Origin of the sequence: Escherichia sp. TC-EC600-tetX4 (assembly GCF_019356055.1) — a bacterium.
GTDB lineage: Bacteria > Pseudomonadota > Gammaproteobacteria > Enterobacterales > Enterobacteriaceae.
In genome coordinates, this window is record NZ_CP079924.1 from 2,817,511 (window position 1) to 2,932,853 (window position 115,343).

Annotated in this window: 101 protein-coding genes, 1 tRNA gene and 1 pseudogene (2 of these 103 only partly in view); 40 read left to right on the forward strand and 63 right to left on the reverse strand. The window is 50.8% G+C overall.

What is annotated here, in order from left to right; translation table 11 throughout:
* Positions 1-2,317: the 5' portion of a trimethylamine-N-oxide reductase TorA gene (gene torA / locus KXD89_RS13785; protein ID WP_001062091.1), read on the reverse strand. Its footprint begins 230 nt before the window's first position; only the first 2,317 of its 2,547 coding nucleotides appear in the window; its start codon is at positions 2,315-2,317; its stop codon lies beyond the left edge, outside the window.
* Complete coding sequence (gene torC, locus KXD89_RS13790; protein ID WP_001230242.1) at positions 2,317-3,489, reverse strand: pentaheme c-type cytochrome TorC; 1,173 nt, start codon at positions 3,487-3,489, stop codon at positions 2,317-2,319. The genes torA and torC overlap by 1 nt, the downstream gene beginning before the upstream one ends.
* Before the next feature lie 129 nt (positions 3,490-3,618).
* Between torC and torR the strand changes: the two genes are divergently transcribed.
* Complete coding sequence (torR, locus tag KXD89_RS13795) at positions 3,619-4,311, forward strand: two-component system response regulator TorR (RefSeq protein WP_001120125.1); 693 nt, start codon at positions 3,619-3,621, stop codon at positions 4,309-4,311.
* Here torR and torT read toward each other — a convergent pair.
* Entirely contained in the window at positions 4,284-5,312 is a 1,029-nt protein-coding gene (gene torT / locus KXD89_RS13800; RefSeq protein ID WP_001264933.1) for a TMAO reductase system periplasmic protein TorT, read from the reverse strand. The genes torR and torT overlap by 28 nt on opposite strands.
* 82 nt (positions 5,313-5,394) lie before the next feature.
* On the opposite strand from torT, the gene torS reads away from it, so the two are divergent.
* Together torS and KXD89_RS13810 are read left to right on the forward strand one after the other, a co-directional pair.
* Positions 5,395-8,139 carry a TMAO reductase system sensor histidine kinase/response regulator TorS gene (torS, locus tag KXD89_RS13805; RefSeq protein WP_001300633.1) on the forward strand — a complete coding sequence of 915 codons (2,745 nt, stop codon included), beginning with the start codon at positions 5,395-5,397 and terminating at the stop codon, positions 8,137-8,139.
* 71 nt (positions 8,140-8,210) lie between these two features.
* Positions 8,211-9,284, forward strand: a complete 1,074-nt coding sequence (locus KXD89_RS13810; RefSeq protein WP_000829662.1) for a 4Fe-4S binding protein — start codon at positions 8,211-8,213, stop codon at positions 9,282-9,284.
* A gap of 48 nt (positions 9,285-9,332) precedes the next feature.
* Here the strand turns inward: KXD89_RS13810 and KXD89_RS13815 are convergent, their stop codons facing one another.
* The 4 genes from KXD89_RS13815 to cspG are packed head-to-tail and all read right to left on the reverse strand — an operon-like array spanning position 9,333 to position 10,112.
* Positions 9,333-9,506, reverse strand: a complete 174-nt coding sequence (locus KXD89_RS13815; RefSeq protein ID WP_001019197.1) for a GnsA/GnsB family addiction module toxin — start codon at positions 9,504-9,506, stop codon at positions 9,333-9,335.
* Complete coding sequence (ymcE, locus tag KXD89_RS13820) at positions 9,496-9,726, reverse strand: protein YmcE (protein WP_001309400.1); 231 nt, start codon at positions 9,724-9,726, stop codon at positions 9,496-9,498. Before ymcE ends, KXD89_RS13815 begins: the two co-directional genes overlap by 11 nt.
* On the reverse strand, positions 9,701-9,889 hold the full coding sequence (locus KXD89_RS13825; RefSeq protein ID WP_071524879.1) for a cold-shock protein: 189 nt from the start codon (positions 9,887-9,889) through the stop codon (positions 9,701-9,703). The genes ymcE and KXD89_RS13825 overlap by 26 nt, the downstream gene beginning before the upstream one ends.
* Positions 9,890-9,899: 10 nt before the next feature.
* On the reverse strand, positions 9,900-10,112 hold the full coding sequence (cspG, locus tag KXD89_RS13830) for a cold shock protein CspG (RefSeq protein WP_000066490.1): 213 nt from the start codon (positions 10,110-10,112) through the stop codon (positions 9,900-9,902).
* A 285-nt stretch (positions 10,113-10,397) separates the two neighbouring features.
* On the opposite strand from cspG, the gene cspH reads away from it, so the two are divergent.
* Positions 10,398-10,610 carry a cold shock-like protein CspH gene (gene cspH, locus KXD89_RS13835; protein WP_000087763.1) on the forward strand — a complete coding sequence of 71 codons (213 nt, stop codon included), beginning with the start codon at positions 10,398-10,400 and terminating at the stop codon, positions 10,608-10,610.
* A gap of 432 nt (positions 10,611-11,042) precedes the next feature.
* Here cspH and KXD89_RS13840 read toward each other — a convergent pair.
* A protein-coding gene (locus KXD89_RS13840; RefSeq protein ID WP_223293343.1) for an IS1-like element IS1D family transposase occupies positions 11,043-11,740 on the reverse strand; the annotation gives its coding sequence in 2 pieces (ribosomal slippage) (positions 11,043-11,491 and positions 11,491-11,740; 699 coding nt in all).
* 88 nt (positions 11,741-11,828) lie between these two features.
* On the opposite strand from KXD89_RS13840, the gene KXD89_RS13845 reads away from it, so the two are divergent.
* The 7 genes from KXD89_RS13845 to etk all read left to right on the forward strand — a co-directional run bounded on the left by KXD89_RS13845 (position 11,829) and on the right by etk (position 19,543).
* Positions 11,829-12,134, forward strand: a complete 306-nt coding sequence (locus KXD89_RS13845) for a threonine-rich inner membrane protein GfcA (RefSeq protein WP_001295358.1) — start codon at positions 11,829-11,831, stop codon at positions 12,132-12,134.
* A 106-nt stretch (positions 12,135-12,240) separates the two neighbouring features.
* Positions 12,241-12,885 (forward strand): lipoprotein GfcB, encoded by a 645-nt coding sequence (gfcB, locus tag KXD89_RS13850; RefSeq protein ID WP_001247610.1) that lies wholly within the window; start codon positions 12,241-12,243, stop codon positions 12,883-12,885.
* Entirely contained in the window at positions 12,882-13,628 is a 747-nt protein-coding gene (locus tag KXD89_RS13855; protein WP_001038079.1) for a capsule biosynthesis GfcC family protein, read from the forward strand. Before gfcB ends, KXD89_RS13855 begins: the two co-directional genes overlap by 4 nt.
* Entirely contained in the window at positions 13,628-15,724 is a 2,097-nt protein-coding gene (locus KXD89_RS13860) for a YjbH domain-containing protein (RefSeq protein WP_000742328.1), read from the forward strand. Before KXD89_RS13855 ends, KXD89_RS13860 begins: the two co-directional genes overlap by 1 nt.
* Before the next feature lie 45 nt (positions 15,725-15,769).
* Positions 15,770-16,909 carry a polysaccharide export protein gene (locus KXD89_RS13865; protein WP_001295357.1) on the forward strand — a complete coding sequence of 380 codons (1,140 nt, stop codon included), beginning with the start codon at positions 15,770-15,772 and terminating at the stop codon, positions 16,907-16,909.
* The gene (gene etp / locus KXD89_RS13870) at positions 16,897-17,343 is read left to right on the forward strand and encodes a protein-tyrosine-phosphatase Etp (protein ID WP_000057871.1); all 447 of its coding nucleotides are present in this window, start codon (positions 16,897-16,899) and stop codon (positions 17,341-17,343) included. The genes KXD89_RS13865 and etp overlap by 13 nt, the downstream gene beginning before the upstream one ends.
* A gap of 19 nt (positions 17,344-17,362) precedes the next feature.
* A complete protein-coding gene (gene etk / locus KXD89_RS13875; protein ID WP_000208650.1) occupies positions 17,363-19,543 on the forward strand; it encodes a tyrosine-protein kinase in 2,181 nt (726 codons plus the stop codon).
* A gap of 114 nt (positions 19,544-19,657) precedes the next feature.
* Here the strand turns inward: etk and appA are convergent, their stop codons facing one another.
* The 10 genes from appA to hyaA all read right to left on the reverse strand — a co-directional run bounded on the left by appA (position 19,658) and on the right by hyaA (position 29,434).
* Positions 19,658-20,956 carry a bifunctional acid phosphatase/4-phytase gene (gene appA / locus KXD89_RS13880; protein ID WP_001300464.1) on the reverse strand — a complete coding sequence of 433 codons (1,299 nt, stop codon included), beginning with the start codon at positions 20,954-20,956 and terminating at the stop codon, positions 19,658-19,660.
* 79 nt (positions 20,957-21,035) lie between these two features.
* A complete protein-coding gene (gene cbdX, locus KXD89_RS13885) occupies positions 21,036-21,128 on the reverse strand; it encodes a cytochrome bd-II oxidase subunit CbdX (protein WP_000270305.1) in 93 nt (30 codons plus the stop codon).
* Between the two features lie 12 nt (positions 21,129-21,140).
* Complete coding sequence (appB, locus tag KXD89_RS13890; RefSeq protein WP_000460803.1) at positions 21,141-22,277, reverse strand: cytochrome d ubiquinol oxidase subunit II; 1,137 nt, start codon at positions 22,275-22,277, stop codon at positions 21,141-21,143.
* Between the two features lie 11 nt (positions 22,278-22,288).
* Positions 22,289-23,833 carry a cytochrome bd-II oxidase subunit 1 gene (gene appC / locus KXD89_RS13895; protein ID WP_000263582.1) on the reverse strand — a complete coding sequence of 515 codons (1,545 nt, stop codon included), beginning with the start codon at positions 23,831-23,833 and terminating at the stop codon, positions 22,289-22,291.
* Between the two features lie 133 nt (positions 23,834-23,966).
* The gene (locus KXD89_RS13900) at positions 23,967-24,824 is read right to left on the reverse strand and encodes a hydrogenase expression/formation protein (protein ID WP_216685317.1); all 858 of its coding nucleotides are present in this window, start codon (positions 24,822-24,824) and stop codon (positions 23,967-23,969) included.
* Complete coding sequence (hyaE, locus tag KXD89_RS13905) at positions 24,821-25,219, reverse strand: hydrogenase-1 operon protein HyaE (protein ID WP_000063978.1); 399 nt, start codon at positions 25,217-25,219, stop codon at positions 24,821-24,823. Before hyaE ends, KXD89_RS13900 begins: the two co-directional genes overlap by 4 nt.
* On the reverse strand, positions 25,216-25,803 hold the full coding sequence (hyaD, locus tag KXD89_RS13910) for a hydrogenase 1 maturation protease (RefSeq protein WP_000003671.1): 588 nt from the start codon (positions 25,801-25,803) through the stop codon (positions 25,216-25,218). Before hyaD ends, hyaE begins: the two co-directional genes overlap by 4 nt.
* Complete coding sequence (gene hyaC / locus KXD89_RS13915; protein ID WP_001186424.1) at positions 25,800-26,507, reverse strand: Ni/Fe-hydrogenase b-type cytochrome subunit; 708 nt, start codon at positions 26,505-26,507, stop codon at positions 25,800-25,802. Before hyaC ends, hyaD begins: the two co-directional genes overlap by 4 nt.
* Positions 26,508-26,525: 18 nt before the next feature.
* Complete coding sequence (gene hyaB, locus KXD89_RS13920) at positions 26,526-28,319, reverse strand: Ni/Fe-hydrogenase large subunit (protein WP_216685316.1); 1,794 nt, start codon at positions 28,317-28,319, stop codon at positions 26,526-26,528.
* Positions 28,316-29,434: a hydrogenase 1 small subunit gene (gene hyaA / locus KXD89_RS13925; protein WP_001058323.1), complete on the reverse strand. Its 1,119-nt coding sequence runs from the start codon at positions 29,432-29,434 to the stop codon at positions 28,316-28,318. The genes hyaB and hyaA overlap by 4 nt, the downstream gene beginning before the upstream one ends.
* A 426-nt stretch (positions 29,435-29,860) precedes the next feature.
* Between hyaA and KXD89_RS13930 the strand changes: the two genes are divergently transcribed.
* The 3 genes from KXD89_RS13930 to tusE all read left to right on the forward strand — a co-directional run bounded on the left by KXD89_RS13930 (position 29,861) and on the right by tusE (position 31,234).
* Positions 29,861-29,948 (forward strand) — tRNA-Ser (locus KXD89_RS13930).
* Between the two features lie 206 nt (positions 29,949-30,154).
* Positions 30,155-30,814 (forward strand): FtsH protease modulator YccA, encoded by a 660-nt coding sequence (gene yccA, locus KXD89_RS13935; protein ID WP_000375136.1) that lies wholly within the window; start codon positions 30,155-30,157, stop codon positions 30,812-30,814.
* Between the two features lie 90 nt (positions 30,815-30,904).
* The gene (gene tusE, locus KXD89_RS13940; protein WP_000904442.1) at positions 30,905-31,234 is read left to right on the forward strand and encodes a sulfurtransferase TusE; all 330 of its coding nucleotides are present in this window, start codon (positions 30,905-30,907) and stop codon (positions 31,232-31,234) included.
* Here tusE and yccX read toward each other — a convergent pair.
* Entirely contained in the window at positions 31,231-31,509 is a 279-nt protein-coding gene (yccX, locus tag KXD89_RS13945) for an acylphosphatase (RefSeq protein ID WP_000048252.1), read from the reverse strand. The two genes, tusE and yccX, sit on opposite strands and share 4 nt — an antisense overlap.
* A gap of 94 nt (positions 31,510-31,603) precedes the next feature.
* Between yccX and rlmI the strand changes: the two genes are divergently transcribed.
* Both rlmI and hspQ read left to right on the forward strand, forming a co-directional pair.
* Positions 31,604-32,794 carry a 23S rRNA (cytosine(1962)-C(5))-methyltransferase RlmI gene (gene rlmI, locus KXD89_RS13950; RefSeq protein ID WP_000116297.1) on the forward strand — a complete coding sequence of 397 codons (1,191 nt, stop codon included), beginning with the start codon at positions 31,604-31,606 and terminating at the stop codon, positions 32,792-32,794.
* A 57-nt stretch (positions 32,795-32,851) separates the two neighbouring features.
* Entirely contained in the window at positions 32,852-33,169 is a 318-nt protein-coding gene (gene hspQ, locus KXD89_RS13955) for a heat shock protein HspQ (RefSeq protein ID WP_001295356.1), read from the forward strand.
* Positions 33,170-33,213: 44 nt separating this feature from the next.
* Here hspQ and KXD89_RS13960 read toward each other — a convergent pair whose 3' ends face one another.
* Positions 33,214-33,627 (reverse strand): CoA-binding protein, encoded by a 414-nt coding sequence (locus KXD89_RS13960; RefSeq protein WP_001301418.1) that lies wholly within the window; start codon positions 33,625-33,627, stop codon positions 33,214-33,216.
* Between the two features lie 172 nt (positions 33,628-33,799).
* Between KXD89_RS13960 and KXD89_RS13965 the strand changes: the two genes are divergently transcribed.
* Together KXD89_RS13965 and mgsA are read left to right on the forward strand one after the other, a co-directional pair.
* Positions 33,800-34,462: a DUF2057 family protein gene (locus KXD89_RS13965; RefSeq protein WP_000847791.1), complete on the forward strand. Its 663-nt coding sequence runs from the start codon at positions 33,800-33,802 to the stop codon at positions 34,460-34,462.
* A 95-nt stretch (positions 34,463-34,557) separates the two neighbouring features.
* Positions 34,558-35,016 (forward strand): methylglyoxal synthase, encoded by a 459-nt coding sequence (gene mgsA, locus KXD89_RS13970; RefSeq protein WP_000424181.1) that lies wholly within the window; start codon positions 34,558-34,560, stop codon positions 35,014-35,016.
* A gap of 31 nt (positions 35,017-35,047) precedes the next feature.
* Here the strand turns inward: mgsA and helD are convergent, their stop codons facing one another.
* Complete coding sequence (gene helD / locus KXD89_RS13975; RefSeq protein ID WP_001295354.1) at positions 35,048-37,102, reverse strand: DNA helicase IV; 2,055 nt, start codon at positions 37,100-37,102, stop codon at positions 35,048-35,050.
* 122 nt (positions 37,103-37,224) lie between these two features.
* Between helD and KXD89_RS13980 the strand changes: the two genes are divergently transcribed.
* The gene (locus KXD89_RS13980) at positions 37,225-37,671 is read left to right on the forward strand and encodes a YccF domain-containing protein (RefSeq protein ID WP_001261235.1); all 447 of its coding nucleotides are present in this window, start codon (positions 37,225-37,227) and stop codon (positions 37,669-37,671) included.
* A 9-nt stretch (positions 37,672-37,680) separates the two neighbouring features.
* Entirely contained in the window at positions 37,681-39,843 is a 2,163-nt protein-coding gene (gene yccS / locus KXD89_RS13985; protein ID WP_000875061.1) for a YccS family putative transporter, read from the forward strand.
* On the opposite strand, the gene sxy is transcribed toward yccS, so the two are convergent.
* Positions 39,806-40,435 carry a CRP-S regulon transcriptional coactivator Sxy gene (gene sxy, locus KXD89_RS13990; protein ID WP_000839153.1) on the reverse strand — a complete coding sequence of 210 codons (630 nt, stop codon included), beginning with the start codon at positions 40,433-40,435 and terminating at the stop codon, positions 39,806-39,808. The two genes, yccS and sxy, sit on opposite strands and share 38 nt — an antisense overlap.
* A gap of 218 nt (positions 40,436-40,653) precedes the next feature.
* Between sxy and sulA the strand changes: the two genes are divergently transcribed.
* Together sulA and ompA are read left to right on the forward strand one after the other, a co-directional pair.
* Complete coding sequence (gene sulA, locus KXD89_RS13995) at positions 40,654-41,163, forward strand: SOS-induced cell division inhibitor SulA (RefSeq protein ID WP_000288710.1); 510 nt, start codon at positions 40,654-40,656, stop codon at positions 41,161-41,163.
* A gap of 356 nt (positions 41,164-41,519) precedes the next feature.
* Complete coding sequence (gene ompA / locus KXD89_RS14000) at positions 41,520-42,560, forward strand: porin OmpA (protein ID WP_000750416.1); 1,041 nt, start codon at positions 41,520-41,522, stop codon at positions 42,558-42,560.
* Between the two features lie 75 nt (positions 42,561-42,635).
* Here the strand turns inward: ompA and matP are convergent, their stop codons facing one another.
* The gene (gene matP / locus KXD89_RS14005; RefSeq protein ID WP_000877161.1) at positions 42,636-43,088 is read right to left on the reverse strand and encodes a macrodomain Ter protein MatP; all 453 of its coding nucleotides are present in this window, start codon (positions 43,086-43,088) and stop codon (positions 42,636-42,638) included.
* 185 nt (positions 43,089-43,273) lie between these two features.
* Between matP and KXD89_RS14010 the strand changes: the two genes are divergently transcribed.
* Positions 43,274-45,034 (forward strand): Lon protease family protein, encoded by a 1,761-nt coding sequence (locus KXD89_RS14010; RefSeq protein ID WP_000156518.1) that lies wholly within the window; start codon positions 43,274-43,276, stop codon positions 45,032-45,034.
* A gap of 68 nt (positions 45,035-45,102) precedes the next feature.
* Positions 45,103-45,621 carry a bifunctional 3-hydroxydecanoyl-ACP dehydratase/trans-2-decenoyl-ACP isomerase gene (gene fabA / locus KXD89_RS14015; RefSeq protein WP_000227927.1) on the forward strand — a complete coding sequence of 173 codons (519 nt, stop codon included), beginning with the start codon at positions 45,103-45,105 and terminating at the stop codon, positions 45,619-45,621.
* Positions 45,622-45,690: 69 nt separating this feature from the next.
* Here the strand turns inward: fabA and rmf are convergent, their stop codons facing one another.
* The 6 genes from rmf to rlmKL all read right to left on the reverse strand — a co-directional run bounded on the left by rmf (position 45,691) and on the right by rlmKL (position 53,729).
* Positions 45,691-45,858, reverse strand: coding sequence for a ribosome modulation factor (gene rmf, locus KXD89_RS14020; RefSeq protein WP_000828648.1), 168 nt, complete (start codon positions 45,856-45,858; stop codon positions 45,691-45,693).
* A 255-nt stretch (positions 45,859-46,113) separates the two neighbouring features.
* Complete coding sequence (gene pqiC / locus KXD89_RS14025; RefSeq protein ID WP_000759120.1) at positions 46,114-46,677, reverse strand: membrane integrity-associated transporter subunit PqiC; 564 nt, start codon at positions 46,675-46,677, stop codon at positions 46,114-46,116.
* Positions 46,674-48,314, reverse strand: a complete 1,641-nt coding sequence (gene pqiB / locus KXD89_RS14030) for an intermembrane transport protein PqiB (RefSeq protein ID WP_000445533.1) — start codon at positions 48,312-48,314, stop codon at positions 46,674-46,676. Before pqiB ends, pqiC begins: the two co-directional genes overlap by 4 nt.
* A gap of 4 nt (positions 48,315-48,318) precedes the next feature.
* On the reverse strand, positions 48,319-49,572 hold the full coding sequence (gene pqiA / locus KXD89_RS14035) for a membrane integrity-associated transporter subunit PqiA (protein ID WP_000333176.1): 1,254 nt from the start codon (positions 49,570-49,572) through the stop codon (positions 48,319-48,321).
* A 129-nt stretch (positions 49,573-49,701) separates the two neighbouring features.
* Positions 49,702-51,609, reverse strand: coding sequence for an ABC transporter ATP-binding protein (locus KXD89_RS14040; protein ID WP_000053099.1), 1,908 nt, complete (start codon positions 51,607-51,609; stop codon positions 49,702-49,704).
* 11 nt (positions 51,610-51,620) lie between these two features.
* Positions 51,621-53,729 carry a bifunctional 23S rRNA (guanine(2069)-N(7))-methyltransferase RlmK/23S rRNA (guanine(2445)-N(2))-methyltransferase RlmL gene (gene rlmKL, locus KXD89_RS14045; RefSeq protein WP_001086539.1) on the reverse strand — a complete coding sequence of 703 codons (2,109 nt, stop codon included), beginning with the start codon at positions 53,727-53,729 and terminating at the stop codon, positions 51,621-51,623.
* Between the two features lie 243 nt (positions 53,730-53,972).
* On the opposite strand from rlmKL, the gene ycbX reads away from it, so the two are divergent.
* Positions 53,973-55,082: a 6-N-hydroxylaminopurine resistance protein YcbX gene (gene ycbX, locus KXD89_RS14050; protein WP_000212426.1), complete on the forward strand. Its 1,110-nt coding sequence runs from the start codon at positions 53,973-53,975 to the stop codon at positions 55,080-55,082.
* On the opposite strand, the gene zapC is transcribed toward ycbX, so the two are convergent.
* The 9 genes from zapC to KXD89_RS14095 all read right to left on the reverse strand — a co-directional run bounded on the left by zapC (position 55,079) and on the right by KXD89_RS14095 (position 63,705).
* The gene (gene zapC, locus KXD89_RS14055) at positions 55,079-55,621 is read right to left on the reverse strand and encodes a cell division protein ZapC (protein ID WP_001295353.1); all 543 of its coding nucleotides are present in this window, start codon (positions 55,619-55,621) and stop codon (positions 55,079-55,081) included. The genes ycbX and zapC overlap by 4 nt on opposite strands.
* 173 nt (positions 55,622-55,794) lie before the next feature.
* Positions 55,795-56,805 (reverse strand): quinone-dependent dihydroorotate dehydrogenase, encoded by a 1,011-nt coding sequence (pyrD, locus tag KXD89_RS14060; protein ID WP_001295352.1) that lies wholly within the window; start codon positions 56,803-56,805, stop codon positions 55,795-55,797.
* A 110-nt stretch (positions 56,806-56,915) separates the two neighbouring features.
* Entirely contained in the window at positions 56,916-57,653 is a 738-nt protein-coding gene (locus tag KXD89_RS14065; RefSeq protein WP_001111465.1) for a fimbrial chaperone, read from the reverse strand.
* The gene (locus tag KXD89_RS14070) at positions 57,619-58,134 is read right to left on the reverse strand and encodes a fimbrial protein (protein WP_000919497.1); all 516 of its coding nucleotides are present in this window, start codon (positions 58,132-58,134) and stop codon (positions 57,619-57,621) included. Before KXD89_RS14070 ends, KXD89_RS14065 begins: the two co-directional genes overlap by 35 nt.
* A 7-nt stretch (positions 58,135-58,141) precedes the next feature.
* Complete coding sequence (locus KXD89_RS14075; RefSeq protein WP_000730614.1) at positions 58,142-58,684, reverse strand: fimbrial protein; 543 nt, start codon at positions 58,682-58,684, stop codon at positions 58,142-58,144.
* Positions 58,685-58,695: 11 nt separating this feature from the next.
* On the reverse strand, positions 58,696-59,766 hold the full coding sequence (locus KXD89_RS14080) for a fimbrial protein (protein WP_001165668.1): 1,071 nt from the start codon (positions 59,764-59,766) through the stop codon (positions 58,696-58,698).
* Complete coding sequence (locus KXD89_RS14085; protein WP_072338357.1) at positions 59,757-62,357, reverse strand: fimbrial biogenesis usher protein; 2,601 nt, start codon at positions 62,355-62,357, stop codon at positions 59,757-59,759. The genes KXD89_RS14080 and KXD89_RS14085 overlap by 10 nt, the downstream gene beginning before the upstream one ends.
* Before the next feature lie 24 nt (positions 62,358-62,381).
* Entirely contained in the window at positions 62,382-63,083 is a 702-nt protein-coding gene (locus KXD89_RS14090) for a molecular chaperone (RefSeq protein ID WP_001295349.1), read from the reverse strand.
* 82 nt (positions 63,084-63,165) lie between these two features.
* Complete coding sequence (locus tag KXD89_RS14095) at positions 63,166-63,705, reverse strand: fimbrial protein (RefSeq protein ID WP_000750293.1); 540 nt, start codon at positions 63,703-63,705, stop codon at positions 63,166-63,168.
* A 355-nt stretch (positions 63,706-64,060) separates the two neighbouring features.
* On the opposite strand from KXD89_RS14095, the gene ssuE reads away from it, so the two are divergent.
* Genes ssuE through ssuB form a run of 5 tightly spaced genes read left to right on the forward strand, consistent with a single transcriptional unit; the run spans position 64,061 to position 68,296 of the window.
* The gene (ssuE, locus tag KXD89_RS14100) at positions 64,061-64,636 is read left to right on the forward strand and encodes an NADPH-dependent FMN reductase (RefSeq protein ID WP_001263933.1); all 576 of its coding nucleotides are present in this window, start codon (positions 64,061-64,063) and stop codon (positions 64,634-64,636) included.
* Positions 64,629-65,588 (forward strand): aliphatic sulfonate ABC transporter substrate-binding protein SsuA, encoded by a 960-nt coding sequence (ssuA, locus tag KXD89_RS14105; protein ID WP_001244308.1) that lies wholly within the window; start codon positions 64,629-64,631, stop codon positions 65,586-65,588. Before ssuE ends, ssuA begins: the two co-directional genes overlap by 8 nt.
* Complete coding sequence (gene ssuD / locus KXD89_RS14110) at positions 65,585-66,730, forward strand: FMNH2-dependent alkanesulfonate monooxygenase (protein WP_000056006.1); 1,146 nt, start codon at positions 65,585-65,587, stop codon at positions 66,728-66,730. The genes ssuA and ssuD overlap by 4 nt, the downstream gene beginning before the upstream one ends.
* 10 nt (positions 66,731-66,740) lie before the next feature.
* On the forward strand, positions 66,741-67,532 hold the full coding sequence (gene ssuC / locus KXD89_RS14115; RefSeq protein WP_000235203.1) for an aliphatic sulfonate ABC transporter permease SsuC: 792 nt from the start codon (positions 66,741-66,743) through the stop codon (positions 67,530-67,532).
* Positions 67,529-68,296 carry an aliphatic sulfonates ABC transporter ATP-binding protein gene (gene ssuB, locus KXD89_RS14120; RefSeq protein WP_001090506.1) on the forward strand — a complete coding sequence of 256 codons (768 nt, stop codon included), beginning with the start codon at positions 67,529-67,531 and terminating at the stop codon, positions 68,294-68,296. The genes ssuC and ssuB overlap by 4 nt, the downstream gene beginning before the upstream one ends.
* A gap of 42 nt (positions 68,297-68,338) precedes the next feature.
* Here ssuB and pepN read toward each other — a convergent pair whose 3' ends face one another.
* Complete coding sequence (gene pepN, locus KXD89_RS14125) at positions 68,339-70,951, reverse strand: aminopeptidase N (protein ID WP_196038994.1); 2,613 nt, start codon at positions 70,949-70,951, stop codon at positions 68,339-68,341.
* 265 nt (positions 70,952-71,216) lie between these two features.
* On the opposite strand from pepN, the gene pncB reads away from it, so the two are divergent.
* The 4 genes from pncB to aspC all read left to right on the forward strand — a co-directional run bounded on the left by pncB (position 71,217) and on the right by aspC (position 77,054).
* Positions 71,217-72,419 carry a nicotinate phosphoribosyltransferase gene (gene pncB, locus KXD89_RS14130; RefSeq protein WP_001307697.1) on the forward strand — a complete coding sequence of 401 codons (1,203 nt, stop codon included), beginning with the start codon at positions 71,217-71,219 and terminating at the stop codon, positions 72,417-72,419.
* Positions 72,420-72,587: 168 nt separating this feature from the next.
* Positions 72,588-73,988 (forward strand): asparagine--tRNA ligase, encoded by a 1,401-nt coding sequence (gene asnS / locus KXD89_RS14135; protein WP_216685315.1) that lies wholly within the window; start codon positions 72,588-72,590, stop codon positions 73,986-73,988.
* Between the two features lie 602 nt (positions 73,989-74,590).
* Positions 74,591-75,679 (forward strand): porin OmpF, encoded by a 1,089-nt coding sequence (gene ompF / locus KXD89_RS14140; protein WP_000977920.1) that lies wholly within the window; start codon positions 74,591-74,593, stop codon positions 75,677-75,679.
* A gap of 184 nt (positions 75,680-75,863) precedes the next feature.
* On the forward strand, positions 75,864-77,054 hold the full coding sequence (gene aspC / locus KXD89_RS14145; RefSeq protein WP_000462687.1) for an aspartate transaminase: 1,191 nt from the start codon (positions 75,864-75,866) through the stop codon (positions 77,052-77,054).
* 221 nt (positions 77,055-77,275) lie between these two features.
* On the opposite strand, the gene gloC is transcribed toward aspC, so the two are convergent.
* The 7 genes from gloC to cmoM form a co-directional block, all read right to left on the reverse strand.
* Entirely contained in the window at positions 77,276-77,923 is a 648-nt protein-coding gene (gene gloC, locus KXD89_RS14150; protein WP_001109486.1) for a hydroxyacylglutathione hydrolase GloC, read from the reverse strand.
* 26 nt (positions 77,924-77,949) lie between these two features.
* Positions 77,950-78,498 (reverse strand): YcbK family protein, encoded by a 549-nt coding sequence (locus tag KXD89_RS14155; protein ID WP_001295932.1) that lies wholly within the window; start codon positions 78,496-78,498, stop codon positions 77,950-77,952.
* A gap of 180 nt (positions 78,499-78,678) precedes the next feature.
* The gene (ldtD, locus tag KXD89_RS14160; RefSeq protein WP_000925969.1) at positions 78,679-80,526 is read right to left on the reverse strand and encodes a L,D-transpeptidase; all 1,848 of its coding nucleotides are present in this window, start codon (positions 80,524-80,526) and stop codon (positions 78,679-78,681) included.
* 260 nt (positions 80,527-80,786) lie between these two features.
* Positions 80,787-85,247, reverse strand: a complete 4,461-nt coding sequence (mukB, locus tag KXD89_RS14165; protein ID WP_216685314.1) for a chromosome partition protein MukB — start codon at positions 85,245-85,247, stop codon at positions 80,787-80,789.
* Positions 85,247-85,951, reverse strand: coding sequence for a chromosome partition protein MukE (mukE, locus tag KXD89_RS14170; protein ID WP_001295347.1), 705 nt, complete (start codon positions 85,949-85,951; stop codon positions 85,247-85,249). The genes mukB and mukE overlap by 1 nt, the downstream gene beginning before the upstream one ends.
* Positions 85,932-87,254 carry a chromosome partition protein MukF gene (gene mukF, locus KXD89_RS14175; protein WP_001288850.1) on the reverse strand — a complete coding sequence of 441 codons (1,323 nt, stop codon included), beginning with the start codon at positions 87,252-87,254 and terminating at the stop codon, positions 85,932-85,934. The genes mukE and mukF overlap by 20 nt, the downstream gene beginning before the upstream one ends.
* Positions 87,251-88,036 (reverse strand): tRNA uridine 5-oxyacetic acid(34) methyltransferase CmoM, encoded by a 786-nt coding sequence (cmoM, locus tag KXD89_RS14180; protein WP_001298300.1) that lies wholly within the window; start codon positions 88,034-88,036, stop codon positions 87,251-87,253. Before cmoM ends, mukF begins: the two co-directional genes overlap by 4 nt.
* Before the next feature lie 135 nt (positions 88,037-88,171).
* On the opposite strand from cmoM, the gene elyC reads away from it, so the two are divergent.
* Entirely contained in the window at positions 88,172-88,951 is a 780-nt protein-coding gene (gene elyC, locus KXD89_RS14185; protein WP_000899600.1) for an envelope biogenesis factor ElyC, read from the forward strand.
* Here elyC and KXD89_RS14190 read toward each other — a convergent pair.
* The 14 genes from KXD89_RS14190 to KXD89_RS14255 form a co-directional block, all read right to left on the reverse strand.
* Complete coding sequence (locus tag KXD89_RS14190) at positions 88,928-89,821, reverse strand: YcbJ family phosphotransferase (RefSeq protein WP_000436922.1); 894 nt, start codon at positions 89,819-89,821, stop codon at positions 88,928-88,930. The two genes, elyC and KXD89_RS14190, sit on opposite strands and share 24 nt — an antisense overlap.
* A gap of 153 nt (positions 89,822-89,974) precedes the next feature.
* Positions 89,975-90,721: a 3-deoxy-manno-octulosonate cytidylyltransferase gene (gene kdsB, locus KXD89_RS14195; protein ID WP_000011603.1), complete on the reverse strand. Its 747-nt coding sequence runs from the start codon at positions 90,719-90,721 to the stop codon at positions 89,975-89,977.
* Positions 90,718-90,900, reverse strand: coding sequence for a protein YcaR (gene ycaR, locus KXD89_RS14200; RefSeq protein WP_000350058.1), 183 nt, complete (start codon positions 90,898-90,900; stop codon positions 90,718-90,720). The genes kdsB and ycaR overlap by 4 nt, the downstream gene beginning before the upstream one ends.
* A gap of 51 nt (positions 90,901-90,951) precedes the next feature.
* The gene (ycaQ, locus tag KXD89_RS14205) at positions 90,952-92,184 is read right to left on the reverse strand and encodes a crosslink repair DNA glycosylase YcaQ (protein WP_000056538.1); all 1,233 of its coding nucleotides are present in this window, start codon (positions 92,182-92,184) and stop codon (positions 90,952-90,954) included.
* 36 nt (positions 92,185-92,220) lie between these two features.
* Positions 92,221-93,207, reverse strand: coding sequence for a tetraacyldisaccharide 4'-kinase (gene lpxK, locus KXD89_RS14210; protein ID WP_000570539.1), 987 nt, complete (start codon positions 93,205-93,207; stop codon positions 92,221-92,223).
* A complete protein-coding gene (gene msbA / locus KXD89_RS14215; protein ID WP_000551270.1) occupies positions 93,204-94,952 on the reverse strand; it encodes a lipid A ABC transporter ATP-binding protein/permease MsbA in 1,749 nt (582 codons plus the stop codon). Before msbA ends, lpxK begins: the two co-directional genes overlap by 4 nt.
* Positions 94,953-94,988: 36 nt before the next feature.
* The gene (locus tag KXD89_RS14220; RefSeq protein ID WP_000705764.1) at positions 94,989-97,253 is read right to left on the reverse strand and encodes a ComEC family protein; all 2,265 of its coding nucleotides are present in this window, start codon (positions 97,251-97,253) and stop codon (positions 94,989-94,991) included.
* Positions 97,254-97,460: 207 nt separating this feature from the next.
* Positions 97,461-97,745 (reverse strand): integration host factor subunit beta, encoded by a 285-nt coding sequence (gene ihfB, locus KXD89_RS14225; RefSeq protein ID WP_000167336.1) that lies wholly within the window; start codon positions 97,743-97,745, stop codon positions 97,461-97,463.
* 159 nt (positions 97,746-97,904) lie between these two features.
* Entirely contained in the window at positions 97,905-99,578 is a 1,674-nt protein-coding gene (gene rpsA / locus KXD89_RS14230) for a 30S ribosomal protein S1 (RefSeq protein ID WP_000140327.1), read from the reverse strand.
* A 110-nt stretch (positions 99,579-99,688) separates the two neighbouring features.
* Entirely contained in the window at positions 99,689-100,372 is a 684-nt protein-coding gene (gene cmk / locus KXD89_RS14235; protein WP_000125016.1) for a (d)CMP kinase, read from the reverse strand.
* Positions 100,373-100,544: 172 nt separating this feature from the next.
* Positions 100,545-101,309, reverse strand: coding sequence for a metallopeptidase YcaL (gene ycaL / locus KXD89_RS14240; RefSeq protein WP_001350496.1), 765 nt, complete (start codon positions 101,307-101,309; stop codon positions 100,545-100,547).
* Positions 101,310-101,477: 168 nt separating this feature from the next.
* Entirely contained in the window at positions 101,478-102,761 is a 1,284-nt protein-coding gene (gene aroA / locus KXD89_RS14245; RefSeq protein ID WP_000445231.1) for a 3-phosphoshikimate 1-carboxyvinyltransferase, read from the reverse strand.
* A 70-nt stretch (positions 102,762-102,831) separates the two neighbouring features.
* Positions 102,832-103,920 (reverse strand): 3-phosphoserine/phosphohydroxythreonine transaminase, encoded by a 1,089-nt coding sequence (gene serC, locus KXD89_RS14250; protein ID WP_000057138.1) that lies wholly within the window; start codon positions 103,918-103,920, stop codon positions 102,832-102,834.
* Positions 103,921-104,118: 198 nt separating this feature from the next.
* Positions 104,119-104,811, reverse strand: coding sequence for a DUF421 domain-containing protein (locus tag KXD89_RS14255; RefSeq protein ID WP_000642849.1), 693 nt, complete (start codon positions 104,809-104,811; stop codon positions 104,119-104,121).
* A 129-nt stretch (positions 104,812-104,940) separates the two neighbouring features.
* Between KXD89_RS14255 and ycaO the strand changes: the two genes are divergently transcribed.
* The 4 genes from ycaO (at position 104,941) to pflA (ending at position 111,233) form a co-directional block, all read left to right on the forward strand.
* Complete coding sequence (ycaO, locus tag KXD89_RS14260; RefSeq protein ID WP_216685313.1) at positions 104,941-106,701, forward strand: 30S ribosomal protein S12 methylthiotransferase accessory factor YcaO; 1,761 nt, start codon at positions 104,941-104,943, stop codon at positions 106,699-106,701.
* 405 nt (positions 106,702-107,106) lie between these two features.
* Positions 107,107-107,964, forward strand: a complete 858-nt coding sequence (gene focA, locus KXD89_RS14265) for a formate transporter FocA (protein WP_000642546.1) — start codon at positions 107,107-107,109, stop codon at positions 107,962-107,964.
* Positions 107,965-108,018: 54 nt separating this feature from the next.
* The gene (pflB, locus tag KXD89_RS14270; RefSeq protein WP_001292822.1) at positions 108,019-110,301 is read left to right on the forward strand and encodes a formate C-acetyltransferase; all 2,283 of its coding nucleotides are present in this window, start codon (positions 108,019-108,021) and stop codon (positions 110,299-110,301) included.
* Between the two features lie 191 nt (positions 110,302-110,492).
* Entirely contained in the window at positions 110,493-111,233 is a 741-nt protein-coding gene (gene pflA, locus KXD89_RS14275; RefSeq protein ID WP_000111043.1) for a pyruvate formate lyase 1-activating protein, read from the forward strand.
* A gap of 81 nt (positions 111,234-111,314) precedes the next feature.
* Here pflA and KXD89_RS14280 read toward each other — a convergent pair.
* A pseudogene (locus KXD89_RS14280) lies at positions 111,315-111,905 on the reverse strand (NAD(P)H oxidoreductase).
* A gap of 99 nt (positions 111,906-112,004) precedes the next feature.
* Between KXD89_RS14280 and KXD89_RS14285 the strand changes: the two are divergent.
* Positions 112,005-112,913: a LysR family transcriptional regulator gene (locus tag KXD89_RS14285; protein ID WP_001242684.1), complete on the forward strand. Its 909-nt coding sequence runs from the start codon at positions 112,005-112,007 to the stop codon at positions 112,911-112,913.
* Here the strand turns inward: KXD89_RS14285 and KXD89_RS14290 are convergent, their stop codons facing one another.
* Together KXD89_RS14290 and KXD89_RS14295 are read right to left on the reverse strand one after the other, a co-directional pair.
* Complete coding sequence (locus tag KXD89_RS14290) at positions 112,914-114,344, reverse strand: APC family permease (protein ID WP_000918506.1); 1,431 nt, start codon at positions 114,342-114,344, stop codon at positions 112,914-112,916.
* Positions 114,345-114,553: 209 nt separating this feature from the next.
* Positions 114,554-115,343 carry the 3' portion of an MFS transporter gene (locus KXD89_RS14295; protein WP_000109259.1) on the reverse strand. The gene runs 359 nt beyond the window's last position, so only the last 790 of its 1,149 coding nucleotides appear in the window; the start codon falls outside the window, past its right edge — the gene reads right to left on this strand; its stop codon occupies positions 114,554-114,556.

Below are 115,343 nucleotides of genomic sequence, written 5' to 3' on the forward strand. Positions count from 1 at the left end.
ACCATGCCCCTTCGTGAATTCGTGCCACGCCGGGTGCATAGCGGTCAGAAACCACTGCCCCTGCCAACACCTGACCGCGAGCGTTAAAGACGCGTACCACATCACCGTTACGAATACCGCGCGCGCTGGCATCCTGCGGGTTAATGAATACTGGCTCTTTACCCGCTACCGTATATTGCTGACGCAGCGTTTCCGACTCACATAACTGCGAGTGAAGTCGGAAATCCGGATGCACAGATTGCAGATGCAACGGATACTTTTGCGAGCCAGGCCCACCGTGGGAGCGTTCGATTTTCTCAAACCACATCGGATGCCCCTGACAATCGTCGTAGTTCATATCGGCGATAGTTTTCGAGTAGATCTCAATCAGGCCACTCGGCGTGCCCAGCGGTTCGAGATCCGGATCTTCGCGGAATGCCTGGTGGCGAACAAACATCTGCGGATGGTCAAACTCGACGTACTCTTTGTTATTCCAGAAGTCATCAAACGCTGGCAGATGAACGCCGCGTCCTTTGCCTTGCTGTACACCTTCCTGCCAGATGCGTTTCAGCCAGCCCATTTCGTCCAGCCCTTCGGTAAAGGCTTCTTCGCGATTAAAGCGACGGCACAGCTCGCGGAAAATATCGAAGTCGTTGCGCGCCTCGAACTGCGGCGGCACCACCTGTTTCATGGCGATAATGCCACGGTTGGAGTGATTGCCGTACTGGTCGAGATCGTTACGCTCAAACTGCGTGGTCGCAGGCAGTACGATATCGGCAAAGCGGCAGGTTGAGGTCCACTGGTTATCTATGGCGATAACCGTTTCCAGCTTGCGCAAGCCTTCAATAATGCGGTTGATCTGCTGATGGCGATGGAATGGGTTAGTTCCGGCAAAAATACACATTTTCAGCGGCGGCAGTTTTACCGATTTACCGTTCCAGTTGATCACTTTCCCCGGTTCGAGGATCGCATCGATAAAACGGGCAATCGGAATAGTGCTGCTGTAGCCTTTGTAGTCACTGTTGTCGTGAACAGGCGGAATCGACGTAGAGCCGGAGAAACCACTCAGAATAACGCCTTTACGCCCCGGCGTGCCTGCGCCGTTGTAGTGCCAGCCAAAACCAAAACCACCACCTGGCAGGCCAATTTGCCCCAGCATCGCCGCCAGAACCACAATCATCCACGCCCACTGTTCACCGTGCTGCATACGCTGCACGCACCAGCCAGCAATAATTTGCGTTCTGTTCGCCGCCATCTGCCGCGCCAGCCCACGAATGGTTTCGGCATCAATGCCGGTCAGTTTTTCAGCCCATGCGGCATCTTTCGGCTGACCGTCTTTCTCACCCAGCAGATACGGCAGGAACTGCTCAAAACCCACACAGTAGTTAGCAAGGAAGTTTTTGTCGTACAGGTTTTCACTGTACAGCGTATGTGCCAGCGCCAGTTGCAGCGGCACGTCAGTTTGCGGGTTAACCGCAATGTGCTTCACATGCTCGCGCCCCAGATACTCATGGGTGGATGTGACAACCGGATCGATGCTGATGACCTCAATTTCACCGGCGGCGACTTTCGCTTTTAGCTGCGCGTAATATTCATAAACATCGTGATCCGGGCACCACCAGTTCGCTTGCTGGTTTTTCAGCAAATCGGAGCCCCACAGCACAATGGTTTTGCTGTTCTGCAATACCAGCGGCCAGGAGGTTTGCTGTTCATACACTTCCATCGAACCGACTACGCGCGGCAGGATCACCTGCGCAGCACCGGTAGAGTAATCTCCGCCCGTACCAACGCTATTACCATGCAAGGCAATAGCTTTCGCCAGCATCCCCGAAGCGTTATGGAACATCCCCGTCGATTGCCAACCACTGGCGGTCAGCAAGGCACTCGGCCCGTGAGTTTTCTGCACGCGTTCCAGTTCTTCATAGAACATGTCGAGGGCTTCATCCCAGCTCACGCGCACAAAACGGTTATCACCGCGCTGGGAGGTATCGCTGAGATGGCGCTTACGCAGCCAGTCCACGCGTACCATCGGATAACGAATACGCGCCGCGTTGTGTACGTGATCCGGCAATCCGGCAATCATTTTCGACGGATATTTATCCAGTTCGAACGGTTTTGCCGCCACAAAGCGACCATCCTTCACCGTCGCGCGGATAGCCCCCCAGTGCGACCCGGTAAGAATGCCCTCTTTCGAGATGACAGCGTCAGTCGCCGCTTGCGCCGCAGTCGCACGTCGCGGCGTTAACAATGACGGCCCCAGCATCCCGGCGACGGTTAAGCCGCCGAGTTGTGCCAGAAAACGCCGACGTGATGCCTGAAAGAGATCGTTATTGTTCATTATTTTTCTTCCTTCTTATCGCCGTGAGCCTTACCTGCGGTGTCAGACGCATTCATTTGCAGATATTTCAACAAGGTGCGTTCTTCACGTTTATCGAGACTGGTAAAGCCAATCATGCCGTTGAGCGTGCCGATCCAACCGTTAGCGTCAAAGTGGGCGATTTCCGGTGCGCCGTGGCACTGGTTACAGGTGCCGTTGTACAACGAATCCGCATAAGCCCAGATCGGTTTGATATCGTTCACCATGTCGCCTTTCTTCATCCACGCAGTGGCCTGCAACTTGCTCCACTCGGTATTGGTGTCGGCAACGGTGGTTTTCTCCAGCGTTTTTACCTGCTGCTGCACATCACCACGAATCGAGGCAACAAAGATGCGTTTACCTGGGAATTGGGTGAGTACACGCTGACGTCCGGCGCTTTCCGTCCAGCCGGTAATTTCAATTTGCAGCCAGTCGCCGTCACGTTTAAGGACTTTCACTTCCGAAGCAGGCAGCAGAGAACCAGAGGCTTCTTTATCGCCTTTCGCCGCATAAATTGGCTTAATATCAATAGAGTACAGCGTGTCACCACTGTCATTAGCACTGGCGCGCAGCTCATCGAACTGCTTACGGAAGCCGCTACTCATATCCGGTAACTGGTGGGCAATACCTTTATGACAGTCGATGCAGGATTGATTATCTTTCGCTGCCACCTTCATCTGACGTGCTGCTTCAGGATGCTGCTTCGCATGATCCATCGCATCGTAGTTATGGCAGGAGCGGCAGGTTGCCGAGTTGTTTTCTTTCATTCGCGCCCATTCACGCTCGGCAAGTTCCGCGCGTTTGGCTTCGAATTTTTCAGGTGTATCAATGGAGTGAGCAATAAAGGTCTGGTAGATATCATTGCTCGCTTCCAGTTTGCGCTTCACCATGCCTGGAATATCCGGCGGGATATGACAGTCATGGCATTCAGCTCGCACGCCGGAGGCGTTCTGGAAATGCACCGACTGTTTATATTCTTCATACACCGGTTGCATACTGTGGCAACTGACACAAAATTCGGTTGTGCTGGTGACTTTGATCCCAACGTGTGGCAATACAATCAGCGCAATGCCAATCACAATCCCAATTGCGACCAGCGCCAGTACCGACCAACGAGCACTGGGTCGGCGTAGCGCGTTCCAGAGTTTCCGCATAATAACCCCTGTAGAATTATGGTTTAGTGAAGCGATCTTAATGAGCAAATATGAACAGCGGCACTGGTCAGGATGAACGGCTTACGGCAGAATATGAACAGATATGAACAGAATGAGTAAAACCCTCTGATGCCACATCACATTGTTATTGTTGAAGATGAGCCGGTTACCCAGGCGCGATTACAATCCTACTTCACTCAGGAGGGGTATACCGTTTCCGTTACGGCGAGCGGTGCTGGGCTACGGGAAATTATGCAGAATCAGTCGGTAGATTTAATTCTGCTGGATATCAACTTACCCGATGAAAATGGCCTGATGTTAACCCGCGCCCTGCGAGAACGCTCAACGGTGGGGATTATTCTGGTTACCGGACGCAGCGATCGGATTGACCGTATTGTTGGGCTGGAAATGGGCGCAGACGATTACGTCACCAAACCGCTGGAACTGCGCGAACTGGTAGTACGGGTGAAAAATCTGCTCTGGCGAATCGACCTCGCGCGACAAGCTCAACCGCACACTCAGGACAACTGCTATCGCTTTGCCGGTTATTGCCTGAATGTGTCGCGCCATACGCTGGAGCGGGATGGCGAGCCGATTAAACTGACCCGCGCAGAGTATGAAATGTTGGTGGCATTTGTGACGAATCCGGGCGAAATTCTCAGCCGTGAACGTCTGCTACGTATGCTTTCTGCGCGTCGGGTGGAAAACCCTGACCTGCGCACCGTCGATGTGTTAATTCGTCGTTTACGTCATAAACTCAGCGCGGATTTACTGGTGACGCAACATGGTGAAGGTTATTTCTTAGCCGCTGATGTGTGCTGATAAAAATAGACCGGACGAAATCCCCCTGGTGACAGCGAGCGGCGAATATGTTCACGGTCGGCATTTTTCGGCGTCAGAACTAAAATCGGTGGGCTGACATTATCAGAAACCGATTGCCCCTGTAATTGCCTGATGGCCTGCTCAACCGCCAGTTCCCCCTGCCAGACCATTTGATCGCTGGCAGCCATAATCACTCTTCCCCGCTTCAGCCCGCGATACACCTGATGTGAAAGATAAAACGACACCACGGTAAGCGGCGTTTTCAGGTTACGCCCTTCCCCCATTGCCGCCTCTGCCGCAATGGCCGTTCCGGCAACGACGTCGATTTCTGGATGGCGTTCCAGCATCTCCTGCAACAGGTTACGCTGGATTTCAATATCGTTATCACCAAGCGCAATATCAACAATACGCACCGGGCTTCCGGCAATGGCTGCGCGAAAACCCTCGACCATCTCCTTACTGCCCCCGGCGTTATCGGGTCCGGGCATCAACAGCACATTCAGTGGTTTACCGTGCGCCCATTGCACCAGATATCGCCCCGGTTGATAGCCCATCTGAAACCAGGGCACACCAACGCGGCTTTTCACCTGGGGAGCATCAATAGCATTTACCAGTTCGATCACCGGCAGACTTGCTACCTGCTTTTGCAGGTCGGGAAATGAGGTCGTGCTACTACCGAGCAAAATGGCCTCTGCGCCCCACTGTTTACACTGGTCGATTTGTGCTTGCTGGGTAGCCAACTGGCTGTAGCCGCCTGCCTCCAGCACTTTTAAATCCACACCGTAGCGGCGAGCAGCCTCCTGCATACCATAGTTCAACGATAACCAATATGAATCTTTCAGGCTGGGATAAAGCGCGCACAGTTTCCATGCGCGTTTGGCTTTAAGCGGCGTAGAGGCTTGCACCGTGAAATGCTGCGCATCATGCCAGCGCAACAGGTTATCAGCCGAAAATGCCGGCAACATGAAAAGGGAAAGAAGTAAAAATAGCAGTACGCGCATGATAGCCTCATCAATAATAAGGCTTTATGCTAGATGCATTCCGCTTTGCGACTCAACCTTTTTCACCTAAAGTGCACCGACCGTGAATTTAACCCTGACCCGAAGACTCTGGATGGGCTTTGCCCTGATGGCGCTGTTAACCCTGACCAGTACCCTGGTGGGATGGTACAACCTGCGCTTTATCAGCCAGGTGGAAAAAGACAACACTCAGGCATTGATTCCTACCATGAATATGGCGCGCCAGTTGAGCGAAGCCAGCGCCTGGGAACTTTTCGCCGCGCAGAACCTGACCAGTGCCGATAACGAAAAGATGTGGCAGGCGCAGGGGCGAATGCTCACCGCACAAAGCCTGAAGATTAATGCGTTGCTGCAAGCGTTACGGGAACAAGGTTTTGATACCACCGCTATTGAACAACAGGAGCAGGAGATCTCCCGTTCGTTACGTCAGCAAGGGGAACTGGTGGGGCAGCGTTTGCAACTGCGCCAGCAACAACAGCAACTCAGTCAGCAGATAGTCGCTGCCGCCGATGAGATCGCACGCCTGGCGCAAGGTCAGGCGAATAATGCGACAACTTCCGCTGGAGCGACCCAGGCCGGGATTTACGATTTGATCGAACAAGATCAGCGTCAGGCTGCTGAAAGTGCACTCGATCGGCTGATTGATATCGATCTTGAGTATGTTAACCAGATGAATGAACTGCGCCTTAGCGCTCTGCGGGTGCAGCAAATGGTGATGAATCTGGGGCTGGAGCAGATCCAGAAAAATGCACCAACGCTGGAAAAGCAGCTCAATAATGCGGTGAAAATTCTGCAACGTCGGCAAATACGCATTGAAGATCCGGGTGTTCGTGCGCAGGTCGCAACAACGTTAACTACCGTTAGCCAATATAGCGATTTGCTGGCGCTGTATCAGCAGGACAGTGAAATCAGCAATCACCTACAAACTCTCGCACAAAATAACATCGCCCAGTTCGCGCAGTTTAGTAGCGAAGTCAGTCAGCTGGTCGACACCATTGAGCTGCGTAATCAGCACGGACTGGCGCATCTGGAAAAAGCGAGTGCACGCGGGCAATACAGCCTGTTATTGCTGGGGATGGTTTCACTTTGCGCACTGATTCTGATCCTCTGGCGCGTGGTTTATCGCTCAGTCACGCGTCCACTTGCCGAACAAACGCAGGCGCTGCAACGGCTGCTGGACGGTGATATTGACTCCCCTTTCCCGGAAACCGCTGGCGTACGGGAGCTGGATACCATCGGGCGGCTGATGGATGCGTTTCGCAGCAATGTTCATGCACTGAATCGCCACCGCGAACAGCTGGCGGCGCAGGTCAAAGCGCGTACAGCTGAATTGCAGGAACTGGTGATAGAACACCGACAGGCACGGGCGGAAGCAGAAAAAGCCAGCCAGGCAAAATCGGCGTTTCTGGCGGCGATGAGCCATGAGATCCGCACACCGCTGTACGGTATTCTCGGCACTGCTCAACTGCTGGCAGATAACCCCGCACTTAACGCCCAGCGTGATGATTTGCGGGCAATTACTGACTCTGGTGAATCGTTGCTGACCATCCTCAACGATATTCTCGATTATTCCGCTATCGAAGCAGGTGGCAAGAATGTTTCGGTCAGCGATGAGCCCTTTGAACCGCGCCCGCTGCTGGAAAGTACCCTGCAATTAATGAGCGGACGGGTGAAAGGTCGCCCGATTCGCCTGGCAACGGCAATTGCCGATGATATGCCGTGCGCGTTAATGGGCGATCCACGACGTATTCGTCAGGTTATAACCAACCTGTTGAGCAACGCCCTGCGTTTTACTGACGAAGGGTACATTATCCTGCGTAGTCGCACTGATGGCGAGCAATGGCTGGTCGAAGTGGAAGACAGCGGCTGCGGTATTGATCCCGCGAAACTGGCAGAAATCTTCCAGCCATTTGTGCAGGTAAGCGGCAAACGCGGCGGCACCGGGCTGGGACTGACTATCAGTAGCCGTCTGGCCCAGGCGATGGGCGGCGAACTGAGCGCCACCAGCACGCCGGAGGTTGGAAGCTGTTTTTGTTTACGCTTGCCGTTACGTGTTGCCACGGCACCCGTGCCAAAAACAGTCAATCAGGCGGTGCGTCTTGACGGTTTACGTTTGCTGTTAATTGAAGATAACCCGCTAACCCAGCGAATTACCATTGAGATGCTGAAAACCAGTGGTGCGCAGATTGTTGCTGTTGGCAATGCCGCGCAGGCTTTAGAGACACTGCAAAATAGCGAACCGTTTGCTGCCGCACTGGTGGATTTTGATCTGCCGGATATCGACGGCATTACGCTTGCCCGACAACTGGCACAGCAATATCCGTCGCTGGTTTTGATTGGCTTTAGCGCCCATGTCATTGACGAAACGCTGCGCCAGCGTACCAGTTCATTATTCCGCGGGATTATCCCTAAACCGGTGCCGCGTGAAGTGCTCGGTCAGTTACTGGCGCACTATCTCCAACTGCAAGTCAATAATGATCAATCGCTGGATGTATCGCAACTCAATGAAGATGCTCAGTTAATGGGGACGGAGAAGATCCACGAATGGCTGGTATTATTTACACAACATGCCCTGCCGCTTCTCGATGAAATCGACATTGCCCGCGCCAGTCAGGATAGCGAGAAAATAAAGCGTGCCGCGCATCAGCTAAAAAGCAGTTGCTCGAGTCTGGGAATGCATATCGCCAGCCAGCTATGCGCACAACTGGAGCAGCAGCCATTATCTGCCCCCCTTCCACACGAAGAAATTACACGCAGTGTTGCCGCTCTGGAAGCATGGTTGCATAAGAAAGACCTGAACGCGATTTGAATCAATATCAGCCAGTTAAGAACAACTAGAATAGTGGCATTTGGTATACAACTTAACGGACTGGCAAAATCATGGCAGAGAATAAAAGAACCCGCTGGCAGCGGCGGCCAGGCACGACGGGCGGCAAATTACCGTGGAATGACTGGCGTAATGCCACGACCTGGCGTAAAGCGACGCAATTATTACTGTTGGCAATGAATATTTATATTGCCATCACGTTCTGGTATTGGGTGCGCTATTACGAAACGGCAAGTAGCACGACATTTGTCGCCAGACCGGGAGGTATCGAAGGCTGGCTACCGATTGCCGGGCTGATGAATCTGAAATATAGCCTTGTAACAGGTCAGTTACCGTCCGTCCACGCCGCCGCGATGCTGTTATTGGTCGCTTTTATCGTCATCAGTCTATTACTCAAAAAGGCCTTTTGCTCATGGTTATGCCCGGTTGGTACGCTTTCTGAATTAATCGGCGATCTCGGTAACAAACTGTTTGGTCGGCAATGTGTCCTTCCCCGCTGGCTGGATATTCCTCTGCGCGGCGTGAAGTATTTGCTGTTGAGTTTTTTTATCTATATCGCGTTATTGATGCCCGCTCAGGCGATTCACTATTTTATGTTGTCGCCCTACAGCGTGGTGATGGACGTTAAAATGCTCGATTTCTTTCGTCATATGGGGACCGCGACATTAATCAGCGTGACCGTTTTGCTGATTGCCAGCCTGTTTATTCGCCATGCCTGGTGTCGTTATCTTTGCCCATATGGCGCGCTGATGGGCGTGGTTTCGCTATTGTCGCCGTTTAAGATTCGTCGCAATGCCGAAAGTTGTATCGACTGTGGCAAATGCGCAAAAAATTGCCCATCACGGATCCCGGTCGATAAATTAATTCAGGTACGAACAGTGGAATGTACCGGCTGTATGACTTGCGTAGAGTCATGTCCGGTAGCCTCAACATTGACCTTTTCACTGCAAAAACCTGCGGCAAATAAAAAAGCCTTTGCGTTGTCTGGCTGGTTAATGACGCTACTGGTTCTGGGGATTATGTTTGCGGTGATTGGTTACGCAATGTATGCGGGAGTATGGCAAAGCCCGGTGCCGGAGGAATTGTACCGACGCTTAATTCCACAAGCGCCAATGATTGGTCACTAAATTAGCAACAAGCGGAACATCACCTCGCACGGGGTGATGTTCACAAAATCACATTATTTTGATTTTGACATCATAACTTTCAAGCCCGGTCATTTTTTCTCGTGCGGTGAAGCGAATTTCAGAGACTTCTTTCCCTGTATTCTTGTTCAGCTCGGCGATTTTTTGCGCGATAAAGTCGGCGATTTCCGTTTCGGCTTGTTTTTTTAACTCTTCAATATTCACTGTTAACCTCTTCTGGTCTTAAAAGACAGCAACACGCCAGTAAGGTGTTGGTTCCCGGTACCCTGGTCAGGTAAGAAATGTTATAAGCCATCTCCCCGAAAGATTCAATAATCAACAGGTTATCGCTTACTATACATACAGCGTTGAAGAAAAATAAGGCAGATATAAAAAAGGCTCCACGAGGGAGCCTGATATTATTTTGTGAAATCCAGCGGCGCATGGTCAGTGCGTATTTGCAGCGCGACGTTATCAAAGGTGATCATCGTCGATTTACAAAAAATACACTTAGCGCCCAAAGGGTTTCGCTCCGTCACATCGAATGCCGATGTGCGGTACTGTGAACCATGACAACATGGACAGCGGAAATGGAGATGTTGAGTAATAATGGCAACCTTAGAGCGTAACAACGTTCGCTGCCGCGGGGCCACGTTGCCCCTGCTCAATAGAAAATTCAACTTTCTGATTTTCGTTCAGCGTGCGGAATTCATTGCTCTGGATGGCGGTGAAATGGACGAAAACGTCTTTGCTGCCATCATCAGGAGTGATAAAGCCAAAACCTTTATCTGCGTTAAACCATTTTACTAAACCAGTCATTTTATTAGACATATTTTACTTCCTTCATTTTGGGCCTTTCGGCAAACAGGGCTTTAATACAGAAACTACTTAGTGTTCAGGAGAGAGACTCAAAAGAAGGGGATAATGCCTGATAATGAGAACTGCTTTAGTAAACTACTTTGTATGCTGTCTGTCTTTCAAACCGACGCAGCTATTAACGCATGATAATTGAGATTAAGCAAATTTTATTTTAGCCGTCCGGCGGTCTTAAATATCGCTGGCTTTATTTTATTAACCCCGTATAGTGCAGCGCAGTATTTTCAGTAAGGAATTTGTTTGTCCCGTAAAATGACAGGAATTGTCAAAACCTTTGATCGCAAAAGCGGCAAAGGATTCATTATCCCCTCCGACGGTCGTAAAGAAGTTCAGGTCCATATTTCCGCATTCACTCCCCGCGACGCAGAAGTGCTTATACCAGGATTACGTGTGGAATTTTGCCGCGTAAATGGCCTGCGAGGACCAACAGCGGCAAATGTTTATCTCTCTTAATATGACGCTGCTTGTTTAAAGCTGACTGGTTTTATTGGAATAGTGAAATAGTCAACATCATACATTATAACATCAGTTACTTTTCCACAAAGAAACTAATCCATTTAAGCGAATATCTCTGCACCTAATAGTTATAAATGCCATTTAACAGCCAGTTATAGTACCACTTGAAACTATATTACCAACAATAATTAATAGCTTTCGTAACAATTTCCTTATCTTTAATTTGTATTTTGCTAAGATTTATCTTATGCTCACAAGTCGTATTTCCAGAGGGGGATAGTTAACAATCTTATATTTCCCTCTGCGCGCCTTTCCTACCCGCAGTATATAGTGCAAGCGGTATGAGGAAAGGGAGATTTCACAAGGATGTTATACTCAAAGTAGACAATCCTGATCTCAAGCGTACGTATTGTCGGTAATGACTCCAACTTATTGATAGTGTTTTATGTTCAGATAATGCCCGATGACTTTGTCATGCAGCTCCACCGATTTTGAGAACGACAGCGACTTCCGTCCCAGCCGTGCCAGGTGCTGCCTCAGATTCAGGTTATACCGCTCAATTCGCTGCGTATATCGCTTGCTGATTACGTGCAGCTTTCCCTTCAGGCGGGATTCATACAGCGGCCAGCCATCCGTCATCCATATCACCACGTCAAAGGGTGACAGCAGGCTCATAAGACGCCCCAGCGTCGCCATAGTGCGTTCACCGAATACGTGCGCAACAACCGTCTTCCGGAGCCTGTCATACGCGTAAAACAGCCAGCGCTGGCGCGATTTAGCCCCGACGTATCCCCACTGTTCGTCCATTTCCGCGCAGACGATGACGTCACTGCCCGGCTGTATGCGCGAGGTTACCGACTGCGGCCTGAGTTTTTTAAATGGCGGAAAATCGTGTTGAGGCCAACGCCCATAATGCGGGCTGTTGCCCGGCATCCAACGCCATTCATGGCCATATCAATGATTTTCTGGTGCGTACCGGGTTGAGAAGCGGTGTAAGTGAACTGCAGTTGCCATGTTTTACGGCAGTGAGAGCAGAGATAGCGCTGATGTCCGGCAGTGCTTTTGCCGTTACGCACCACCCCGTCAGTAGCTGAACAGGAGGGACAGCTGATAGAAACAGAAGCCACTGGAGAACCTCAAAAACACCATCATACACTAAATCAGTAAGTTGGCAGCATCACCCGTATTGTCCATGCGATGAATAAAGGAAAAGTTATGAAACACAAGCTTTCTGCAATCCTTATGGCCTTCATGTTGACGACGCCAGCTGCGTTTGCTGCCCCTGAAGCAACAAACGGGACCGAGGCAACGACGGGTACTACTGGCACCACAACGACCACTACCGGCGCAACCACGACTGCTACTACCACTGGTGGCGTGGCTGCTGGCGCTGTCGGCACGGCGACAGTTGTCGGTGTGGCAACGGCTGTTGGTGTGGCGACGTTGGCAGTTGTTGCAGCAAATGACAGTGGCGATGGCGGTTCTCATAACACCTCAACCACCACGTCCACTACACGCTAATACTGCTTTAACGCGTCGAAATTAAAGTTAAATGATACCCGGTTGCGATATTCGTACCGGGCTTTAGAGATTTGCATTTTTTTAATTAACCTTTCAAGGATTAAAGGTGCGCCCTCTTATTTTATCGATTTTCGCACTATTTCTTGCGGGATGTACGCACAGCCAGCAAAGTATGGTCGATACATTTCGCGCCAGCCTTTTCGATAATCAGGATATCACCGTAGCGGATCAGCAGATCCAGGCGTTGCCTTATTCCACTATGTATTTACGCCTTAATGAAGGGCAACGAATCTTTGTGGTACTGGGATATATAGAACAAGAACAAAGCAAATGGTTATCCCAGGATAACGCCATGCTGGTTACCCACAATGGACGTCTTTTAAAAACCGTCAAACTTAATAATAATCTGCTGGAAGTGACAAATTCCGGGCAGGACCCTCTGCGTAACGCGCTGGCAATAAAAGATGGCAGCCGCTGGACGCGCGATATTCTCTGGAGTGAAGACAACCATTTTCGCTCTGCGACCCTGAGTTCTACTTTTTCCTTTGCTGGATTAGAGACGCTGAATATTGCGGGTCGCAATGTGCTGTGTAATGTCTGGCAGGAAGAGGTGACTTCCACGCGGCCAGAAAAACAGTGGCAAAACACATTCTGGGTCGATTCGGCTACTGGCCAGGTTCGTCAAAGTCGGCAAATGTTAGGCGCAGGGGTTATTCCCGTAGAAATGACGTTTCTTAAACCCGCACCATGAATAAATTACAGTCGTATTTCATTGCCAGCGTACTTTACGTAATGACACCCCATGCCTTTGCGCAAGGAACGGTGACTATTTATCTGCCTGGCGAACAACAGACACTTTCCGTTGGCCCCGTGGAAAATGTTGTCCAGTTGGTGACACAACCGCAACTGCGCGATCGCCTCTGGTGGCCTGGTGCCTTGCTGACCGACTCTGCGGCGAAAGCTAAAGCGCTTAAAGACTACCAACATGTCATGGCACAGCTTGCTTCCTGGGAAGCAGAAGCTGACGACGATGTGGCGGCAACGATTAAATCCGTGCGCCAGCAGTTACTCAATCTCAATATCACTGGTCGCTTACCGGTCAAACTGGACCCTGATTTTGTACGAGTGGATGAGAACAGCAATCCCCCGTTGGTCGGGGACTATACGCTCTATACCGTACAGCGTCCGGTGACTATTACTCTGCTGGGTGCGGTTTCTGGGGCCGGGCAATTGCCCTGGCAGGCAGGCCGTAGCGTTACCGATTATCTGCAAGATCACCCCCGCCTTGCAGGCGCGGACAAGAATAACGTTATGGTGATTACGCCTGAGGGTGAGACTGTCGTCGCCCCTGTTGCCCTGTGGAATAAAAGACATGTGGAACCACCGCCTGGCAGCCAGCTTTGGTTGGGCTTTTCTGCGCATGTACTGCCCGAAAAATATGCTGATTTAAATGACCAGATTGTGTCTGTTTTAACGCAACGTGTTCCTGACTGATGAAGAAGAATTCTTATCTTTTAAGCTGCCTGGCCATTGCCGTCTCCAGTGCCTGTCATGCTGAAGTATTAACCTACCCGGATCCGCTGGGTTCGTCGCAATCAGACTTTGGCGGCACAGGATTGTTGCAGATGCCAAATGCGCGCATCGCACCGGAAGGTGAATTCAGCGTCAACTACCGGGATAACGATCAATACCGGTTCTACTCCACCTCCGTGGCGCTGTTCCCATGGCTGGAAGGCACCATTCGTTATACGGATGTGCGCACACGCAAATATAGCCAGTGGGAAGATTTCAGCGGCGATCAGTCATACAAAGACAAATCATTCGATTTTAAACTTCGCCTGTGGGAAGAAGGTTACTGGCTACCGCAAGTGGCGTTTGGTAAACGTGATATTGCTGGTACGGGTCTGTTTGACGGTGAGTATCTGGTGGCCAGCAAGCAAGCGGGGCCATTTGATTTCACCCTCGGGATGGCATGGGGCTACGCCGGTAATGCGGGCAATATTACCAACCCGTTTTGCCGGGTGAGCGATAAATATTGTCATCGCGCAGAGTCTCACGATGCGGGCGATATCAGCTTTAGCGATATCTTTCGTGGCCCGGCTTCCATCTTTGGCGGCATTGAGTATCAAACGCCGTGGAATCCCCTGCGTCTGAAACTCGAATACGATGGAAACAATTACCAGAATGATTTCGCTGGCAAACTGCCTCAGGCAAGCCATTTCAACGTCGGCGCAGTTTATCGCGCTGCCAGCTGGGCAGATCTCAACCTGAGTTATGAACGCGGTAACACGTTGATGTTTGGCTTCACGTTACGGACCAATTTCAACGATCTGCGCCCTGCCCTGCGCGATACGCCAAAACCGGCATATCAACCTGCGCCTGAATCTGAAGGATTGCAGTACACCACGGTAGCAAACCAACTTACCGCCCTGAAGTATAACGCGGGCTTTGACGCGCCAGAAATTCAGCTACGCGATAAGACACTGTATATGTCTGGTCAGCAATACAAATACCGTGACTCTCGTGAAGCGGTCGATCGTGCCAACCGGATTCTGGTGAATAACCTGCCGCAAGGCGTTGAGAAGATTAGCGTGACGCAAAAGCGCGAGCATATGGCGATGGTGACTACCGAAACCGACGTAGCCAGCCTGCGCAAACAGCTGGCAGGTACAGCGCCTGGTCAATCAGAGCCACTGCAACAACAACGTGTTGAAGCTGAAGATCTTTCTGCCTTTGGTCGGGGCTACCGTATTCGTGAAGATCGCTTTAGCTACTCTTTCAACCCAACACTTTCACAGTCGCTGGGCGGCCCGGAAGATTTCTATATGTTCCAGCTGGGGCTGATGTCCAGTGCCCGCTACTGGTTTACCGACCACCTGCTGCTTGATGGCGGTATTTTCACCAATATTTACAACAACTACGACAAGTTTAAGTCTTCGCTGTTGCCCGCGGACTCTACCCTGCCCCGCGTGCGCACGCATATCCGTGACTACGTTCGCAATGACGTTTATCTCAACAACTTGCAGGCGAACTATTTTGCTGACTTAGGCAATGGTTTCTATGGCCAGGTGTATGGCGGTTATCTGGAAACGATGTACGCCGGTGTCGGTTCCGAGCTGCTTTATCGCCCGCTAGATGCCTGCTGGGCGCTGGGTGTGGACGTTAACTACGTGAAGCAACGTGACTGGGACAACATGATGCGTTTCACCGATTATTCCACGCCAACAGGTTTCGTGACGGCTTACTGGAACCCGCCGACGCTCAATGGCGTACTGATGAAACTTAGCGTTGGGCAATATCTGGCAAAAGATAAAGGCGCAACGATCGACGTCGCCAAACGCTTTGACAGCGGCGTGGCGGTAGGGGTATGGGCGGCAATCAGTAACGTATCTAAAGATGACTACGGCGAAGGCGGCTTTAGTAAAGGTTTTTATATCTCGATTCCATTCGACTTGATGACCATTGGACCTAACCGCAACCGCGCGGTGGTTTCGTGGACACCATTGACGCGTGATGGTGGACAAATGCTGTCACGCAAATACCAGCTCTATCCAATGACGGCAGAGCGAGAAGTACCGGTTGGACAATAACCTGACGTAATTCATAACATTACATTGACTGATAAATATAAACCAATGAAAAAGAACATTTTTAAGTTTTCGGTACTGACATTGGCTGTTCTGTCTTTGACAGCATGTACCCTTGTTCCTGGTCAGAATTTATCGACCAGTAACAAGGATGTCATTGAACTACCTGACAATCAGTATGACCTGGACAAAATGGTCAATATCTATCCCGTCACGCCAGGATTGATTGATCAGTTGCGCGCCAAACCGATTATGTCGCAGGCTAACCCGGAGCTGGAGCAGCAAATCGCAAACTATGAATATCGTATCGGGATTGGTGATGTGTTGATGGTTACGGTCTGGGATCACCCGGAACTAACCACCCCCGCAGGGCAATACCGTAGCGCCAGTGATACCGGCAACTGGGTTAACGCCGATGGTGCGATTTTCTACCCCTATATTGGTCGCCTGAAAGTGGCCGGGAAAACACTTACCCAGGTACGCAACGAGATTACAGCGCGTCTCGATTCAGTCATTGAAAGCCCGCAAGTCGATGTCAGCGTCGCGGCGTTCCGATCGCAAAAAGCGTACGTCACCGGCGAAGTCAGCAAATCGGGTCAGCAGCCGATTACCAATATTCCTCTGACCATCATGGATGCGATTAACGCCGCGGGCGGTCTGACCGCAGATGCAGACTGGCGCAACGTGGTGCTCACCCAGAATGGCGTAAAGACCAAAGTGAACCTCTATGCGCTGATGCAGCGTGGCGACTTGCGCCAGAACAAACTGCTGCACCCGGGCGATATTTTATTTATTCCGCGCAACGATGATCTGAAAGTCTTCGTGATGGGTGAAGTGGGTAAACAGAGCACGCTGAAAATGGACCGCAGCGGTATGACCCTGGCGGAAGCGCTGGGTAACGCTGAGGGTATGAATCAGGATGTCGCTGATGCGACGGGGATTTTTGTTATTCGTGCAACGCAAAACAAGCAGAATGGCAAAATCGCCAATATTTATCAGCTGAATGCGAAGGACGCATCGGCAATGATACTCGGAACGGAATTCCAGCTTGAACCTTACGACATTGTTTATGTCACTACCGCGCCGCTGGCTCGTTGGAACCGTGTGATTTCTCTGCTGGTACCGACGATTTCCGGGGTGCATGACCTGACAGAGACTTCACGGTGGATTCAAACATGGCCCAACTAAAATTTAACTCAATCCTGGTGGTTTGTACCGGCAACATTTGCCGTTCGCCCATTGGCGAGCGCTTGCTGCGTAAACGTCTGCCGGGCGTAAAAGTCAAATCGGCAGGTGTTCATGGTCTGGTAAAACACCCTGCAGATGCGACAGCGGCAGATGTTGCCGCTAATCATGGCGTATCTCTTGAAGGACATGCCGGACGTAAGCTCACTGCTGAGATGGCACGAAATTACGATCTGATTCTGGCAATGGAGTCGGAACATATTGCTCAGGTTACCGCAATTGCTCCCGAGGTCCGCGGGAAGACAATGCTGTTTGGGCAATGGCTGGAACAGAAAGAGATCCCGGATCCCTATCGTAAAAGTCAGGACGCATTTGAACATGTCTACGGTATGTTGGAGCGCGCCAGTCAGGAATGGGCGAAGCGCCTCAGCCGGTAATTTGAGTTTATAAAATACGATGACAACTAAAAATATGAATACGCCACCAGGCAGCACTCAGGAAAATGAGATCGATCTGCTTCGTCTGGTCGGCGAGTTATGGGATCACCGTAAGTTTATTATCAGCGTGACCGCGTTATTCACGCTGATCGCTGTCGCTTACTCGCTGTTAAGCACACCAATTTATCAGGCAGATACTCTGGTCCAGGTTGAGCAAAAACAGGGCAACGCCATTCTCAGCGGCCTGAGCGATATGATCCCTAACTCATCGCCCGAGTCTGCACCGGAGATCCAACTGCTGCAATCGCGCATGATTCTCGGTAAAACCATTGCTGAACTGAATCTGCGCGACATAGTTGAGCAGAAGTATTTTCCGATTGTGGGTCGCGGCTGGGCGAGATTAACCAAAGAAAAACCAGGTGAGCTGGCGATCAGCTGGATGCATATTCCACAACTGAATGGTCAGGATCAGCAACTGACACTCACGGTTGGGGAAAACGGCCACTATACACTGGAAGGTGAAGAGTTCACCGTCAATGGTATGGTCGGCCAGCGTCTGGAAAAAGATGGCGTTGCGCTGACTATCGCGGACATTAAGGCCAAACCAGGAACACAGTTTGTCCTGAGCCAGCGTACCGAACTGGAAGCGATTAACGCATTGCAGGAAACCTTTACCGTTAGCGAACGCAGTAAAGAAAGCGGGATGCTGGAACTTACCATGACTGGTGATGATCCCCAGTTGATTACTCGTATTCTGAACAGCATCGCTAACAACTATTTGCAACAGAATATCGCTCGCCAGGCGGCGCAGGATTCACAAAGCCTTGAATTCTTACAGCGCCAGTTACCTGAAGTGCGCAGCGAGCTGGACCAAGCGGAAGAAAAACTCAACGTTTATCGCCAGCAGCGCGATTCGGTTGACCTTAACCTGGAAGCCAAAGCCGTTCTTGAGCAGATTGTGAACGTTGATAATCAACTCAATGAGCTGACCTTCCGCGAGGCAGAGATCTCCCAGCTGTATAAGAAAGATCACCCAACTTATCGTGCGCTGCTGGAAAAACGCCAGACGCTGGAGCAAGAACGCAAACGCCTGAATAAGCGGGTATCGGCAATGCCTTCCACCCAACAGGAAGTGTTGCGTTTAAGTCGTGACGTAGAAGCGGGCCGTGCGGTATATCTGCAATTACTTAACCGCCAGCAGGAGTTGAGTATTTCGAAATCCAGTGCCATTGGTAACGTGCGGATTATCGACCCGGCAGTCACTCAGCCGCAGCCAGTGAAACCGAAAAAAGCGTTGAACGTGGTGCTTGGTTTTATTCTTGGCCTGTTTATTTCTGTGGGTGCCGTGCTGGCGCGTGCGATGTTGCGTCGTGGTGTAGAAGCCCCGGAACAACTGGAAGAGCACGGCATCAGCGTTTATGCCACTATCCCAATGTCCGAGTGGCTGGATAAACGCACCCGTCTGCGTAAGAAAAATTTATTTTCTAATCAGCAGCGCCATCGTACTAAAAATATCCCCTTCCTGGCGGTGGATAACCCGGCGGATTCTGCTGTGGAAGCCGTACGTGCGCTACGAACCAGTCTGCATTTCGCTATGATGGAGACGGAGAATAACATTCTAATGATCACCGGTGCGACGCCAGACAGTGGTAAAACGTTTGTCAGTTCAACTCTGGCAGCGGTGATCGCCCAGTCCGATCAAAAAGTGTTATTTATTGATGCCGACTTACGCCGTGGTTATTCGCATAACCTGTTTACCGTGAGTAATGAACATGGCTTGTCGGAATATCTGGCAGGTAAAGATGAGCTCAACAAAGTGATCCAGCATTTTGGCAAAGGAGGCTTTGATGTGATTACTCGCGGTCAGGTGCCACCTAACCCGTCTGAACTGCTGATGCGCGATCGGATGCGTCAATTACTGGAATGGGCGAACGACCATTACGATCTGGTGATTGTCGATACGCCGCCGATGCTGGCGGTGAGTGATGCCGCGGTCGTGGGGCGTTCTGTTGGCACCAGCCTGCTGGTTGCGCGTTTTGGCTTGAACACCGCCAAAGAGGTGAGTTTGTCAATGCAGCGTCTGGAACAGGCAGGCGTCAATATTAAAGGCGCTATCCTCAATGGTGTGATTAAACGCGCCAGCACCGCTTACAGTTACGGCTATAACTATTACGGTTATAGTTACTCCGAGAAAGAGTAAAACTGAAAGTGGCCGGATGCGGCGTGAACGCCTTTTCCGGTCTACGCATTAGACAGTTCTTCGTTTGTCATCAGCCTCAGAGCATTCAGGTAACTGAATGCTCTTTTTTATGCATTACAAACTGCACGCCGGTATGCGTGCTTCATTCACGATTTGCGTAAAACCTGCCAACGAACACATGCCCTGCGCATTTCGCTCTTCACATCCTGCCAGGGTCAGTTTCACCTCTCCGGGCGGCGTATTTAATGACAGCGGCGTTTTATCACGCATCTGCTGTAAAGTCTGGAAGACCAGCGAAACCTGAATCCACTGGCTGTTATCGCTTAGCCGACGCCAGCGTTCAAACACCAGTTCACCACCTGGCGGCGTGTTATCCGGCTGACCGGGAAGCGTCCAGTTGAGCTCCAGTGCGCCGCCGAGATTTGCCAGATTAGTATCGTGTCCGGCGATAAACAGCACTGAAGTGGGTAATGTCACACCATACGCCTGTTTTTGCGGTGGATGGGGCGTCAACGCTGTCTTGATCAAATCTAATAACGGGGTGGCGCGGCTGCGGGCAACCTCTGGCGTGCGTTGTAGCAAATAAAATTGCGCGTTATGCAAACTTAGCAAGGTGTTCCACTGGTGTGAATCGGTGATCCTTCCCCACCCCGGCTCCGGCATTCCCTGTGCTTGTTGCAGGAGAAATATCTCCGTCAGCATTGATGCGAGGCTTACCGCACCGGTTAATGAGACATTGTCGGCGCTCACCTTGAGTTCCGATGGTAATGCCTGCGTTAATGAACAGCTTTCGTCCTGTTTCTCACGTTTAAGGCACAAGTTTGATTGCGGAAAATTAAGCACCCGTTCCAGTTCGCGAAACGCCGTTTGCCGATGCCCGGTAAAGTCAGCAATTGACCCTCCTGCCCTGCTGAGGATCGCGTCAGTCACGTTCGCGTTATCCAGTTGGCAAACGCCAGTTTTTAGAGGATTAAATAACGGATCGGGACTGGACGTATCTGCCTGGGTATGTACGGTTATTGCACAGTCAGGTGCCAGCCCGGCGGCGAAGGCTTCGCCTGTTTTACGGGTACGCTCGTCGACATCAGCAATAATCGCGACCTGACCAGACTGCGGGCAGCCCTTTTTCGCCAGCAATCCGTCGGCTACCAGACGCTGGCGTTGGTAATGTCCGAGATAGGCGATTAGCTCACCACCGCGCGGTGTCAGCCAACCCAGTTTTACCGGCCAGGTTGGCCATGCGTCTGGGGTGACATCCTGCATCAGTTGCGTGGCCTTGGTTGGAGCACGCACACCATGACGACTGACAATCACCACACTTTCCAGCTTCAGCTCCGGCTCACTCTGAGCGAATGCAGATTGCGGGGTTAACGGAATCAGAAGAGATAAAAATGGGATTAAGATCGCTTTCATCGATATGTTTCCGCTTTTCATATCTGACATTATTGATTGCCTGATGCGATGCTAATGCGCCGCATCAGGCCTACGTTCGTTAACTTTTCAGACGCGGGTCCAGCCATACCAACACAAGGGTGGAGAGCGAACACATCAACAAAATGCCGACGAACCAAAGTAAATACCACATTGTTTCTGCTCCTTAGTACAACTCGTTTTCGTTACGGCGGAGAGTTTCTGTTGTCATGCGCCCCCACATTTTGTAGTAGCTCCAGAGAGTGTAGAGCAACACAATGGGCAAAAATATCAGCACGATTACCAACATAATGCTCAGCGTCAGCTGACTGGAAGTACTGTCCCACAACGTCAGGCTGGAGATCGGACTCACGCTTGACGGCATGACAAAGGGGAACAGCGTGATGCCTGCCGTGAAAATCACGCCAAATTGCATCAATGATGCCATCAAAAATCCCCAACCCGGGCGACCACGATAAATCGCCATCACCGTCAGCAATGGGCAGAAGAATCCCAGCAGCGGGAAGATCCACAAAACGGGCGACTCGACAAAATTATTCATCCAGGCACCAGGTAGCACTGCCACCAGTTTCATTAACGGATTGGAAGGACCGTTAGCATCCTGGGCGAGCAGTACAAAGCCATCAATACCGACCCACAGCCAGTAACCCGCCAGCAAAAAGCACAGCATCACCAACAGTGCAGCGCGTTTGGTCGCCAGCTGTGAACGCAGATGAATCACACCAACAGTTTTCAGTTGTAACCAGACGCCACCTTGCAAAATCACCATCCCAAGGCTGAGCAATCCGCACAATAAAGGGAATGGCGTCAGCAGTTGCCAGAAGCTGCCGAGATACTCCACGCGTAATTGCGGTGTGAAGGCAAACGGCACGCCGAGCAACAAGTTGCCGAAGGCGATACCGAAGACTACCGGCGGCACCAGACTGCCGATGACCAGACCGGCGTCCCACATTTTACGCCAGCGTGCATCGGCGATTTTTCCGCGATAATCAAAGGCCAGCGGGCGGAAGAACAGTGAGCACAGCACCAGGATCATCGCCACATAAAAGCCGGAAAACGCCGCTGCATACACTCTGGGCCAGGCGGCAAATAATGCCCCACCAGCGAGGATCAACCAGACCTGGTTGCCTTCCCAGTGTGCACCAACGCTGTTTATCACTATCCGGCGTTCATCATCATTACGCGCCACCAGCGGCAGCAGACAGCCGATCCCCATGTCAAATCCGTCGGAGATCATAAAGACCACCAGGATCACGCCAATCAGCAGCCACCAGATGAAGCGCAATGTTTCATAATCAAACATGATTTTCTCCTTTACCCCTGTTGCTGCGTCGGTTGTTCACTCTGCATCGCGCTCGGCCCCAGACGGGCATATTTCTGCATCAGGTAGACTTCGGCGATTAAGAACAGGGTGTAAAGCCCTACGATCATGATCAGTGAGAAAGCCAGTTGTCCTGTGGTTAAAGCGGAGTGCGCGGAGTATGTCGGTAAGATGTCCTGTATCGCCCACGGCTGACGACCAAACTCGGTCATAAACCACCCGGCTTCAATCGCAATCCACGGCAACGGCAAACTCCAGAGCGCCATTTTCAGCACCCAGCGATGCTGGTCGATTTTGCCACGCAGCGTCTGGACAAGCGCAATCAGCATCACCAGTAGCAGCAGGGAACCACAGCCCACCATGATGCGGAAACTCCAGAATACCGGCGCAACCTGAGGTATCGCGCCACGCATCGCCGCCTGGTACTGTGCGGCTGTGACATGATTCATATCCGGCGCATAGCGGGAGAGCAACATGCCGTAGCCCAGGTCACCTTCCAGTCCCCGGAATGCCTGCAACACATGCGGCTCACGATTGCCTTGCGATATTTCCTGCATTAACAGCCAGGCCATACGTCCGCGTTGCAAGCGTGGGTAGGTTTCAGCCATCAAATTCTTCAGACCCGGCACGGGTTTATCTAATGAGTGAGTGGCGAGGATCCCTAGCAGCGCGGGAATTTTGAGGGCAAAGGCGTTACGCTCTTGATCCTGTTCCGGCCAGGCAACCACATGGAACGGTGCAGGTGCAGGTTCCGTTTGCCACTCCCCTTCCATCGCCGCCAGTTTTACCGGTTGTACTTGCGCGACTTCATACGCAGAACTGTCTCCGAGTTGCAGGGTACCGATAATCGCCAGAGTACCGAAGACGGAACCGATGGCAAACGAGCGTAATGCGACATTGCGCTCCCGTCCGCGCAGTAAATACCAGGCGCTGATCGCCATAATAAACATGGCCCCGGTCACGTAGCCCGCCATTACGGTGTGCACAAATTTCACCTGGCTGACCGGATTAAAGACCAGCTCGCTGAAGCTGGTCATCTCCATACGCAGGGTGTCGATATCAAAATGCGCACCGGTCGGGTATTGCATCCAACCGTTGGCATTCAATATCCACAACGCAGAGAGATTTGAACCGAACGCCACCAGCCACGTCACCAGCAGGTGCTGGTATTTATTCAGCCGTTGCCAGCCGAAGAAGAACAGCCCGACAAAGGTGGATTCGAGGAAGAAGGCCATTAATGCTTCCATCGCCAGCGGTGCGCCAAAAATATCGCCCACATAGTTGGAATAGAATGACCAGTTAGTACCAAACTGAAACTCCATGGTCAGGCCGGTAGCCACGCCAAGAGCAAAATTGATACCGAAGAGCTTACCCCAGAAGCGCGTCATATCGCGGTAGATTGTTTTGCCGGTGACCACGTAAATGGTTTCCATAATAGCCAGCAAAAAAATCAGCCCCAGGGTAAGGGGTACAAATAAAAAGTGATACAGCGCGGTCAGAGCAAACTGCCAGCGCGATAAATCAATGACATCCCACATGCGCACTCCTGTAGGCGAAGAGAGAAAAATAACCCGATAATGGTAGATCTCCCTCTTTATCCTGAAACTCTACGACCAGAGGTATTCGCCGATTGCGATATTCATAAGACTGAAAGCGATACTTACCGTCTTTTTACGTCGGTGCAGCTTCCGCCAGCCACTGACATACCTCGCTAAGCCGCTGCGCAGAGTCGACCAAATCTTCTGGCGCTGCCAGCACCACTTCCGGTATTGGGCAGATTTCATAACTTTCCAGTAACGGGCCTTTTAAGGTGTCCGTACAGCGTAAATGCCAGACATGGCGTAACCCCGTGGCGTTGATATAGCTCTCGCCATAGCCAATGGTACGAATCTGAATATTTCCCGGCCCACAGAGACGTGAGAGAAAAAGCCGATCAGCCTCGCTGATGGGTAATTGCGTCAGATTAATGCTGTGCGGCTGCGCGTCGGGGTTACGTACATGTGCCAGTAACTCATGCGCCAACGGTAGGCCATTCATCAGGCCATCAATGGGCGGCGGTAACAGCGAATCTGTCGGCAAGAGATTTTGCGTTGCCGCCTGCCACAACGCCAGCGGCGTGCAGCCAGCCTCCAGTTTGTCCTCCAGCAACTTTTCGCCGCGACGTCTGCGCACCCGCCATAATCCGCAGAAGATCGCCTCCTGTATTTCACTTTCACTGTCGTCAGCCTGCTGAATGCGCACTGACACTTCCCCTTCCCCGAGAAGCGTATTGATAAAGTGACGATCGTCGGCGTTGAGATTTAACAGATCGACTGCCAGCACCTCGCCCAACGGCGGTTGGCGTTCGCTTAGTTGATGTTGTAACTCGTTTAACAGCGCAATCACCTGCGGGCTGTGAGCACATTGCTCCAGGGCCGCCATACTCGGTTCATCATTCACCTGACAGGTGATCGGCAGTGGATTCATGCTGAAACTGTCATCGTTCGGTTGCGTTCCTGGCCCCAGCAGATGGAAAAAAGTTTCGCTCATGAGGCACGCTCCTGCTGCGGTTCGACAAGCCCGCGCATCAGGTTTATCAGTTCCGCCCACGGGTGAATACCATTCAGCACGCCGCGATAGTTTCCGCCGGTAAACACTAAAGTGGCAGGAAAGCGAAAGACGCCAAAGCGATCGCCGATGGCTTCGCTCTGCTCAAGGTCAGCAATCGCCACCTGCCATGTATAGTCGGGAAACTCGCGCAGTAATTCGCCAATCATTACCGGATTATCGCTGACCTCTGGCGTGCGTTTCGGGTCACTGCTTAATAACACCACGCCGTCTGGCGCTTGCGTAAGCCAGTCGTCAAGACGGGATTCACTGACTGGCGTCCAGCCGCGCGCCAGCATTCGTTGCCACAACGCATCAAATGGCGTGTCGTTGCTCATCCCTGCTCCTCCTGTGTCATCCGGTACTGGCGCAAGCGAACGCCTTCGTAATTTTCCATCGACAGACAGTCATAATTGAGACAGCGCGATTCATTAGCCGGTTGCGGCACAATTCCCCACGCAGCAAGCTGCGCCAGCGCCGCCTGTTCCGCAGCGGGCAGTTGCTCCCGTGCCAGTTCGCTCAGGCTACCGCCGTAGTCGTCGAGCATTGCGGGTTGCAGACCGACGAGGGCAATATGTGCTGGCAGATGTCCGCGGATATCCGCCAGCGCCAACACTTCGGAGAAACTGTTCTGATGCAGGCTCATTTTCTTCGCGCTGAGATAAGCCGGAATGCGTTCTCCGGCATAGGTTCGCAGCGTTCCAGGTTCCAGCCCGTAGTCAATGGCATCGAGAATCAACAGATGGCTGGCGCTTTCGACATACCCCAGCAAGTTCAGTCCCTGAGTACCGCCATCGACAATCTCCACATACTCGGGCCAGTGGTAATGGGCATACAGCCGTTCCGCCACCCGCACGCCGAAGCCTTCATCGGCCCACAGCAGGTTGCCCAGCCCCATGACCACCACGCGTTGCTCGCTCATGAACGCTCCTTGTTACTTATTTTGCCAAATTTGTGGCTACGGTAGCCGTTGACCATGGTGGAGATCACCGTGTCGTCGGACATGATGTCTTCACGCAGCGCCATGTAGACATGACCGATCACAAACGCGCCAATCAGCCACATCCCCAGCCGATGCCAGCTGTGAATGTCCATTGAGTTGCCACCCGTCCAGTAGAAAAATTCCACCACATAACGGAACGGCGCAAAAATAGCGTACTGGCTGTGTTCGCTGTACAGCGCAAAACCAGTGATGATCATAAAGACCGACATCAGGAAATAGCCGAACATCGCCGCCTGGGCGATGGGATTATGGCCTATATCGGCACTCGGACGTTTTGCCAGAAACAGATACCAGCGGATTTCATACCACACGCCCTGCCACCAGCTTTTACGCCATACCGGCACGATAAACAGCTCGCGGGAGTATCGATTGCCAACAAAAGCCCAGTAGATCCGCATCAGCAAAACCACGGTAAAAACCATCCCGGCGCTGAAGTGAATTAACCTGATGTAGCCCATATAGAACAGATACGTCGCCTCGCCGCTGACGGAAGGTAGCGGCTTGCCGATAAAGTATCCGGTGACCATCAACACCGCCATGCATAACACCGTCAACCAGTGCCAGATGCGCACTGGCGCTTCAAAGACATAGTGGCTGACAACGTTGTCGCTTTTCTGTTGCATGATGATTCTCCTTCGCTGTTAACGCACCTGCACGGAGATCAGCTCGCTACCGTCGTCGCCCAGCACGTGTGTTGAACAGGCGAGGCACGGGTCAAAGCTGTGCAGAGTACGCAGGATCTCCAGCGGTTGCTCGGGGATCGCCATTTTGGTGTTCATCAGCGCCGCTTCATAAGCGCCAATCTGCCCTTTGGGATCGCGCGGGCTGGCGTTCCAGGTGGTCGGCACCACGCACTGGTAGAGATCAATCTTGCCATCGCGAATGGCGGCCCAGTGGCCTAACGCCCCGCGCGGCGCTTCGGTAAAACCGACACCACGGCACTCTGTCGGCCAGGTTGCAGGTTCCCATTTTTCCGTGGAAGCAGTGGCGAGATTGCCGTTTTTCAGGTTGGTCATCAGCTTGTCGAAGAAATACTGCAACTTACCTGCGGCCCACTGCGCTTCGTGCGCGCGGCACAAAATGCGGCCTAACGTTGACTGGATACCGGAAAGCGGCAGGTTCAACGCCGACATCATGCGATCGACCGACTCAACGGTCGCAGCATCGCCTTTGTGATAAGCGATTAACGTGCGCGCCAGCGGCCCCACTTCCATCGCGTTACCGCGCCAGCGTGGCGCTTTGATCCACGAGTAGCGTTCCTGTTCATTCAGCTGCTGAATGTTGGTATCGCTGCCTTTGACATCGCCGGGGTTGTACCACGGGTCGGTGATGCCATCGAACGGATGACGCCCGACCTGATCGTTGGGATATCGATACCAGGCGTGGTCGACAAACTCCTGCACCTGCTGCGGATCAACCAAATTCACTGGCAGCACATTGTTGAAGTCGCCGTTAATCACCGCGCCGCCAGGCATCAGCAGACTTTTCTCGCCAAAGTCGTTGGCAATATCCGGGAATGCGCCGTAGCTGAGAACGCATTTATCAGAAAGACCAGTGCCGATTTCGCTCCACGGTTTGTTGAACTGACCGATGGCTAAGGCGTCGGGGATCATCACGTTGTTAATGAAGTCCGCCGTGCGGGTGATAATTGACTGCACCAGGTTCAGGCGTTCCATATTGACTGCCCCGACCGCGCCGCTTTCGTCAATGTTGATGGCGCAAGGCATCCCGCCGACAATCCAGTTTGGATGCGGGTTTTTACCGCCAAAGACCGCGTGGATTTTGACAATTTCACGCTGGAAATCGAGAGCTTCGAGATAGTGGGCAAAGCCCATCAGGTTAGCTTCTGGCGGCAGTTTGTACTGCGGGTGCCCCCAGTAGCCATTGCGGAAGATCCCCAACTGCCCGCCTTCAACAAATTTTTTCAGGCGGTTTTGTACGTCGAAGAAATAGCCAGGGGATGATTTCGGCCAAGAGGAGAGACTTTGCGCCAGTTCGGAGGTTTTCCGCGGGTCGGCTTTCAGCGCATCTAACACATCGATCCAGTCCATCCCGGCAAGCTGATAGAAGTGCACCAGATGATCGTGGCACCAGAGCGTTGCCAGCATAATGTTGCGGATGATATTGGCGTTGTCCGGCACTTTAATACCGATAGCATCTTCGATGGCGTAAACCGAAGCCAGGGCGTGTACGCCAGTACAGACGCCGCAGATACGTTCAACGAACGCCCACGCATCGCGCGGGTCGCGCCCTTGTAGGATGATCTCCAGCCCGCGAAACATGGTGCCGCAGGAGACGGCATTGGTGATCACATTCTGATCGTTAATATTCACTTCGCAGCGCATGTGGCCTTCGATGCGCGTAATCGGGTCGACCACCAGGCGGCGTCCGGCATTATTGATGGTGTATCCCTGAGTTTCGTACTGAGTGCTCATGCCTGTTTATCCTCATTGCCTGGCTGATGTTCGGTTTCTGTAGGTTGCTGGTTATGACGTCTGCGCTGGTCAACGGCGCTGGCGACTGCGTGCACACCAACAGCCGCTGCCACCACGCCAAGCGCGGTTAAACCGACGGTATCGGCGGTGGAATGAGTACCCATTTGCGGAATATCGACCACGCGGCTGTAGAACGAACCGCGATCCCAGAAACCATTTTCCGCACAGCCCAGGCAGCCGTGACCAGACTGGATTGGGAAAGAAACGCCATCATTCCAGCGTGTGGAGGAACAGGCGTTATAGGTGGTAGGCCCTTTGCAGCCCATTTTGTACAGGCAGTAACCTTTGCGGGCAGCGTCATCATCCCAACTCTGGACGAACTCTCCGGCGTCGAAGTGGGCGCGGCGATAGCATTTATCGTGGATTCGCTGACCATAGAACATCAGCGGACGGCCCATTCTGTCGACATCTGGCAAGCGATCAAAGGTCACCATGTAAGTAATGATGGCGCTCATCACATCCGGGATCGGCGGGCAGCCAGGTACTTTGATAATGGGTTTGTCGGTGATGACTTTGTCGATAGGCGTTGCCTGCGTCGGATTGGGTCGCGCGGCCTGCACGCAGCCCCAGGACGCGCAGGTTCCCCAGGCGATAATCGCGCTGGCTCCGGCAGCGGCACGTTTGAGTTTCTCAATAAACGGTCGACCGCTGCTGATACAGAACATCCCCTGCTCGCCCAGCGGCGGATTACCTTCTACTGCGAGGATATATTTGCCATTGTATTGCGTGATGATGTCTTCAAAGACTTCTTCCGCCTGGGTTCCGGCGGCAGCCATCAAAGTATCGTCGTAATCGAGGGAAATCAGGGAAAGGATGACGTCCTTCGCCAGTGGGTGAGCGGAGCGGATAAAAGATTCGGTACAGCAGGTGCATTCCAGACCGTGGATCCATACCACCGGAATGCGCGGTTTGTTCTCCAGCGCCCAGGCAATCTTTGGTGCCATTCCCGCGCCTAATCCCAGCGACGTGGCAGCCAGACTACAATATTTGAGAAAGCTGCGCCGGGTAACGCCCTGACGCCGCATGGCCTGGTAAAATGTTTCCTCGTTATTCATATCGCACGTCTCTCCTCCTTGCGACACCGGCAGGACACCGGGCGCTTATGGTCGGCAAGCGACGTCCCTGTAGCAAGGCAAACCATCGCTTCACGTGAGATGCTGAAAACGAAAGCTCATCCTTCTGCACTGGCGCACGTCGCCAGAAAGTATTGTTAATAAAGCGTAGTGAAACTTTTGCACAAAACAATACAAACTGTGTGGATTTATCTTTTAGCGATAAAAATGGACCTATTTTTCTTTTGGCCGGGCGGTGGGGATGTTTAGCCGGTTGCTAAACGAGTAAAAGAGAAGGAATTCATGGTGATGAAATGATCAATCTGCTGTTATTTCACGCTATCAATGCACTTTTGGCTGTTTTTCAGGCAAACAAACAAATTAGGGGTTTACACGCCGCATCGGGATGTTTATAGTGCGCGTCATTCCGGAAGTGTGGCCGAGCGGTTGAAGGCACCGGTCTTGAAAACCGGCGACCCGAAAGGGTTCCAGAGTTCGAATCTCTGCGCTTCCGCCAAATAAGATAAGGGGTTAGCTAAATGCTAACCCCTTTTTCTTTTGCCTGTCGAAATTCTCAGGGCGTTATATTTGCTTAATGACCTGATAATCCGCTGTTAAACCTGTTCCAGATCAAATGCGTAAAGATGGGTAAAACTTCTGGGTGCCCTTACGCATTATCATTATGCTGCTTAATTAATTACATCTGTCATAGAGAGTGACTCAATGGATCGTATTGTTAGTTCTTCACATGACCGTACATCACTGCTTAGCACCCATAAGGTGCTGCGTAATACCTATTTTCTGCTGAGCCTGACGCTGGCCTTTTCGGCGATTACCGCAACTGCCAGTACGGTGCTGATGCTGCCATCTCCGGGTCTGATTCTGACGCTGGTGGGTATGTATGGTTTGATGTTCCTGACCTATAAAACGGCGAATAAGCCGACCGGGATTATCTCCGCATTCGCCTTTACCGGTTTTCTGGGTTATATCCTCGGACCTATTCTGAACACCTATCTGTCTGCCGGAATGGGTGACGTAATCGCTATGGCACTGGGCGGAACGGCGTTAGTGTTCTTCTGCTGCTCTGCATATGTGCTGACCACCCGCAAAGATATGTCGTTCCTCGGCGGTATGCTGATGGCGGGTATTGTGGTGGTGCTGATTGGTATGGTTGCGAATATCTTCCTGCAGCTGCCTGCTCTGCATCTGGCGATCAGCGCGGTCTTCATTCTGATCTCCTCTGGCGCTATCTTGTTTGAAACCAGCAACATCATTCATGGCGGTGAGACGAACTATATTCGTGCCACGGTTAGCCTGTATGTTTCGCTGTACAACATCTTCGTCAGCCTGCTGAGCATTCTGGGCTTCGCTAGCCGCGATTAATCTCACCCGCTAACACTTTCATAGCCTCGCTTTATGCGGGGCTTTGTTTTTTGTTACACTGCCGCCAGTCTGATTAAGGTAGTAATAATTATGCTGATCTTCGAAGGTAAAGAGATAGAAACGGATACCGAAGGCTATCTCAAAGAAAGCAGCCAGTGGAGTGAGCCGCTGGCTGTGGTGATTGCAGAGAACGAAGGGATTTCGCTGTCACCGGAACACTGGGAAGTGGTGCGTTTTGTGCGTGATTTCTATCTGGAATTCAATACTTCTCCGGCGATTCGTATGCTGGTAAAAGCGATGGCGAATAAATTTGGCGAAGAAAAAGGTAACAGCCGCTATTTATACCGACTGTTTCCGAAAGGTCCGGCTAAGCAAGCCACCAAAATTGCTGGCCTGCCAAAACCGGTAAAATGTATTTAACGGATACGAAAATCGGTTAATTCCCCCGAGGGATGATGCGGCTCGCTGAGCACCCGTTCTACACGCGCAGAACGCGGGCCGCCACTCTTTAACCACTGCATTAATTTTTCCACCTGCCCTTCTTCACCGCAAGCAACCACTTCCACGCTGCCATCGTCAAGATTTTTGGCGTACCCGGTTAAACCCAGTCTTTTCGCTTCGTACTGTGTGGTGTAGCGAAATCCTACGCCCTGAACTCGCCCGTAAACCCAGGCAATTATGCAGACTTTCGACATTGCTGCTCTCCTTATCCTTAATGGACGCGTTGCAAATCCATGGAAAACTCCGGACAATGACGCCCATTTCTTTGCATCGACAGAAAAGTAAATTATGAGTGTACGTTTAGTGTTAGCCAAAGGGCGCGAAAAATCATTACTTCGTCGCCATCCGTGGGTCTTTTCCGGGGCCGTTGCCCGCATGGAAGGTAAAGCCAGCCTCGGTGAAACCATCGATATTGTTGATCATCAGGGAAAATGGTTAGCACGCGGCGCTTATTCGCCAGCTTCGCAAATCCGGGCGCGCGTCTGGACGTTTGACCCGTCTGAGTCTATCGACATTGCTTTTTTTTCCCGCCGTTTGCAACAAGCACAAAAATGGCGTGACTGGCTGGCGCAAAAAGATGGCCTCGACAGCTATCGTTTAATCGCCGGAGAATCTGATGGCCTGCCGGGTATTACTATCGATCGTTTCGGTAATTTTCTGGTGCTGCAACTGCTGAGTGCTGGGGCAGAATATCAGCGCGCGGCATTAATTAGTGCCCTGCAAACGCTGTACCCGGAATGTTCGATTTACGATCGCAGCGACGTCGCGGTACGTAAAAAAGAAGGAATGGAGCTGACCCAGGGCCCCGTCACCGGCGAGTTGCCACCTGCCCTGCTGCCGATTGAAGAACACGGAATGAAACTGCTGGTGGATATTCAGCACGGACACAAAACGGGCTACTACCTGGACCAGCGTGATAGCCGCCTGGCTACCCGCCGCTACGTTGAAAATAAACGTGTGCTGAACTGTTTCTCCTATACCGGTGGTTTCGCCGTATCGGCACTGATGGGCGGTTGCAGCCAGGTTGTCAGCGTTGATACCTCCCAGGAAGCGCTGGATATTGCACGGCAGAACGTTGAGCTGAACAAACTGGATCTGAGCAAGGCTGAGTTTGTCCGTGATGATGTCTTTAAATTGCTGCGTACTTATCGCGATCGCGGTGAAAAATTTGACGTTATCGTGATGGACCCGCCGAAGTTTGTTGAGAATAAAAGCCAGTTGATGGGCGCGTGTCGTGGTTATAAAGACATCAACATGCTGGCGATTCAGCTGCTGAATGAAGGCGGTATTCTCCTGACTTTCTCCTGTTCCGGTCTGATGACCAGCGATTTATTTCAGAAAATCATCGCGGATGCCGCAATTGATGCCGGTCGTGATGTACAATTTATAGAGCAGTTCCGTCAGGCAGCCGATCATCCGGTGATCGCTACCTATCCGGAAGGGCTATATCTGAAAGGGTTTGCCTGTCGCGTCATGTAACTTGAAATGTGGAATTTTACCCTTATATCAAAGGTAAAGATTTCCCGGGAGGTGACTATGATTGCCAGCAAATTCGGTATCGGCCAGCAGGTCCGCCATTCCCTGTTAGGTTATCTCGGAGTGGTCGTGGATATCGACCCGGTTTATTCGCTCTCTGAACCGTCGCCTGATGAGCTGGCGGTGAATGACGAGCTTCGCGCCGCTCCGTGGTATCACGTAGTGATGGAGGACGATAACGGCCTACCGGTTCATACCTACCTGGCTGAAGCCCAGCTAAGTAGCGAATTGCAGGATGAACATCCTGAACAGCCATCCATGGATGAGCTGGCGCAGACCATCCGCAAACAACTCCAGGCCCCGCGTCTGCGTAACTAATCCCTGAACAAATCCCCGGAAGGTTTTTGCCTTCCGGGGATTTTTTATTTGGCCAGGCCCAGGCGAGGGATCTCAATAGCCGGGCAGCGATCCATCACCACATTTAACCCGGCATCCCGTGCCAGTACTGCCGCTTGCTCATTAATCACCCCCAGTTGCATCCAGAGAGTTTTCGCGCCAATGGCAATAGCTTCCTGTGCCACGCCCCACGCCGCTTCTGAATTACGGAAAACATCGACCATATCGACTTTTTCCGGAACGTCTGCCAGCGTGCCATACCCCTTCTGGCCCAGCAGCGTTTTGCCGGCAACTTTTGGCGAAACCGGAATGACGTGATACCCCTGGTCGAGTAGATATTTCATCACGCGATAGCTGGGACGATCGGGTTTGTCGCTTGCCCCCACCAGCGCAATGGTGTGAGTGGACGTTAAAATGCCTGCAATATCGGTTTCTTTCATTATTTCCTCCAGACTGTTTAACAAAGTGTACGACAAAGCCGACATGCCAACCATGCAGCTAATACGAATGAATGAGAGCAAAAGCGGGAAATATGTCTATATGTTAGTAAGTATGATTAAAGAAAAATTTTGACACATTATTATTCGGGCGGTCTTTTGACAGGAGCTACCTATGAAAACCGGCATCGTGACCACCTTGATTGCATTATGTTTGCCGGTATCCGTTTTTGCCACCACGCTGCGGCTTTCAACCGATGTCGATCTTCTGGTACTCGACGGCAAGAAGGTTTCCAGCTCTCTGCTGCGCGGTGCGGACAGCATTGAACTGGATAATGGACCGCATCAGTTAGTGTTTCGCGTTGAGAAGACGATTCATCTTTCCAATAGTGAAGAACGGCTGTATATCTCCCCACCGCTGGTGGTCAGTTTTAATACCCAGCTCATCAACCAGGTCAATTTTCGCCTGCCTCGCCTGGAGAATGAGCGGGAAGCTAACCATTTTGATGCCGCGCCGCGCCTTGAATTGTTGGATGGCGATGCGACGCCGATTCCGGTAAAGCTGGATATTCTCGCCATTACCTCAACGGCAAAAACGATTGATTATGAGGTCGAGGTTGAACGCTATAACAAATCCGCGAAACGCGCTTCACTACCGCAATTTGCCACGATGATGGCAGATGACAGTACGCTGCTTTCGGGTGTTTCCGAGCTGGATGCTATTCCACCGCAGTCTCAGGTGCTCACAGAACAACGGCTGAAGTATTGGTTTAAACTGGCTGACCCACAAACGCGAAATACTTTCCTGCAGTGGGCGGAAAAACAACCATCTTCCTGAGATTTTTGTGCCTGTGCGCAGGCTTTTTCGGTCTTTATCTTGCAGCGATAAGTGCTTACAGTAATCTGTAGGAAAGTTAACTACGGATGTACATTATGGAACTGACGACTCGCACTTTACCTGCGCGGAAACATATTGCGCTGGTGGCACACGATCACTGCAAACAAATGCTGATGAGCTGGGTGGAACGGCATCAACCGTTACTGGAACAACACGTACTGTATGCAACAGGCACTACCGGTAACTTAATTTCCCGCGCGACCGGCATGAACGTCAACGCGATGTTGAGTGGCCCAATGGGGGGTGACCAGCAGGTTGGCGCATTGATCTCAGAAGGGAAAATTGATGTATTGATTTTCTTCTGGGATCCACTAAATGCCGTGCCGCACGATCCTGACGTGAAAGCCTTGCTGCGTCTGGCGACGGTATGGAACATTCCGGTCGCCACCAACGTGGCAACGGCAGACTTCATAATCCAGTCGCCGCATTTCAACGACGCGGTCGATATTCTGATCCCCGATTATCAGCGTTATCTCGCGGACCGTCTGAAGTAATATTGCACAGGTGGCAAACGCCACCTGTTTCTTACGGTTTTCTCGCCACCGGCACATCCAGATTTTTCAGTATTTCCACAAAGGGAGAGGGATTCTCTTTGTTAAACAGTGCCCATACCCGATGGCGTGCCCGGGTCAGCGCCACGTACATTAACCGCCGTTCTTCAGCGTCCGGGAAATCCTCAACCGGTGGCAGTAGCGCCTCTTCCATAATCGACTCCCGCGCCGCAGCCGGAAAACCATCACTTCCCTCCTGCAAGCCAACGATGATGACGTAATCCGCCTGTTGCCCTTTGCTGGCATGAATGGTCATAAAGTCGATTTGCAACTTCGGCCAGCGTGTTGCCGCTTTTTCCAGGCTGGCAGGCCTCATGTGATGGTAACGCGCCAGGATCAGAATGCGCTCTTCCGGTTTGGCATAACCAGAGAGCTTATCCAGCAAAGCGTCAAGTTGACTCTCATCCAATAACGTGACGGCTTTTTTGTCTCCATTGGTTAAGCTGTTTAGCGGCTTTTTCAGCTGGCCTGGGTTCTGCTGAATAAACCGGTTTGCCACCTCACCGATACGACTGTTAAAACGGTAAGTCGTGTCTAAATCACAGCGTTCGCCTTCACCAAAGTTTTCATGGAAAGCGGTGGTGAGCGACATTTGCGCACCGCTGAATCGGTAAATCGCCTGCCAGTCATCACCAACAGCGAACAACGTCGTCTGACTGTTTTGCTTGCGTAATGCCGCTAACAACGCTGCCCGCTGCGGCGAGATATCCTGAAATTCATCAACCAGAATATGCTTCCACGGGCTGATAAAGCGACCTTTCTCCAGAATCACAATCGCCTGATGAATAAGGCCCGAAAAATCGACAGCGTTTTCTGCCTTCAGCGCACCTTTCCAGGCTTTTAATAACGGGGCCATCAACTTGATACGTTTACTGAACAGATCGCGAATCTCTTCGGGTGCACTGGCAATCATTTCTGCCTGTGCACCACCGTGCATCCGCATCAGACTTACCCAGCGATCGAGGCGAGAGGCAAGGCGACGCTGTAATTTTTCATCATCCCAGAAGTTACCTTCTGGCACTGACCACTGCATTTCTTCCGTCAGCCATTGCCGCCAGCCCTTCGCCTGCGCTTTCTTTTCGCTGCATTGCTTGCGCCACTCAGCAATAAAGAGTTCATGACGGGCAGCGGTATCATTTTCCAGTTTGCTGACTATCGGAACTTTTTTGCTGCCCTGCTGAATAATATGCAGCGCCAGCGCATGAAACGTGCGTGCGGTAATGTCTTCGGTATGTAGCCGTTCGCGAATCCGCTCGTCCATCTCTTCAGCGGCTTTGCGACCAAACGCCAGCAATAAAATTTGCTCAGGGGACGCTTCACCACGCGCCAGCAACCAGCCTGCACGGGCCACCAGCACCGACGTTTTTCCGCTTCCTGCACCTGCCAGCACTAACAGAGAATGCTCGCCATTAACGACTGCCCGGGCCTGCGCCGGATTCAGCGGTGAAGACTCGACCTGGCGGAAAAAATCCGCATACTCGGTAAGCATGGCTTCGGTATACGCCTGGTTATGCTGCAACCGAGCGCTTTCAATATCTTTCAACCAGGCCTGACATTTACGCCACGCCTCACGGCAGTTATCGAATTCTTCCAGTCGGTTAACCGGCAACGGCAACGCCGACAAAGCCTGGCGGATTTGTTGCTGCACGCCAGAGGTTTGCTCACGCGTCAGCCATTTATTTTCCCCAGTGCGCGTGGCAATCAAATCCAGTTGCTGGCGTAAAACACCAGACGCAATTTCGCTCATCTCGCCACTCCACCGCCGCCAGTGAGCATCAAGATGATGGTAAAAACGCTGCGTCTCGCCCCATTCGGTGCCGTGCAGACGCACCACTTTTTCGTCCGGCAGTACAAATTCCAGCTCGCCCCATACCAGACCGCGCTTACAGTGAATCGCCAGTAATTGATTGAAAGGAATAAGGTATTCGTGGCGATCGCCGGAGACTTTAATCCCGGCATTGAGGATCACCGCCCGATCGTAAGGGTGCTGTGCCAGACGTTTTCCAAGCGTTGTCGCTTTCAGTTCCATGACTCTGTAGATCCACACGAAATTATTTCTTATCAGTGTAACCGTCAGAGAAAACGTGCTCCAGCCCAAAAAAACGTTACAATTGCCGCCCATTACTGAAAACCACAGTAAAGCGAGGTTTTATGCGTACCGTTTTGAACATTCTGAACTTTGTGCTTGGCGGATTTGCCACCACTCTGGGCTGGCTGTTGGCGACTCTGGTCAGTATTGTGCTGATTTTTACCTTACCGCTGACACGATCCTGCTGGGAGATCACTAAACTGTCTCTGGTGCCTTATGGCAATGAAGCTATTCATGTCGATGAACTGAACCCGGCTGGCAAAAATGTGCTGCTGAATACTGGCGGTACGGTATTGAATATTTTCTGGCTGATTTTCTTTGGCTGGTGGTTATGCCTGATGCACATTGCAACGGGCATCGCACAATGTATTTCAATCATTGGCATTCCTGTCGGCATTGCGAACTTTAAAATTGCCGCTATTGCACTATGGCCGGTTGGTCGTCGCGTGGTATCGGTAGAAACAGCGCAAGCTGCGCGTGAAGCCAATGCACGTCGTCGTTTTGAATAATCCACTAATATGGCCTTTATGCTAAGTCCTTTGCTCAAACGCTATACCTGGAACAGCGCCTGGCTGTATTACGCGCGTATTTTTATTGCGCTTTGTGGAACCACAGCGTTTCCGTGGTGGCTGGGTGATGTAAAACTGACGATTCCGCTAACGCTGGGGATGGTGGCAGCGGCGCTGACCGATCTCGATGACCGACTGGCGGGACGTTTGCGTAACCTCATCATTACGCTGTTCTGCTTTTTTATCGCCTCGGCCTCAGTAGAATTGCTGTTTCCCTGGCCCTGGCTATTTGCGATTGGCTTAACGCTCTCTACCAGCGGCTTCATTTTGCTCGGCGGTCTGGGTCAACGCTATGCAACAATTGCCTTCGGTGCATTGCTGATCGCCATTTACACTATGTTGGGAACATCACTGTATGAGCACTGGTATCAGCAGCCGATGTATCTGCTGGCCGGTGCCGTCTGGTACAACGTCCTGACACTTATTGGTCATCTGCTGTTCCCGGTCCGCCCGCTGCAGGACAACCTGGCGCGTTGCTATGAACAACTGGCGCGTTATCTTGAGCTCAAGTCGCGCATGTTTGATCCTGATATTGAAGATCAAAGCCAGGCACCGCTGTACGATTTGGCTCTCGCCAACGGTCTGCTGATGGCGACATTGAATCAGACGAAACTCTCGCTGCTGACCCGCTTACGTGGCGATCGTGGTCAACGGGGAACGCGTCGCACGCTGCATTATTACTTTGTCGCACAGGATATTCACGAGCGTGCCAGCTCTTCTCATATTCAGTATCAAACATTGCGTGAACATTTTCGCCACAGCGACGTGCTGTTCCGTTTTCAGCGGCTGATGTCGATGCAGGGCCAGGCGTGCCAGCAACTGTCACGCTGTATTTTGTTGCGTCAGCCTTATCAACATGATCCGCATTTTGAGCGCGCTTTTACGCATATTGATGCTGCGCTGGAGCGGATGCGCGATAACGGCGCACCCGCCGATTTACTCAAAACACTGGGATTTTTGCTGAACAATTTACGCGCCATTGATGCCCAACTGGCAACAATTGAATCAGAACAGGCCCAGGCACTACCCCATAATAATGACGAAAATGAGCTCGCTGATGACAGCCCGCACGGGTTGAGTGATATCTGGCTGCGTCTTAGCCGTCACTTCACGCCGGAATCCGCCCTCTTCCGTCATGCGGTAAGAATGTCGCTGGTGTTGTGCTTCGGCTACGCCATCATTCAGATAACCGGAATGCATCACGGGTATTGGATCTTGCTGACAAGTTTGTTTGTCTGCCAGCCAAACTATAACGCCACGCGCCACCGCCTGAAGTTAAGGATTATTGGTACGCTGGTAGGTATCGCCATTGGCATTCCTGTGCTGTGGTTTGTGCCATCACTGGAAGGGCAGCTGGTGCTGCTGGTTATTACCGGCGTGCTCTTTTTTGCCTTCCGTAACGTGCAATACGCTCATGCAACGATGTTCATCACACTTTTGGTGCTACTGTGTTTTAACTTACTGGGTGAAGGTTTTGAAGTAGCGTTACCTCGCGTAATCGATACGCTGATTGGTTGTGCCATTGCGTGGGCGGCAGTGAGCTACATCTGGCCTGACTGGCAGTTTCGCAATCTGCCGCGCATGCTCGAACGCGCCACAGAGGCCAACTGTCGGTATCTCGATGCCATACTGGAGCAATACCATCAGGGGCGTGATAACCGTCTGGCGTATCGTATTGCCCGCCGCGATGCACACAACCGTGATGCTGAGCTGGCGTCGGTGGTATCAAATATGTCCAGCGAGCCGAACGTTACCCCGCAAATTCGCGAAGCCGCGTTTCGGTTGCTGTGCCTTAACCATACGTTTACCAGCTATATCTCAGCCCTCGGTGCTCACCGGGAGCAGTTAACTAATCCTGAAATTCTGGCGTTTCTTGATGACGCAGTTTGCTATGTTGATGACGCGTTACATCATCAACCTGCTGATGAAGAACGCGTCAATGAGGCATTAGCTAGCCTGAAACAGCGGATGCAGCAACTTGAACCACGGGCAGACAGCAAAGAACCTCTGGTCGTACAACAAGTTGGATTATTGATTGCATTACTGCCTGAGATTGGTCGTCTGCAACGCCAGATTACTCAAGTTCCGCAGGAAACTCCTGTTTCGGCGTAAGAGAGTCAGCCCATTCTGCAAGCTCCTGGCGGCGTGCCACCGGGAGCGCAGCTTCATGAATGCCGATAATGGCACCTTCAAGCATAAACAGAATCTTTTCTGTCACCAGACTGTTTTGCTGCCGCAGTCGCAACCAACACATTTTTGCCCCAAGTATACGTAACGCCCGTACATCCTTAATCCCCACCTCCCCGAGAATCGCTTCCAGATGAAAAGACATATTGGGCAAATCTTTCAGTCTTTCCCGGGTATTGCGCGTGCTTTTCTCTTTCAGCGCTGCATCGAGAGAATATTTCGACAGACGCACCAGCTTCAGTTGATTTCGCCATAGACTTTCATCAACCCGATAGTAATTGAGGGTAACGGATCGGCCACACTTTTTATATGTCAGCCAGACAGGCGGATGTTTTACACAGTACTGTGCACTTTGCTCACAAGCCCGAAGATACAACTCACCATCAGAAACCATCGCAAACACCGTGTCGTCAACGGTCAGGCTGTAACTGCCAAACAATGATCGGTATTCAATTGTGCCCAACGTTGCCAGGTATTCTTGTGATTTATAGATCCGCTTATAGGAGAGGCTTTTCATAAAATTCCTTTTAAAATCATAACATAAAAGAATGATTCACATTAACGGATCCGTTAACTACGAAAATAGGCAACTTATTCTTAAGGGGCAAGATTAATTTATGTTTTCCCGTCACCAACGACAAAATTTGCGAGGCTCTTTCCGAAAATAGGGTTGATCTTTGTTGTCACTGGATGTACTGTACATCCATACAGTAACTCACAGGGGCTGGATTGATTATGTACACTTCAGGCTATGCACATCGTTCTTCGTCGTTCTCATCCGCAGCAAGTAAAATTGCGCGTGTCTCTACGGAAAACACTACAGCCGGGCTTATCAGTGAAGTTGTCTATCGCGAAGATCAGCCCATGATGACGCAACTTCTACTGTTGCCATTGTTACAGCAACTCGGTCAGCAATCGCGCTGGCAACTCTGGTTAACACCGCAACAAAAACTGAGTCGGGAATGGGTTCAGGCATCTGGGCTACCCTTAACGAAAGTAATGCAGATTAGCCAGCTCTCCCCTTGCCACACTGTGGAGTCAATGGTTCGCGCTTTACGCACGGGCAATTACAGTGTGGTGATCGGTTGGTTGGCAGATGATTTGACTGAAGAAGAGCATGCTGAACTTGTTGATGCGGCAAATGAAGGTAACGCTATGGGGTTTATTATGCGTCCGGTAAGCGCATCCTCTCACGCCACGAGACAACTTTCCGGGCTAAAAATTCACTCTAATTTGTATCATTAAGTAAATTTAGGATTAATCCTGGAACTTTTTTTGTCGCCCAGCCAATGCTTTCAGTCGTGACTAATTTTCCTTGCGGAGGCTTGTCTGAAGCGGTTTCCGCGATTCTCTTCTGTAAATTGTCGCTGACAAAAAAGATTAAACATACCTTATACAAGACTTTTTTTTCATATGCCTGACGGAGTTCACACTTGTAAGTTTTCAACTACGTTGTAGACTTTACATCGCCAGGGGTGCTCGGCATAAGCCGAAGATATCGGTAGAGTTAATATTGAGCAGATCCCCCGGTGAAGGATTTAACCGTGTTATCTCGTTGGAGATATTCATGGCGTATTTTGGATGATAACGAGGCGCAAAAAATGAAAAAGACAGCTATCGCGATTGCAGTGGCACTGGCTGGTTTCGCTACCGTAGCGCAGGCCGCTCCGAAAGATAACACCTGGTACACTGGTGCTAAACTGGGCTGGTCCCAGTACCATGACACTGGTTTCATCAACAACAATGGCCCGACCCATGAAAACCAACTGGGCGCTGGTGCTTTTGGTGGTTACCAGGTTAACCCGTATGTTGGCTTTGAAATGGGTTACGACTGGTTAGGTCGTATGCCGTACAAAGGCAGCGTTGAAAACGGTGCATACAAAGCTCAGGGCGTTCAACTGACCGCTAAACTGGGTTACCCAATCACTGACGACCTGGACATCTACACTCGTCTGGGTGGCATGGTATGGCGTGCAGACACTAAATCCAACGTTTATGGTAAAAACCACGACACCGGCGTTTCTCCGGTCTTCGCTGGCGGTGTTGAGTACGCGATCACTCCTGAAATCGCTACCCGTCTGGAATACCAGTGGACCAACAACATCGGTGACGCACACACCATCGGCACTCGTCCGGACAACGGCATGCTGAGCCTGGGTGTTTCCTACCGTTTCGGTCAGGGCGAAGCAGCTCCAGTAGTTGCTCCGGCTCCAGCTCCGGCACCGGAAGTACAGACCAAGCACTTCACTCTGAAGTCTGACGTTCTGTTCAACTTCAACAAAGCAACCCTGAAACCGGAAGGTCAGGCTGCTCTGGATCAGCTGTACAGCCAGCTGAGCAACCTGGATCCGAAAGACGGTTCCGTAGTTGTTCTGGGTTACACCGACCGCATCGGTTCTGACGCTTACAACCAGGGTCTGTCCGAGCGCCGTGCTCAGTCTGTTGTTGATTACCTGATCTCCAAAGGTATCCCGGCAGACAAGATCTCCGCACGTGGTATGGGCGAATCCAACCCGGTTACTGGCAACACCTGTGACAACGTGAAACAGCGTGCTGCACTGATCGACTGCCTGGCTCCGGATCGTCGCGTAGAGATCGAAGTTAAAGGTATCAAAGACGTTGTAACTCAGCCGCAGGCTTAAGTTCTCGTCTGGTAGAAAAACCCCGCTGCTGCGGGGTTTTTTTTGCCTTTAGTAAATTGAACTGACTTTCGTCAGTTATTCCTTACCCAGCAATGCCTGCAGATCCTGCTTCAGAGAAGACATTTTATTCGCGTATTTCTCTTTGTTTTCCGCATCTTCAATCAGCTGAACAATCGTTTCAGAAAGCGTTTTACCGCGACGCTGCGCAAGACCAGCCAGACGTTGCCAGACAATAAATTCCAGATCGATCGATTTTTTGCGCGTATGCTGGTGTTCCGCATTAAAATGGCGCTTTCGTCTTGCCCGAATGGTTTGCTTCATGCGATTGACCAGTTCCGGATTCATATGCTTGTCAATCCAGCCATTTACCAGCACGGGTTCATTTTCCAGCGAGAGCAACACATCGACGGCTTCCTGGGCGGCACTGGCTTCTATGTAACGGGTGATTAACTCCCCTTCGCGATGCTTCTTAACCAGATACTTCCATTTCCAACCGCTTTCAAGATTTTCAAGTTGTTGATATTTCATAGCGATCTCAATGTTACCGTGTAACTCTTTACAGAATATCAGCTTTTTAGGCCAGTGAAGAAAAGAATCTCCATCCTGTGAGCTTTAACGCCCATGCCAGGAGTATTGTCGGTGCTTTCTACGTGTGCTGTAGTGCCGGTTACGGTATAATCGCGGCTTTGACAACAGACTAAAAAACATCAACTTTGACCATTACGAAACTTGCATGGCGTGACCTGGTTCCTGATACCGATAGCTATCAGGAAATATTTGCTCAGCCACATTTGATTGACGAAAACGATCCTTTATTCAGTGATACTCAACCGCGGCTGCAATTTGCGCTGGAGCAGTTGCTGCATACGCGAGCATCCTCCTCTTTTATGCTGGCGAAGGCCCCGGAAGAGTCTGAGTATCTGAATCTTATTGCCAATGCCGCGCGTACGCTACAAAGCGATGCAGGCCAACTGGTGGGCGGTCACTATGAGGTTTCCGGCCACTCCATCCGCTTACGTCACGCAGTGAGTGCAGATGATAATTTTGCGACTTTAACGCAAGTTGTCGCTGCCGACTGGGTAGAAGCGGAGCAACTCTTTGGCTGCCTGCGCCAGTTTAATGGCGACATTACCCTGCAGCCTGGTCTGGTGCATCAGGCAAATGGCGGTATTCTCATTATCTCTTTGCGTACACTGCTGGCGCAACCTCTGCTGTGGATGCGGCTGAAAAATATCGTTAACCGCGAGCGTTTTGACTGGGTTGCGTTTGATGAGTCGCGCCCTCTCCCCGTCTCTGTGCCTTCGATGCCATTGAAGCTGAAAGTCATTCTGGTAGGCGAACGCGAATCATTGGCTGATTTCCAGGAGATGGAGCCAGAGCTTTCAGAGCAGGCTATTTATAGCGAATTTGAAGATACTCTGCAGATTGTCGATGCGGAGTCAGTAACCCAGTGGTGTCGCTGGGTGACATTTACCGCCAGACATAATCACTTACCTGCACCGGGAGCGGATGCCTGGCCGATACTTATCCGCGAAGCAGCACGCTACACCGGTGAACAAGAAACACTTCCGCTTAGCCCGCAGTGGATCCTCCGCCAGTGTAAAGAGGTCGCCTCCCTGTGTGATGGCGACACCTTCTCCGGCGAGCAGCTAAACTTAATGCTGCAGCAGCGTGAATGGCGCGAAGGTTTCCTCGCTGAACGTATGCAGGATGAGATCCTTCAGGAGCAAATCCTGATTGAAACCGAAGGCGAACGCATCGGGCAAATTAACGCCCTTTCGGTCATTGAATTTCCGGGTCATCCACGCGCTTTTGGCGAACCTTCTCGCATTAGCTGCGTTGTGCATATTGGCGATGGTGAATTCACCGACATCGAACGCAAAGCGGAGCTTGGCGGCAATATCCATGCGAAAGGGATGATGATCATGCAAGCGTTCCTGATGTCGGAACTACAGCTTGAGCAACAGATCCCCTTCTCAGCATCGCTGACATTTGAGCAGTCATACAGTGAAGTTGATGGAGATAGTGCCTCGATGGCTGAACTCTGCGCCCTGATAAGCGCCCTCGCCGATGTGCCGGTGAATCAGAGTATCGCTATCACAGGTTCAGTCGATCAGTTCGGTCGCGCCCAGCCGGTCGGTGGTTTAAATGAGAAAATCGAAGGCTTCTTTGCTATTTGCCAGCAACGTGAGTTAACCGGGAAACAAGGTGTCATTATCCCCACAGCTAACGTTCGCCATTTAAGTCTTCACAGTGAACTGGTGAAAGCGGTAGAAGAAGGCAAATTCACCATCTGGGCAGTAGACGATGTGACTGACGCACTGCCGTTATTATTAAATCTGGTGTGGGATGGCGAAGGCCAAACGACGCTGATGCAAACCATCCAGGAACGTATCGCGCAAGCATCGCAACAGGAAGGACGTCACCGTTTTCCATGGCCATTACGTTGGCTGAACTGGTTTATTCCGAACTGATCGGACTTGTTCAGCGTACACGTGTTAGCTATCCTGCGTGCTTCAATAAAATAAGGCTTACAGAGAACATGGTAGATAAACGCGAATCCTATACAAAAGAAGACCTTCTTGCCTCTGGTCGCGGTGAACTGTTTGGCGCTAAAGGCCCGCAATTGCCAGCACCGAACATGCTGATGATGGACCGTGTGGTCAAAATGACCGAAACGGGTGGTAACTTCGACAAAGGGTATGTTGAAGCAGAACTGGATATCAATCCGGATCTGTGGTTCTTCGGATGCCACTTTATTGGCGATCCGGTTATGCCGGGATGCCTGGGCCTGGACGCAATGTGGCAGCTGGTAGGGTTCTACCTCGGCTGGCTGGGCGGCGAAGGTAAAGGCCGCGCGCTGGGCGTTGGCGAAGTGAAATTCACTGGTCAGGTACTGCCGACAGCGAAAAAAGTGACCTACCGTATTCACTTTAAACGCATTGTTAACCGTCGTCTGATTATGGGCCTGGCGGATGGCGAAGTGCTGGTTGATGGTCGTCTGATCTATACCGCCAGCGACCTGAAAGTCGGTCTGTTCCAGGATACGTCTGCCTTCTGATTATAATCAGACAGAGTATCAAAAGGCGAAACCTCCGCAATGCGGAGGTTTCTTTTTAAAGAGACAGAATCAGGCCATTACTACCCTGTCCGCCATGGCTTCTCGCCAGCCTCCCAGCCATTGTGACCTTTGATTCAGCGTCTGATAGGGACACATTTCTTTTGAGCGTCCGGCGATGCCGGCCTGATAACCACGTTGATGTGCCCGTTCCAGGCGATCTCGTTTTTGTCTCTTCATGCCTCGTTTCCCTCATACTGGTTTCTGGTGGAAAAGAAAACAGTGATTACTAAATGTGCAATCACAGTTAAGCAATACCGCGAATCATAACTGCCGTCAATGCGCAAAATTCACGCCACTGTCATATTTGTGAGCTACACGGGCATGTCGGTTGTACAAAAAATGTGAAGAGGAACAAATTTTTCCGCACGTTAGAGACAAAAAAACCGCCTCAGGCAACATACCGGAGACGGTTATATTTACAAATCTTTATAATTAAGGTAGACGCTTTATCTCTTGTGCAATAGAAGCGGCTTCCTGACTCCAGACACCGGCCAGCACTTTAACCATCTCATCGTAACCATCCTGAGTTTGCACTCCTTCCAGACGGAACGGACGTTTGATCAGTTGTCCCTGGTGGTTCAACAGCCACTCACCACTGACAATGACCTTGCCATCATAGCGACCGTTAAACTCCGTTACGGTAACATTGAGCGTGTCCTGGGCGCTTCCCAGAGGCTGGGAGGCAACCACCCAGCCGGGCAGTTGCGTACTCAGGTTGGCAACCAGGGTGTTGCGCAACTGTTGATCCAACGGGCTGGCCCACAAGTTGTTGTTGGCAATCACATACTTCACATCACTGGTTTGATAAACCACACCATTCCCCGCCAGATAGTCAGGAACAGTGACCTGCTCTACCCATAACAGACGATTGCCCTGGCTGGCGGTACTTTGTGTACCGCTCTGCACCACAGGTAACTGGTAATAGTTTTTATTAATTTCGCCGGAGCTGCATCCGGCCAGCCACAGTGCTGCAATCGTCACTAGCCACTTTTTCATTGTTTCGCCCTCTTCGGCTCTGGATCTTTTTTGTCCTTCGCTTCAAATACCAGCGCGTTACTCTTCTCATTGAGCGTTTTCAGCACCGGTTGCAGTTCTCGCAACACCTGATCAAGGCGCTGCATATCCGCCACCATCTTGTTGTAGGCTGCGGAGCCAGGCTGGAAGCCCTGCATGCTGCGATTCAATTCACGCAACGTTGACTGCATATCCGTCGGCAACTGCTGCATCGACTGGCTAGCGAGGATCTTGTTCATGCTATCCAGCGTCGTTTGCAGGTTTTTCATTGTGCGCTGACTTTCAGAAAGCGTACTGGTTGCCTGTTCAATCATCGGATTCAATGGCAGTTTGTTGATCTTATCCAACGCTTCCATCAGTCGTTGCTGGATTTGCGCCAGGCCGCCGCTAACGGTCGGGATAATCTGATAACCATTAAATTCACGAATACCGGTTATTGCAGGCGTATTTGGATAGAAATCGAGATCAACATACAGTGCACCAGTGACCAGGTTTCCGGTTTTCAGCGATCCGCGTAAACCACGTTTCAACAATTCGCCAAGGTGCTCAACAACATCCGCATTTTCGCCAAGCTGCATTTTCAGCCGCTCTGGCTCGATACGAATCAGTACCGGAATACGGTAATCATCGTTAAATGTCTGACGCATATTCGGCGCAAAGAATGGCACTTTGCTTACGGTACCCAGGCGAATACCCCGGAACTCTACCGGAGCTCCCGGTTGCAGACCGCGTACCGAATCTTTAAAGAACATCAGATAATCAATGTGATCGGTGTACAACGAATCCTGAATGCTCTTCTGATCATCATACAAAACGAAAGCTGTTTTCGGTGCCACTGGCTGCCCTAAATCCAGACCTTCCGGCACATCAAAGCTGACACCGCCACTCAGCAGCGTTGTCAATGAGCCCATCTCCACACGCATCCCTGCTGACGTCAGATCAACCGCAATGCCACTATCTTTCCAGAAGCGAACATTGTTGGTCACCAGTCGGTCATAAGGTGCATTGATGAACAGTTGATAGCTGATATTGCGTTTTTGTGTATCGAAGGTGCTGGTTTCAACCGAACCTACCCGATAGCCACGGAACAGCACCGGATCTCCTGGCGAGAGCTGCCCGGCTTTTTTGCTATCGAGAATCACACGGATACCTTTCGCATCAGGCGGGGCCAACGGTGGCGAGTCCAGCAAATCGTATTTATCCATTTTGCTGCCTTTCGCGCCTGGCTGCAGTTCGATATAAACTCCAGACAGCAGCGTTCCCAGGCCGCTAATCCCTTCGCGACCAATCTGCGGTTTCACCACCCAAAAGACGGTGTCTTTATGCAGCAATTTTTCCATACCGGAATTCAGCCGCGCTTTGATTTCAACGTGCGTCAAATCATCAGCCAGTGTGGCGCTTTCAACCACGCCGACGTCAACGCTACGGCTTTTAATGGTGGTTTTGCCACCTTCAATTCCTTCCGCATTCGCGGTGATCAGGGTCACTTCCGGTCCCTGATGGCTGTAATGATAAAAAAGAACCCAGGCCCCAATGAGCGCCGTGACGATAGGAAATATCCACACGGGAGACCAGTTCTTCACTTTCTGGATTTTGGCTTCCCCATTATTAGATTCCATACTGTCAGGACTCCTCATGCTCTGATTCAGGTTGACGATCCCACGACAAACGCGGGTCAAACGTCATAGCAGAAAACATTGTCATTATGACGACTAAAGCAAACATTAATGCACCCATTGCCGGATAAATACTCATTAAACCTCCCATACGCACCAGCGCCGAGAGCACCGCGATAACGAAAACGTCAATCATCGACCAGCGGCCTACAAACTCAACAACTTCATAAATCAAATGCATTCTTTCACTGTCGCGCTTGCCATGCCCTTTGGCATCCCAACACAGCCACGCGATGGCGATCATCTTTAACGTTGGCACCATAATACTGGCCAGAAAGATCACCGCAGCGACGGGATAAGAGCCTTCGCTCCATAACAGAATGACCCCAGCGAGAATCGTCGACGGCATCTTCGAGCCTAATAAATCCGTCACCATGATGGGCAAAATATTAGCCGGAAGATACAGCATGATGGACGTTACAAGCAGCGCGAGTGTCCACTGCAGGCTGTTTCTACGCCGAACGTACCCTTTGGTACTACAACGCGGGCACACGGGTTCATCAGCAGGAAGGATTGCCGTACAACAGGAGCACGAACGCAGCCCCTGACGTATCCCCGTGACGCCTGGTTTTAGCGGCTGGCGCAGTTCTGGCATCGGGGCGATGTCGTCCCATAACCAGCGACGATCAACGCACTGAAAAGCGCGCAGTTGCAGGACACAAAATAAACACCAGGGGAGAAAGCTGCTGCCTACCCCAATGCTGCCGTAAGCCATCAGTTTAACGAAACTGACCAGCACACCCGCGAGGAAAATCTCCGCCATTCCCCAGGTTTTGAGTTGAAAAAGCACCCGTGCCAGTTGCTCTTTTAAACGGACCGGTAATTCCGCGCGATTCACCAGTAACAGAATGGTTATCAGACAAAACGCGGGAACCAGTTGCACAAACAACAGGAAAAAGGTGCCGAGGCTGGCGTAGTCCTCAGAAAAAAGCACGCCGGGAATTTCCAGTAATGTAATTTCACTGGTAACTCCTGCAACGTTCATATTCACAAAAGGAAACAAGTTGGACAGCAACAGCATGAACAGTGCAGCCAACGCATAGGCGGTGGGACGCTGCCGAGGGGCATCCCACGCCACGGTTAACGTTGTGCCACACCGGGGACATGCCGCTTTCTGACCATGCTCAAGGCGCGGTAACGCCACCAGCATGTCACACTGCGAGCACAGGATGTGCTTCGCGGCATGATGATGTTCGCACATTGGTACTCCTTAATGATGCGCTATTTTACAGATGACTAACAAAGTGTTGGTTTTCATGCCTGATAAACCCAGTTCATCAGGCAATTTTACCGTTGTCAGCTGTCTCTGTTTAAATCGACTATTTTGCGATCAGCCACCATTTTTTAACGCTTCAAGATACTCCCAGCGTTCAAAGGCTTGCTCCAGCTCCTGCTCTGCAGCAGCCATATCAGCAAGCACTTTTTGCGTCTGCTCATGCGGCTGACTGAAGAAGGAAGCATCCGCCACTTGCGTCTGTAGGGCTTCCAGCTTCGCCTCCAGATCTTCGAGCAATTGCGGTAGCTGCTCCAGTTCGCGCTGCAATTTATAGCTTAGTTTGCTACTGCTGCGTTTTACAGTTTCTGCTTTTGCCGCGGCGGCTTCTTCGGTTTTTTTCACCGCAGGCTGTTTGAGCGCCACATACTGCTCTTGCTGACCACGGGCATCATGATAACCGCCGACATAACGACCAATTTTACCGCCGCCTTCGAAGATCCAACATTCTGTAACGGTGTTATCGACAAACTGACGATCGTGGCTAACCAGCAATACCGTGCCCTGATAGCTGTCGATCAGTTCTTCCAGCAGTTCCAGCGTTTCGACATCAAGATCGTTGGTCGGTTCGTCAAGAATCAATAAGTTGCTTGGTTTGAGGAACAAACGCGCCAGCAGCAAGCGGTTCCGCTCACCGCCAGAAAGCGCACGTACCGGCGTCATCGCCCGTTTCGGATGGAACAGAAAGTCCTGCAAATAGCCCAATACGTGGCGTGGCTTGCCGTTAACCATCACCTCTTGCTTACCTTCGGCAAGGTTATCCATCACCGTTTTATCGGGATCCAGTTCCGCGCGGTGCTGATCGAAATAAGCCACTTCCAGTTTGGTGCCAACGTGAATACGCCCGCTGTCCGCTTGAAGCTGACCGAGCATCAGTTTTAGCAGCGTGGTTTTGCCGCACCCATTCGGACCAATCAGGGCAATTTTGTCGCCACGTAGAACCTGGGCAGAAAAATCTTTCACCAGTTGCTTACCGTTAACCTGGTAGCAAACGTCTTCCATTTCGAAAACGATTTTACCGGAGCGGCTGGCCTCTTCCACCTGCATCTTTGCGGTACCCATCACTTCGCGACGTTCACCACGTTCGCGACGCATCGCTTTCAGGGCGCGTACGCGGCCTTCATTACGGGTACGGCGTGCTTTGATCCCCTGGCGGATCCACACCTCTTCCTGCGCCAGTTTGCGATCGAACTCGGCATTTTGTAATTCTTCCACGCGCAGGGCTTCTTCTTTTTCCAGCAGGTACTGGTCGTAATTCCCTGGATAGGTCACCAGCTTGCCGCGATCGAGATCAACAATGCGCGTCGCCATATTGCGGATAAACGAACGGTCGTGGGAGATGAAAATAATCGTCCCGTTGAAAGTTTTCAAAAACCCTTCCAGCCAGTCGATGGTTTCAATATCCAGGTGGTTTGTCGGTTCATCAAGCAACAGCACGCGCGGATTACTCACCAGCGCGCGTCCTAATGCCGCTTTACGCAACCAGCCGCCGGAAAGCGACGACAGCGCAACGTTAGGATCTAACCCCAGTTGCGCCAGCACTTCGTTGATGCGGTTTTCCAGCTGCCACAGGTTGTGGTGATCCAGCTGTTCCTGAACCTTCGCCAGTTCGTTGAGATTTTTCTCGCTCGGGTCGTTCATCACCAGGCGCGAAATATCGTGATAGCGTTTCAGATATTCCGCTTGTTCTTCAATGCCTTCGGCAACGAAATCATAAACGCTACCCTCAACGTTACGCGGCGGATCCTGTTGCAGACGCGCTACAATCAAATCTTGCTCGTAAATAATGCGACCGTCATCCAGCCCTTGTTCACGGTTGAGGATTTTCATTAACGTCGATTTGCCTGCGCCGTTGCGGCCCACCAGACAAACACGTTCGTTATCTTCGATATGCAGTTCTGCGTTATCGAGAAGCGGCGCGTCGCTGAACGACAGCCATGCGCCATGCATACTGATTAATGACATTACTATTCCTTTCAGGCTGCGGTAATCAGCCAGCAGTTGTGGATCTGGCGGTTACGGGCGAAATCCTGGGAGAGCGTTTTTTGCGTAATTTCTTGTGCTTTCAGTCCCAGTTTTGCCAGGCCGTCGAGATCCATACGGAAGCCACGTTTGTTGTTCGAGAACATGATCGTCCCACCTGCACGCAGCAGACGTTTCAAATCTTTCATCAGCGCCAGATGATCGCGCTGAACATCAAACGCATCTTCCATTCGTTTTGAGTTAGAGAAGGTTGGCGGATCGATAAAGATCAGATCGAACTGTTCATTTGCCTCACGCAGCCACGCCAGGCAATCGGCCTGAATCAGGCGATGCGCACGCCCGGTCAGGCCATTCAGACGCAGGTTGCGTTCTGCCCATTCCAGATAAGTACGCGACATATCCACGGTGGTGGTGCTGCGTGCACCGCCTAATCCCGCATGCACGGTGGCGCTGCCGGTATAAGAGAACAGGTTGAGGAAATCTTTGCCTTTGCTCATCTGACCGAGCATACGACGGGCGATGCGGTGATCGAGGAACAGACCAGTATCGAGATAATCCGTCAGGTTCACCCACAAGTGAGCGTTATATTCGGTAACTTCAAGAAACTCGCCCTTCTCGCCCAGTTTCTGGTATTGGTTTTTGCCCTTCTGGCGTTCACGGGTTTTCAGCACCAGTTTGTTTGGCGCAATCCCCAGTACCGAAATGGTTGCAGCGATAATATCGAACAGACGCTGACGCGCTTTGTGAGCATCAATAGTTTTTGGCGGCGCATACTCCTGCACCACCACCCAGTCGGCATAACGGTCAACGGCAACGTTATATTCTGGCAGATCGGCGTCATACAGGCGGTAACATTCAATCCCTTCCTGGCGAGCCCACTTCTCGAATTTTTTGAGGTTCTTACGCAGGCGGTTGGTGTAGTCTTCCGCTACCATCGCCGGTTTGCTGTCTGGAGTGCTTTCGGCAACGTGGTAATTTTTCTGTACGCAGTCCAGCGGGCCGTTTTTCGCCTTGTACTGTTTGTCTGCACGCAGCTGCAAGCAGCTTAGCAGATCCGGCGAGGCACTAAACAAAGAGAGATTCCAGCCACCAAACTGGTTTTTCATGATCCGACCCAGCAGGCTATGCAGCGCAATCAGCGCCGGTTCGCTGTCCAGACGTTCCCCGTATGGCGGGTTGCTCAACACTGTGCCGTACGGCCCTTTCGGCAGCGGATTGGTCAGTTGCGCGACATCTTTCACCTCAAAGGTGATCAGTTCACCAATCCCCGCAAGACGGGCGTTAGTGCGTGCACGTTGAATCACCCGTGCGTCGCTGTCCGAACCGTAAAAATGAGAGCTATACTCAGCCAGGCCTTTACGGGCGCGAGTTTGCGCTTCCGCTTTCACTTCCTGCCAGATAGCTTCATCATGCTGCGCCCAGCCGCTAAAGCCCCAACGCCCACGGTGCAAGCCTGGTGCGCGATCGGTCGCCAGCATCGCTGCTTCAATCAGCAACGTACCGGAACCACACATCGGATCGAGCAGCGGTGTTCCTGGCTGCCAGCCGGATCGCATCACAATAGCGGCTGCCAGGGTTTCTTTGATCGGCGCAATACCAGCACGATCGCGATAGCCACGCAGATGTAAACCATCACCACTCAGATCAAGAGCGATACTGGCGGTTTCTTTATGCAGCCAGACGTTAACGCGGATATCCGGCGCATCGCGATCAACATTTGGACGCGGCAGATTTTTCCGCGTGAAAGCATCGACGATCGCGTCTTTCACTTTCATCGCGCCGTACTGACTGTTGCGGATGGTGTCATTCAAACCACTGAAGTGGACAGCGAAGGTCGCGCCAGGATTAAACATCTCTGTCCAGTTGATCGCCTGAACACCGAGATAGAGGTCTAAATCGCTGTAAACCTTACACTCGCCCAGCGGCAACATAATACGCGAGGCCAGGCGGCTCCACATCAGGCTCTGGTAAACAAGCCGTGTGTCGCCCTTGAAATGGACCCCACCCTGAACCACCTGGCATTCAACGGCCCCCAGGTTTTCCAGTTCAGTTTTTAACAGCTCTTCCAGCCCACGGGCCGTACTGGCAAACAGAGAATTCATATCGTCACTTTTACTCTAAGAGCCTACCGCAGTAGGCGTAATTGTTGCAGTCAGTCTGGACATGGACAGCGCGGAGAAACCGGAGCGTACACAAGTACGTGAGGATTTCGAGCATAACCCAGGGCCAAACTGACAAATAAAATAGCCTAATGGGACAGGCGCTAAGAAAATTGTTGCGCATTATAGCTAATAAGCGCGTCATGTCATAAAGTTGAGGGCTTATTTTCATTTGAGGACCGCACCGTGGCGACATTAATCCGGCTTTTTATTCATCCTGTTAAATCGATGCGCGGCATTGGTCTTACACATGCTCTGGCAGATGTCAGTGGTCTGGCCTTCGATCGCATCTTTATGATCACGGAACCTGACGGTACGTTTATTACCGCTCGCCAGTTTCCCCAGATGGTACGGTTTACTCCTTCACCTGTGCATGATGGCTTGCATCTCACCGCACCAGATGGCAGTAGCGCATATGTTCGTTTTGCTGATTTCGCCACACAAGACGCACCAACCGAAGTTTGGGGCACACATTTTACCGCGCGAATTGCGCCAGACGCGATCAACAAATGGCTAAGTGGATTTTTCTCCCGCGAAGTGCAATTACGCTGGGTGGGGCCACAAATGACCCGGCGCGTGAAACGCCACAACACTGTACCTCTGTCATTTGCTGATGGCTATCCTTACCTTCTTGCTAACGAAGCCTCGTTACGTGATCTCCAACAACGTTGTCCGGCCAGTGTAAAAATGGAGCAATTCCGCCCCAATCTGGTGGTTTCCGGCGCGTCAGCCTGGGAAGAAGATCGCTGGAAAGTGATTCGCATTGGTGATGTGGTGTTTGATGTGGTTAAACCTTGTAGCCGCTGTATTTTCACCACCGTCAGCCCAGAAAAAGGGCAAAAACATCCGGCAGGCGAACCATTAAAAACATTGCAATCTTTCCGCACTGCCCAGGATAACGGCGATGTCGATTTTGGTCAGAATTTAATTGCCCGTAATAGCGGCGTGATTCGCGTTGGCGATGAGGTGGAAATTCTGGCAACGGCTCCGGCAAAAATTTACGGCGCAGCTGCCGCTGATGATACCGCCAACATCACGCAACAACCGGACGCAAATGTAGATATTGACTGGCAGGGACAGGCATTTCGTGGAAATAACCAACAGGTGTTGCTGGAGCAATTAGAAAATCAGGGAATTCGTATCCCTTATTCTTGCCGCGCGGGCATTTGTGGAAGTTGCCGTGTTCAGCTTTTAGAAGGCGAAGTCACGCCGCTGAAAAAATCAGCAATGGGCGATGATGGCACCATTCTTTGCTGTAGCTGTGTACCGAAGACTGCACTTAAGTTGGCGCGTTAGACTGCCTGTTCGAGGCTGAAGCTGTCAACATTAACCTGCGGTTTCAGCCTGTCGTTCATGATTTTAATGGCGTCGCCCAACTGCATCGCGCGACCCGCAATAACAACGCAGGGTTGTGCCAGCAGGCATAGTGCGGCATTTTCGCCAGATTCAACGACCAGCAAATTGACCTGCTCGTGAGTATCGCTCAACCAAACGCAGGCCGCATCGCCCGGCATGGGCACCCACATTTCACCATGGGAAACAAAATGCCAGCTTTTCGGCATTTGCGGTTTGAGATAGCGAATTGCTACCAGTGCATTCAGCACCAGTTCGGCTTTTTGTTCTTTAGATAAATTAAAATCGCGGCACTTTTCTTCAAAAGAGAAATAGAGCGCGGCGTCGTCAACGCAAAAGCCTGCGGGAGAAAAGGCATCTGGAGTCAACATCTTGCGCGCAAAACGTGAGCGAAATAGCATACCATTGGCTAAATCGAGCATCATTCGATCGTGCTCTTCATCGTAATACCAACGCCAGTTATCGTCTGGTTTAATTCGCATCTGCCTCTCCCCTACCCTATAAAACCGCAGCAACACAATCCATTGTCGCTTCGCTTAATAACCTCAACAATAAAAGTACAAAATGTCTAAATAAGCAACAGCGATGAATATAAAACAACCAGGGCTGAAAATAAAGCCCTGATTATCTTATAAAGAGGAATTCGAAGAAATAATTAGATATGGGTAACGATTTCTTTAATCAGCGGCGGACCTTTAAAAATAAAACCAGAATAAATTTGCACCAGTGAGGCACCCGCAGCAATCTTTTCACGCGCAGCGATAACCGAGTCGATGCCGCCAACACCGATGATCGGTAAGCGACCGTTTAATTCCAGTGACAAGCGGCGAATAATTTCGGTGCTTTTTAACTGAAGCGGACGACCACTTAAGCCACCGGTTTGATCGCAATTTTTCATTCCCTGAACAAGAGAACGATCGAGTGTGGTATTGGTTGCAATAACGCCATCAATATTATGGCGAACTAAACTATCGGCAACCTGGATCAATTCTTCTTCAGAAAGATCCGGCGCGATCTTCACTGCGATCGGCACATATTTATGGTGCATCGCTTGCAAATCATTTTGCTTATTTTTAATCGCGGTTAAGAGATCATCCAGCGCTTCACCATATTGCAGCGTGCGTAATCCTGGGGTATTCGGCGATGAAATATTGATGGCGATATATCCCGCATAGGCATAGATTTTTTCCATACAAATCAGATAGTCATCTTTGCCCTGCTCCACTGGCGTATCTTTATTTTTGCCGATGTTAATACCCAGGACGCCGTCATAATGGGCCTTTTTTACGTTCTCTACGAGGTTATCAACGCCAAGATTATTAAAGCCCATACGGTTGATCAAACCTTCGGCATCTACCAGACGAAAGAGACGCGGCTTGTCATTACCTGGCTGTGGACGTGGCGTGACGGTACCGATCTCGATCGATCCAAATCCCATCGCGCCTAACGCGTCAATGCACTCCCCGTCTTTATCAAGACCGGCTGCCAGACCAAGCGGATTTTTAAACGTCAGGCCCATGCAGTTAACAGGTTTCGCAGGCACTTTCTGCCGCACCAGTGCTTCAAACGGCGTTCCTGTAATACGGCGTAATTGCTGAAAAGTAAACTCATGAGCGCGCTCTGGATCGAGCTGGAAAAGGGCTTTACGAACGAAGGGGTAGTACATGAACTCTCCTGGATTCCCGGTGTGCAAACCGGGGGCGTATTATGTGCGAGTTCGGACCAAAAGGGAATTGACCTGCGGCAAAAAAAACGCAAACGTTTTCCGAACCTGTTTCAGGGCAGATTTTGCTCCTTCTTTGCACTCAACCCGCCGTAATCATTTATCGCCCGCCAGGCGACATGACACGGTGCGATTGCCTGACACCAGCTTGTCTGACGCTGGCTTTTAGGCGGCACAACTCCCACATTACTTAACGCTTTACCATTTACACTCACCTGAATCAGGTTAATGTAATAAGGCGTTGGGTTAGTGAGTTGTACACCCTGCGAATTCCGTGTCCAGCGTAATTGTTGATAAGCTTCCAGCGGGTCGCCCGGCAAACCTTCGGGTCGCCAGAACAGTTTAAATACCGAGCGCATCGCCACTTTTACGCTCTGATTTTCAACTTTGCCGGATGGCACGCTGGCAATGCTTAACTCAAATAGCGTTTCGCGATCCACAGGCAAGATGTCGCTTTCCGTTCTCAGCAAGCGCAACGTGCCTGTCGTACCGGGCTTCAGGAGAATAAGTGGCGGAGCGGCCAGTAATGGTGCTGGCACTGTCGACGCTTCCCCCCCGGCCCAACGCGTTGGGCGGTTGATTTTACTGTTAATAAGCCAGGATTCCTGACTGGTATTAGTCAGTAAAATAGATATCGATTCTCTGTCTGCCGGAAAGATAAATCGCGTTCCGCCGACCACCACTCCTGCCTGCAATTCACCCGCCACCAGCAGCGATAAAACGGCGAAAATCAAGAGCGCCAATCTGTTCCACGTATTAGTCATAATGAAGTACAAATGTCGCGCTGGCATTCACTTTACCCGACTGCACATCGCTATTGACAGGTCGCAATTGCGCATAAAAAGTTAATGGCACCTTACCGCTATGTAGGCTGTAGTCTTTACTCGCCTGGTTAAGCGGAATCAATATCTTCGCATCATCCAGAATCGCAATTGCCAGCCCGCTGGCTGCATCCGTACCACTTTCAATGGACAACATTTCGCTCTGCACTCCGTCGGGGGTTCCTGAAAAGGTGACGTCAACCGTGCTGACATCTGTTCCGCAATCCTGCAAATTAATGATGAAAGATTTCTCCGGGCCATAATTCCCATGAGAAAAACGTGTCAGCGAGACATCGCCTAACTGCACATTGATTTGCTTGCTATCCTGTGCCAGCACGCATGTATTACGGCGAAACGATCCGCTAATGTTGACCGTGCCATCATGGGCAAATAGCTCACAGCCCCACGTTAATCCCAATAAGAACAGAATCCAGATTATCCGTTTCAACATCACTCCTTCACTGGTAAACCAGATCAAAATAGAGAACCGCCGTCGCATTACCGCCCGTTGCTCCCGCCTTTGTGGACTTATAACGAAGTTGATATTTGAGTGTGTTATCCCCGGCTTTTAAGGGCGTAAGAGGCTGGACCTGATTGAGCGGGATTTCTTGCTGACTTTGCGCATCAAGAATTTGCACGGCAATCCCCGTTGCCATACCACCGCTTCCGCCTGTGTCAGTTAGTTTGAGCAGTGTCGGCGCAAGGGTGTCAGCCTCGCCGCTAAAAAGGACGTCCGCGCCAGTAATACCAGCGGCACAACCGGTGATATCGATATTCAAATCAGCAGCAGTGCTTACGGTATTCGCGGCCTGAAAATCACTGATATTAAAATCACCAATATGAATATTTTGTAATGCACTTTTGGTGGCGACATCACAGCCCTGATCGACCACATTCCCATAAATATGCATACTAACTTGTTCAGGCCCAGCCATCCCGACATGGATGTTAAGAATGCTAAAGAACAAGATAACGCACTGAAATATCGTTTTTTTCTTCATACGTTCACGCGTTAATCAAAATTTATTCTCACCGTTGCCGTGGCTTCAAATCGCCCGGTTTCTGGTGGTACACCTGTCGTGCTGACTGGATAGACATTCATTCGCGCGATACTGTCTGCATCATCAGGAATAGAGAGCGGTAATGTTCCACCAGCAGGGGAAATAATGTTGTTCTGGCTATCGGTCACCACCACGCCCACGCCAGGACGTGACGTCTTAATCGCCTGGGGATAGCTGGGGTCTGTGGTTGCCGTCAGACTCAGGTTGACATTAACTAATCCCGCGTTTCCCGTGTTACACCTGACTGGAATTGCAAGTTCTGCCGTTCTGGCCCCAAGAGGTTTATGCCCTACAACACGGAAATTGGCAGCGAAGACATCACCTAAATCAACTTCAATTGTCTCTCCGGCATTGACGGAACATGAGCCAAGTGAATTGATCGTACCAGACAGGTAATACACTAAAACCGGTGTACCTGTAGTCGTGCAGGAATCACCTGCGGGTATGTTGTAGCATTCATATAATCGCGCCAGCGCCATAGGAGGAATGACGACCGAGCCAACGAACGGCTGCAATATTTTCAGGGAAAAGCTACCGCTATTACCGCTTGCCCCCTGCCCACCTAAACGTTGACCGCCAGGGTCGCAAATATGCCATCGGGTATCCCCCCCTGTGCCCACGTTTTCGAAAGGAACCGCAGTAGGAGAACTGCCTTTAACCTGCAATAAAACTTTGGCGGCAAGATAGTCATTAATTTTGTACCAGTTGTCGCCTAAATAGACTAACGGTGAATCCGCGGCGAATGCCCATCGGCCACTTCTGACATTGTCTTTATCGCAATCACAGGAAACATAATAATCATTCGATTCGTTCCACTGATAAAATTTGTCTTTAACTACCCCTGCCGTATTTGCTTCTTCCTCCAGGGTTTTAACGCCAAAATTGACGCCAATATACGGATTCCCCTGAGTAGTATGACACTGCCCGCTATAAGCAGCGGTTTGAGCGCACCATAACATTAAGACGGCGGCAAAAAATAGTCGTAGTAATGACACGCATTTTTCTCCAAAGATTATCTGCATATGGCATCCATTCGCGTAATCGCAGAGTTAATTTGTTGTTCGGTAAGCTCGTAATTGATATGACAAATTTGATCGGGAGCTTCGCCCCAGCGCACGCTTATTGTTCCCTTCGCCGGTAAACCCGCCATATAGAGCGAGCCATCATCATCAATTATGCCGCTATTAGCCTGTACGCCGTCCAGCGTCGCTATCGCGCCAAAACGCAGCGGTATACCCTGCTTTGATGTTTTCATTAATACCCTTGCACCCGCATGGGCATTGAACTCCGCCAGAACCAACGCCCCTTTGGTGGGAACCACGTTGACTACTGCATTTTCAAGATCCACGTTACGTTTTAACGACGCCGCATCAAGTGCGATTCGATTTTCCCGATAAGAAGTGGCATAAGGAACAACGGTATATCCGCGCCAGTCAGTTTTCAGCCCGGTGCTGTTCGCCACACGAGTATTCTCTGCGCCTGGTGCTGCAATCAGAACGTTAGTTTCCCCCAGCGATTGCCCCAGGGTAATGCCCTGTGAATGGGCAACTAAACTGCCTGAAAGAGCGTAGTTCAGTGGTTGTTGACTGCCGTTATCGCTGTAGTTGTAGCCCACTCGGGCATCCGCAAACGCCCCTTTGTAATCCATGCTGGCGCTACCATTAGCCGTTTTCCCCTCGCTGTTATATCCCTGTTGCACGCTGTAGCTCAGGTTACCGTCATCGAGTAATGTCTCCGTTAAACCCAGGTTTTGTGTAGTGTGCCCTTCGTTATCGATACTGGTGTTAGAGGTCATCCAGGCGTAATTTTTTTTCCTGGTATAGCTATCATTACTTCTGGGGAGCAACAGATTGAGCGGCAGGGAAAAATTTAGAGCAAACACCTGATCAGCATCAGGTTGACCACGGGACTTACTGTAGTTCCAGGAAATCCCCAGCGAAAGATCTTTAATTTGCGTGTTGTAGCCAAACTGTAATAGCCGATCCTGTTGATCCGTATGCCAGTAAGTTTGCTGGCTACCACTTAAATAAAACGAACCGTACTCGCCTAATTGCTGGGAGATATTGACCTGCAGTTTGCCACGTTTGGTGTAAAACAAATTGTAATAACGCGACCACATCGGCGTATCTTCATCATCACCGTCATTAAATTCGTAGCCATCCATATGTTTATACATGGTGTCGGAAAGGGTGTAGAAACCCGACGTCGAATAGCGATAGCCCATCAATTGAAAGTTAGTGCCCAAGTGGTTGAGCGTTTTGGCATACAGAAAACGATATGACTGACCTTTATGTTCGCTTTGATCTGCTAGCGTACTCTTCGCCTGGGTCGCATCGAACGAAATTGCTCCGAAATCGCCGAGGTTAAATCCCAGACCAAACATGGCGGCACGGTAATATTCAGCATATTGTCCACCACCATACCAGGTCGTTCCCCACGGTCCGCCCCACTGCAACGTGGCCTGGGCAAATTTGCTCTCCTGCTGTTCATTACTATTGGTTCTGTATTTCGCCAGTGTCACCGCGTATTTGATTCGCCCCTGACGCTGGAGTAATGGCACACTGGAGAACGGTACGCTGTAGCTATTGACGCTGCCGTCCGCTTCTTTGATTTCAACTAACAAATCACCGCTCGACGACGTGGAATAGAGATCACTAATTTCAAAAGCACCAGGCGATACATAAGTTTGGTAAATGGTGTAACCATTTTGCTTAATCGTTATCTGGGCATTGCTTTTGGCGATACCACGCACCACAGGCGCAAACCCTTTCAGGCTGTCTGGCAGCATGTTGTCATCTGACGCCAGCTGCACACCACGAAAGCTGACACTATCGAAAAAATCGCCTGCAGTATAATCATCACCTACGGTCAGTTCGCCTTTCAGAGGAATAACCGCCCGTTGCAAATAGCTGCTGAGATTCTTCCATTCTGCGGTTTGGCCACTACTACGACTCCATGTTGAATTGTTGCGCAATCTCCATGGGCCTAAATTAACGCCACTGTTTAAATTCAGAAAATAGCTGTCGCCAGAATCACTGTCTGCGCTGCTATGAATACTGTTAGCCCCGCTAAACGAATATCCCAGTAATAGCGCGTTGATCCCTTCATCCCAACGTTCAGGGGGGACATAACCACGGGCATTACTTTTGATGGCGATTTGCGGTACTGAAATTTCCAGACGGAGTTTATTCACATTAAACGTTACGCTGGCATCCGGAATAATCTCCGCCAATGGCACACACGCTTGTTTGTCCAGTTGTTTAAAAGCCGGAAACGCATCAGTATTAACACCCATTGCATCCAGGCTTTCAGTCGTCAAACAGGCGGCAATCCCCTTCTCTGGCGTTATCTCAACAAAATTGACGTTGCGCGTATCTACAATTGTCTGATTCAGAACAATATCGACACGATAAACCCCTGGCGTTATTTTTTGTCCTTTTTCGAAACGAGACAAATCGGCCACCATTGAGGGATCATCTTTGAAAAAAGCAGGATCGAACCAGGTTTCAGCTTGTGCATTGAACGCTGCCGACACAAACACCACCAGCCCACCAATAAACGATGGCACTCCACCAGAGCTTAACAGGCTGTGTTGTCGATGAGTTCTATACATCTCGCTCTCTTAACTGAAGACGGCTTACGATTTACAGTTGAGTTGCGGCGTTTCCGCCCCGTAGTCATTGATGGTTCGATACGTTACGCTGCTATTTTTGGCCCCCTTTGGCAGAGAAAATTGGTATTTATCAAAGGGGGAAATCATTTGATTTTTAACTACTTTTCCACCTATTTTCAGGTCTGTCAGGGTAATGAAATAAGGTGTTGGGTTACTGACCGTAACCATGTCAGCTGACGAAGTGCAACGCAGTTTCGCCGGAGCCTCGCCTAAGGGATACGCTAAACCTTTTGGTCGCCAGAAAAGTTTGATGACGCTTTGTGTGGCAATCTTCAGGGTATTTCCCTCTTTCCGCTTCGTTGTTGAAGGGACTGCCCGTACGCTAGTGAAGAAAAGGGTTTCTCTGTCTTTCGCCAACGGCGCTCCAATGTACATAATGCGTAACAGATTCTCATTTGCCGGATTCAGCACAAATAGCGGTGGTGTAATAATAAAGTCTGCTGATTTTTTATTATCTGGGGTCATCACCCATGACTGAATAAGATAAGGAACATCCGGACTGGTGTTACGTACACCCAGTGAAATTTGCTCTTCACCTTCTGAATAAACAAGACGTGTTGCTGCAAGTCCAATCCCGCCTTTACCTGCCGCCCATGCGGATGAGCAGCTGAGTAATATTGCCGTTAAACTTACGGTCACAATTCCCTTTGTTATGCAAGTTTTCATAAATAGTCACTCTTAAAAAATATGAATATCCCCTCCAGAACACTGGAGGGGTACTAATTAATAAAACAATTAATGAGTTCTATTAATAATAGTTAATATGGAAATTTGTTACCGCATTCACATTACCTGAAGTCGCTTTCCCCGTAGCGATATAATCAACTTTAAAAGTCAACGTCTGATCTCCATCCTGCAACAAAATGTTCCCGGTTTCTGTGTCTGGCGTGATGGCCGTTGTACCATCATTCATATACATTTGCAGGGCCACGTTTGTAGCAGCATCAGATGAGGCCTGGTTAGCAAACGCTGTAATCTGAGTAGTATCCGCAGTGCCATTAAAGGTGAACGTTGCATTTTTTGTTACGGTAGTATCACAATCTTTTAATTCAATTGGCACATCAATTTGCACGCCAGAAACCTGACCATTGGTTTGCAACTTCGTGGCACTAACATCTGGCAAAGTCACCACGGAATCTTTCGTCGCAGCTACCAGGGTACAAGCTGGAGCAATAACTTTACCATTAAATGTTACTGAGCCATCCGTGATAGCATTATCATCAGCAGCCATAACGCTGGACGTTGCACATACCACAGTTATAAACGCCGTCAATACACTTTTTTTCATCGTTATCATCCTGATCTCTTCGTAAATATGATAATGCCTTTAAATGACATTAGACTTAATAATAACAATAATTGTCCGCCATTTAAATCAAGCATACTAAATCCAATAAGTGACAAATCTTTAATTTATAGATTTCATGAATATTTAAATATTAACTGAACGAGTAATTCATTGATTCAACATCTAATGACTATCCAATAAATAAATATGCGTGATATATAAAGCCCTTTCTTTAGTTTATTTTCAGAAAAAGATACACAAAATTTATATTTGGAATTTTCTTGTCTCTCCGACAGACTGACCGAATTGTTATCAATGTTAACAAAAAAAGAACAATTGGTTATAAGGAGAGAGTATGCGTGTCATCACCCTGGCGGGTAGTCCTCGCTTTCCTTCTCGCTCCAGCTCCTTGCTGGAATATGCGCGGGAAAAACTAAATGGCCTGGATGTAGAGGTTTATCACTGGAATCTGCAAAACTTCGCCCCGGAAGATCTACTTTATGCTCGTTTCGATAGTCCGGCACTCAAGACCTTCACCGAACAGCTGCAACAGGCCGATGGGCTGATTGTCGCCACGCCTGTGTATAAAGCCGCCTATTCCGGTGCGTTGAAAACCCTGCTCGACCTGCTGCCAGAACGCGCTTTGCAAGGCAAAGTGGTGCTACCGCTGGCGACGGGCGGTACCGTGGCCCATCTGCTGGCGGTCGATTATGCCCTTAAACCAGTTTTAAGCGCACTGAAAGCTCAGGAGATCCTGCACGGCGTGTTTGCCGATGACTCACAAGTAATTGATTACCATCACAGACCCCAGTTCACGCCAAATCTGCAAACCCGTCTTGATACCGCGCTAGAAACTTTCTGGCAGGCATTGCACCGCCGCGATGTTCAGGTTCCTGACCTTCTGTCTCTGCGAGGTAATGCCCATGCGTAACATCATTAAACTGGCGCTGGCGGGATTGCTTAGCGTCTCTACTTTTGCGGTTGCTGCAGAATCCTCGCCTGAAGCGTTACGTATAGGCTATCAGAAAGGCAGTATTGGTATGGTGCTGGCAAAAAGCCACCAGTTACTGGAAAAACGCTATCCGGAATCAAAAATCTCCTGGGTGGAGTTCCCCGCGGGTCCGCAAATGTTGGAAGCGTTAAACGTTGGCAGTATTGATCTCGGCAGTACCGGGGATATTCCGCCAATCTTTGCCCAGGCTGCCGGGGCTGATTTGGTGTACGTGGGCGTCGAGCCACCGAAGCCCAAAGCCGAAGTGATTCTGGTGGCAGAAAACAGCCCGATCAAAACCGTAGCCGATCTTAAAGGTCACAAAGTTGCCTTTCAGAAAGGTTCCAGTTCACACAACCTTTTACTGCGTGCACTGCGTCAGGCCGGACTTAAGTTTACCGATATCCAACCCACTTACCTGACGCCCGCTGATGCCCGCGCCGCGTTCCAGCAAGGTAACGTTGACGCCTGGGCTATCTGGGATCCCTACTACTCTGCTGCATTATTACAGGGCGGCGTGCGGGTGCTGAAAGACGGCACCGATCTCAATCAAACTGGATCGTTTTATCTGGCAGCTCGTCCCTATGCAGAAAAAAACGGCGCTTTTATTCAGGGCGTACTGGCAACCTTTAGTGAGGCCGATGCGTTAACCCGCAGCCAGCGCGAGCAAAGCATCGCTTTACTGGCAAAAACGATGGGCTTACCGGCACCGGTGATTGCCTCTTACTTAGATCATCGCCCTCCTACCACCATCAAACCGGTTAACGCCGAGGTTGCCGCCTTACAGCAGCAAACGGCAGATCTGTTTTATGAAAATCGTCTGGTGCCGAAAAAAGTCGATATTCGCCAGCGCATCTGGCAGCCCACTCAACTGGAAGGAAAACAATTATGAGTCTGAATATGTTCTGGTTTTTACCGACCCACGGTGACGGGCATTATCTGGGAACGGAAGAAGGTTCACGCCCGGTTGATCACGGTTATCTGCAACAAATTGCGCAAGCGGCGGATCGTCTTGGCTATACCGGTGTGCTAATTCCAACGGGGCGCTCCTGCGAAGATGCGTGGCTGGTTGCCGCATCGATGATCCCGGTGACGCAGCGGCTGAAGTTTCTTGTCGCCCTGCGTCCCAGCGTAACCTCACCTACCGTTGCCGCCCGCCAGGCCGCCACGCTTGACCGTCTCTCAAATGGACGTGCGTTGTTTAACCTGGTCACAGGCAGCGATCCACAAGAGCTGGCAGGCGACGGAGTGTTCCTTGATCATAGCGAGCGCTACGAAGCCTCGGCGGAATTTACCCAGGTCTGGCGGCGTTTATTGCAGAGAGAAACCGTCGATTTCAACGGTAAACATATTCATGTGCGCGGAGCAAAACTGCTCTTCCCGGCGATTCAACAGCCGTATCCGCCACTTTACTTTGGCGGATCGTCAGATGTCGCCCAGGAGCTGGCGGCAGAACAGGTTGATCTCTACCTCACCTGGGGCGAACCGCCGGAACTGGTTAAAGAGAAAATCGAACAAGTGCGGGCGAAAGCTGCCGCGCATGGACGCAAAATTCGTTTCGGTATTCGTCTGCATGTGATTGTTCGTGAAACTAACGACGAAGCGTGGCAGGCCGCCGAGCGGTTAATCTCGCATCTTGATGATGAAACTATCGCCAAAGCACAGGCCGCATTCGCCCGGACGGATTCCGTAGGGCAACAGCGAATGGCGGCGTTACATAACGGCAAGCGCGACAATCTGGAGATCAGCCCCAATTTATGGGCGGGCGTTGGCTTAGTGCGCGGCGGTGCCGGGACGGCGCTGGTGGGCGATGGTCCTACGGTCGCTGCGCGAATCAACGAATATGCCGCGCTTGGCATCGACAGTTTTGTGCTTTCGGGCTATCCGCATCTGGAAGAAGCGTATCGGGTTGGCGAGTTGCTGTTCCCGCTTCTGGATGTCGCCATCCCGGAAATTCCCCAGCCGCAGCCGCTGAATCCGCAAGGCGAAGCGGTGGCGAATGATTTTATCCCCCGTAAAGTCGCGCAAAGCTAAGGAAGAAATAATGGCAACGCCAGTGAAGAAGTGGTTATTGCGCGTTGCCCCCTGGTTTTTACCGGTGGGCATCGTGGCGGTGTGGCAACTGGCCTCCTCGGTTGGCTGGCTGTCGACGCGTATTTTGCCTTCACCGGAAGGAGTGGTGACGGCGTTCTGGACGCTCTCCGCCAGCGGCGAACTGTGGCAGCATCTGGCGATCAGCTCCTGGCGGGCGCTGATTGGCTTTTCAATTGGCGGATCGCTGGGGTTGATTTTGGGACTGATTAGCGGGCTATCTCGCTGGGGAGAACGGCTGCTGGATACCTCAATTCAGATGTTGCGCAACGTGCCGCATCTGGCGCTGATCCCGCTGGTGATTTTGTGGTTTGGCATTGATGAATCCGCAAAAATCTTTCTGGTGGCGCTCGGTACGCTATTCCCCATTTATATCAACACCTGGCATGGCATCCGTAATATCGATCGCGGGTTGGTGGAGATGGCGCGTAGCTATGGATTATCCGGCATACCGCTGTTTATCCATGTGATCCTGCCTGGTGCCCTGCCCTCAATTATGGTCGGCGTGCGTTTTGCGTTGGGCCTGATGTGGCTGACGCTGATTGTTGCCGAAACCATTTCTGCCAATTCAGGCATTGGTTATCTGGCGATGAATGCGCGGGAGTTTTTGCAAACGGACGTGGTGGTAGTCGCTATTATTCTTTACGCCCTGCTCGGCAAACTGGCTGACGTCAGCGCGCAGCTGTTAGAGCGCCTCTGGTTGCGCTGGAACCCGGCTTATCATTTGAAGGAGGCCACGGTATGAATACTGCTCGTCTGAACCAGGGCACGCCATTGTTGCTCAATGCAGTAAGCAAACATTACGCGGAAAATATCGTCCTGAACCAACTGGATTTACATATTCCGGCAGGTCAGTTTGTGGCGGTGGTGGGCCGCAGCGGTGGTGGCAAAAGTACCCTGCTGCGCCTGCTGGCAGGTCTGGAAACGCCAACCGCAGGCGATGTGTTAGCGGGCACCACACCGCTGGCTGAAATTCAGGAAGACACGCGAATGATGTTTCAGGATGCGCGTCTGCTACCGTGGAAATCGGTGATTGATAACGTTGGGTTAGGCCTTAAAGGCCAGTGGCGCGATGCCGCACGTCGAGCGTTGGCTGCGGTAGGACTGGAGAATCGCGCAGGGGAATGGCCTGCCGCACTTTCTGGCGGGCAGAAACAGCGAGTGGCGCTGGCAAGAGCGTTGATTCATCGACCGGGATTATTGTTGCTTGATGAACCGCTCGGGGCGCTGGACGCCTTAACGCGACTCGAGATGCAGGATTTGATTGTGTCACTTTGGCAGGAGCACGGCTTTACCGTACTGTTGGTGACGCATGATGTGAGCGAAGCGGTAGCGATGGCTGACCGGGTGCTGTTAATTGAAGAGGGAAAAATTGGTCTGGATTTGACAGTGGATATCCCCCGTCCGCGTCGATTAGGGTCGGTGCGATTAGCGGAGCTGGAAGCGGAGGTGTTGCAACGGGTGATGCAACGTGGTGAATCTGAAACTCGCCTGAGAAAACAGGGGTAAATTCCCCGAATGGCGGCGCTATTGCCGCCATTCGGTTATTTATCAAGCCAGTGCTTTAGTTATCTTCTCGTACAGATCGCCAGAGAGATTTTCCAGCCCTTTCAACTGTTCCAGCGCCGCGCGCATTTTCTCCTGACGTTTGGCATCGTAACGTTTCAGGCGAATCAGCGGTTCAATCAGACGTGAAGCCACCTGCGGGTTACGGCTGTTGAGGTCGGTAAGCATTTCCACCAGGAACAGGTAACCGCTGCCATCTTCGGCATGGAACGCTGCCGGATTGCTGCCCGCAAACGCGCCAATCAACGAACGAATACGGTTCGGGTTGCTCATGGTAAATGAGCGATGCTGCAACAGGCCGCGCACCGTCTCCAGCACATTCGCCGCCGGGCTGGTGGCTTGCAGGATAAACCATTTATCCATCACCAGACCGTTCTGATGCCACTTGTCGTCGTACTCCTGCATCAGCGCGTCACGGCAAGACAGCTGTGCGGCAACCGCCGCAGAAAGCGCCGCCAGCGCATCAGTCATATTGTTTGCTTCGTGGAACTGCTTGCTCACCAGCACATCAGCCAGATGCGTTTCACCAAAAGCGAGGAAACGCAGGCAGGCATTACGCAGAGTGCGTTTTGCAATATCTTCATGCTCAACACGGTACTCGCTCTGGTAATTCGCGTTGTAAATAGCCAGTAGCTCATCCGCCAGTTCAGTCGCCAGAGTACGAGTGAGTGCTTCGCGTACTTCGGCAATAGCAATCGGGTCGATGATATCGAACAATTCAGCCATTTCATTGACAGAAGGCAGCGTCAGGATTTCTGCCGCCAGCGCTGGATCAATCTTCTCATCAAGCAGTACCGCGCGGAAAGCATCAGCCACATGCACCGGCAGAGACAGCGGCTGACCTTGCTGATGACGCGCGACGTTCAGCTTGATGTAGGTTGCCAGCAAACTTTGCGCCGCATCCCAGCGGGAGAAATCATTACGCGCATGACGCATCAGGAAGGTCAGTTGCTGATCGCTCCACTTATATTCCAGTTTCACTGGCGCAGAGAATTCGCACAGCAGCGCAGGCACCGGCTGGAAGTAGACATTATCAAAGACAAAGGTCTGTTCCGCCTGAGTGACGTTCAGCACGGAATTCACCGGATGACCGCCTTTCTGCAACGGGATCACTTTGCCTTCGTTATCATACAGTTCGATGGCAAACGGAATATGCAGCGGCTGTTTTTCTGCCTGATCCGGCGTGGCTGGCGTGCGCTGGCTGATGGTCAGGGTGTACTGCTCGGTTTCCGGATTGTAGTCGTCTTTGACGGTCACAATCGGTGTACCGGACTGGCTGTACCAACGGCGGAAATGGGAGAGATCGACATTCGACGCATCTTCCATCGCCTGCACAAAGTCGTCACAGGTCGCTGCACTACCATCATGACGCTCGAAATAAAGCTGCATCCCTTTCTGGAAGTTTTCTTCGCCAAGCAGGGTGTGGATCATGCGAATCACTTCCGCGCCCTTCTCGTAAACGGTCAGGGTGTAGAAGTTGTTCATCTCAATGACCATATCCGGGCGGATCGGGTGCGCCATCGGGCTGGCGTCTTCTGCAAACTGCAATCCGCGCATGGTGCGTACATTATTGATGCGGTTAACTGCGCGGGAACCAAGGTCAGAGCTGAACTCCTGATCGCGGAAGACGGTTAAACCTTCTTTCAGGCTGAGCTGGAACCAGTCGCGACAGGTCACTCGGTTACCGGTCCAGTTATGGAAATATTCATGGCCGATAACGCGTTCAATATCGAGGTAATCTTTGTCGGTGGCGGTGTCGGTGCGGGCCAGCACATATTTGGAGTTAAAGATATTCAGCCCCTTATTCTCCATTGCGCCCATATTGAAGAAATCCACCGCGACGATCATATAGATGTCGAGGTCATACTCCAGGCCAAAGCGTTCTTCATCCCATTTCATGGAGTTTTTCAGCGAGGTCATCGCCCACGGCGCGCGATCAAGGTTGCCGCGATCGACGTACAGCTCCAGTGCTACTTCGCGACCAGAACGCGTGGTAAAGGTATCGCGCAGTACATCAAAGTCGCCTGCCACCAGCGCAAACAGGTAGCACGGTTTCGGGAACGGGTCCTGCCACTGTACCCAATGGCGTCCGTTTTCCAGTTCGCCTTGCGCAACGCGGTTACCATTGGAAAGCAGGAAGGGATATTTGATTTTATCGGCAATAATTTTGGTGGTAAAACGCGCCAGCACGTCCGGGCGGTCGAGATAATACGTAATATGGCGGAAACCTTCGGCTTCACACTGGGTGCAAAGCGCATCGCCTGACTGATAAAGCCCTTCCAGCGCGGTATTCGCCGCCGGGCTTATTTCATTAATGATCTTAAGCGTAAAACGCTCCGGCAAATTACTGATAACCAGTGCGCCCTCTTCTTCTTTCCAGGCGGTCCACGGCTCATCATTAATATGAACAGAAACCAGTTTGAGGTCTTCGCCGTTGAGACGAAGGGGAGCATCTGATGCACCATGACGGACAGCCTGGCTGACCGCGGTAACGACCGTCTTTTGCGCGTCGAGGTCAAAGGTCAAGTCAATATCAGTAATCTGGTAATCCGGCGCACGATAATCGTGACGGTATTTGGCTTGTGGCTGTTGAGTCATAAATAACCTTTAGCATCTTTTATAGAGTCTGGTGTTCAGTCTATTCCTGTTGCGTAAATCGCGCTATGCAGAATCTTCATCTTTTCAGGTACAAACGCCTTTATTGCTACATTTTTATAACATACACCGCGTAATGCCATCGACCAGAAAGGTGGCATATGGTGTGATCGGGGTTCAATAAATTGCGAAACAAGGTATACTCCAGCAGTTCCTGAAGATGTTTATTGTACTAAACGCTCCTGTACGAGGACGCTACTGCGCACCTATGACACAATTCGCTTCTCCTGTTCTGCACTCGTTGCTGGATACAGATGCTTATAAGTTGCATATGCAGCAAGCCGTGTTTCATCACTATTACGATGTGCATGTCGCGGCGGAGTTTCGTTGCCGAGGTGACGATCTGCTGGGTATTTATGCCGATGCTATTCGTGAACAGGTTCAGGCGATGCAGCACCTGCGCCTGCAGGATGATGAATATCAGTGGCTTTCTGCCCTGCCTTTCTTTAAGGCCGACTATCTTAACTGGTTACGCGAGTTCCGCTTTAACCCGGAACAAGTCACCGTGTCCAACGATAATGGCAAGCTGGATATTCGTTTAAGCGGCCCGTGGCGTGAAGTCATCCTCTGGGAAGTTCCTTTGCTGGCGGTTATCAGTGAAATGGTACATCGCTATCGCTCACCGCAGGCCGACGTTGCGCAAGCCCTCGACACGCTGGAAAGCAAATTAGTCGACTTCTCGGCGTTAACCGCCGGTCTTGATATGTCGCGCTTCCATCTGATGGATTTTGGCACCCGTCGCCGTTTTTCTCGCGAAGTACAAGAAACCATCGTTAAGCGTCTGCAACAGGAATCCTGGTTTGTGGGCACCAGCAACTACGATCTGGCGCGTCGGCTTTCCCTCACGCCGATGGGAACACAGGCACACGAATGGTTCCAGGCACATCAGCAAATCAGCCCGGATCTAGCCAACAGCCAGCGAGCTGCACTTGCTGCCTGGCTGGAAGAGTATCCCGACCAACTTGGCATTGCATTAACCGACTGCATCACTATGGATGCTTTCCTGCGTGATTTCGGTGTCGAGTTCGCTAGTCGGTATCAGGGCCTGCGTCATGACTCTGGCGACCCGGTTGAATGGGGTGAAAAAGCCATTGCACATTATGAAAAGCTGGGAATTGATCCACAGAGTAAAACGCTGGTTTTCTCTGACAATCTGGATTTACGCAAAGCGGTTGAGCTATACCGCCACTTCTCTTCCCGCGTGCAATTAAGTTTTGGTATTGGGACTCGCCTGACCTGCGATATCCCCCAGGTAAAACCCCTGAATATTGTCATTAAGTTGGTAGAGTGTAACGGTAAACCGGTGGCGAAACTTTCTGACAGCCCTGGCAAAACTATCTGCCATGATAAAGCGTTTGTTCGGGCGCTGCGCAAAGCGTTCGACCTTCCGCATATTAAAAAAGCCAGTTAATATCATCAGGGAGCTAATCGGCTCCCTTTTTTTACCTTTAATTCCGAAATCTTTCGCTGCATTTGCGAATTCTGCTTGTCTGATTGCAGATGCCAGGTAACATAGGTATCCCCCCATTTACGGGTGGACAAGTGTTTATTTTTTCCGACTATTAACAGAGAGAATATTATGAGCGTTGTGCCTGTAGCCGACGTACTCCAGGGCCGTGTAGCCGTTGACAGCGAAGTCACCGTGCGCGGATGGGTACGTACCCGCCGAGATTCAAAAGCTGGCATCTCCTTCCTCGCCGTTTATGACGGTTCCTGCTTTGATCCTGTACAGGCTGTCATCAATAATTCTCTGCCCAATTACAATGAAGACGTCCTGCGTCTGACCACCGGCTGCTCGGTCATTGTGACGGGTAAAGTCGTGGCGTCGCCGGGCCAGGGGCAACAATTTGAAATTCAGGCCAGCAAGGTTGAAGTTGCTGGTTGGGTTGAAGATCCAGACACTTACCCGATGGCGGCAAAACGCCACAGCATTGAGTATCTGCGTGAAGTCGCTCACCTGCGTCCGCGCACAAACCTGATTGGTGCCGTCGCGCGCGTTCGCCATACGCTGGCGCAGGCGCTGCATCGCTTCTTTAACGAGCAGGGATTCTTCTGGGTTTCAACGCCACTGATTACCGCATCTGATACCGAAGGTGCAGGCGAAATGTTCCGCGTTTCTACGCTGGATCTGGAAAACCTGCCGCGTAACGATCAGGGCAAAGTGGATTTCGACAAAGACTTCTTTGGTAAAGAGTCTTTCCTGACCGTATCTGGCCAGTTGAACGGCGAAACCTACGCTTGCGCATTGTCCAAAATTTATACCTTCGGCCCGACTTTCCGTGCTGAAAACTCCAACACCAGCCGTCACCTGGCGGAATTCTGGATGCTGGAGCCGGAAGTGGCGTTTGCTAACCTGAACGATATTGCGGGTCTGGCTGAAGCCATGCTGAAATATGTCTTCAAAGCGGTTCTCGAAGAACGCGCTGACGACATGAAATTCTTCGCTGAACGCGTAGATAAAGATGCCGTTTCACGTCTGGAACGCTTCATTGAAGCCGATTTTGCGCAGGTGGATTATACCGACGCAGTGACCATTCTCGAAAACTGCGGCAGGAAGTTTGAAAACCCGGTTTACTGGGGAGTCGATCTCTCTTCTGAGCATGAGCGTTATCTGGCGGAAGAACACTTTAAAGCACCGGTAGTGGTTAAAAACTATCCGAAAGATATTAAAGCGTTCTATATGCGCCTTAACGAAGACGGTAAAACCGTTGCGGCTATGGACGTTATGGCTCCGGGCATCGGTGAGATCATTGGTGGCTCCCAGCGTGAAGAACGTCTGGACGTGCTGGACGAGCGTATGCTGGAAATGGGCCTGAATAAAGAAGATTACTGGTGGTATCGCGATCTGCGTCGCTACGGTACTGTTCCGCATTCAGGTTTCGGTCTTGGTTTTGAACGTCTGATTGCTTACGTAACTGGCGTGCAAAACGTACGTGATGTGATTCCGTTCCCACGTACTCCGCGTAACGCCAGCTTCTAATTTAGCGTCTTCAAGAGCCAGCGCCCGCTGGCTCTTTTTTTATCTTTTCTGTCAAGTTATCTGTTTGTTAAGTCAAGCAATCTATTTGCAACCCCGCCATAACGATCATCCTGTTACGGAATATTACATTGCAACATTTACGCGCAAAAACTAATCCGCATTCTTATTGCGGATTAGTTTTTTCTTAGCTAATAGCACAATTTTCATACTATTTTTTGGCATTCTGGATGTCTGAAAGAAGATTTTGTGCCAGGTCGATAAAGTTTCCATCAGAAACAAAATTTCCGTTTAGTTAATTTAAATATAAGGAAATCATATAAATAGATTAAAATTGCTGTAAATATCATCACGTCTCTATGGAAATATGACGGTGTTCACAAAGTTCCTTAAATTTTACTTTTGGTTACATATTTTTTCTTTTTGAAACCAAATCTTTATCTTTGTAGCACTTTCACGGTAGCGAAACGTTAGTTTGAATGGAAAGATGCCTGCAGACACATAAAGACACCAAACTCTCATCAATAGTTCCGTAAATTTTTATTGACAGAACTTATTGACGGCAGTGGCAGGTGTCATAAAAAAAACCATGAGGGTAATAAATAATGATGAAGCGCAATATTCTGGCAGTGATCGTCCCTGCTCTGTTAGTAGCAGGTACTGCAAACGCTGCAGAAATCTATAACAAAGATGGCAACAAAGTAGATCTGTACGGTAAAGCTGTTGGTCTGCATTATTTTTCCAAGGGTAACGGTGAAAACAGTTACGGTGGCAATGGCGACATGACCTATGCCCGTCTTGGTTTTAAAGGGGAAACTCAAATCAATTCCGATCTGACCGGTTATGGTCAGTGGGAATATAACTTCCAGGGTAACAACTCTGAAGGCGCTGACGCTCAAACTGGTAACAAAACGCGTCTGGCATTCGCGGGTCTTAAATACGCTGACGTTGGTTCTTTCGATTACGGCCGTAACTACGGTGTGGTTTATGATGCACTGGGTTACACCGATATGCTGCCAGAATTTGGTGGTGATACTGCATACAGCGATGACTTCTTCGTTGGTCGTGTTGGCGGCGTTGCTACCTATCGTAACTCCAACTTCTTTGGTCTGGTTGATGGCCTGAACTTCGCTGTTCAGTACCTGGGTAAAAACGAGCGTGACACTGCACGCCGTTCTAACGGCGACGGTGTTGGCGGTTCTATCAGCTACGAATACGAAGGCTTTGGTATCGTTGGTGCTTATGGTGCAGCTGACCGTACCAACCTGCAAGAAGCTCAACCTCTTGGCAACGGTAAAAAAGCTGAACAGTGGGCTACTGGTCTGAAGTACGACGCGAACAACATCTACCTGGCAGCGAACTACGGTGAAACCCGTAACGCTACGCCGATCACTAATAAATTTACAAACACCAGCGGCTTCGCCAACAAAACGCAAGACGTTCTGTTAGTTGCGCAATACCAGTTCGATTTCGGTCTGCGTCCGTCCATCGCTTACACCAAATCTAAAGCGAAAGACGTAGAAGGTATCGGTGATGTTGATCTGGTGAACTACTTTGAAGTGGGCGCAACCTACTACTTCAACAAAAACATGTCCACCTATGTTGACTACATCATCAACCAGATCGATTCTGACAACAAACTGGGCGTAGGTTCAGACGACACCGTTGCTGTGGGTATCGTTTACCAGTTCTAATAGCACACCTCTTTGTTAAATGCCGAAAAAACAGGACTTTGGTCCTGTTTTTTTTATACCTTCCAGAGCAATCTCACGTCTTGCAAAAACAGCCTGCGTTTTCATCAGTAATAGTTGGAATTTTGTAAATCTCCCGTTACCCTGATAGCGGACTTCCCTTCTGTAACCATAATGGAACCTCGTCATGTTTGAGAACATTACCGCCGCTCCTGCCGACCCGATTCTGGGCCTGGCCGATCTGTTTCGTGCCGATGAACGTCCCGGCAAAATTAACCTCGGGATTGGTGTCTATAAAGATGAGACGGGCAAAACCCCGGTACTGACCAGCGTGAAAAAGGCTGAACAGTATCTGCTCGAAAATGAAACCACCAAAAATTACCTCGGCATTGACGGCATCCCTGAATTTGGTCGCTGCACTCAGGAACTGCTGTTTGGTAAAGGTAGCGCCCTGATCAATGACAAACGTGCTCGCACGGCACAGACTCCGGGGGGCACTGGCGCACTACGCGTGGCTGCCGATTTCCTGGCAAAAAATACCAGCGTTAAGCGTGTGTGGGTGAGCAACCCAAGCTGGCCGAACCATAAGAGCGTCTTTAACTCTGCAGGTCTGGAAGTTCGTGAATACGCTTATTATGATGCGGAAAATCACACTCTTGACTTCGATGCACTGATTAACAGCCTGAATGAAGCTCAGGCTGGCGACGTAGTGCTGTTCCATGGCTGCTGCCATAACCCAACCGGTATCGACCCTACGCTGGAACAATGGCAAACACTGGCACAACTCTCCGTTGAGAAAGGCTGGTTACCGCTGTTTGACTTCGCTTACCAGGGTTTTGCCCGTGGTCTGGAAGAAGATGCTGAAGGACTGCGCGCTTTCGCGGCTATGCATAAAGAGCTGATTGTTGCCAGTTCCTACTCTAAAAACTTTGGCCTGTACAACGAGCGTGTTGGCGCTTGTACTCTGGTTGCTGCCGACAGTGAAACCGTTGATCGCGCATTCAGCCAAATGAAAGCGGCGATTCGCGCTAACTACTCTAACCCACCAGCACACGGCGCTTCTGTTGTTGCCACCATCCTGAGCAACGATGCGTTACGTGCGATTTGGGAACAAGAGCTGACTGATATGCGCCAGCGTATTCAGCGTATGCGTCAGTTGTTCGTCAATACGCTGCAGGAAAAAGGCGCAAACCGCGACTTCAGCTTTATCATCAAACAGAACGGCATGTTCTCCTTCAGTGGCCTGACAAAAGAACAAGTGCTGCGTCTGCGCGAAGAGTTTGGCGTATATGCGGTTGCTTCTGGTCGCGTAAATGTGGCCGGGATGACACCAGATAACATGGCTCCGCTGTGCGAAGCGATTGTGGCAGTGCTGTAAGCATTAAAAACAATGAAGCCCGCTGAAAAGCGGGCTGAGACTGATGACAAACGCAACATTGCCTGATGCGCTACGCTTATCAGGCCTACGCGTCCCCTGCAATATTTTGAATTTGCACGATTTTGTAGGCCGGATAAGGCGCTCGTGCCGCATCCGGCATAAACAAAGCGCACTTTGCCAGAAATCCAGGCCAGCATTAAAAGCGGGCTTTTTTATGTGCCTTACCAGACGGGCATTTCGTCTTGCAGGAAGGGATTATGCAGGCGTTCATAACCAAGTGTGGATAATGGTCCGTGACCCGGAATAAATATCACGTCATCCCCCAGTGGCAGCAATTTATCTTTGATTGAAGAAATCAGTTGATTATGATCGCCACGCGGGAAGTCACTGCGCCCTACTCCGCCTTTGAAAATAACATCGCCAGAAATCAGCAGCTTTGCCCGATCATCAAAAAACACGACATGACCCGGCGTATGCCCAGGGCAATGTAACACCTGTAAAGTCACATTCCCTATGCTGATGGTATCGCCTTCGTTCAGCCAACGATCTGGCGTCAGCGGCTGGCACTCTTCCAGACCAAACATACGACTTTGCGCAGGCAAGCCTTGCAGCCAGAACTCATCTTCTTTTTCCGGGCCGAAAACCGGCACGCCGTAATGTTGCGCCAGTTCCGCCGCTGCGCCAACGTGGTCCAGATGACCATGCGTCAGCAGGATCTGCATCAGTGTCAGGCCGCTGTCATCAACTTCCTGTTTGATTTTTTCCGCATCGCCGCCAGGATCGACCAGTGCGGCCAGACGGGTTTGTTCACACCAGATTAATGAACAGTTCTGGGAGAATGCGGTGACCGGAATAATACGATAGTTCATACTGCCCCTGTTTCGTTAAGCAATTACTACCAGTGCCGTGCTGGCCCGGTATCAATATGCACAAAGTTACTACGTGGATAATATCCTACACCACCTGCGCGCATAGATAACGCGGCTTTGCGAATATTGCTTAACGCGATACCTTCAATATGGAAATCCATCGCCTGGCCTTTAGTGTGATAGCTTTTCTTCGCTACTCCACGGCTGCGGGCGCGTAGTTCATTGTTGGTATCAATAGAACGATAACCGGAAATGAGTTGCACCGGTTTGCGCGTGCCTAACAACCCTTGCAGGCGATACAACTGGTCGAATAATCCTGGGTCGATGGACTTTATTTTGTTCGCGCGGTAATCGCGGAAAAAATGGTTAAGTTTTGCCAATTCTTCCTGAATATAGCCTCTGCCATCGAAAAACTCCGCTTTGATTGACTCTCCGGTATGAAGATTATTGAGTGTCAAAATGCGCGGGCGTGGGGTAGAGAGTGTTGCAAACGCAGGGGTCGGCAGGATGGCGGCACCGAGTGCAACGCCACCAAGCGCCAGCAATTTGCGGCGATTAGCGTCGAATTTGTCCATGATAATCAAGTCTACAGGTCAATGTTATCGTTTATATGCACTTCTGGCGCACAAGAGGCACCTTAACCGCCCGTAAAGCAGACGTCAAGATGACTCAACCCCAGCAGTGACGGGGGCTGCAGAGAATCGCCCCCAATCATGCTAATTATTACGACAACTGATTTCCCCGAACTACTTCATTTACCTGATTAATTGTTCCGCTTTCGATACGATTTGCGAGCTGGATCGCGCAGGCAGATCATAATTGTAAATATCTGTACGATACTGGGTACGACCATCTGCACCAACAAAGGCCGTCAGGTAGTAGAGATTCACCGGAATCGACTGCCGAATATTGACGTAACGTGTATCACCCTGCTTCAGCGCATCAGAAATACGTTTGTCATTCCAGCCTGCATCCTGCAACAGCATATTCGCCAGATCGGAAGCTTTATTCACTCGTACACAGCCTGAGCTCAATGCGCGTGTATCACGCTTGAACAGATTGTGGTTCGGCGTGTCATGCAAATAAATGGCCTCTGAACTCGGCATATTGAATTTATAGCGCCCCAGCGAGTTCCGTGGGCCTGGAGCCTGCTGGAAGCGGAACGGTAAATTCGAGGCCGTGATTGTAGACCAGTCAACCTGCCATGGGTCAATCGCTTCTCTGCTGTTCCAGCCGCGCATCACCGTATAGCCATGGCTTTCGAGATATCCCGGATCGTTGCGCACTTTTGGCAGAATATCTTTGCGTGCCAGAGTTGGAGGTACGTTCCACGGCGGGTTTACCACTACGTTGTTAAGGGCACTGCTCATCATCGGCGTTTTGCGATCGGGGCGACCGACAATGACTCGCGAATCCAGCACCTGATTGCCGTTCTGATAGTAGACCAGCGAATAGGCCGGAATGTTAACCATGATCCCGGTAGAAAGCTCTGTTGGCAGCAAGCGCAATCGCTGGATGTTGAGAGCCAACACACCAGCACGCTGGGCGGGCGTTACGTTTAACCAGTCACGTGTTGCCGGGCCAATAGCACCATCTGCCCCCAATCCTTGCCATGCCTGAAAACGTTTAACGGCTTCCACCAGTTCATTATCGTAGGCGGCGCGAACGGCAGGCGCAGGTTTACTACGAGACGTCGTTTGCTTATCCATCGGCTTAGTTTCTGCTGTTTCAACAGTAACAGCGGATGGGCTGACTACCGCGTCAGTTGGCGTGTCATCGCCAGGTAGAGTAATTTTCGGCCCCCCGTCCAACATGCCTGTGCGTTGCAATATTTCGCGCAACGCCGGTACGTCGTTACTCCACTGCCCTGGGCGCAACGTTGCTTTGCCGGTCAGTTGGGGCCACGGTTTGGTGTCACAGAGTAAGGCCAGTAACGATTCATGCATCGCCGCATATTGCGGATGCTGCGGTGCCAGTCCTGCAACAAACGTAGGCAATTGACCTTTATCCAGCGCCAGCTGCCATTGGTTAATCACCGAGAGCGGCGGCGTTGCAAGTGCATAAGGTTTACTGCTATATAGCCAGCGAGTGCCTTTGACCGGAATATTTGCAATGAAATGGAGATAGCCCATCATCGCATCAGAGAGCACCACGTCGCGTGCCATCCCGTTAACACCAGGATCGGTCAGTAACTCTACCCATTTATTAAACTGCGGCTGGAAACCGGCAATCGCCACCTCTGCCAGCTGTTGCTGGAAGGCTTTAACAGCATCACGGTTTTCCCACATGGGTTGCATATCGCGTGCGGCATACAACAGTTGAAGCTGGTTAAGATAAACCGGCTTGTAACCTGCGGGTAATTGAGATTCGATTTGCGTGCGGGCTTTTTCTGCCGCACCTTCAGGCAATGGCTGGATCCCCGCCATTATTGCCGTGGCTTGCGCCTGCGGCAGTGCCTCGCCCTGTTCACTGACAGCCACCGGGCTGTCGCCAGGGATTACTTCAGGCTCATCGGCCTGCGCATTGAACAGTGGAGCGAATGTTACGGCCAGGCACAAACTGATTGCCGACAGCTGACGACCACACATCATATTAAGCAACATCCCTTGCCCCCTGTTTTTATCATACTCTGAATAGCCAGGCTGTTATTTTACGACTTGCCTGTACAACGCCAATACTCACGAAAGTATGACGAGCAAGCCTGTTACTCATCAGGCTTATCTTCAGTATATAAACGCCGATACGTTTTTACATAACCTAATGTAAAGAAGTTTAAAGAAAAGCGCGCCGTAATGTGCCACTTTTTTAGTGCAGAAACGGAGTTTTCGGAAAAAGAAAAGGCGGCATTGCTGCCGCCTTAATTTTAACTCGCCTGAGAAGGCGCTTCGTCAGTTCCTGGAAGCGTTTCAGGGAGTTGCGGCGCAAATCCTCGCAGGCCGACGACATGAACGTGTTCGGTATTCTGGAAGACTTTACGCACCAGTTTATAGGTGGTGCCTTTCTCCGGGCTGATATTTTCCGGCGCTGCGATGATGAGTTGCATTTGCAAACGCTCACACAATTCAAACAGCGTGGCGATAGAACGAGCATCCAGTCGCGCTGCTTCATCGAGGAACAGCAGGCGGCAAGGAGAGATATCTTTACCGCGCAGGCGGCGAGATTCATCTTCCCAGCTTTGTACCACCATCACCAGAATCGACATACCGGTACCAATCGCCTCACCGGTCGACAATGCACCAGACTCTGCGCGCAGCCAGCCATCGGAACCACGGTTAACCTCAACTTCCATTTCCAGATAGTTGCGGTAATCCAGCAGTTCTTCACCGATGGTCTGCGGCGTGCGCTGCCCCATATCAATCTGCGGGTTAAGACGTTGATACAGTTTCGCCAGCGCTTCCGAGAAGGTCAAACGGTTGCTGTTAAACAGATCCTGATGCTGCTCGTGCTGTTCAGAGAGCACATCCAGTAGCATGGCGTGCGTTTCACGCACGTTCACGTTGAGACGCACGCTGTTCACCTGACCAAACGATACGTTCTGCAACCCCTGGTTGAGCATACGGATACGGTTCTGCTCGCGCTGAATGGTTTTGCGAATGATGTTCGCCACGCTGCGGGAACTGATCGCCAGTTTCTGTTCACGGGAGGTTAATTCTTCGGTCAGACGGCTAAGTTCAATCTCCATCTGTTCGATAGCTTCCACCGGATCATCGGTACGAATAATATCCTGACGAATACGTTCACGCAGATGCTGATAAACCGCCACGAAGAACTGAATTTTACGCTCCGGACGTTTCGGATCTTCCGACATGCGCAGCACGTCGCGCAGATGTTCGTTATCCGCCACCGCCAGACGCAGCGCACCTAACGCCTTATCCGACATGGAACGCAAATCATCAGCGGAGAGATAAGCCAGCTCACGACGGTGTAAGCGGCGCTCAACGCCGTTATCTTTCACCATGCGCATCACCGCACACCAGCCCGCTTTGGCGGTCACTACCTGCTCGCGCATCTCAAAGTAATCCCGCTCCAGCTTGCGCAGTTTGCGGGTCAGGTTGTCCATCTCCGCTTCGCAGAAGGTAAGCGCTTTTTCCAGTTGATTGCGGCGTGAACGGTTATTGCTCAGTTGCGCATGCAGCTCGTCACGGCGAATACGCGCCCGCTCTTCTGCCCCGCTATCAGCACGCACGCCGATATCCTGCAATTCACGTTGCAGATCGTTGAGTAGCTCTTTTTTGGTGTCGTAAGAACTTTTCAGCGAAGCCAGCACCTGGTTGTACTGACTCAACTGCGCTGCGTGACCGCGCAACGCTTCGCGAGCGCGGGTACGCTCCGCTTCCGCCTGTTCCAGACGTTCACGCAGTTTTTCGTTGAGATCGCTGTTACCGCTAAGCATTTCTGCCGAGTCAGAATAGCTAAAGTGCGCACGACGCTGCACCACTTCCGTCAGGGCAAACGCCTGCTGACGGGCATCGCGCTGCATCTGCTGAGAGTACGCGTAATCTTCTTTTAACTGTTCGAACTGTTCCGGGTCGCTCTGCAATACCGAAACAATCGGTTCCAGTTTCGCCAGTTGATTGCCAAACTGCTGAACAAAACGCGCGGCTTCCTGGGCTTCATCCAGACGTTCGCGGATTTCATCGACGCGATCCGCCAGGCTGTCATCAGCCAACAGGTTGAGACGCGGCAGAATGCGGTTCAGCGCCGTAACGCCCTCTTTCGCCTGCTCAAACTGAATACGCTGCTGCTGGTTATCATTTTCATGATTACTTAACGCCCGCTCCAGTTCGACGCGACGGCTGTTCAGTTGACGGATTTCTGCTTCCGGGTCAGACTCAAACGCAACCGCCAGATGACTGCCGATAAAGCGGCTGAACGCCTGATGCAGACGCTGAGTTTTCTGTACATCAAAGGAGAGCGTGGCGAAGCGTTCGGAAAGCACTTCACGCTCGGCATGGAGGCTTTCAATACGGCTTTCACGCGCAGCACGACCAAACAGCGGCACTTCCGGGAAACGTGAATAACGCCACTGACGATCGGCGATTTTCACCACTACCGCTTTTTCCAGCTCATCAACGCTGAACACGCTGTCATCGAATGACTGCGGATCTCCTTCGATCAGATAGAGATCTTCCGGGCAATCGGTCAAGCCTTCCAGGTGTTCAGTTACCTGTGACAGATCTGGCACCACGATGGCGTGGCGTGACGGGCCATACAGCGCTGAGAAGTACGGCGCATCTTCCAGGCTAACGTCGTCATAAATTTCTGACAGCAGCACACCACCAAAACGCTCCGCCAGCGCGTTCAGACGCTGATCTTCAGAGCCGCCAGGCTGGCTTAAACGTTCGATCTCTTCATCGACGGCGTTTTTGCGCGCGCCCACTTCATCGCGTTCAACAATCGCCTCTCGCTCACGCTCCAGCAACTGTTGCAGATATTCGGTGACGTCCTGGCTGGAGGTAAACTCTTCGCCGCACTGTTCGCTCAACTGGTTGAGACTGTTTTGCGCTGCCAGCCAAACCGGCGCACGCTGCATCAAACTCTGAATGCGAGACTGCAGCTGTTCCTGCTCCTGGCGCAGTGCCATGCGCTCTTCACGGGCGTTAGACACGCTATCGGAAAGAGAGGCAATGCGTGCTTCCAGTTCCTGATGCAGGGCTTCCAGTTCGTCGATATCAAAATTCTTGCCCTGACGTTTGCAGAAATCTGCCAGCAGACGCTCAGCTTCTTGCTGCTCGCGTAGACGCTGTTCCAGTTCGCTTAATCGCATCCGCAGCGGCTGAACCTGCTCTGCCAGGTGACGCTGATCGACCCCTTCGCGCAATAGTTCGCGAGCGACATCCCACGCCTCGTTACGCGCCAGTGGGCCGTTGATTGCCACCACCAGCTGATAAGCCTGCTCAAACTGGCTGTGCGCGGTTTGCGCCATGCTCATTTTCTGCTCAAGAGAGAGCATTTTTTCAGTCGCTTCCAGCTCTTTCGCCTGGAAGGTTTCCAGCCATTCGGCGGCGCAGTCGGCGGTTAAGTCCGGCAGATGGCACAGTTCTTTGGCACGATTAAGCGCAGCAATCGCCTGGTTATACTGGATCGCGCGCGTTTGCTGGACGTCCAGCGCCTGCTGGTAGTCAGCAAGCTGGCTTTTCAGCTCGTCCACTTCCAGTTCGGCAGCTTCCGCACGAGCCTCATTCTCTTGCTGGCGTTCGATGGCTTCTGCCACCACTTCATTTTGCTCTTCCAGACGGATCTGCAGCTCATCGAGATCCGCTTCGTAGCGTTCGATCTTCTCCTGCTGACGCAGTGCGGTTTGCACCAGGTTCAGGTGATCACTGGCCGCCTGATAATCCGCTTCCAGATCGCCTTCGGCACCGTTGTGCTCTGCCAGCTCACGCGCCATATCGACGTGTTTGTACTGCTCAGCCGCCAGTTGCTGACGCGAAGTATGTAGCTCGCGACGAAACTCCAGGGCTTTGTCGAGATGGACACGGCGCTCGTTGGCGTGACGCATGTAGTCCGCCGCCACGTAGTTGGTGGCTTCGCTGATCAGATGCTTAAACAGGTCGCGGTCCGACTGGGTGACACGAATCGCTTCCAGCGTCATACGGTTTTCACGCAGCGCCGCTTCCATGTCATGGAACGCTTTACGCACGCCGCTGTTTTCTGGCAACAGGTAGTCGCGCAGAGAACGGGTAATGGCACTGGAGATCCCGCCATACAGCGAAGCTTCGATCAGACGATAGAATTTGCTACGGTCAGATGCGGAGCGCAGACGACGCGCGATGATGCCCAGATCGAACATCAGCGAGTGGTAATCAGTAATGGAGTTGAACTGTTTAAACTGCACGCCTTCCATCGCCTCGAGCTTGTCTTTCAGCTCGTTAAGCGGCAGCACGCGCGCCTGGCGTTCGTTCAGGGTTTCGGTCACCAGCTGTGTCGGCTGCACCGACATCGGCAGTCCCTGAATGGCAAACGGCTTGATATCCACTTTACGATCGCGTCCGGCAACCTGTTGCAGACGCACACCGACCACCACGCGCTGGTGGCGCGAGTTAATGGTGTCGAGCATCGAATAACAGACACCCGCTTTCAGCTTACCGTGCAGACCTTTATCGCGCGAACCGCTGGTGGCCCCGGCTTCCGTAGTGTTACGGAAATGCAGCAGGGTCAGGTCGGGGATCAGCGCCGTAACGAACGCCGCCATGGTGGTGGATTTACCCGCCCCGTTACCGCCAGAAAGCGTCGTGACCAGCTCGTCAAGGTCAAAAGTTCGGGCAAAAAAGCCGTTCCAGTTAATCAGCGTCAGTGAGCGAAATTTACCGCGTTCAATCATTATTCTTCCTCTCCGCTATCTGGCTGATTCTCTTCGGTTTCATCGTTGAGTTGCAGATGATTTTCAATCGGCATTGCTTCGCCATCACGAATCAGGCGACGCTGTGCTTCACGGGGATCGTCGCCAGCACGCACATCGGCTCCGAAGCGGAACACCGATTCGGTAATGCGAAACTTGCTGCTGTCGTGGCCCATAAACCACACCATGCCTAAACGACGCAGACGGTTGAGCGAAGAACGTACTTTCTCCTGCAACTTCTGACGGTCAACGTCTGAACCGGTTGAACGGTTGTTCACCAGTTTCAGCAGTTTTGCTTCATCGGCCAGGGTGAGCAGTTCGTCGTACAGTTCCTGCTGGGTGAAAATCCCCTCATTCGCCAGCCGTTCCGGGCTGAGATAGAGATAACAGAGGATTTTCCCGACCATCATATCCAGTTCCGACAAGACGGAACGAGGGATCAGCGTGGTGGAACGTGGGCGTAAATAGAAGAACCCTTCTGGTGCGCGAATAAGCTCAACGTTATAACGCGCGTAAAACTCTTCCAGATATTCCTGAAAATCCATCAGGAATGCATGATTATCCAGTTCGTCGAGGCCAATATGGCGTCCTGAACGTAAGGCGCTGTCCAGCGCCGGAAATAACGGATTCGCCAGCGCCTGCGCCAGCTTAACCGGCATCACTTGTTCAATATTTGTCGATGACATGCGCCTGTACCTTGGCTCCGTAATCATTAATCGGCTGCCATTTCGCTGGCAGTCCGGTGAAATCTGCTTGCGCTACGCCAAGACGTACCGCCTGATCAATAACAATACGCGCAACGTCAAAGTGACGTGCACGCGGATACTGTGACAGATATTCGCGTACCACCAGACCAAGATCCAGCGGCACTTGTCTGGTTTTGTACACGGCAAGTTGTTCTTCGATGATCGCCGCCAGCTGTTCGCGGATCTCGTTAAACTCTTCGTATTCCAGATCCTCAGGAAGTTCCCCAGTCACTTCTTCATCGCGCAGTGCCATCTCTTCGTCACGCATATCCAGCAGACGATCGGCATTGGCATAAGTTAGCGCCCACGGCTCATCAAAATAGGTTTGTACCGACTGACGTAACCGCTGAGCAAAGACGCGGTTTTTATCCATATCGATCGCGGTACGAATAAATTTGTGTACGTGGCGGTCGTAGCCAATCCACAAGTCGATGGATTGCTGGCCCCAACTGATAATACGATCGAGTTTGCTCTGCAGATCGAACACCAGACGATCGACGAAATGCAGATCGTCATGGGTCATCGTCGCATCCTGAATGCGCAACAGATTAGCCTGCAATTTGTCGCCTGCCGCTTCCAGCGTATCCTGCAATTCACGCAGCGTTCCGGAAGTTTCCGAAAGCAACAATTCACAGCTGGAAATCGCCGCCCGCCAGTCTTTGTTCAGCAACTGGGCGATATCGTCCTTCACCTGCTGCTGCTGTTCGTCCATCAGACGTTGCGTCAGGTCGATACTGTCGAAAATTTCTGCTACCGAATATTTCAGTGGCGCATAGACATTACGGTGCCAGTGAAATTCATCACCGCCCTCTTCGGCGGCATCTGCTGCGCGTTTGAGCTCACCCGCCACAATCGACAACTGCATAGAAAGACGCAGCGTAGAAAACTCGCGCTGACGGATGTAGTAGTCAGTAATGCCGATGCCGAGCGGCGTCAGACGGTAAATTGCGTTCCCTTCCGCCTGCTCGCTGGTAAAGCGGTTCAGCAGACGTTGACGCACCATGTCGTTGATCGCGTTATTGGCGCGCACGCCGATGGTTTCGCTGGTTTGCTCAAACGCATCACTCACATGGCGGAATGCATCCACCAGCTCGCCTTCACTCATCTCACCATCCAGACGCTCGCCGTTCAGCGTGGCAACCGCCAGCAGAAAAGAGAGTCGGTCTACCGGCAGCGAGATGGAGAAGTCATTTTTTCTGGCCCAGGCAACCAGTTCGGGGACTGTCTGGGAAAATTCACTCATACTTTATCCTTGCTCTGCGGTTTGCGCGCGGTGACATGAATATAACGCCCCAGGGTAATATACGGTTCCTGACGGCAATAACGCGTTTCTAATTCAAGTAATGCTTCATAGCAGTCGCGCTGCTGGTGTTTCTCGCGCAGATAATCATGAAACACGCGAACGCCTGTCTTACCCATAATTTGCCAACCAGCTTCTTCCAGCCACAGATAAACCTGCGCCGGGTCGCGTGGATAATCTGGCGAAAGCGTCCGTTTTTTCTTTTTCGGCATTCCCGCCTGCACGTAATCAAAATTCCCGGCGACCATGTTATGCATCAACAAACCATGCGCATTGTAGAACATTAACGACAACACGCCGCCTGGACGCAACACTGACCAGAGGGTCTGCAATACGCTGCGGGGATCAGCCACCCACTCGAGCACCGCATGGAACAATATCAGATCAACGGGCGTTTCCAAATGCGAAGCAACATCCTGAGCGGCGCAATGTATAAATTGCATGTTGTCGCTCACACCTTTTGCTTCTGCCGCCTGTTTTGCGCGGTCGATCATCTGCGCAGAAAGATCGCATAAAATGACCTGATGCCCACGCTCGGCCATTTTGATTGCGGTCTGCCCTTCTCCACCGCCAGCATCCAGCACACGCAGTTTTTGCGGGCCCATTTCCGCCAGCACGCGATCGAGATCCTGCCACAGAATAGCCTGTCGAAGCTGCCCTTTGGTGGTGCCGTAAATGTTACGGGAAAACTTTTCCGCAATATCATCAAAATTGCGATCCTGCATTGCTTTCTCCACCGGTTGGCTAAGACGTTTTCTGATAAAGACGCTATTTTGTCACAGCCACGGCGAGAATGAACCCGTCTGGTGTAATATCGCTGGCGATCCCTTGCTATATGGTTAAAAAAGGAACCAGAAAGGATGCTTTTTACACTGAAAAAAGTGATTGGCAATATGTTGCTGCCACTTCCGCTGATGTTGTTGATTATTGGCGCTGGCCTGGCGCTGCTGTGGTTTAGCCGTTTTCAAAAAACCGGGAAGATTTTTATTAGCATTGGGTGGCTGGCGCTCTTGTTATTGAGTTTGCAACCGGTAGCCGACCGCCTGCTGCGTCCCATCGAAAGCACCTATCCGACATGGAATAATTCGCAAAAAGTGGACTATATCGTGGTGCTCGGAGGTGGTTATACCTGGAACCCGCAGTGGGCACCGAGCTCTAATTTAATCAATAACAGTCTGCCACGCCTGAATGAAGGTATTCGCTTATGGCGCGAAAATCCGGGATCAAAACTGATCTTCACGGGAGGCGTAGCAAAAACCAATACGGTGAGTACAGCGGAAGTAGGTGCCAGAGTTGCGCAATCGCTGGGCGTGCCGCGCGAGCAAATTATCACCCTGGATTTGCCAAAAGATACCGAAGAAGAAGCTGCAGCAGTGAAACAGGCGATTGGTGACGCCCCTTTCCTGCTGGTGACCTCCGCATCACATCTGCCGCGGGCGATGATCTTTTTTCAGCAGGAAGGGTTAAATCCGCTACCAGCCCCGGCGAATCAGTTGGCCATCGACTCGCCGCTTAACCCGTGGGAACGGGCAATCCCTTCTCCGGTCTGGTTGATGCATAGCGATCGTGTTGGCTATGAAACGCTTGGCCGTATCTGGCAGTGGCTAAAAGGTTCGTCAGGCGAGCCACGGCAAGAGTGATTTTGATGCCAGATCGAAGTTGCGCCGACTAAATCGTCCGGTATTAACCAGTTGCGCAACTTCATCCCATAACACATACAACCAACGCCGCCAGATGAACGACTCCGCCACTGGCGCGCGTTGCAGGTAACTCCAGAGCAAATCTTCCGCCAGAGAATTATCCATTAGTCGGAACAGTTCGTATTCTCGCGGTGCCCAAAGCATTAGTCCCGGCCCGACCATCGCCAGTAACTGATCGCTGCGCGAATCTTTCAACATGCTGCGTAAACAGAAGTTACCGTGAATCAGCACACAATTGTCGTTAAAGCCTTCAAATAATGCCGGGAGACATTCGCGAGTGCGAAACAGGATCCGCTTATCCTGCATCGTCAGACCGGTGTTATTGAACTGATTGAGCGTGGTCCATAGCACTTCAACATGTTGCCGGTACCATGAGGGCCAGAAATTTTCCTGAGTATTGTCGACCGCGCCGACGCAACCGCGACTGTCCTGACGGTGCCAGGCCAGTAAGGCTTCAACGATTTGGTCTTTGAGTTGTTCCCAGCGTTCTGGTGTTCGGGCTGGTGCCTCCACCGAAACACCACGCATCCGCTCCAGTAGCAGGACATCGGGGCCGGGGTGTTCTTCATGCGTCATCACACCATAAATAGTCGGCATACGGACAGTCCCACTTCTTGCCAGCATGGTGGTTTTCCATGCCAGTTGTCGGGCTTTTCCGGGCGTACTAAAGCTTCTTGCCATTAACGGCATTGGGTTTCCCTGGCTGTCATACAAAGCCCACAACGCCGTATCCGCTTTTTCATTGACGCACTCAATACGACTGAGTTTTTCGCCCAGTAAATGGCTTAATTCGGCACGCAGCTGTTCCATTCAGATTACCCTCATAAAAGCTACTGCTTTCATAATGAGCGCCAATATAAAAGATGTCACCTGAATGAGATCAATTGTTGAAAAGAAAAATTGAGGAAAATCGTAACGGTACGACACTCCTCCCAAAATTGGCTGAAGTGTCGTGAAGTGAAATTAGCGCATTTCAGCGCGAACGCGCTCAAGATCTTCAGGGGTATCCACACCTGTGCCAGGAACTTCCTGAGCAACAGCAACATGGATTTTTTCGCCGTACCACAGAACACGAAGCTGCTCTAACATTTCGATGTGTTCTAACGGACTTGGCTGCCAGTTGACGTAACGACGGATAAAGCCTGCACGGTAGCCATAAATACCAAGATGACGCAGGAAGTTATCGCCAACGGTTTCAAGGCCTTCTGCAAAACGATCACGATCCCAAGGAATGGTGGCGCGAGAGAAGTACAGTGCATACCCTTCAGCGTCGAGAACCACTTTCACCGCATTCGGGTTAAACGCTTCTTCCGCATTGTGGATTGGCACCGCCAGAGTCGCCATACCCACCTGACGCTGAGCGAGGTTATCAGCAACCTGACGAATGATTGTCGCAGGGATCATCGGTTCATCACCCTGCACATTAACGATCACCGTGTCGTCGCTGAATGCGCATTTTTCGACAACTTCCGCCAGACGTTCTGTTCCTGACTGATGATCGGCGCGCGTCATACATACTTCACCGCCAGCGGCTTCAACGGCGCGGGCAACATCCTCATGATCGGTTGCCACGATGATGCGCTCGGCACCTGATTCACGCGCGCGTTCAAGAACATGAACAATCATGGGTTTGCCGTTAATATCAACCAATGGTTTACCGGGCAGACGCGTGGACGCGTAGCGCGCGGGAATAATGACCACAAAACTCATGATTTACTCTCATCAGCAGTCAGCACGCGGGCTTCCGTTTCCAGCAACACTGGAATGCCATCACGCAGCGGGAAAGCGAGGTTGTCCAGTTTGCAAATAAGCTCTTGTTTTTCCTGGTTATACCAAAGTTTTCCGTTGCAAACCGGGCAGGCAATGATTTCAAGCAGACGATGATCCATAGTTCCTCCAGATGGATCGGGTTATGAATGCATAAATCTTATCATAATCATTTATGCGACGGGGTCTATTTCCCAGCCGGTGCGGCAATCAGTAAAGAGGCCTTGCGGGCAGCATCCTAATGTCACCCGCGTTGCCTGCTGCCAGTTAGCGAAATCAGTAATCGCCTGACGTAGCCCTTTTTGCAGCGTTGTCGTTGGTTTAATACCTTCCTGTAACCACAGAGAGATAACTTCAAGGATGCCTGTCTGGCGATGCATTTTGGCATCCATTCGCCCAACTAATTGCCCACGATGTAATAACGGCAGAACAAAATAGCCATACTGGCGTTTCGGCGCTGGGGTATAGCACTCCAGCCGGTAGCTAAAATCAAAAAGCTGCTCTGCGCGTTTGCGATCCCAGACAACAGGATCAAAAGGCGAAAGTACCGCGCTGTGCGTTGCAGTGAGCTTTCCGGCCAGCGCTCGCTCGAGTAGCGGCAGCAAATCATCATGCAGCCAAAGATTGCCCAATTTTTCAACATGCACAGCAATGATTTGCTGCTGTTCAGCCCTCGCTTCGCGCCACGCCGCCAGTGCCGGACGTTTCAGCCGATAGTAATCTGCCAGCCACTGTTCGCGGAATATTCCCAGGCTACGCGCACTGTTATCCAGCATGATGATTTCTGCTTCTGTTTGCGAAACGAGATCGCGCTCATCATCCCAGTCAGGCATGACACGGTGGGTTAAATCATAAACGCGCTGGAAGTTGCGCCGTTCAATCACCATCACCTTTCCGGCAGTAAATAAACCTTCCAGATGCCGTTTATGCGGCTTCCATTCCCACCAGCCGCTTGCACCTTTACGAGGATGCTCAAAATCGGCTGAACGTACCGGCCCCTTATCATGAATATGCTGAATTAACTGTGCAATTTCCGCCTCATGTTCCTGCATCCAGGCGTCTTTGTATTTCCAGCCCATTTTTTCAGGTGCCAGCATGCGGTGGCGAATAAGACGAAAGTCGCTACGCGGCATAAAGCAGGCTTCATGCGCCCAGTATTCCATTAATTCGCCACGCGCCAGAGACTCATCCAGCCACTGGGCAGGATAATTTCCCAGACGACTGAAAAGCACCAGATATGGACTACGGGCAACAATATTGATGGTATCGATTTGCAGCAAGGACATGCGGGAGATCGTTGCCGGAATATCCTCCAACGACGCTCGACGGCGGGGTTTGTTTAACAGGCCTTGTGCGGCAAGGTGAAGATTACGCGCATCAGCAAGGGAGAGGTGCGGCAGCGACATTCATGACTCCATCAATCGAACGCTGCCGCGGCGTAACTAGTTGCCAGAAGCCAGCAAGGTTAGTTGCGTAAGCAGTTTCGCTGGTTCATCACCTGAAAGCTGTGCGTCTACAGGCAAATACCACCAATTTTCTTCTGCAAAGGCCCGGCATTTCACCGCATCTTTTTCAGTCATTACCAGCGTTTGCCCGGCGCTTACCAACGCACTGACATCCGCATGGTTCAAAGACTGATGATCGGCCAGCGGTACACATTTTTCCGGTTGTACGCCACACATCTTCAGCGTGGCAAAAAAGCGCGGCGGATGCCCAATCCCCGCCATCGCCACTACATGTTCAAGCTGAGCAACGTCACAACGCGTACCGGTACGTAAATTCACCGCCTGACCCGGCAGCAGATGCATGGGGATTTCACCGCTGCGAGGGACACCGCCGTTGACGATTACCGCATCAACCGACTTTAAGCGCCCCGCTCGCTCACGCATTGGCCCCGCCGGCAACCACCAGCCATTGCCAAAGCGACGCACACCATCAATAACGACAATTTCCACATCACGCGCCAGACGGTAATGCTGTAAACCGTCGTCGGTTACGATGATCTGCACATCAGGGTGTTGCGCCAGAATGGCTTTTACCGCATCAGAACGAACGGGAGAAACCGCAACAGGCGCATCAGTGCGTTGATAAATCAACACAGGTTCATCACCCGCCTGTGCTGTTGTGGTATCTGCCGACAATAACAGCGGATAAGATTCAGCCTTACCACCATATCCCCGCGATACGACCCCCACGCGAATACCGCGCTGTTGCAACTGTTCCACCAGCCAGACAACGACCGGGGTTTTTCCGTTGCCGCCTGCGGTGAGATTACCAACCACGACAACCGGTACGGGGGCACGCCAGGCGCGCTTCAGTTTTAGTTTATAGCAAAGACGGATCGCGCCACTCACCAGGCCATACAACCAGGAGAGTGGCAGCAATAGCCGCCACAAAGGGGATTCACCAGACCAGATTTTTTCGATCATTGGCCAAACTGCATTTTGTGAAGTTGCGCGTAAACGCCGCGGTGCTCAAGCAAATCGTTATGCGTACCGCGTTCCACAATGACACCATCCTCGACGACCACGATTTCGTCTGCCTTTTCAATGGTAGACAAGCGGTGGGCAATCACCAGAGAGGTACGGTTTTTCTGCAACTCATCCAGTGCCGCCTGAATCGCACGTTCGGATTCGGTATCCAGAGCCGAGGTAGCTTCGTCCAGAATCAGAATCGGGCTATCACGCAACAAGGCTCGAGCGATAGCAATACGCTGACGCTGACCGCCAGAGAGCAGCACGCCGTTTTCACCAATCACTGTATCGAGACCGTTATCCATCTTATTGATGAAGTCCATGGCGTAGGCCATACGCGCCGCTTCTTCAATTTGCTCACGGCTGTACTGTTCAGTCCGTGCGTAAGCAATGTTGTTAGCAACCGTATCGTTAAACAGATGGACATTCTGCGACACCAGAGCAACCTGGTTACGTAACGACGCCAGGGTATACTCGCGCAGATCGTGACCATCCATCAGGATTTCGCCTTCATCAATATCGTAAAAACGCGTGATCAGGCTGGCGATGGTTGATTTACCCGAACCAGAGCGTCCAACCAGAGCAACCGTCTTCCCTGCCGGAATTTTCAGGTTGATGTTACGCAATGCAGGTACGTCACGTCCCGGATAAGTAAAGGTGACATTGCGGAATTCCACGTCGCCAGTCGCACGCTCGATCACGCGCTTACCTTCATCTTTCTCCTGCTCACTGTCCAGAATGGTAAACAGCGTCTGACAAGCCGCCATACCGCGCTGGAACTGGGCGTTAACGTTGGTCAGCGATTTCAGCGGACGCATCAGTGCAATCATTGAAGAGAAAACAACGGTAATCGTACCGGCAGTCAGGCTATCCATGACACTTGGGAAGCTCGCCGCATACAGAACAAACGCCAGCGCCAAAGAGGCGATCAGCTGAATGATCGGATCAGAGATGGAAGAGGCTGAAACCATTTTCATCCCCTGAAGACGCATTCGGTTGCTGACTTTATCAAAGCGTTTCGTTTCCACTTCCTGACCACCGAAAATCAATACTTCTTTGTGGCCCTTCAGCATTTGTTCTGCGCTGGTGGTCACCTGCCCCATGGTGTTCTGCATGTTTTTACTGATGTTGCGAAAACGCTTCGATACAACGCGAATCGCAATCGAAACAATCGGTGCCAGCACAATCAAAATGATCGACAGTTGCCAACTGTAATAGAACATCATGATGAACAGGCCGATGATCGACGCACCTTCACGCACAACAGTAATCAGTGCGCCGGAAGAAGAAGAAGCAACCTGTTCGGAATCGTAGGTAATACGTGACAACAGCGTACCCGTTGACTGTTTGTCAAAGAATGAAACTGGCATTCCCATCATGTGACCAAACAGGCGGCGACGCATGGTCATTACCACCTTTCCTGATACCCAGGAGATACAGTAGCTGGAGACATAGCTGGTGATACCACGTAAAATCATCAGCCCGATCACCACCAGCGGCATCCACACCAGCACGGAGCGATCTGTTTTACCAAAGCCATCATCAAGAAGTGGCTTAAGGAGCGATAACATGAAGGTATCGCTGGCTGCGTTGAGGATTAACGCTACGCCCGCCACGATCAGACCCGCTTTGAAAGGCGCAATGGTTGGCCACAGTCGGCGGAATGTCTGCCACGTAGAGAGATCTTTGTCGTTATGCATTCAAAAAACCAGCATTTGTTGAAATAGCCGCATATTCTACCCGTTATCCACTGGCACGCCAAACCACTGATGATACCAACGAGGTAAAATTTGCTCCCTGAGGCTGCTAATCCGCCAGCCTTGCGCTGAAAAATTGACCGTTGTTTGACCTTGATGTGGAGTATCAATCCATTGATATCCTTGCAGTTGATAGCGATGCTTAACTTTGTTAGAGGGCAGTCGCCATGCGTTATAGCGCGATGCCGATGCGAGTGCCACTTTTCCATTCACTCGCTGAATTAATGGCAACGATGATGAGGTATTACTGCCATGGTGAGGTACCTGAAGCAATGTTGCCTGCACTTGCTGCCAGTAACGGCTTAGCATCTTTTGTTCAGCTGGGGCTTCAATATCACCGGTTAGAAGAATGCTATTCGTCCCGTCATCAACCTTAACCACACAGGAATGGTTATTTCCTTTATCGTTGCTACCTTGTAAAGGCCAGTGCGCGCTGAAACGCAATCCTTGCCATTGCCACGCTTCGCCACGCACACAGGGCTGATGATGTTCCCAGTTTAACGGACTTCTGATCCATAACATCGGCCATATATGCAATATTGAATCCAGCCCTCCCCGGTGATCCAGATGTTCATGGCTCAGAATAACGCCTTCCGGTTCAAGATTATGCCAGTGGAGCCAGGGGATAATCAGTTGTTGCCCACTATCCCCTTCAGGCCAGGCCAGTCCTGTGTCATAGAGAATCGCTTTGCCGTTTCTGGCTATCACCATTGCCAGCCCTTGCCCGACATCAAGCATGTACAGCTGCCACTCGTCAGGTCGAGGTTTTTGCCACAGCGGCCAGCACATCAGCAAGCCTCCAGCCACACACATTGCTGGCAACGTTCGCCAGGCGTTTAATCGCCATACCACCAGTAAGAACCATGGGGAAAATGATAGCCATTGCCAACATTCAGCAATGTTGATCCACCCTTCCGGCAAACTCTTTAACCCCCAGAAAAGTAAAGCCAAAGACCGGTCGGCAAGAAACCATAACCCTTGCTCCAGGATTAACGGCCCGCTTAAATGCACAACCATCGCGGCGAGGATCAACGGAACCGTGATAAATGTCACCAAGGGAATTGCTAATAGATTTGCAATAAACGAGGTCAGACTAATGCCATGAAATATGACGATTTGCACGGGCATAAGCAGAAGTGTGATTCCCAGTTGCAGATGGATGAGGGAAACAACTGCACGCAATACCGGCGGCAGTTGCCACTCAGGACAGGGAAACCACTGATACCAAAATATCAATGCCGCGACCGCAGCGGCAGAGAGCCATAAACTTTGCGAGAGAATGGCAACAGGATCCATCAGCAAAATTGCCGCCAGACAACATATCCATACATCCCAGCCACTCCACTGTCGCCCACTTAACTTAAGCATTCCCCACGTAGCAAGCGCCACCATGGTACGCAATGCAGGAGGTTGCATTCCCGTCAACCAGGCATAAAAAGCAGCACAGCAGATTCCGCCAATTAATGGTATTTGCCAGTGGATCCAGCGCCCAGGCAGAAAAATTTGTCCACTGCGAATGAGTCCGGCAGCCAGCAACGCCGCAAAAGCGATGTGCAATCCCGATATCGCCATTAAATGCGCCGTTCCAGTATCGCGCATGATATTTTTGATTTCTTTGGGGACGGATAACCGTTCCCCCATACCTAAACCAAGAATAACCGCATTCCACGGATAGGGTTGCAGCGTTGTTTGTAGTGACGCCAGATACTGTGCACGCAGGCTACAATTCGGTTCAATGACACTTGCCTGCAGAAAACGGCCGGTGAGCGGCTGATGCTGGGCAATGGCATAACGCTGGCTATCAAAGCCGCCATCATTAAGTTGGCCATGAACTGCACGAACTTTGAGTTTCATTGACCATTGTTGTCCAGCACAAACCGCTTGCGGAAGATATTCGCCATACATCACGAGACCTGACGCAGGGAATATACGTCGACCTTGTAGATGAGTAATTTGACCGTAATGAGTGGTCATGCCGTCAGTTGCAGTGATCTCAACAATTGCATCCTGCGTCGCGCCAGTTAAGGTTTCTCCTGCCCACAAAATTTGCTTTGCTGATAATATGCCCCAAACGAAAAACAGCAACGTCAGCGCGATATAACGGACGGTTTTAACAGGGATAAATGCCAGTACGCAGGCGAAGAGAGTCAGAAACGCAAGGGTTAATGTCCCAGGCAATTGGGGCAAAATCAGCAACGGAAAAATTCCGCTAATTATGCATACACCGACTGTCGTTATTTTCATGCACCCCTCCCTGTTTATGGAAAGTGTGCAACTTTGTTGAGCGGTTGTCTGGTGGGAATTTTGCGTTCCCCGAGGCATATTCAGAAGAATTTAACGAAAGGGTGAAAACTGTTCAAAACTCTGCGAGGCAGCTTCCAGTTCCAGATTAGAGAAATGAAAAAAGCACCCGACAGGTGCTTTTCTCTCGTTCAAGTTTGAGTAAAAAACTTAACCGTAAATATTGGCGCGATCGCGCAGTTCTTTACCAGGTTTAAAGTGAGGAACGTATTTTCCTTCCAGTTCTACTTTATCGCCAGTCTTCGGATTACGTCCGGTACGTGGTGCGCGGTAGTGCAAAGAGAAACTGCCGAAACCGCGGATTTCAATACGCTCGCCCTGCGCAAGAGTCGAGGCCATATGCTCCAGCATCTCTTTTACTGCATCTTCAACCGTCTTGGCGGGAATGTGCGATTGCTGGGTGGCAAGTCTTTCTATCAATTCTGACTTGGTCATGATTCCTCCGGTTCCTTAAAGGCAAATTAAGCGGCTGCTGTTGCTGCATTGATTAAGGGCGGCCGTAGCCGCCCTTAGTGCTTGATTACAGGACGAAACCTGCAATCTGTCAAGTAAACTCAACAAACTTCGGAATAAAAATCCCGAAGAGTCAGAGAATTACTCGCCTTTAGCTGCTTTGAAAGCTTCAGCCATTGCGTTGTTGGAGAAGTTTGCATCTTCCTGTTTGTTAACAGTTGCGATTGCATCTTTCTCGTCAGCTTCGTCTTTCGCACGAACAGACAGGCTGATTGCGCGGTTTTTACGATCAACGCCGGTGAATTTAGCTTCAACTTCGTCGCCAACGCTCAGAACCAGGGTAGCGTCTTCAACGCGGTCACGGGATGCTTCAGAAGCACGCAGGTAACCTTCAACGCCGTCAGCCAGTTCTACGGTTGCGCCTTTAGCGTCAACTGCAGTTACTTTACCGGTTACGATAGCGCCTTTCTTGTTCAGAGCAACCCAGTTGTTGAACGGATCTTCTGCGAGCTGTTTAACGCCCAGGGAGATACGTTCACGTTCTGCGTCAACCTGCAGAACAACTGCAGCGATTTCGTCGCCTTTTTTGTATTCACGAACTGCTTCTTCGCCTGCAACGTTCCAGGAGATGTCAGACAGGTGAACCAGGCCGTCGATGCCGCCGTCCAAGCCGATGAAGATACCGAAGTCAGTGATAGACTTGATTTTACCTTCAACACGGTCGCCCTTGTTGTGGGTTTCCGCGAACTGCTGCCACGGGTTAGCTTTGCACTGTTTCAGACCCAGGGAGATACGACGACGTTCTTCGTCGATATCCAGAACCATAACTTCCACTACATCGCCAACGTTAACAACTTTGGACGGGTGGATGTTTTTGTTGGTCCAGTCCATTTCGGAAACGTGTACCAGGCCTTCAACGCCTTCTTCGATTTCAACGAAGCAGCCGTAGTCGGTCAGGTTGGTCACGCGACCAGTCAGTTTGGTACCTTCCGGATAACGTTTAGCGATAGCTACCCACGGATCTTCGCCCAGCTGTTTCAGGCCCAGGGATACACGGGTACGTTCGCGGTCGAACTTCAGCACTTTAACAGTGATTTCGTCGCCCACGTTGACGATTTCGCTCGGATGCTTAACGCGTTTCCAGGCCATGTCAGTGATGTGCAGCAGGCCGTCAACGCCGCCCAGATCAACGAATGCACCGTAGTCAGTGAGGTTCTTAACGATACCTTTAACTTCCATGCCTTCCTGCAGGTTTTCCAGCAGCTGATCGCGCTCTGCGCTGTTTTCGGATTCGATAACGGCACGACGAGAAACAACAACGTTGTTGCGCTTCTGATCCAGCTTGATTACTTTAAATTCAAGCTCTTTGCCTTCCAGGTGCAGAGTGTCACGCACCGGACGAACGTCTACCAGAGAACCTGGCAGGAACGCACGAATACCGTTCAGCTCAACAGTGAAGCCGCCCTTAACTTTGCCGTTGATAACACCGGTAACAGTTTCAGCATCTTCGTAAGCTTTTTCCAGCGTGATCCAGGCTTCGTGACGTTTAGCTTTCTCACGGGACAGCAGAGTTTCACCGAAGCCGTCTTCTACTGCGTCCAGAGCAACGTCAACTTCGTCACCTACCTGGATTTCCAGCTCGCCCTGGGCGTTTTTGAACTGCTCAGCCGGGATGGCGGACTCAGATTTCAGACCAGCGTCAACCAGTACTACGTCTTTGTCGATAGCAACAACAACGCCACGAACGATAGAACCCGGGCGGGTTTCGATTTCTTTTAAGGACTCTTCAAAGAGTTGAGCAAAAGATTCAGTCATGTTTAATCTTCAGGTTTATATTTAACGTCCACCTGGCTCCATGCCGGATGGGGTTGTTTAACATACCCGCTGTCATTCCATTGCAACGGGGGTACTGCAAATTCGGTCGCTTATGCGAGAGCCAATTTCTGGCGCGCGTATTGTAGCGCTTTTTCAATCACTTGCTCAATGCTTAAGGTGGTGGAATCCAACACTAAAGCATCGGCTGCCGGAACCAGTGGCGCTACCGCTCGGTTACGATCGCGGTCGTCGCGTTCTTTGATCTCGGCCAAAAGGCGCTCAAAGTTAACACTAAAGCCCTTCTCCTGCAACTGTAGCATGCGGCGATGCGCACGTTCTTCCGAGGAGGCGTCAAGGAAAATTTTCACTGGTGCATCAGGGAATACCACCGTTCCCATGTCGCGGCCATCGGCAATCAGACCTGGTAATTCGCGAAACGCGCGTTGGCGACGCAATAATGCTTCACGAACGCGTGGGAATGCCGCGACTTGTGAAGCTGCATTCGCCACTTCCTGAGTACGAATTTCGCCGCTGACATCTTCCCCTTCGAGGATCACTTCCAGATTGCCATTGGTCGACACAAAACGTACATCCAGATGGGATGCCAGCGGTACCAGCGCATCTTCCGACGCAACATCAACATGGTGATGTAATGCCGCCAATGCCAGTACGCGATAAATTGCACCCGAGTCCAGCAGATGCCATTGCAACGCTTCCGCCATAGCCTTACACAAGGTGCCTTTCCCTGCACCGCTTGGGCCATCAATGGTAATAACCGGGGCAATTGCCGTCATCTTTATCTCCTTAAAACAGGCGTACCGTTAACATAACCGCGCGCATTATACGCGCCGACGCCACAAATCGTTAACGTTGTGTGCAAAAACCAGTTTTGTCTGTATTCAGATGGGGATTTATTGCGCAATTATAGCGGGCTGGCAGAAGACCAGCCCGAAAGATGACAATGATTTACTTACCAGAGGCGATACGATCACGGATGTGTTGCGCACGCTCTGTTGATGGTGGGTGAGAGTCAAACATGGACTGGGTGCGACCGCCATCCAGGCTAGCCAGTGTTTCAAAGCTGCCAACCAGCCCCTGGGTGCTGATGCCACGTTTCTTCAACAGATCAAAGGAGAAATCATCTGCTTCGGACTCTTTATCACGGGAGTATTTAGCATTGATAGCGCCTTCTGCGATATCACCTAATTGTGAGCGGGAAAGCTGGGAAGCCACACCGCTGGTAGCTGAAATGGCATCGCGTGCGGCAACGATCGCATAAGAAGCTTTCATTTCAGCCAGCGAGTGACCCAACGCGACGTGGCCCAGTTCATGGCCCAGAACGCCTTCAATTTCGTTGTCATTCATCATGTCCATCAGGCCACTGTAGACACGAACACAGCCGTTCGCCATCGCCCATGCGTTGACGTCGCTGGTCATATAAACCTTATAGTTGACCGGCGTGCCATTAATATTGTTACCCAATGCTTTGGCGATTTTTGCCAGACGTTTACCGTACTTGCTGGATTTACTTGCGACTTGATTGCCGCTGTCCATTTCGGCACAGCCCTGATTGGCAATCGCTTTTGCATCGGCATCGCTTAATGTTGCTGCTTTATAGGCATTTAAACCGGAGCTGATAGCCATATTGGTATCAATACCGTGGGTATTTTGACACCCTGTCAGTAATGCTGCAGAGGTCGCAATCGCCAGCAGTAATTTAGTATTCTTCATGTGAATCATCCGTTGATTAATCATATATAAATATTATGTATCAACAACTTACATTGACAAGCGACGCTACCATTAATCAAAATGACTCACAAGGTCCGAAAAAAAACGCCGACAATGTGCCGACGTTTTGATAAAGAAAGATTTGGCTATTTATTGCCCGTTGTTCATTCAGGCTGCCTGGCTAATCCGCGCCAGCTGCTCGAAATAATCCGGAAATGTTTTGGCCGTGCATTTGGGATCAAGAATCGTCACTGGTGTATCTGACAACGCCACCAGCGAGAAACACATCGCCATCCGGTGATCATTGTATGTCGCGATCTCGGCAAAGTTCAGTTTTTCCGGAGGAGTGATACGAATGTAATCGTGCCCCTCTTCCACTTCCGCGCCGACTTTACGCAGTTCTGTTGCCATCGCAAACAGGCGATCGGTCTCTTTAACACGCCAGTTATAGATATTGCGCAGCGTGGTGGTGCCTTTTGCAAATAACGCCGCCGTGGCAATGGTCATCGCCGCATCAGGAATATGGTTCATATCCATATCAATAGCGTTCAGTTCACCACGCGTGCAGGAAATATAATCATCGCCCCAGCAAATGGTCGCGCCCATTTTTTCCAGCACATCAGCAAAGCGAATATCACCCTGCATACTGTTACGTCCAATACCGGTCACTTTTACAGTGCCGCCTTTGATTGCTGCTGCTGCCAGAAAGTAAGAAGCCGAAGATGCATCGCCTTCGACCAAATAAGTACCCGGAGACTGATAAGACTGCCCGCCTTTTACGACAAATTGTTGATAGTGCTGATTTTCAATTTCAACACCAAACGTCTTCATCAGATTGAGTGTGATGTCGATATAAGGTTTAGAAACCAGATCGCCTTTAATACGAATCACCGTATCTTCCGGCGCAAGAGGCGCAGTCATTAACAGTGCGGTGAGGAATTGGCTGGAAACGGAGCCATCAACGTCAACGTTGCCGCCAGTAAAGCCGCCCTGTAAACGCAACGGCGGATAATTTTCTTGTTCCAGGTAAGTGATCTTCGCCCCGCCCAGGCGCAGCGCATCCACCAGATGACCAATCGGGCGTTCTTTCATACGCGGCTCACCGGTCAGCACAATATCATTGCTACCCAGACAAAGAGCTGCCGCCAGCGGACGCATTGCCGTTCCGGCGTTACCGAGGAACAACTCCAGGGCACCTTCTGCGTGTAATGGACCGCCGTTACCGATAATTTCGCAACGCGTACGATCGGCTGAAAGCGTATAGCTTACCCCTAACGCTGTTAATGCATTCAGCATATGGCGCACGTCATCGCTATCCAGCAGATTGGTTAATACTGTTTTGCCGTGTGCTAATGCCGCCAGCAATAAAGCGCGGTTAGAAACGCTCTTGGAACCGGGCAGATTAATAGTGCCATCGACACGAGCGATGGGTTGTAACGTCAGGGATTCCATGAACTCAACTCTCTACAACAGAAATAAAAACCCCACAGGCTGGCTGTGGGGATTAAGCAAAATTTCGGCATTAACCGTGACGGCGTTCGAACTCAACCATGAAGTCTGTCAGCGCTTTAACGCCTTCCAGCGGCATGGCGTTATAAATAGAAGCGCGCATTCCGCCGACCACACGGTGACCTTTCAGTGCATGAAGGCCAGCAGCAAAAGACTCTTCAAGGAACAATTTGTCAAGCGCACTGTCCGCCAACTGGAACGGCACGTTCATCCGCGAACGGTTAGCTTTCGCCACGTCATTGCGGTAGAAATCGCTGTTATCAATCACCCCATATAGCAGTTCTGCTTTTTGCTGATTGATTTTATCCATTTCAGCTACACCGCCGTTCGCTTTCAGCCATTTAAAGACCAGACCAGATAGATACCAGGCAAATGTCGGCGGCGTGTTAAACATGGAGCCGTTATCGTTGAGGATGGAATAATCCAGAATCGACGGACACGCGATATTCGCTTTGCCCAGCAAATCTTCACGAACGATGACGATTGTCAGGCCAGCCGGGCCGATATTTTTCTGCGCGCCAGCGTAAATTACACCATAACGGCTGACGTCAATCGGACGGGAAAGAATGGTTGAAGAGAAGTCAGCGGCGACCACCACATCTGCGCCGAAGTCTGGCGTTTCGTCGATGGCGATACCATCGATGGTTTCATTCGGGCAATAATGCATATAAGCAGCATTATCAGAGAGTTGCCATTCACGCATTGGCTTAACCGCGCGCAGACCATCAACAGTCACTTTGGCGTCAAAGACATTAGGCGTGCAGTATTTTTTCGCTTCTTTAATGGCACTTGCCGCCCAGTAACCGGCATCAACATAATCTGCGGTGGTTTTATCACCGAGAATATTCAGCGGTACCGCAGCAAACTGACCGCGACCACCGCCATGGCAGAATAATACCTTGTAGTTGGAGGGGACATTAAGAAGATCGCGAAAATCCTTCTCGGCTTCCTCTGCAACCTGAATGAACTCTTTGCCACGGTGACTCACTTCCATCACCGACGTACCAAGACCGTTCCAGTCGCGCAGTTCCTGTTGAGCCTGTTTAAGCACCTCTGCCGGTAGCATTGCCGGACCAGAACTAAAATTGAAGATTTGAGCCATTTCCCCTCACCACGTTGCGTTGCTATTAACCCGCGGTCAATCGATTGCGACCACAGGTAATACATTATTCCTGTGGCTATCGGTTTTATCATTCAGTGACACACATCGCAATGAGTAAAACCGTTGAGGGCAAAAATGTGGCTTGCATCACACAAAAGAATCTCTCGGATTATTAGCAAAAAGCCGATGTTTTTACTGTCAGGTCACCCGTTTTGCCCGACTTGCCTTCGTCCATTCTGGATTTGCACAGCGCGGACATAATTGTTTTTCCCCCGCTTTCATATGAATGATTTCACTACAACGAATACAGGCATAGTCCGCCGACTCCGGCACCACTTTGTAACGCTGCGTACAATCACTGGGTAAAATAAGTAAACCCGGTTTCACCTTGTCATCTTCAAAGAAATAGACACTGATTTGCCCGTTGGTTTCGAGAATCGCCAGACGTACCTGCCCCAGCTGCTCCACGCCACGCAATCGTAGCTCCATAAAGAACTCAAATTCCGTCATGTTGGAGTTATTGAGTTTCGACCAGGCCAGCTCGCCATCTTCAATAATGACAACTGGCTTGCCTTCCAGAAGATCTTCCAGTTTTTCACTGTGCGCCATCAACCACATTACCAGGCGGTATAACAACGCCAGAGTAATAAAGACGATAAGTACCGGGACCATCGGCACATCATCATAAAACGCCACATCTCCCGCCGCTGATCCCAGCGTCAGAATGATTAAAACTTCAAACAGCGACATCTGCCGCACACCGCGTCTTCCGGTCATTTTGAGGAACAAAAAGACCAGTACAAAGGTATAAAGACTACGTAGTGCAACTTCGCCAAGGAAATCAAAAGGCACTTTATCAAATGCCATACGGTGGAGATCGAACGCCTTCATTTTTATGCTCTTAACGTGGTTTATCCGCTAAAAGCATAGTCAACAGTTCATCGGCATGGCGGCGGTGATAGCGCCTTTGAGATAAAACCCGTATTATTGCGCGCTTTCCGTACGACTAAAGTGATTTTCATGACGCAAACATTTATCCCCGGCAAAGATGCCGCTCTGGAAGATTCCATCGCTCGCTTCCAGCAAAAACTTTCAGACCTCGGCTTTCAGATTGAAGAGGCCTCCTGGCTGAATCCCGTGCCTAACGTCTGGTCTGTACATATTCGCGACAAAGAGTGCGCACTGTGTTTTACCAACGGTAAAGGCGCAACCAAGAAAGCGGCGCTGGCTTCTGCACTCGGTGAATATTTCGAGCGTCTCTCAACCAACTACTTTTTTGCGGACTTCTGGCTGGGCGAAACCATCGCCAACGGTCCGTTCGTGCATTATCCCAACGAAAAATGGTTCCCACTGACCGAAAATGACGATGTGCCAGAAGGGCTGCTCGATGACCGTCTGCGCGCGTTTTATGATCCGGAGAATGAACTGACCGGCAGCATGCTGATTGACCTACAATCCGGTAACGAAGATCGTGGTATTTGCGGCCTGCCGTTTACGCGTCAGTCCGACAATCAGACCGTTTATATTCCGATGAATTTCATTGGTAACCTGTACGTCTCCAACGGTATGTCCGCAGGTAATACCCGCAACGAAGCACGCGTTCAGGGATTGTCTGAAGTTTTCGAACGCTACGTGAAAAACCGCATTATTGCTGAAAGCATCAGCCTGCCAGAGATCCCGGCAGACGTGCTGGCGCGTTACCCAGCAGTAGTTGAAGCCATCGAAACGCTGGAAGCGGAGGGTTTCCCAATCTTCGCTTATGACGGTTCGCTTGGCGGCCAGTATCCGGTGATTTGCGTGGTACTGTTCAATCCTGCTAACGGTACCTGCTTTGCCTCTTTCGGTGCGCATCCTGATTTTGGCGTAGCACTGGAACGTACCGTGACCGAGCTGCTGCAAGGTCGTGGCCTGAAAGATTTGGATGTGTTTACTCCGCCAACCTTCGATGATGAAGAAGTCGCTGAACATACCAACCTCGAAACGCACTTTATCGATTCCAGCGGTTTAATCTCCTGGGACCTGTTCAAGCAGGATGCCGATTATCCGTTTGTGGACTGGAATTTCTCCGGCACCACGGAAGAAGAGTTCGCCACACTGATGGCTATCTTCAACAAAGAAGATAAAGAAGTTTATATTGCCGATTACGAGCATCTGGGCGTTTATGCTTGCCGTATTATCGTGCCTGGCATGTCCGATATTTATCCGGCTGAAGATCTGTGGCTCGCGAATAACAGTATGGGCAGCCATTTACGTGAAACGATTCTTTCGCTACCAGGCAGCGAGTGGGAAAAAGAAGATTACCTGAACCTCATCGAGCAACTGGATGAAGAAGGTTTTGATGACTTTACCCGCGTGCGTGAGCTGTTGGGTCTGGCGACCGGGTCGGATAACGGTTGGTACACCCTGCGTATCGGTGAATTAAAAGCCATGCTGGCGCTGGCTGGTGGCGATCTGGAACAGGCTCTGGTCTGGACCGAATGGACGATGGAGTTTAACTCATCAGTATTTAGTCCGGAACGCGCCAACTATTATCGCTGCCTGCAAACGTTGTTATTACTGGCACAGGAAGAAGATCGCCAGCCGCTGCAATATCTGAATGCGTTTGTTCGCATGTACGGCGCAGATGCCGTAGAAGCCGCCAGTGCGGCAATGAGCGGCGAAGCGGCGTTTTACGGCCTGCAACCGGTAGATAGCGATCTGCACGCGTTTGCTGCACATCAGTCGTTGTTGAAGGCCTACGAAAAGCTGCAGCGCGCCAAAGCAGCATTCTGGGCAAAATAAAATCAAATAGCCTACGCAATGTAGGCTTAATGATTAGTCTGAGTTATATTACGGGGCGTTTTTTTAATGCCCCGCTTTACATATATTTGCATTAATAAAATAATTGTAATTATAAGGTTAAATATCGGTAATTTGTATTTAATAAATACGATCGATATTGTTACTTTATTCGCCTGATGCTCCCTTTTAATTAACTGTTTTAGCGGAGGATGCGGAAAAAATTCAACTCATTTGTTAATTTTTAAAATTTATTTTTATTTGGATAATCAAATATTTACTCCGTATTTGCATAAAAACCATGCGAGTTACGGGCCTATAAGCCAGGCGAGATATGATCTATATCAATTTCTCATCTATAATGCTTTGTTAGTATCTCGTCGCCGACTTAATAAAGAGAGAGTTAGTGTGAAAGCTGACAACCCTTTTGATCTTTTACTTCCTGCTGCAATGGCCAAAGTGGCCGAAGAGGCGGGTGTCTATAAAGCAACGAAACATCCGCTTAAGACTTTCTATCTGGCGATTACCGCCGGTGTTTTCATCTCAATCGCATTCGTCTTCTATATCACAGCAACCACTGGCACAGGCACAATGCCCTTCGGCATGGCAAAACTGGTTGGCGGCATTTGCTTCTCTCTGGGGCTGATTCTTTGTGTTGTCTGCGGAGCCGATCTCTTTACTTCCACCGTGTTGATTGTTGTTGCTAAGGCGAGTGGGCGCATCACCTGGGGTCAGTTGGCGAAAAACTGGCTAAATGTCTATTTTGGCAACCTGGTCGGCGCACTGCTGTTTGTACTTTTAATGTGGCTTTCCGGCGAGTATATGACCGCAAATGGTCAATGGGGACTAAACGTCCTACAAACCGCCGACCACAAAGTGCACCATACTTTTATTGAGGCCGTCTGTCTTGGTATCCTGGCAAACCTGATGGTATGTCTGGCAGTATGGATGAGTTATTCTGGCCGCAGCCTGATGGACAAAGCGTTCATTATGGTGCTGCCGGTCGCGATGTTTGTTGCCAGCGGTTTTGAGCACAGTATCGCAAACATGTTTATGATCCCGATGGGTATTGTAATCCGCGACTTCGCATCCCCGGAATTTTGGACCGCAGTCGGTTCTGCACCGGAAAATTTTTCTCACCTGACCGTGATGAATTTCATCACTGATAACCTGATTCCGGTTACGATCGGCAACATTATCGGTGGTGGTTTGTTGGTTGGGTTGACATACTGGGTCATTTACCTGCGTGAAAACGACCACCATTAATGGTTGTCGAAGTACGCAGTAAATAAAAAATCCACTTAAGAAGGTAGGTGTTACATGTCCGAGCTTAATGAAAAGTTAGCCACAGCCTGGGAAGGTTTTACCAAAGGTGACTGGCAGAATGAAGTAAACGTCCGTGACTTCATTCAGAAAAACTACACTCCGTACGAGGGTGACGAGTCCTTCCTGGCTGGCGCTACTGAAGCGACCACCACCCTGTGGGACAAAGTAATGGAAGGCGTTAAACTGGAAAACCGCACTCACGCGCCAGTTGACTTTGACACCGCTGTTGCTTCCACCATCACCTCTCACGACGCTGGCTACATCAACAAGCAGCTTGAGAAAATCGTTGGTCTGCAGACTGAAGCTCCGCTGAAACGTGCTCTTATCCCGTTCGGTGGTATCAAAATGATCGAAGGTTCCTGCAAAGCGTACAACCGCGAACTGGATCCGATGATCAAAAAAATCTTCACTGAATACCGTAAAACTCACAACCAGGGCGTGTTCGACGTTTACACTCCGGACATCCTGCGTTGCCGTAAATCTGGTGTTCTGACCGGTCTGCCAGATGCATATGGCCGTGGCCGTATCATCGGTGACTACCGTCGCGTTGCGCTGTACGGTATCGACTACCTGATGAAAGACAAACTGGCACAGTTCACTTCTCTGCAGGCTGATCTGGAAAACGGCGTAAACCTGGAACAGACTATCCGTCTGCGCGAAGAAATCGCTGAACAGCACCGCGCTCTGGGTCAGATGAAAGAAATGGCTGCGAAATACGGCTACGACATCTCTGGTCCGGCTACCAACGCTCAGGAAGCTATCCAGTGGACTTACTTCGGCTACCTGGCTGCTGTTAAGTCTCAGAACGGTGCTGCAATGTCCTTCGGTCGTACCTCCACCTTCCTGGATGTGTACATCGAACGTGACCTGAAAGCTGGCAAGATCACCGAACAAGAAGCGCAGGAAATGGTTGACCACCTGGTCATGAAACTGCGTATGGTTCGCTTCCTGCGTACTCCGGAATACGATGAACTGTTCTCTGGCGACCCGATCTGGGCAACCGAATCTATCGGTGGTATGGGCCTCGACGGTCGTACCCTGGTTACCAAAAACAGCTTCCGTTTCCTGAACACCCTGTACACCATGGGTCCGTCTCCGGAACCGAACATGACCATTCTGTGGTCTGAAAAACTGCCGCTGAACTTCAAGAAATTCGCCGCTAAAGTGTCCATCGACACCTCTTCTCTGCAGTATGAGAACGATGACCTGATGCGTCCGGACTTCAACAACGATGACTACGCTATTGCTTGCTGCGTAAGCCCGATGATCGTTGGTAAACAAATGCAGTTCTTCGGTGCGCGTGCAAACCTGGCGAAAACCATGCTGTACGCAATCAACGGCGGCGTTGACGAAAAACTGAAAATGCAGGTTGGTCCGAAGTCTGAACCGATCAAAGGCGATGTCCTGAACTATGATGAAGTGATGGAGCGCATGGATCACTTCATGGACTGGCTGGCTAAACAGTACATCACTGCACTGAACATCATCCACTACATGCACGACAAGTACAGCTACGAAGCCTCTCTGATGGCGCTGCACGACCGTGACGTTATCCGCACCATGGCGTGTGGTATCGCTGGTCTGTCCGTTGCTGCTGACTCCCTGTCTGCAATCAAATATGCGAAAGTTAAACCGATTCGTGACGAAGACGGTCTGGCTATCGACTTCGAAATCGAAGGCGAATACCCGCAGTTTGGTAACAATGATCCGCGTGTAGATGACCTGGCTGTTGACCTGGTAGAACGTTTCATGAAGAAAATTCAGAAACTGCACACCTACCGTGACGCTATCCCGACTCAGTCTGTTCTGACCATCACTTCTAACGTTGTGTATGGTAAGAAAACGGGTAACACCCCAGACGGTCGTCGTGCTGGCGCGCCGTTCGGACCGGGTGCTAACCCGATGCACGGTCGTGACCAGAAAGGTGCAGTAGCCTCTCTGACTTCCGTTGCTAAACTGCCGTTTGCTTACGCTAAAGATGGTATCTCCTACACCTTCTCTATCGTTCCGAACGCACTGGGTAAAGACGACGAAGTTCGTAAGACCAACCTGGCTGGTCTGATGGATGGTTACTTCCACCACGAAGCATCCATCGAAGGTGGTCAGCACCTGAACGTTAACGTGATGAACCGTGAAATGCTGCTCGACGCGATGGAAAACCCGGAAAAATATCCGCAGCTGACCATCCGTGTATCTGGCTACGCAGTACGTTTCAACTCGCTGACTAAAGAACAGCAGCAGGACGTTATTACTCGTACCTTCACTCAATCTATGTAATTAGATTTGACTGAAATCGTACAGTAAAAAGCGTACAATAAAGGCTCCACGAAAGTGGGGCCTTTTTTAGCGCGAGAGCCTTTTTTGTCAGCTATCTATACTTTAAGGTGACTGCCAAAACAGACTCGACGTAGCCTTCGAGCTGCGCACCAACACGGCCTCAGATGGGCCACATCTGGAGAAACACCGCAATGTCAGTTATTGGTCGCATTCACTCCTTTGAATCCTGTGGAACCGTAGACGGCCCAGGTATTCGCTTTATCACCTTTTTCCAGGGCTGCCTGATGCGCTGCCTGTATTGTCATAACCGCGACACCTGGGACACGCATGGCGGTAAAGAAGTTACCGTTGAAGATTTGATGAAGGAAGTGGTGACCTATCGCCACTTTATGAACGCTTCCGGCGGCGGCGTTACCGCATCCGGCGGTGAAGCAATCCTGCAAGCTGAGTTTGTTCGTGACTGGTTCCGCGCCTGCAAAAAAGAAGGCATTCATACCTGTCTGGACACCAACGGTTTTGTTCGTCGTTACGATCCGGTGATTGATGAACTGCTGGAAGTAACCGACCTGGTAATGCTCGATCTCAAACAGATGAACGACGAGATCCACCAAAATCTGGTTGGAGTTTCCAACCACCGCACGCTGGAGTTCGCTAAATATCTGGCGAACAAAAATGTGAAGGTGTGGATCCGCTACGTTGTTGTCCCAGGCTGGTCTGACGATGACGATTCAGCGCATCGCCTCGGTGAATTTACCCGTGATATGGGCAACGTTGAGAAAATCGAGCTTCTCCCCTACCACGAGCTGGGCAAACACAAATGGGTGGCAATGGGTGAAGAGTACAAACTCGACGGTGTTAAACCACCGAAGAAAGAGACCATGGAACGCGTGAAAGGCATTCTTGAGCAGTACGGTCATAAGGTAATGTTCTAATTTCCCCGTAAAGCGGCAACTTTATTGAGTTGCCGCTTTTTTATTCCGCGCTTCATTCTGCTACAGCGTTTTTAACACATCTTATAGTGCATCTACCATATCCCGTACCTGAGATAATAACGACTGATAATAGCTCGCGTGAAGTTCTTCCCCATCGAATACCACTGTATTACACAAGAAAGTGACATCGGCATCTTCAATACCAAGATAACTGCACATATTTTTTAAATAATCGCTTATATTTTTTTCCCAGCCCATCTGGACAAATGATTCTTTGTCTCCTCCAACCAGCGCCACCCAACGAACTTTATTGAATGGTAATTTGTGCCCATCTCCATAAGCCAGCCCATTATTTCATACTCTGTCAATATATCCTTTTAGCATTGCCGGGAAGCTGTACCACCAGAGAGGAAAAACCACCACTAACGTGTCATGTTCAAGCAGCTCTGAATAAAGCTGATGAACCTCTGGAGAATAACGTTTATCCATATTCTTCCAGTCTGGTTCATCTTCCGGCGTCATCACTGGGTTGAAATTACGCCGATATAAATCGAGTTCCGTCACCTGTATTTTCCGCTCCATTGCCCGCTGATGGATCGCATCAGCAATATGTGCGGTCAATGAATCATGACGAGGATGGGCCCATACCAAATAAATACGTTCAGACTGCATAATTTTACCTCCACGTTAAGTTCTGGAGCGCACTTTACGCAGGCGGCATAATCCTGTAAACGTGATGATTCAGGATGAGTTAATGAAGGATTTTCACTAATGCGGATGAATATGTCTGACTTTGCCACTTTCTTTGCCGTGGCCCGTAATCAAAGCTTTCGTGCAGCGGGCGATGAGTTAGGCTTATCCTCGTCCGCCATTAGCCATAGTATTAAAACACTGGAACAACGTCTTAAAATTCGCTTATTCAATCGGACAACCCGAAGCGTATCGTTAACGGAAGCGGGTTCTAATCTCTATGAACGATTGCGCCCAGCTTTCGACGAAATTCAGATCATGTTAGATGAGATGAATGATTTTCGTCTGACACCGACAGGAACGCTCAAAATCAATGCCGCCCGGGTAGCTGCACGTATATTTTTAATGTCTTTACTGGTTGGTTTCACACGTGAATATCCTGATATTAAAGTCGAGCTCACAACTGACGACTCTCTTGTCGATATCGTCCAACAGGGCTTTGACGCTGGCGTTCGACTTAGTTGCATCGTCGAAAAAGATATGATCAGCGTGGCGATCGGCCCGCCAGTGAAATTATGTGTAGCAGCAACGCCAGAGTACTTTGCAAGATATGGCAAACCCCGCCATCCTCATGATCTGCTTAATCATCAATGTGTTGTTTTTCGTTATCCCAGCGGCAAACCTTTCCACTGGCAATTTGCAAAGGAGCTGGAAATTGCTGTCGCAGGAAATATCATTCTGGATGATGTTGATGCTGAACTGGAGGCCGTTTTGATGGGTGCTGGTATCGGGTATCTGCTCTATGAACAGATCAAGGAGTACCTTGATACTGGTCGTTTAGAATGTGTACTGGAAGACTGGAGCACAGAGCGTCCAGGCTTCCAGATCTATTATCCAAACCGCCAGTATATGTCCTGCGGCTTGCGCGCATTTCTCGATTATGTAAAAACGGGTCAGATCTGCCAGAGTCAGCGTCACCGACCACAATAATTATTTACTATTCGCTTTACGCGCCAGCAGCGGGAATATCAGTCCTAATCCTACCAGCACAAACGGCGTTGCAACATTCAGCGCCAACTGGAAGGTCCACTCTGCAGTGAAGGCTTCCATTTTCGGGAAGATCCCCGTCAAACAGGCAAAGGCGGTAAAGGCAAAACACCAAATCCCGACGGTCATTGCCAGAGGCTTATTACGAATAAAGACATATTCTGGTTTATATTTCTGCGCCAAGCGAACGACTGCAATAAATGCAACAAATACCCATAAATAACGCAGCGGCATCACTACCGAATTAAGGTTCAACAGCCATTTATAGAGATTGTTCATATCACCAATGCCGAGAGTCGGCAGCATAATCAGAATCGCCACCAGTACCAGGGTCAGAAAATAGCCATTAACGGGCGTACCAGAAGCGTTGGTACGACATAAACTGGCTGGAATATATTTGCTGTCAGCATCACCTAATAGCACTTTAAGCGGGGCATCAATCGAGAATACCAGCGCCGCTACTTGTCCCAGGGTATTCGCAATGGCGTAAATCACCATTAAAGTATTACCCATGTTGTAATACTCGCCCAGCTTCTGAAAGGCGTAATACTGACCGTTGGTCATTAAGTCATCCGGGATATTACGCGAATCAAACATCATCCCCATCGCCAGCGAGCCCAGAATGGCACAAACCGCAACCATCACCGCCAGGCATAACATCCCTTTTGGAAATTCTTTTCCTGGGTTGCGCGTTTGATTAACGTAAGGAGAAATCTTCTCTGCTCCGCCAACCGCGAAAACCAGCATTGAAATAGTGGTAATGTAGGTAAAGTCGATATGAGGAATGAACGTTTCCCAGGTAATGTTTGTGGTCGCAATATGCACTTCAGTAATTGCAGGCGCGGTTACCGCCATCGCCACATACAGGAGTGACATAACAAACATAGCAATCCCTGCCACAGAACCGACGATTTTCAGCGATTTCATACCGCGTGAAGCAACCCACATAAAGAAGATAAACAGCACCAGCGTTAACCCCTGTAACGCTACGACTGAATATTCTTTGATTAGCGAACCGTCGCCTTTCATCGCCCAACCGAGCGCAATCAGAATTGCCTGGGGTTTTTGTGCCAGATAGGGAATATGCACCACCCAGTAGGTCCACGCGGCGAGATAAGCCAGTCCGGGTCCCATCGTGTGTTTAATCCAGGTACTGACCCCGCCCTTCCCATCTTTGAAGGTCGAGCCTAACTGACCAACAATTAGCGCATAAGGTGTGAAATAGAGTGCAAAGATAAACACCCATGAAAAAACAACCACCAGCCCCTGGTTGGCATAGTTATTAACAACGTTGCCAAAACCCCAGACAGTGATAAAAGACATCAGCGCAATGTTGTACCATCGCAACTGTTTTTCCTGAACATTCCCAGCCATAGACAAATCCTTCGCCAAAATTAAAGGGGCATCGGTAAAACGAGGGATTATGCGCGGCAAATAAGAAGTGCGGAAATAGCGAAATGCAAAATTATAACCTGCTGCACATTTTATTTTTAAACGAATAAAATTTGGAATAAAGCAAGTCAGATAGAAGAAACAAAAAAGCAGAGTGTGAAACAGTAAGTTCACACTCTGCTTGAATTCATTTACACGTGAGCAACGGGTTTCGGCGTATGACCGGCGTTGCGCAGCAGCATCAGCAAATAGATAAACGATACGCTGGCGATCATGATAAACAATAAATTATCGGAGAAATTCTGCATTAGCATAGCGGTAAATGACGGGCCAAGCAGACTTCCCACAGTATAGCTCAACAGTAAGGCCTGGTTCATCGCCACCAGTTGATGATGTTCAACTTTCTCGCAAGCCCATGCCATCGCCACCGGATATAGCGTAAAGCCAGCGGCACCGAGGATGAATAACGCTGGGGCCATCGCCGCCTGGCTAAGCATCGCGATACTGCCGAGAATGACGACAAAGACCTGAACACGCAACACCAGCAGTCGACCAAACTTATCCGCCAGACGTCCAATCGGCCATTGTCCAAGGATACCCGCACTGACCAGTACCGCCATCCAGAAACCAATGCTGGCATTGCTCACCCCTTTGTGATTGAGGTACAGCGGCATCAGGCCATATAGAGATCCCAGAACGATTCCTGAGATAATGCAGCCATTCACGCCAAGCCGCGCCTGACGGAGTTTTAGCATTGACGTAATTGACGTCGAATCATGGTTTTCAGCCTGCTGATTCAGCACACGCGTAAACAACAGCGGTAAGATCCCTGCCAACGTCAAACCTGTAACCCACGGCAATACGGACATCAGCTCGGTTGAAACTTTGCTGACCAGTAACTGGCCTAAAAACGTTCCCACGTAATAAACCATCATATACGCAGCAAGCAAACGCCCACGGTTACGTGACGTCCCACTGCAC

What these genes read in the sequence shown, in the direction of transcription:
- torC (WP_001230242.1), bottom strand. Translation starts at nt 3,489, where the DNA reads ATGCGGAAACTCTGGAACGCGCTACGCCGACCCAGTGCTCGTTGGTCG.
- torR (WP_001120125.1), top strand. Translation starts at nt 3,619, where the DNA reads ATGCCACATCACATTGTTATTGTTGAAGATGAGCCGGTTACCCAGGCG.
- torT (WP_001264933.1), bottom strand. Translation starts at nt 5,312, where the DNA reads ATGCGCGTACTGCTATTTTTACTTCTTTCCCTTTTCATGTTGCCGGCA.
- KXD89_RS13810 (WP_000829662.1), top strand. Translation starts at nt 8,211, where the DNA reads ATGGCAGAGAATAAAAGAACCCGCTGGCAGCGGCGGCCAGGCACGACG.
- ymcE (WP_001309400.1), bottom strand. Translation starts at nt 9,726, where the DNA reads ATGCGCCGCTGGATTTCACAAAATAATATCAGGCTCCCTCGTGGAGCC.
- cspG (WP_000066490.1), bottom strand. Translation starts at nt 10,112, where the DNA reads ATGTCTAATAAAATGACTGGTTTAGTAAAATGGTTTAACGCAGATAAA.
- KXD89_RS13845 (WP_001295358.1), top strand. Translation starts at nt 11,829, where the DNA reads ATGAAACACAAGCTTTCTGCAATCCTTATGGCCTTCATGTTGACGACG.
- KXD89_RS13855 (WP_001038079.1), top strand. Translation starts at nt 12,882, where the DNA reads ATGAATAAATTACAGTCGTATTTCATTGCCAGCGTACTTTACGTAATG.
- KXD89_RS13860 (WP_000742328.1), top strand. Translation starts at nt 13,628, where the DNA reads ATGAAGAAGAATTCTTATCTTTTAAGCTGCCTGGCCATTGCCGTCTCC.
- KXD89_RS13865 (WP_001295357.1), top strand. Translation starts at nt 15,770, where the DNA reads ATGAAAAAGAACATTTTTAAGTTTTCGGTACTGACATTGGCTGTTCTG.
- etp (WP_000057871.1), top strand. Translation starts at nt 16,897, where the DNA reads ATGGCCCAACTAAAATTTAACTCAATCCTGGTGGTTTGTACCGGCAAC.
- etk (WP_000208650.1), top strand. Translation starts at nt 17,363, where the DNA reads ATGACAACTAAAAATATGAATACGCCACCAGGCAGCACTCAGGAAAAT.
- appA (WP_001300464.1), bottom strand. Translation starts at nt 20,956, where the DNA reads ATGAAAGCGATCTTAATCCCATTTTTATCTCTTCTGATTCCGTTAACC.
- cbdX (WP_000270305.1), bottom strand. Translation starts at nt 21,128, where the DNA reads ATGTGGTATTTACTTTGGTTCGTCGGCATTTTGTTGATGTGTTCGCTC.
- appB (WP_000460803.1), bottom strand. Translation starts at nt 22,277, where the DNA reads ATGTTTGATTATGAAACATTGCGCTTCATCTGGTGGCTGCTGATTGGC.
- appC (WP_000263582.1), bottom strand. Translation starts at nt 23,833, where the DNA reads ATGTGGGATGTCATTGATTTATCGCGCTGGCAGTTTGCTCTGACCGCG.
- KXD89_RS13900 (WP_216685317.1), bottom strand. Translation starts at nt 24,824, where the DNA reads ATGAGCGAAACTTTTTTCCATCTGCTGGGGCCAGGAACGCAACCGAAC.
- hyaE (WP_000063978.1), bottom strand. Translation starts at nt 25,219, where the DNA reads ATGAGCAACGACACGCCATTTGATGCGTTGTGGCAACGAATGCTGGCG.
- hyaD (WP_000003671.1), bottom strand. Translation starts at nt 25,803, where the DNA reads ATGAGCGAGCAACGCGTGGTGGTCATGGGGCTGGGCAACCTGCTGTGG.
- hyaC (WP_001186424.1), bottom strand. Translation starts at nt 26,507, where the DNA reads ATGCAACAGAAAAGCGACAACGTTGTCAGCCACTATGTCTTTGAAGCG.
- hyaB (WP_216685316.1), bottom strand. Translation starts at nt 28,319, where the DNA reads ATGAGCACTCAGTACGAAACTCAGGGATACACCATCAATAATGCCGGA.
- hyaA (WP_001058323.1), bottom strand. Translation starts at nt 29,434, where the DNA reads ATGAATAACGAGGAAACATTTTACCAGGCCATGCGGCGTCAGGGCGTT.
- yccA (WP_000375136.1), top strand. Translation starts at nt 30,155, where the DNA reads ATGGATCGTATTGTTAGTTCTTCACATGACCGTACATCACTGCTTAGC.
- tusE (WP_000904442.1), top strand. Translation starts at nt 30,905, where the DNA reads ATGCTGATCTTCGAAGGTAAAGAGATAGAAACGGATACCGAAGGCTAT.
- yccX (WP_000048252.1), bottom strand. Translation starts at nt 31,509, where the DNA reads ATGTCGAAAGTCTGCATAATTGCCTGGGTTTACGGGCGAGTTCAGGGC.
- rlmI (WP_000116297.1), top strand. Translation starts at nt 31,604, where the DNA reads ATGAGTGTACGTTTAGTGTTAGCCAAAGGGCGCGAAAAATCATTACTT.
- hspQ (WP_001295356.1), top strand. Translation starts at nt 32,852, where the DNA reads ATGATTGCCAGCAAATTCGGTATCGGCCAGCAGGTCCGCCATTCCCTG.
- KXD89_RS13960 (WP_001301418.1), bottom strand. Translation starts at nt 33,627, where the DNA reads ATGAAAGAAACCGATATTGCAGGCATTTTAACGTCCACTCACACCATT.
- KXD89_RS13965 (WP_000847791.1), top strand. Translation starts at nt 33,800, where the DNA reads ATGAAAACCGGCATCGTGACCACCTTGATTGCATTATGTTTGCCGGTA.
- mgsA (WP_000424181.1), top strand. Translation starts at nt 34,558, where the DNA reads ATGGAACTGACGACTCGCACTTTACCTGCGCGGAAACATATTGCGCTG.
- helD (WP_001295354.1), bottom strand. Translation starts at nt 37,102, where the DNA reads ATGGAACTGAAAGCGACAACGCTTGGAAAACGTCTGGCACAGCACCCT.
- KXD89_RS13980 (WP_001261235.1), top strand. Translation starts at nt 37,225, where the DNA reads ATGCGTACCGTTTTGAACATTCTGAACTTTGTGCTTGGCGGATTTGCC.
- yccS (WP_000875061.1), top strand. Translation starts at nt 37,681, where the DNA reads ATGGCCTTTATGCTAAGTCCTTTGCTCAAACGCTATACCTGGAACAGC.
- sxy (WP_000839153.1), bottom strand. Translation starts at nt 40,435, where the DNA reads ATGAAAAGCCTCTCCTATAAGCGGATCTATAAATCACAAGAATACCTG.
- sulA (WP_000288710.1), top strand. Translation starts at nt 40,654, where the DNA reads ATGTACACTTCAGGCTATGCACATCGTTCTTCGTCGTTCTCATCCGCA.
- ompA (WP_000750416.1), top strand. Translation starts at nt 41,520, where the DNA reads ATGAAAAAGACAGCTATCGCGATTGCAGTGGCACTGGCTGGTTTCGCT.
- matP (WP_000877161.1), bottom strand. Translation starts at nt 43,088, where the DNA reads ATGAAATATCAACAACTTGAAAATCTTGAAAGCGGTTGGAAATGGAAG.
- fabA (WP_000227927.1), top strand. Translation starts at nt 45,103, where the DNA reads ATGGTAGATAAACGCGAATCCTATACAAAAGAAGACCTTCTTGCCTCT.
- rmf (WP_000828648.1), bottom strand. Translation starts at nt 45,858, where the DNA reads ATGAAGAGACAAAAACGAGATCGCCTGGAACGGGCACATCAACGTGGT.
- pqiC (WP_000759120.1), bottom strand. Translation starts at nt 46,677, where the DNA reads ATGAAAAAGTGGCTAGTGACGATTGCAGCACTGTGGCTGGCCGGATGC.
- pqiB (WP_000445533.1), bottom strand. Translation starts at nt 48,314, where the DNA reads ATGGAATCTAATAATGGGGAAGCCAAAATCCAGAAAGTGAAGAACTGG.
- pqiA (WP_000333176.1), bottom strand. Translation starts at nt 49,572, where the DNA reads ATGTGCGAACATCATCATGCCGCGAAGCACATCCTGTGCTCGCAGTGT.
- KXD89_RS14040 (WP_000053099.1), bottom strand. Translation starts at nt 51,609, where the DNA reads ATGTCATTAATCAGTATGCATGGCGCATGGCTGTCGTTCAGCGACGCG.
- rlmKL (WP_001086539.1), bottom strand. Translation starts at nt 53,729, where the DNA reads ATGAATTCTCTGTTTGCCAGTACGGCCCGTGGGCTGGAAGAGCTGTTA.
- zapC (WP_001295353.1), bottom strand. Translation starts at nt 55,621, where the DNA reads ATGCGAATTAAACCAGACGATAACTGGCGTTGGTATTACGATGAAGAG.
- pyrD (WP_001295352.1), bottom strand. Translation starts at nt 56,805, where the DNA reads ATGTACTACCCCTTCGTTCGTAAAGCCCTTTTCCAGCTCGATCCAGAG.
- KXD89_RS14065 (WP_001111465.1), bottom strand. Translation starts at nt 57,653, where the DNA reads ATGCCAGCGCGACATTTGTACTTCATTATGACTAATACGTGGAACAGA.
- KXD89_RS14070 (WP_000919497.1), bottom strand. Translation starts at nt 58,134, where the DNA reads ATGTTGAAACGGATAATCTGGATTCTGTTCTTATTGGGATTAACGTGG.
- KXD89_RS14075 (WP_000730614.1), bottom strand. Translation starts at nt 58,684, where the DNA reads ATGAAGAAAAAAACGATATTTCAGTGCGTTATCTTGTTCTTTAGCATT.
- KXD89_RS14080 (WP_001165668.1), bottom strand. Translation starts at nt 59,766, where the DNA reads ATGCAGATAATCTTTGGAGAAAAATGCGTGTCATTACTACGACTATTT.
- KXD89_RS14085 (WP_072338357.1), bottom strand. Translation starts at nt 62,357, where the DNA reads ATGTATAGAACTCATCGACAACACAGCCTGTTAAGCTCTGGTGGAGTG.
- KXD89_RS14090 (WP_001295349.1), bottom strand. Translation starts at nt 63,083, where the DNA reads ATGAAAACTTGCATAACAAAGGGAATTGTGACCGTAAGTTTAACGGCA.
- KXD89_RS14095 (WP_000750293.1), bottom strand. Translation starts at nt 63,705, where the DNA reads ATGAAAAAAAGTGTATTGACGGCGTTTATAACTGTGGTATGTGCAACG.
- ssuE (WP_001263933.1), top strand. Translation starts at nt 64,061, where the DNA reads ATGCGTGTCATCACCCTGGCGGGTAGTCCTCGCTTTCCTTCTCGCTCC.
- ssuA (WP_001244308.1), top strand. Translation starts at nt 64,629, where the DNA reads ATGCGTAACATCATTAAACTGGCGCTGGCGGGATTGCTTAGCGTCTCT.
- ssuD (WP_000056006.1), top strand. Translation starts at nt 65,585, where the DNA reads ATGAGTCTGAATATGTTCTGGTTTTTACCGACCCACGGTGACGGGCAT.
- ssuC (WP_000235203.1), top strand. Translation starts at nt 66,741, where the DNA reads ATGGCAACGCCAGTGAAGAAGTGGTTATTGCGCGTTGCCCCCTGGTTT.
- ssuB (WP_001090506.1), top strand. Translation starts at nt 67,529, where the DNA reads ATGAATACTGCTCGTCTGAACCAGGGCACGCCATTGTTGCTCAATGCA.
- pepN (WP_196038994.1), bottom strand. Translation starts at nt 70,951, where the DNA reads ATGACTCAACAGCCACAAGCCAAATACCGTCACGATTATCGTGCGCCG.
- pncB (WP_001307697.1), top strand. Translation starts at nt 71,217, where the DNA reads ATGACACAATTCGCTTCTCCTGTTCTGCACTCGTTGCTGGATACAGAT.
- asnS (WP_216685315.1), top strand. Translation starts at nt 72,588, where the DNA reads ATGAGCGTTGTGCCTGTAGCCGACGTACTCCAGGGCCGTGTAGCCGTT.
- ompF (WP_000977920.1), top strand. Translation starts at nt 74,591, where the DNA reads ATGATGAAGCGCAATATTCTGGCAGTGATCGTCCCTGCTCTGTTAGTA.
- aspC (WP_000462687.1), top strand. Translation starts at nt 75,864, where the DNA reads ATGTTTGAGAACATTACCGCCGCTCCTGCCGACCCGATTCTGGGCCTG.
- gloC (WP_001109486.1), bottom strand. Translation starts at nt 77,923, where the DNA reads ATGAACTATCGTATTATTCCGGTCACCGCATTCTCCCAGAACTGTTCA.
- KXD89_RS14155 (WP_001295932.1), bottom strand. Translation starts at nt 78,498, where the DNA reads ATGGACAAATTCGACGCTAATCGCCGCAAATTGCTGGCGCTTGGTGGC.
- ldtD (WP_000925969.1), bottom strand. Translation starts at nt 80,526, where the DNA reads ATGTTGCTTAATATGATGTGTGGTCGTCAGCTGTCGGCAATCAGTTTG.
- mukB (WP_216685314.1), bottom strand. Translation starts at nt 85,247, where the DNA reads ATGATTGAACGCGGTAAATTTCGCTCACTGACGCTGATTAACTGGAAC.
- mukE (WP_001295347.1), bottom strand. Translation starts at nt 85,951, where the DNA reads ATGTCATCGACAAATATTGAACAAGTGATGCCGGTTAAGCTGGCGCAG.
- mukF (WP_001288850.1), bottom strand. Translation starts at nt 87,254, where the DNA reads ATGAGTGAATTTTCCCAGACAGTCCCCGAACTGGTTGCCTGGGCCAGA.
- cmoM (WP_001298300.1), bottom strand. Translation starts at nt 88,036, where the DNA reads ATGCAGGATCGCAATTTTGATGATATTGCGGAAAAGTTTTCCCGTAAC.
- elyC (WP_000899600.1), top strand. Translation starts at nt 88,172, where the DNA reads ATGCTTTTTACACTGAAAAAAGTGATTGGCAATATGTTGCTGCCACTT.
- KXD89_RS14190 (WP_000436922.1), bottom strand. Translation starts at nt 89,821, where the DNA reads ATGGAACAGCTGCGTGCCGAATTAAGCCATTTACTGGGCGAAAAACTC.
- kdsB (WP_000011603.1), bottom strand. Translation starts at nt 90,721, where the DNA reads ATGAGTTTTGTGGTCATTATTCCCGCGCGCTACGCGTCCACGCGTCTG.
- ycaR (WP_000350058.1), bottom strand. Translation starts at nt 90,900, where the DNA reads ATGGATCATCGTCTGCTTGAAATCATTGCCTGCCCGGTTTGCAACGGA.
- ycaQ (WP_000056538.1), bottom strand. Translation starts at nt 92,184, where the DNA reads ATGTCGCTGCCGCACCTCTCCCTTGCTGATGCGCGTAATCTTCACCTT.
- lpxK (WP_000570539.1), bottom strand. Translation starts at nt 93,207, where the DNA reads ATGATCGAAAAAATCTGGTCTGGTGAATCCCCTTTGTGGCGGCTATTG.
- msbA (WP_000551270.1), bottom strand. Translation starts at nt 94,952, where the DNA reads ATGCATAACGACAAAGATCTCTCTACGTGGCAGACATTCCGCCGACTG.
- KXD89_RS14220 (WP_000705764.1), bottom strand. Translation starts at nt 97,253, where the DNA reads ATGAAAATAACGACAGTCGGTGTATGCATAATTAGCGGAATTTTTCCG.
- ihfB (WP_000167336.1), bottom strand. Translation starts at nt 97,745, where the DNA reads ATGACCAAGTCAGAATTGATAGAAAGACTTGCCACCCAGCAATCGCAC.
- rpsA (WP_000140327.1), bottom strand. Translation starts at nt 99,578, where the DNA reads ATGACTGAATCTTTTGCTCAACTCTTTGAAGAGTCCTTAAAAGAAATC.
- cmk (WP_000125016.1), bottom strand. Translation starts at nt 100,372, where the DNA reads ATGACGGCAATTGCCCCGGTTATTACCATTGATGGCCCAAGCGGTGCA.
- ycaL (WP_001350496.1), bottom strand. Translation starts at nt 101,309, where the DNA reads ATGAAGAATACTAAATTACTGCTGGCGATTGCGACCTCTGCAGCATTA.
- aroA (WP_000445231.1), bottom strand. Translation starts at nt 102,761, where the DNA reads ATGGAATCCCTGACGTTACAACCCATCGCTCGTGTCGATGGCACTATT.
- serC (WP_000057138.1), bottom strand. Translation starts at nt 103,920, where the DNA reads ATGGCTCAAATCTTCAATTTTAGTTCTGGTCCGGCAATGCTACCGGCA.
- KXD89_RS14255 (WP_000642849.1), bottom strand. Translation starts at nt 104,811, where the DNA reads ATGAAGGCGTTCGATCTCCACCGTATGGCATTTGATAAAGTGCCTTTT.
- ycaO (WP_216685313.1), top strand. Translation starts at nt 104,941, where the DNA reads ATGACGCAAACATTTATCCCCGGCAAAGATGCCGCTCTGGAAGATTCC.
- pflB (WP_001292822.1), top strand. Translation starts at nt 108,019, where the DNA reads ATGTCCGAGCTTAATGAAAAGTTAGCCACAGCCTGGGAAGGTTTTACC.
- pflA (WP_000111043.1), top strand. Translation starts at nt 110,493, where the DNA reads ATGTCAGTTATTGGTCGCATTCACTCCTTTGAATCCTGTGGAACCGTA.
- KXD89_RS14285 (WP_001242684.1), top strand. Translation starts at nt 112,005, where the DNA reads ATGCGGATGAATATGTCTGACTTTGCCACTTTCTTTGCCGTGGCCCGT.
- KXD89_RS14290 (WP_000918506.1), bottom strand. Translation starts at nt 114,344, where the DNA reads ATGGCTGGGAATGTTCAGGAAAAACAGTTGCGATGGTACAACATTGCG.